Source organism: Acidobacteriota bacterium (assembly GCA_039030395.1).
Classification (GTDB): domain Bacteria; phylum Acidobacteriota; class Thermoanaerobaculia; order Multivoradales; family JBCCEF01; genus JBCCEF01.
The window spans coordinates 1-108804 of record JBCCEF010000017.1 but is presented as its reverse complement, the minus strand read 5'-3'; the positions used below and the strand labels follow the sequence as shown (position 1 = coordinate 108804).

Here is a 108804-nt window from a genome sequence, read left to right as displayed (position 1 = left end):
GGCGAGCTAGTGCGCCACCTCTATGACCACGGCGTGCTCGCCACCGGCCTGGCCTATCCGGTGGTTCCGCGCGGCGAAGAGGAGATTCGCTTCCAGGTGTGCGCCGACCACACGGTGGCCGACATCGATCAAGTGTTGGGAGTCCTACAGTCAGCCGCCGAGTGATCGGCTAGGTCTGCGAGGGCGGCGGCTCCGGCGGCGAGCCGAGACGCGACAGCAGGTCGAGGACGAGAGCCGAATAGCGCGTCATCACCCGGCCGGCATCCTGAGAAAGTCGTTCAATCTCCCGCCGCAAGGCCAGAGCGTCGCCCTCCGACGACCCCTCCAGATCGGAGTTCAACCCTCCGCCGTCGGCGGTGCCGGCTTGAGCATTGACCTGCTCGACAAAGGCCTTCGCCTGCTCCACCACATCGAGCGGCAGCGACAATCCTCCGGTCAGCCGCATCAGGGTGTCCAGCCGGGGAATCGCCTTGCCGCTTTCGTACTTCGAAATGGCGTTGTTGCGAATCCCCGAGGCCTCGGCCAGATCCTTCTGACTCATGCCCCGTGAGATGCGTAAGATTTTGAGAGCCAGATCGAGCCGGTCAGGATCTGTCATCCCAAAACTCTATACATCTTCATTCGAGAGATCAACATCAAACCCTTTAATATCAATGAATTGAAGTTTTTCAAATACTATAGATTTGTCGCACTTAATGCTCCGAGAAGCAAACTTCTGAACGTTTCGACGACTACCTTCCCTTTCGAATCGCGGAAAAGGGAAGAAAAGCCGTAGCCGCCCAAGGCACCGGCAGGGAAAGTGATCGTGCTACTGTTTCCGTCCAGCCTCATGAGGATTCCCTTCGGCCCATGATCGAACGCCTTCTCCCGCCGGAACATCAACAGCTTCTTGAGGACGATCGGGCGCTTCTCGGCGACCTCGCCGCCCTGCTCGCCAAGGTCGAGGTATCGGCCGAAGATCGCGCCACCCTCGCCCGCTCCATCGCCAGCCTCGAAGATTTCTTTCTGCTGGTGATCGCCGGTGAGTTCAACGCCGGCAAGAGCGCCTTCATCAACGCACTGATCGGCCAGCGCATCCTCGACGAGGGGGTCACTCCGACGACCTCCCGCATCCATCTGCTGCGCTTCGGCGAGACGGTGGAGCGGCGGGTGGAAGACGGCGTGGCGATCGTCACGGCGCCGCTCGAATTGCTGCGCGAGCTGCACATTGTCGACACGCCGGGCACCAACGCCATCGACCGCGAACACGAGGCGATCACTGAGGACTATGTTCCGGGCTCGGACCTGGTGCTCTTCGTCACTTCCGCCGATCGGCCCTTCACCGAAAGCGAGCGGGCCTTTCTAGAGCGCATCCGCGAATGGGGCAAGAAAGTGGTGGTGGTGGTCAACAAGATCGATCACCTGGCCGGCGAAGGGGAAATTGCCGAGATCACCGGCTTCATCGTGGAGAGCTCCAAACGCCTGCTGGGCTTCGAGCCGGCGGTGTTCCCAGTGTCCGCCAAGCTGGCCCTGGAGGCCAAGGTGGCGGGCGATGAACCGCCGGTGGCGAGCCGCTTCGAGGCCCTCGAAGACTTCGTCGTCGACCGCCTCGACGCCGCCGAGCGCCTGCGCCTCAAGCTGCTCAGTCCGCTGGGTGTCGGACGCCACCTGTCGGACCAGATCCAGAGCTCCGTCGAGGCCCAGGAAAAGCTCCTCGAAGGCGACTTTCAGGCCCTCGACGACATCGAGCGGCAGCTCGAGGTCTACCGCGAGGACATGGCCCGGGAGTTTCGCTTCCGCTTGGCCGACGTCGAGAAGGTGCTGCATGCCTTCGAAAACCGCGGACACGAGTTCTTCGACGAAACCCTGCGCCTAGCCAACGCCTTCGACCTGATGAACCGCTCGAAGATCCAGGCGGACTTCGAGCGCAAGGTGGTGGCCGAGGTGCCGCAGGAGATCGACGCCAAGGTCGGCGAGATCATCGACTGGCTGATCAACGGCGAGCTGCGCCTGTGGGAGGCGGTGCGGGATCGCCTGGCGGACCGCCAGGCGGCGCACCGGGATCGCATCGTCGGCCCCCACGGCGCCCGCTTCGAGCTGGACCGCCAGCGGCTCCTCGACACCGTCGGCGGTGCCGCGCGCAAGAGCGTGGACACCTTCGACCGGCGCCAGGAGGCGGCGCGCCTCGCCGAATCACTGCAGAATGCCCTCGCCTCGACCGCCCTGATCGAGGTCGGCGCCGGCCTCGGCGCCCTGGTGGCGGTGATCGCCTCATCGACGGCGGTGGACATCACCGGCATCCTCGCCGCCAGCACTCTGGCGGTGCTCGGCCTGTTCGTCATTCCGGCGCGGCGCAAGAAGGCCAAAGCGCAACTCAAGGGAAAGATCGAAACCCTCCGCCGCACCCTGGTCCGCACGGTGACGGAGGAGTTCGACGGCGAGGTCGAGAAGAGCAGCCGGCGAATCCTGAAGTCCATCGCGCCGTATTCTCGGTTCGTCCGGGCGGAGCGCGAGAAGCTCTCCTCCCTAAGCAGCGAACTCGAACGCCTACGCCGCGCCATGGCCGATCTCGCGGATCGCATCGAGCAGATCCGATGACCGAAACCCGGCGTCTCGGTACTTTCGAGAGCCTGTGGCGTGCCTTCGCCTCCTGGCGTACCGCCTCGGTGGCGCTGCTGTCCTTCTCTTCGGGCCTGCCCCTGGGGCTGGTGTGGATCGCCATCCCAGACTGGCTGCGGGACTCCGGCGTGGACATCCGCACCGTCGGCATCATCACCCTCGCCCAAGCGCCCTGGACCTTCAAGTTTCTGTGGTCACCGTGGATGGACCGCTTCGCGCCGCCGGCCCTCGAACGCTTCAACCTCGGCCGTCGGCGCGGTTGGGCACTGGTCGCCCAGGTCGCGCTGTTCGCCTTCACCCTCGGCCTGGCGGGGGTAGCAGACCACCCGGACGCCGCCTGGGTGGTAGGAGCGCTGGCGCTGGCCATCGCCTTCGCTTCGGCCAGCCAGGACATCGCCATCGACGCCTACGCGGTCGATGTCCTGCGCAAGGAAGAACAGGGCGTGGCGGTGGGCGCCCGCGTCGCCCTCTACCGCGCCGCCATGCAGGTGGCCGGCAGCTTCGCCATCACCTTCGCCGGAATGCTGGGATGGGCCTGGGTGGTCATCGGCCTGGCGTTGCTCTATGTGCCGATGATGCTGATCACCTGGAAGGCACCGCCGCCGGAGGTACCGGCGCGGCCGCCGAAGAGTCTGCGGGACGCCGTGTGGCTGCCCTTCGTGGGTTTCCTGTCGCGCCACCGGGCGCTCGAAATCCTCGCCTTCGTCCTGTGCTACAAGCTGGCCGACAACCTGGCCGACGCGCTCAAGCGTCCCTTCCTGGTGGACATGGGCTACACCAACTTTGACCGCGGCATCGCCCTGGGCACCGTGGGCCTGGTGGCGGTCCTCGCCGGAACCTTCCTGGGCGGTGCCCTCACCACCGTCATCGGTCTCGGCCACTCGCTGTGGATCTTTGGCGCGCTGCAGATTTTCTCGAACATCGGTTACGTGCTGGTGGCCGCCGAGGGCGATGTCAATCGGCCGTTGATGTATGCCGCCATCACTTTCGAGGTGCTCACCCAGGGCCTCGGTACCGGCGCCTTCGCCACGCTTCTCCTGCGCATGACACAGAAGCGCTTTTCGGCCACCCAGTATGCCCTCTTCTCTAGCCTGTTCGGCCTGCCGCGCATCATCTCCGGCCCCATCGCCGGCTTCGCCGTGCACGCCGTCGGCTGGAAGACTTTCTTCTGGCTCACCCTGCCGGCGGGCATACCCGGCATGATCCTGCTGGCGCGCTTTGTCCCCCTGGGTACTCGCGAACCGGTGTTCCGGGTAGAGACGGATCGTTCGAAGGAACCTCTGAGCCGCGGCGCCCTGCTGGCGCGAGGCATCCTCGGGGCTCTGGGCGGACTGGTGTTCGGGGTGTTGACCCTGGCGTTTCTCGCCGCCCTGAGCGAATTCGAAACGGCGGGCTTCGACTTCAGCACCCCGCTCCTTGCCATTCTCCAGCCCGAGGGCATTCGGGCGATCCTCCGCCTGGTCGGGCTGTTCGCCTTCGGCGCCGTCTGCGGCCTGTTCACGGCGGCGGTGTTCGCCGCCCGGCGCGGCAATCTGGATCTGGGCGAGGACGAGGAAGCCGAAGTCCAGCCTCGCTAGCAGGTTGCTGAAAGTCTACCTGCGACCGAACCCACAGGGCTCGGCGGCGCCGGAGGAGCCGTGGACGGGGTGAGCCCGAAAACACAGGTGTTTTCGGGTGAGGGGGTGCCCAACCCCCTCGAGAGAAATCTAGCAGGGCAGCTGAAAGAATAGGCCGAAGGCCTTTTCAGCAACCTGCTAGAGCTGGATCGGGTTCGTTCTTTCCTTGCAATATATTCTCTGGGCCGATGCAGCCTAGACTGCAAACCCGATTCCAATCGCGAGGAGGTGGAGTGGAGAAACCGGTCATCATGGCGGTGGATGACGACCCCCAGGTGCTGGGGGCGGTGAGCCGAGACCTGCGCCGGCGCTACGGCGAGAACTACCGCATCCTGCGGGCGGATTCCGGGGCCAACGGACTGGCCGCCCTGGAAGACATCCAGGAGCGGGAGTTGACCGTCGCCCTGTTCCTGGTCGACCAGCGCATGCCGGCGATGAGCGGCGTGGACTTCCTCAGCCAGGCCTTGCCGCTTTTCCCCGACGCCCGCCGCGCCCTGCTCACCGCCTACGCAGACACCGAGGCGGCGATCCGCGCCATCAACGAGGTCGCCATCGACCACTATCTGCTGAAGCCTTGGGACCCGCCGGAGGAGCAGCTCTATCCGGTGCTCGACGACCTTCTCGACGAATGGCAAGGCGGCTACCAACCGCCGTTTTCCGGCGTGCGCGTCGTCGGCCACCGCTGGTCACCGGAGGCTCACCTCCTGCGCGAGTTTCTGGCCCGCCACCAGGTGCCCTATCGCTGGATCAACGTCGAGCAGGAACCGGAAGTCCTCAGCGACCAAGAGCGCAGCGGTTCCCTGCCGCTGGTGATCCTGGAGGACGGCACCCGGCTGCCGAGCCCGACCGTCTCGGACCTGGCGGAGCGCCTCGGCCTGCGCCGCCAGGCCTCCGCCTCGCACTACGATCTGGTGATCGTCGGCGGCGGCCCGGCGGGCCTGGCGGCGGCCGTCTACGGCGCCTCGGAGGGGCTCAAGACGGTGATGGTGGAGCGCAAAGCACCGGGCGGTCAGGCGGCCCTTTCGAGCCGCATTGAGAACTACCTGGGCTTTCCCGCCGGCCTCTCCGGCGCCGACCTCACCCGCCGTGCGGTAACCCAAGCGCGGCGTTTCGGAGTGGAGATCCTCAGCCCCCAGGAGGTGACCGCCCTGCGGGTCCAGGACGACTACCGCCTGTTGGAGCTGACCGACGGCGCGGAACTCTCCTGCCACGCCACCCTGCTGGCGATGGGGGTGCAGTGGCGACAGCTCAACGTTCCCGGCGCCGAGCGCCTCACCGGGGCCGGCGTCTACTACGGGGCCGGCCTGGCCGAGGCGATCGACTATTCCGGCTCGACGATCTACATCATCGGCGGTGCCAATTCCGCCGGTCAGGCGGCGATGGGCTTCTCGCGCTACGCCGAACGGGTGGTGATGCTGGTGCGCGGTTCGAACCTGGAGGCGAAGATGTCGCAGTACTTGGTCGACCAGATCGCTTTGACGGCCAACATCGAGGTGGCCCTCGAAACCGTCGTCACGGAGGTTCACGGCGAGGGCAATCTGAAGGCCCTGACCCTGTCTACCGCCGGCGAGGAGAGACGGGTGGAGGCCCACTCGCTGTTTATTTTCATCGGCGCCGTGCCGCGCACCGACTGGCTCGGCGAAGGCGTCGTCCGGGACGGACGCGGCTTTCTGATCACCGGCCCCGGCCTCAACGGCGACGCCCTCGAAAGCTGGCCGCTGGAGCGCCCCCCGATGCTGCTCGAAACCAGTGTCCCGGGAGTCTTCGCCGTCGGCGACGTACGGGCCGGCTCGGTCAAACGGGTGGCCTCCGGCGTCGGCGAAGGAGGCGTGGCGGTCCAGCTCATCCACCGCTACCTGTCGGAGGTCGGGGCATGACCGTCGCGAGCGAGGACCTGACGGCGATCGAGCCGCTGCGGGATCTGCCAGAGGAGGAACTGCGCTGGTTCGCCGACACCTGCCAGGAGCGGGCCTTTGAGGCCGGTGAGGTGCTGTTCGCCGCCGGTGAGCCAGCGCGGGAGATGTTCTTCCTGCTGGAGGGGGCGGTCGCTTTCAACCGCCGCCAGGGCTCCCAGGAGGTGTCCAACTGGGTGGTGGAGGCCGGCGAAATCGGCGGCCGCCTGCCCTTCTCCCGCATGCACGAGTACACCGTGGAACTGGTGGCGCAGACGGCCGGTCGCCTGGCGGTGCTTCCCACCGACCGATTCGGCGATCTCCATCGCCAGGCTCCGCAGGCGGAGGAACGATTCGTCCACCGCATGCTCGACCGTACCCGCGATGTCACCCGCTCGGACGTTCACCGCGAAAAGCTCGCCTCCCTGGGCACCATGGCGGCGGGCCTGGCTCATGAGCTCAACAACCCAGCGTCCGCCGCCCGGCGCACCGCACGCGAACTGGAAGAAACCCTCCAGGCCTTCGATGAACACTCCTCGCGCATCGTGCAGCAATTCATCTTCAAGGATCCTCCGCCGGGCGACGAGGACCCCTTCGAACCGGTCTACGAGCGCATGACCTTGGAGAGCCCGGCGGCCGGGGTGCTGGAGCAGAGCGACCTGGAAGACGAGCTGGCGGACTGGCTCGACGGGCAGGGCGTCGCCCAGTCCTGGACCCACGCACCGACCTTGGTCGCCGGCGGTTTCACCAAGGACTTCCTGGAAGAGTTCGCGCAGCGCATCCGGCCGGACCAGGTGCGAAATTTCCTGGAGTGGGTGCCGCGGGACGTCTCCATGCGCCTGCTCGTGCGCGAGCTGATCGAGGGCACCGAGCGAATCGCCGAGTTGATCACCGCCATGAAGTCGTACTCCTACATGGACCAGGACGTTTCCAAAGACGAACTCGACCTGCACGAGGGGATGGACACCACCCTCCGGGTGCTCAAGCACAAGCTGCGCAAGAAGGACATTCGGGTCGAGAAGCGCTACGGCGACCTGCCGCGGGTGTCCGCCTTCGGCGGCGAGCTGAATCAGGTCTGGACCAACCTGATCGACAACGCCGTGGCGGCCGTCGAGCGCGGCGGCATCATCACCCTGGCGACGACCTGGGATGCGCGAGCGAACGTCGCCTGCGTCGACGTAATCGACGACGGCAGCGGCATTCCGAAAGAGATCCAGGACCGCATCTTCGAACCCTTCTTCACCACCCGGCCGGTAGGCGAGGGATCGGGCCTCGGCCTGGACATCACCCACCGCATCGTCACTCGCCATCACCAGGGCAGCATCCAGGTGGAATCCAAGCCCGGCCGCACCCGTTTCCGGGTGCGGATCCCGGTGGGCTGACTCTTCGGAGAAAGGCAGGCTAGCCTTGCATCAGCGATTCCCGCTCCTCCTCTCGAGCCTCCTCCTCGCCACCGCCGTCGCCCTGCCGGCCTACGGCGCCGGCGAGATGCCGGGGTTCTTCACCGAGGTGGTGTGCCTGCTCGCCGCCAGCGCCGTGATCGCCTACTTCTGCTTCCGCCTGGGTCTGGTGCCGATCCTCGGATTTCTGTTCACCGGCGTGTTGCTCAACGCCACCGGCCTGGTGCGCAATCCGGAACTGGTGGAGGCAATGGCCGAACTGGGGGTGATCCTGCTGCTGTTCACCATCGGCATCGAGTTCTCGATCGAAAGCCTGATGCGGATCCGCCGCCTGATCTTTTTCGGCGGTGGCCTCCAGGTGGCAGTGACCACCGCCCTGGTGACGGGCATCCTGATGCTGCTGGAGGTCGGCTGGCGAGCCAGCCTCTTCACCGGCCTGCTGGTCTCCCTATCCTCCACCGCCATCGTCCTGAAGCTGCTGGAGAGCCGCGGCGAGGCACGTACCGAGACCGGTCAAATCGGCCTCGGCATGTTGATCTTCCAGGATCTGGCGGTGGTCGCGATGGTGATCGCCGTGCCGCTCTTGGGCGGCACCAGCGAAGAGAGCGCCCTGGAGCAGATCACCTCCCTGGCCATCGCCGTGGCGATCATCGGCGTGGTGCTCCTGGTGGCCCGGAGGTTGGTGCCGAAGGTGCTCGAAGCCCTCGCCCGTACCTGCTCCCAAGAGGTCTTCCTGCTGGGGGTGATCGCCATCTGTCTGGGCACCGCCTTGGTCACCGGCCTGGCCGGCGTCAGCCTTTCCCTGGGCGCCTTCCTCGCCGGCCTGCTGGTGTCCGAGAGCCGCTTCGGCAATCAGGCCTTGGGCGAGATCCTGCCGCTCCAGATCCTATTCAGCGCCGTCTTCTTCGTTTCCGTCGGCCTGCTGCTCGATGTTGGATTTCTGATGCAGAACCTCCTGCTGGTGGTCGCCGTGGTGGCCGCCGTGCTGCTGTTGAAAGGCGGCATCGTCGCCGGCACGGCCCGCCTCCTCGGCTACTCCGGCGGCACGGCCCTGGCCGCCGCCTTCCTGCTCGCCCAGGTCGGCGAGTTCTCCTTCGTGCTCGAGCGCGCCGGACGCGAAGCAGGGCTCTACCCGGCGGGCATGGAAACCGCCGGCGGGCAAACCTTCATCGCCTCGACGGTGGTGCTGATGGCCCTCACCCCGTTCCTCGCCCAGGCCGGAGCGGCCCTCCAGAGGCGGCTGGAGCACCGTGCCGAGACCCAGGCCGGCGCGGCGATGGACGAGGCGGCCGACCTCGCCGGCGGCGGTCACGACCATCCGAGCGCCGACCACGTCCTCATTCTCGGCTACGGCCGCTCCGGCCGGTGGCTCGCCCACCGACTGCACGAGGCGGACGTTCCCAGTCTGGTGCTGACCCTGAGTCCCACCGGTGCCAGCGAGGCGGAAGAAGCCGGCATCGCGGTGATCCGAGCGGACTACAGCAAGCTCTCGGTGCTGCAAGAGGGGGGTATGCAAAGGGCTAAGCTGGTGGTGATCGCCGACGACACCCTGGAGATGGCCGAGCGGGCAGCCTCCATCGTCCGGGCGAACGCACCGGACGTCCCGGTGCTGGTGAAGATGGTGCTCGAAGAAGACGCCCGGGCGATCGAAGAAGTCGGCGCCGCCTTCACCATTTCCGAGGACGGACCGAGCCACCGGGCGCTGCTCGCCGAGATCCACTCCCGCCTTGGCACCACGCCACTGACCACCACCTCAACGGGTGGCGCAGGACCGCCCCCGGCACCGAAGGTCGAACTCTCCACCGAGCAGCGCCGCTCCACCATCTGCGGCCACGTCGAGCTGGCCCGAGCGGTCACCCCCGAAGCGCGCGACATCTGCCCCGAGTGCGTCGCCGCGGGAGACCGCTGGGTACATCTGCGCCTGTGCATGTCCTGCGGCTTCGTCGGCTGCTGCGACTCCTCCAAGAACCAGCACGCCCGGCGCCACGCCGAGAGCCGTGAGCACCCGATCATCCGCTCCCTCGAGTCCGGTGAGGACTGGGCCTGGTGCTTCATCGACGAAGAGCTTCTGTAGCACCGGATCGCCGCGGCCGATCCCCCGCCGTTCCGTCAGCGGCCCCTGCATCTGATCGGTGCGAACCGGCGAAGCGATGGGGTGAGAGCCGAGTCGGCTCATTCCATTCGAAGAGTTCCGCGGGAGTCCAAGAAAATGCGATCAATCCTGACTATTGCAATCGTCTCGACGCTGGCGATGGGGAGCGCGGCCAAGGCGGACTATGAAGAGCCGGAGTACCGAGTGATCGAGCAGCGCGAAGGATACGAGATCCGCGAATACGCCCCTCATCTGGTGGCCGCAACGACCGTCGAGGGAGACTTCGACTCGACCGGCGGCAGGGCCTTCCGCATCCTGGCTCGCTACATCTTCGGCGACAACACCGCGTCCGAGAAAATGGAGATGACCGTGCCGGTGACCTCCAAGGCGACGGCGCCGCCGGAGGAGACCGGCGTCGAAATGAACATGACCGTACCGGTCTCCAAGAAGCCGAGTGACGGCACCGGCGATGCGTACACCTATCGGTTCGTGATGGAGCGCGCGTACACCGAGAAATCCCTGCCCAAACCGAACGATCCCCGGGTCGAGATCGTCGAGATCCCCGAACGGGTGATGGCCGTGCGACGGTACTCCGGACGAACGACGGAACGAAACTTCGACGAGAACCTTGCCGCCCTGGAACGAGCCCTCGCACGCGATGGTCTCACCGCGATCGGAGTACCAGAAGCAGCCGCCTACAACGGTCCCTTCACTCTGCCGGCGCGGCGCCGTAACGAAGTCATGGTGGAGGTGAAGCTGAAAGGCAGTTCTTCGTCGGCTGGAACATCCGACACCGGCACCCCGTAGGGTGGGTCAGCGGCGGAACGGGACCTCCGCCGCCTTGACGACTCTATAAACCGGAGGTGCCCGATGGCTTTGAAACGATCTCGAAATCGAATACTCGCCGGCGTCTGCGGCGGCATCGCCGAGTCCTGGGGATGGGACCCCACCCTGGTCCGCATCCTCTTCGTGCTGATTTCCGTCTGCTCGGTGGCCTTCCCGGGCATCCTCGTTTACATCGTGCTTTGGATCGTCATGCCTCAGGAGTGAAGCGAAAACGCTCCGGGCCACCGCGTCGAAGCCGGCCAATGAAAGAGGGCGAAGGCATCGAGGTCACCGCCTGACCGACTCGCTGTAGAGGCCTCAGGAGACAGCCGATTCGCGCTCGGTCACCGCCGGTTCGTCAACGTCCTCGCCGCTCCACACGGCGTCGTCGTCGTCGAAGGGGGGCAGGTTGGGTTCCTTGCCGCGGGCGGCGTTGACCCGCCAGCCCCACAGCAGTGCCCACTTCATATAGGTGCCGTAGGCCTGCAGCATGCAGAACACCAAGCCGTGCATGCCGTCTAGAAATCCACCCTGCAGGATATAGGTGCGGAAGAAACGCCAGGCGGAGCGTCCCCACACCTGGAGGAAGCCGCTTTTGCGCCCGTCGCGCCAACCCTGGGCGGCGCCCCACACGCTGTACTTGACGATCCGCAGGATGTACTCGTCGAGCTTGTCCACCATGTAGTGCTGCATGGGGTTCTTGAGGATCGGCGCCGGCCCGTCGGTGGTCATGTCCGCGTGCACCCGCCGGTTGGGATAGCGGGCGGTTCCCTTGCGCACTAACCGGACGACGCGGTCGTGCTGCCAGCCGGAGAAGCGGATCACCCGATCGAGGAAGTACACCCGCCGGGTGATGGTGTAGGCGTTGAACTTCGGCCCCTTGGCCAAAATGCCTTCCAATTCCGCCTGTAGCGCCGGAATGCAGCGTTCATCGGCATCGAAGATCAGGATCCAATCGTGCGCCACCTGGTCCATCGCCCAGTTCTTCTGCGAGGCCGAGCCGTAGTAGGTGCGCTGGTGGAAGGTCACCCCTTCGAAGCTCTTGACGATCTCCGGCGTCCGATCGGTGGAAAACGAGTCGACGACGAAGATTTCGTCGCACCACAACAGGGACTCGATACAGCCGGCGATGTTGGCTTCTTCGTTGAAGGTGGTGATGATCGCCGAGACGGCCGGTCGATCGACCGCGGCGGTTTTCCCTTTGGTTTTCATGCTGATTTTCTCCTCGCGCCGATCCTATCGTGCCTTTCCGAACTGGGGGCCGGTCAGCACCCTCCCCTCCGGAATTTTGCCGGATCCGGGGTAGGATTCGGTCGTGTCCCGTTCAGCCTCGCCTTCCATTCTCCGCTGCTATCGCCGCATCGTCGCCCAGAACGACCGGATGATCGCGATCCTCGACGGTGCCGGACCGTCCCTCGACGCCCGCCGCGAGGAGCTTTCCGCGTGGGATGTCGCCCAGCATCTGGAGCACCTGGGCATCACCAGCACCCTCACCCTCGATCTGTTCAGAGCCTTTGCGGCGGACGGCGGTCAGCCCCCCGGCGCCACCTCCGGTTCGCCCAACTTTTGGGGCCATCTGGTGCTGTGGACCGGCCGCATTCCCCGCGGCCGCGGCAGAGCTCGACCGGAATGGAAGCCGAGAGACTCGAGCCCTGAGCGCGCCCGGGAGCTGATCGAAGAAGTGCGCCGAAGGCTGCCGGCTTTGGCGAGGAAGTTAGGTGAGATCGAAGCCAGCGACCACCGCGTTCGGCATCCGGTACTGGGTGACTTCACCGGGCGCCAGTGGGTGCGCTTTCTGTTCATCCATCAGCGGCACCACCTACGGTTCATTGAGGACATCGCCAAGGGCGAGAGGCGGACCGCGTGAATCCGCACGCTTTCACCCAGCCTTGGATTGACGCCTGGCGAGACGAACTGGTCGCCAGTGAGGAGTTCCGCGCCGCGGGCGCTCGCTGGCAGGGGGCCATCGCCTTCGTGATGACCCCGGAGCCGGAGCTGGGCATGCCCGACGAGCGCTGTGCCTGGCTCGACCTGCGCAACGGCGACTGCCGGGCGGCGCGATCGGCCACGCCCGAGGATCGCGCCACGGCGCCCTTCGTGCTGCGCGCCCCGGCCAGCACCTGGGAACGGCTGCTGCTCGGCGAACTCGAACCGATCTGGGCTCTGATGGGCGGCAAATTGCAGCTCGACCGTGGCACCATTACCCGCCTGGTGCCCCACGCCCGGATGGCGCGACAACTGGTGCGGGCGTCGCGCCGTGCCAATGAACGATTCGAGCCTCGGGTGGACGACGATCTGGGCGAAGAGGGCTGAAACGTGCGCGCGAAATTCACTCTCTTCTTCCTGATCGTTCTGAAGCAGATGGCTCGGATGCTCTTCAAGGTCGAGCTGACCCGCGTCGGCGAGGTGCCCGAGGACGACCCCTGGAGCAAGCTGCGAATTGTCGCCATCCTCAACCACACCAGCCTCTATGAACCGATCTTCGCCGGCGCGGTGCCGCGGCGATTCCTGCGCCGGCTGGCGGAACACGGCGTAATCCCCGTCGCCTCGGTCACCATGAACCGGCCGATCACCGGCAAGTTCTTCCGCGCCCTGGCGGCCCATGTGGTCTCCATCAGCCGAAAGCGGGACGAAACCTGGGGCGCGGTGCTGTCCAAGATCTCGGACCCCAAGGCGATGGTGGCGATGCTGCCGGAGGGACGGATGAAGCGAGCCAACGGCCTGGACGCCAAAGGCCGACCGATGACCGTGCGGGGAGGCGTCGCGGACATCCTCAAGGCAGTGCCCGAAGGACGCATGTTGATCGCCTACAGCCTGGGGCTGCACCACGTACAGGTGCCTGGGCAAACCTTCCCCAAGCTGTTTCAAACGGTTCGCATGCGCCTGGAGGTGGTCGATATCGCGACCTACCGTAGCCAGCTCGATGCACAGGGCAGCGACTTCACGGCAGCGCTGATCGAGGACCTCACCCGCCGGCGCGACCTCTACTGCCAGGAAGGCCCCGTCCCCGACGAACAGCCGCTCTAGCAGGCGGCTGAAGTACGGTTTCACCGATCGTTTCAGCACGCCTGCTAGATTTCTTTTCAGGGGGCTGGGCGCCCCCTCGCCCTTCGGGCTCACCCCGTCCTCGGCGGCCAAGCCGCCGCCGAGCCCCTCTGGGCTCGGTCGCGCTGACCCACCACCCGTCTCCCGGGGGCGTGGCTTTTTTCGTTCGGGCATGCGAACATTCCCGGCTCCAACCGGAGCGCCCGTTGCACCGCGAGCCAAGCGCCTCCCGGCATCTGCAACCTGAGGAGTATGACCCATGGTGAAGTCGAGCCAACTCGAAAAAGACCGTCTCTATGAGATCCGCCACAGCGCGGCCCACGTGATGGCGCAGGCGGTACTGGAGCTGTATCCGCAAGCCCGTCTTGGCATCGGCCCGCCGACGGAGACCGGTTTCTATTACGACTTCGACCTCGGTCCCGGGGACGACGGCAAACCCCGAACCTTCACGCCGGAGGATCTGGAGGCGATCGAGAAGGGCATGCGCCGGATCATCGGCGGCCGCTTCCCCTTCGATCAGCGGGTGGTGAGCGCCGAAGAGGCGAAGGAGCTCCTCGCCGACCAGCCCTACAAGGTGGAGTTGATCGAGGGCCTGGAACGCGGTGAGGTGGACGAGAACGGCGACGAGGTGGAAGCGCCGCCGGAGATCACCACCTACCGACAGGACTCCTTCGAGGATCTGTGCGCCGGACCGCACGTCGAACACACCGGCAAGATCCCGGTAGACGCCTTCAAGCTGATGAGCGTCGCCGGCGCCTACTGGCGGGGCGACGAGGCGAATCCGATGATGCAGCGCATCTATGGCACCGCCTGGAAGAACAAGAAGGAACTGCGCCGCCACCTCGACCTGCTGGAAGAGGCCAAGAAGCGCGATCACCGCAAGATCGGCAAGGATCTGGAGATCTTCACCTTCGACGATGAGATCGGTCCCGGGCTGCCGCTCTGGCTGCCGAACGGCGGCATCCTGATCGACGAACTCGAACGGCTCGCCAAGGACCTGGAGTTCAAGGCCGGCTACGAGCGGGTGCGCACGCCTCACCTCTCCAAGGAGACGCTCTTCCTGAAAAGCGGACATCTGCCCTACTACCAGGACAGCATGTATCCGCCGATGGAGATGGACGGCGCCGACTACTACATCAAGCCGATGAACTGCCCGTTCCATCACAAGATCTACGCCAGCCGGCCGCGCTCCTACCGGGAGTTGCCGCTGCGACTGGCGGAGTACGGCACCTGCTACCGCTATGAGAAAAGCGGTGAGCTCTTCGGCCTGATGCGGGTGCGCTCGCTGCAGATGAACGACGCCCACATCTACTGCGCCGAGGACCAGTTCGAGGCGGAGTTCATGGCGGTGATCGACATGTACTTGGAGTATTTCCGGCTGTTCGCCGTCGACAGCTACTTCATGCGCCTCTCGACCCACCACAAAAAGGGTCTGGGCAAGAAGTATGTCGACAACGAGCGCCTGTGGCTGAAGACCGAGGACATGGTGCGCCAGGCGATGGAAAAGGGCGGCATTCCGTTCGTCGAGGTGGCCGATGAAGCGGCCTTCTACGGGCCGAAGATCGACGTGCAGATCGAGAGCGTGATCGGCAAGGAATTCACCCTCGCCACCAATCAGGTGGACTTCGCCCAGCCGGACCGCTTCGAACTGAGGTTCGTCACCGCCGAGGGCGCCGAGGCCACGCCGCTGTGCATCCACCGGGCGCCGCTCTCCACCCATGAGCGCTTGGTGGGTTTTCTGATCGAACACTTCGGCGGCGCCTTCCCGCCGTGGCTGGCGCCGCAGCAGGTGCGCCTGGTACCGATCTCCGATACCCACAACGACTATGCCCAGCGGGTTGTGTCCCAACTGCGGGAGGCCGGCATCCGGGCCGATGCGGATCTCGCCTCGGAGCGCATGAACGCCAAAATCCGCAAAGCGCAGCTCCTGAAGATTCCCTACATGCTGGTGGTGGGCGATCGCGAGATGGAAGAGGGCACCGTCGCCGTGCGCAAGCGCGACGGCTCGCGGCAGAACGCCGTTCCGGTAGAGGAGTTCCGAACCGACCTCGCGGCCCGCATCGCGCGGCGCGAGAGCGATTTGTAACCCCTCCTACTCCCCCAAAAAGAAAAACGGCCCGCCCTCGCGAGAGGAGCGGGCCGTTTTCGTATCCGGGTGCGCCGCTCCGAGAAGCAACGCTCAGCGAGACGCCTCTAGGACACCTCGCCCTTGCGGTTGCGGCGGCTCATCACCCAGAAGGCGGCGGCGAGGAGCAGGAGCGCCAGGCCGATCATGCCCACCGTGTCGATGGTCGGGATCTCGAGCACGTTCACTCCGCCGGCGAACCAACCGATGTCGGCGAAGAGTTCGTCCGTCAGATCGGTGTCCGTCCCGATGTCCGGGTTGATGAACGGCTCCATCAACAGGTTCGGGCTGGCCGTCGTGTCCCAGTGGGAGATCGACGAACCCTGCTGCACCGGGTTGGGCGCGAACAGCTTCATGAAGCCGTTGGCGTCGGTACCGGAGAACTGGGTGAGATCGAGCTGCAGGGTGACGTTGACCGAACCGTCCGGCTCGCCCTTGATCAGATCGCTGTCAGCCAGGGAGATACCCACGCTCGGGATGTTGAGGGTACCCGGATCGGTGCCGCCCATCGGGGGCAGTCCCGGAGCGATGTTGTTGCCCACGATCACCGCCGTGGCACCGGCCATGTCACCGTTGACGGACTTCGTCACGAAAGCGCAGTTGCCACGGTTGATCAACACGATGTTGCCGGCAACGGCGCCGCCGTTGGTCAGCGGCTCACAACCATCGTTCGGATCGGGACCGGCGCCATCGATCGCCAGGACAACATTTCCGGTCAATCCGGCGGCGGTGAGCTGCGGGCCGTAGGTCGCGCCCTGGGCCGCGTAGGTACCGGCGATGCCGCCGGGGGAGTTGATCTCCATCACCGGCGGGTTGCCGAGAATGTTGGGCGCCTCGTTGGTCGAAGCCGGGCCGATCCACACGACGTTCTGGTCATTGATTGCCGAAGCCTGGCGCTCGGCGTCGTTCATCTCGGACCACAACAGACCGGTCGTGTTGTCGCGGGTGAACTGGGTGTAGACGTCCGGCGTGTCGAGGAACAAGGCGCCGGTGGTCTCGTTCGCAAAGTTCGAGAAGCCGAGGCCGTGGGCGATCTCGTGCTTCACCACCTGGAACAGATCGGTGGTGCCGGGAGCCGGCAGGTTGTCCAGCCCGTAGTACCAGTTGTTCGGGCCCAGACAAGCCGGGTTGTTGTCGATGTCGACGTTGAAGCGCGCCTGAATGTCGTCGCCCTGCAGGCCGACCGGCGGCGGCGGATCCAGATCCACTCCGGCCAGCTTGTTGGCCAGCGCCGCGTGATACCAGGTGCCCGGGAAAATCGCATTGTCGAAATCCTGCTGCACCACCAGAGCACCGGCAGAACCGAGCACCGCCGAAGTGGCGTCGCAGAACAGCGGATCGAAGCTCGCCCGCACGAAAATCTCGACATCGCTTTCGAGGACGTCGCCCCACAGGTCGGCCGCCGCCAGGAACACCTCCAGGCGCTGTTCACCGAGGGTGGTTCCGGTGTTCCCCGGCGCCGGGAGCAGCGGTGGACCCGGATCGTTGAAGCCCTCACCAGCGCCATCGACGTTGACGATGGTGATGGTGGCGGCACCGAAGGCCGGCGCGGCCAGCAAGGCGGCAAACAGAACGAGGGTGAAAAGAGTCTTCATTCGCATCGTTCTACTCCTCCACCGAGGGGCCGTGACCGTGGGCGAAGGCTTCCGCCGCGGAGGCGTGGTTCACGCAGTCCTGCTCTACGCCGCCGTCCGCATCGATGCGGGCGACGGAGTAGCTCATGTAGCGGCCCTGCAGATCCGCCTTGAGGCGACCATCGGCCATCCGCACGGCGGACAGACCGGCATCGGTGCGCTCCGGAATGGAGGCGGCCAGCGAGTCCGCAGCCAGTTCGTCGCGGGTGGGAGCCCGCAGCTCGCCGGTTTCCGAGTCGAGGTAGGCTCGCATACCCTGCATTTCCGTATTCTGAGTGGTTTCCGCGGCTTCGACCCGCGCGGTCGTCACCGACACCTCGGAGTTGGCCTTGTCGAAGCTGGCGAAAGCCCAGACTCCGCAGGCGAGAACTCCGAGGGTGGCGGAAGCGATCGCGGCACGCCTCAACCAGGCTGTCTGCGGTGAATGCATGTTTCGTCCTCCTCCATGTTCAGGTGAATCTGAATTTTGATCGAGTTTCCGTTCTCTTCGATCAGAGGTTCAATCTCGTCAAGGTCTTCAACGATCGAGACTTTTCCGCTCAAACGACATGTGTAGGCGTAGAAACATACCAGTCCTCCGGCCCACTGACAAGGTAAATGCGCTACGCGACATACCATTGATTAGAAAATTGTTCATTTCCCTCAAACCGTCAATGCTGATGGGAAGTTAGAGGCACCGGAGGCGTCCAGATCTAGAGAGTTCCAGAGGGTGCCTTTGAAAAAGTCACCAGCGAGGCGCCGAGAATGCCCCGGTAGCGCTCCGGGAAGCAGGTGAGCAGGATGATCTGGCCATGCCCTCCCACCCGCTCGATCACCCGCTCCATCGCCGCCAGGCGCTTCGGGTCGGCGGAACCGAGCGCATCGTCGATGATCAACGGCACGCCCTCGGACGCCGCGGTGGCCGGTCTGGCGGCCACCATGGCGCTCGCCAACCGACTGAGAAGGGCGAGTTGCTCACGGGTCCCGGCGCTCAGCCGTTCGACTTCCAGCACCTCCCCCAGCAGGATGCGCCGGGCAATGCGCAGCTCGTCATCGAGCTCCACCGCGAAGGTTTCGCCGAACAGATCTCGCCCCAGATCCTCGATATGCCGCCGCAGCGGTTCGCTGTAGGTTTCGCGGGCCGCATCGCGGGCCTTGCCAAAGGCCTGCCAAAGACGTTCCGCCGCCCGCGCCCGGCGCTCCACCGCCTGCGCCGCCCGGCGCGCCGCCTCGGCCCGCGACCGCGCCTCCTGGCGGCCTTCGAACAGATCTCGCTCGCGGTGCGCCGCCAGGCGGCCGCGCAACTCACGCAGCTCCCCCTCGGTCGAGTTCAGACGTCGGCGGAGCACCTCCGCCTGGGCCATGGCGGTCTCGGCCCGGCGGCGCACCGCCTCCGGCCGAGTGGAAGCGAGGCTCTCTTCGACCGAGGCGAATCGCACGCGGGCCTCGTCCTCGCGCCGCCTCGCCTCGGCCAGGGCTCGAGCGAAGGCAGAGGTCTCATCAGCGACCGATTCCTCCTGATCGCCCTCTCCTTCGCTTCGCCGCGTCGCCGCTTGGAAGAGATCGAGCTGGCCGGGACCTCCCCCGGCGGAGGCATCCCCGGCCAGAGCCTCGACCAAATTGCCGATCAAGGCCCGGGCGCGGGCGGAACGCTCGGCGCCGTTCTCGGCCTTGATCTCGAGATCACGCACCAACCGACGGGCCGCCGCGACCGCCCGAGCGGCCTCCGTCGCCGCCTGGCGACGGGTGGCGAGTTGGCCCCTCGCCGTCTGCAACCGCTTCTCGAGCGCCTCCGGATCCTGCAGTGCACCCTCGTCGTCATCCGCCGCCAAAAGCTGCGACAGCTCCTTTTCGAGCGCTTCGAACGGCTCCTCACCGGCCGCCTCCTGCCGCAGGCGAAGACGTTCCGCCTCCAGCTCCTGGCGTCGAATGAAGCTCTCGGAAGCCGCCGCAACATTTTCGACTCCGGCCGCCCGGCAGCCCTCTTCGATCTCCCTCTCAAGTTCCTCGAGGCGGCGACGCAGCCCTTCCGGGTCGCGACCCGGCCGAAGTACGAGGTGGAGCGCCGGTAGATCCAGCGACACCGGGCGGTCGATTCGGATCTCGGCTTGGTCATCGGCGCGCACCGAGCGGGTCGCGTCGCCGACCTGCAGATCGAGCGCCTCATGAGCGGTGATGTGGAGCGTTGCGCTCACCGCGCCGAGCTCCGCCTCTTTGCGGTCGACCTCGCGGCTGATCCCCTCCAGACGTTCCAGTGCTTCGCGGGTGAGAGAAGAACCGGCGAGCGCTTCGTCAACGACGCCCAAGCGCTGCGAGCGCGCGCTGTAGCGCCGCAACCGCCGCTCCAGTTCTTCCCTGCGGCGACGGTTCTCCAGCCGTTGCCGGCCTACCGCATAGGTCGCCTCGGCAGCCGAAGCCGACTCCGCCGCGGCCTCGTGCGCCGCCCGGATCGGCTTTTCCGCCTCGAGGGCGGCAGCCAGCTCGGCGCGCGATGTCTTCAGATCCCGCTCCATCTCCCGACGCTGGCCCTCCGCCTCGACCAGTTCGCGCAGCAGCTCGACCTTGCCGCGTTCGTCGGCTAGCGCCGCCTTGTGCTCCGCCACCTCCGCCAGCAGTCGGTCGACCTCGGCCTTGGCCTCCGTCGCCTCGCGCTCGCGAGCGGCGGCCCGCTCCAAATCCTCCCGCAGGGTGGAGCGGCTGTCCGCGAGATCGGTCTCGCGCTCGACATCCACCTCCAACCGGCGATACTCGGCCTCGACCTCGGCCAGGTTCGACTCCGCCTCTTCCAGGGCGAGGCGGGCGTCGCGCAGTTCGCCCGTCGGCCGACCGGCCTTGGCGGTGAAGTACAGCTCGCGGGTCTCCCGAATGCGCTCGAAGAGGCTTTCCGTCTCCACCCCTTCGCCCTCACCACCGACGCCGTGAGAAGCACCCTCGAGGGAAGCCAGCAGGGAGCGCGACGCTCCGATTTCCGGCTGCGCGAAGGTATTTCCTTGCTTCACCCGCAGAGCCCGCCAGAGGTCGAGATCGACGGTCTCTTCCAAGATCTCCCGGGCTCGTTCGTGCGCTTCGCGCCCGGAGTGGTCCTCGGGACTCGGATCGTGCACCCGCAATACCGTCTCGTGCTGCTTGTTGAAGCGCTTGAAGAATACGAAGCGATAGGGACCGGTTTCCACCTCGACTTCGACCTCCGAACCGACGTCGCGACCGACCGGCTGAACGGACCGCACCGCCCGGTCGGTACTCGACGCTCGCTTGTCGAAGATCAGGTCGATGGCGTCCGCCAGGCTGGTCTTGCCGCTCTCGTTGGGGCCCTCGATCACCGTCACGCCACGCGGCAGGAAGGACACCTCGCGCTCGGCGACGCCGCGAAAGTCCTTGACCCGCAGGCGCAGCAGTTTCACGCATCAACCCCACCGCCGGCCAGGCGATAGAGCAGCGAAAGAGCATCGCTTGCCGCCTGCCGCTCGCCCGGACGGTCGCCGGAGGAGGGATCTCCCGCCGCCTGCTGGAGAGCGCGAAAGGCCTCCCGGCCATAGCCGGCCAGGGAGAGGTCTTCTTCATCCAAGCGGCTGGGCACCAGCACCAGGTCCGAGGAGTCTGCCTCCAGGTGGGCGAACCGGCCGCGGACCCGCTCCAGGGTGTCGTCCAGGAGGGCCCGGGCGCGCAAGGAAAGCTCTCCGACTAGGGTGAGGCGGAGAATCGCCCGGGTCTTATCGGCGATGTCTTCGAGAGAGTTCTCCAGCTCCGCGACGTCGTCCTCGCCGGCCAGGCGGGCCTCGTCGGTGCGGAAGGTCCAGCGACCGACGGCGACCTCCTCCACCCGCGAACCCTCGGCGTCCACCGCCACCACCAGCCCCCGGCCGGGGCGTTGTTCCTTGAAATCCGTCGCTTCCGGCGCGCCGGAGTAGTACACCCGGTCGCCGAGGCGGGTCGCCGAGTGACGATCCCCCAGCGCCAAGTAGTGGAACAGACCCCGTTCGACGGCGTCGTCCACCCCCTGGCGGCGGATGATCGCCGGGTCGCGATCCTGCGGGGTAAAGGTGTCTACCCGCCCGTGGGCCACCGCCACCCGCAGCCCGCGCGCCGGCGACAGGCTCGCCGCCAGCTCCGCCACCAGGTCGCGACCGGGCCGTTTCGAGCGCCACGGCGCTCCCACCACCTCGACTCCCTCGGTGACGCGGCGGGGTTCGAAATCCGTCAACAGGTGGATGTTCGAGGGGCGGCGGCCGGCCGCCAGTTCCGGCGATCGGTAGACCGAGGCGCCGTCCAGTGGATCGTGATTGCCCGGCAGCAGGTACCAGGGGAGGTCGGCGGCGGCCATTGCATCGATCGCCTTGAGTACCACTTCGCCGGCCACCCGGTTCGACTCGAACACGTCGCCGGCCACCACCGCGAAGTCGCAGCCGGCTTTCCGGCCGACCTCACCCAGACGCCGAACCGCATCGAAACGCTCCGCTGCGAAGCGAGCGCCGGCCTCGGCATCGAGATAGTGGCGCCGCATGCCGAGCTGCCAGTCGCTGGTGTGGAGAAAACGCATCGGCCTTTCCTACCCCGGATCCGTCAACTCGGAATTCAATTCACCGCCGATCAGGATCGAGGCGCCGGTAACGAAAAACCAGAACAGCAGAGCGATCACCACCGCCAGCGAACCGTAGGCGCGAGTGGTGAGGGGCGCCAGCTCGAGGAACGCACGCAAACCGTAGGAAGCGCCCACCCAAAGGGTGACTCCCAGCACCGCGCCGGGCGAGAACCAGCCCCGCTGTTGGCGGGAGATGTTGGGCGTGAGGTTCAACAGTAGATCGAAAGCGAGAATCAATGCGACCAGCAGGATCAACCAGCGGCCGACGTGCCAAATCACCAGCAGCAGGGTTGCCGAACTCCACATCTCAACCAACCGGTCCGCCAGGCGCCCGCCGAAGAACACCATCGCCAGGGCCACTAGGCTGACCACCGCGAAGGCGATCACCAGCGCCATGCCCTGCAAACGCCGCATCAGCCACCGACGCCCCTCGCGCACACCATACGCGGCATTGAGCACCCGGCCGATGGCCGCTACCCCGAAGGACGACGCCCACAGGGCGAGCACCAGGCCGAGGAGAATCTTGTCGGCGGAAGCCTGGCGCGAAATCTCGGAGACGGACTCGCGCAGCAGGGAGGTGACGGCGCCGCTCGGCGACACCCGGCCGACCGCCTCGAACAGCCGGGAGCGGAGCTGCCAGGAGTCGAGCGCCAGATACCCGAAGACGGTGGTGAACACCAGCAACAGCGGCACGATGGTCAGGAGAAAGAAGAAAGCGAGGCCGGCGGACGACAGCATCAAATCGTCCCGTTCGAGACGCCGCCGCAGCGGCGCCAGCAGGCGGTGCCTCCGCCGCAGCAGGCGACGCCACATCTCCCCAGCTCCGACGCGCTTCATGGGCGTATTCTATGGGCCGTGTCCAGTGACCCGTGCTAGCCTCACCGGAAACTCGAGAGAAGGCCGGGAAAATTCATTTAACTGCATGAATCCAAAAGACATGAACCGATCGGAAGCAAGAGCGGAGATCGACGCCCTGCGGGCGAAGATTCGTCATCACGACTATCTCTACTACGTGCGCGACGCCCCGGAGATCGCCGACAGCGCCTACGACAAACTGTTCCACCGGCTGCGCGACCTGGAAGAGGACCATCCGCAGTGGGTGACGGACGACTCCCCCACCCAGCGGGTGGGCGGACAAGCCCTCGACAAGTTTCCCACCGTGGAACACGCGGCACCGATGCTGTCGCTGGACTCGAATCAGACGGAAGAAGCCCTGCGCCGATTCGACGAGCGCCTCCGCAAAGCCCTCGCCGCCTCGGAATCGGCCGTCGAGGTGGCCTACAGCCTGGAGCCCAAACTGGACGGCGCCTCCCTGGAGTTGATCTACGAAGGCGGCGCGCTGGTGCGCGCCGCCACCCGCGGCGACGGCCAGAAGGGCGAACAGATCACCGAGAACGCCCGCACCATCCAGTCCGTCCCCCTGCGCCTGCGCAACGACGCCCGCCCCGCCCCGCCGATGCTCGCCTTGCGCGGCGAGGTCATCCTCTCCATCGAAGCCTTCGACCAGCTCAACGAAAGACTGATGGCCGAAGGCAAGGATCCCTTCGCCAACCCGCGCAACGTCGCCGCCGGCGCCCTGCGCCAGCTCGACCCCCGGCAAACCGCCGCCAAGCGCCTCGATCTCTACGTCTACGACATCCTGGCCGCCGAGTGGGCGTCGCCGGAGGATGCCCCGAGCACCCAGCTAGAAGTCTTCGAGGCGCTGCGAGATTGGGGACTGCGGGTGTCGAATCTGTCGCGGCGGGGCGAATCCGTCGAGGACATCCTCGCCTATCATTCGGATCTCGAAGGACGGCGCGACGATCTCGGCTTCGAGATCGACGGCGTGGTGATCAAACTCAACGATCTGGCCGCCCGCGAGGGCTTGGGCGCCACCTCCCGCTTTCCGCGCTGGGCTTACGCCCACAAGTTTCCGCCGCGTAAGGAGGTCACCCGGCTGGTGAGCATCCTGCCGAGCGTCGGCCGCACCGGCGTGGTGACCCCGGTCGCCATCCTTCGCCCGGTGGAACTCTCCGGCGTCACCGTAAGCCGCGCCACCCTCCACAACCGCGAAGAAGTCGCCCGCAAGGACGTAAGGGAGGGCGACCGGGTGCGCATCCAGCGCGCCGGCGACGTGATTCCGCAGGTGATCGAGCGCATCGAAGAGCCGGACCGCGAGCGCGGTCCGGCCTGGTCGATGCCGCGGGCGTGCCCGTCCTGCGGCACCGAGCTGATGGAAAAGGGGCCCTTCTCGATTTGCCCGAACAGCTTCGAATGCGTGGCGCAGCTCGCCGCCCGGCTGATCCACTTCGGCTCCCGGGACGCCCTCGACATCGAAGGCCTCGGCGAAAAGAGCGTCCACCTGTTCGTCGAACAGAAACTCGTCCGCCAGGTACCGGACCTCTTCGATCTCAAGGCCGACCAGCTCATGCCCCTCGAAGGCTTCGCCAAGAAGTCCGCTCAAGAACTGGTGGCGGCGATCGACCGGGCCTCCAAGGCCGAACTCTCCCGCTTCCTCTACGGCCTCGGCATTCCCGAAGTGGGCACCACCACGGCGCGGGACCTCGCCAGGCACTTCGGCACCTTCGAGGCCGTTCGCCAGGCGAGCGAGGAGGCCCTGCAGGAGGTCTCCGGCGTCGGCCCGCGAGTGGCCGAGGAGATCACCCTGTTCTTCGGCGAACAGCGCAACCGGGCGGTGCTCGATGCGCTTCTCGGCGGCCGCGTCGAACTGATCGAACCGGGTCCCCCGCCGGAGAGTCCCGCGGACGACGACGAACTACCCCTCGCCGGGAAAAAGATGGTCTTCACCGGCGGCCTCGACCGCATGCCCCGCCGCCAGGCTCAAGGACTCGCCGAGAGCCTCGGCGCCAAAGTCACCGGTTCCGTGAGCAAGGCCACCGACTACGTGGTGGCCGGCGCCGACCCCGGCTCCAAGCTCGACAAAGCCGAGGCGCTGGGGGTGACGGTGCTCGATGAAGAGGCGTTTTGGGAGCTGCTGGCAGGGTTCGGGATGAAGGCGGAGAGATAGACCCACCTTGACATGCATGTGCATGCAGATAAGATGATCGAATGCGAACGACCGTCGAGCTCACGGACAAGCAGCGAGCCAAACTGTTGGAACTCGCTGCCCGGCGGGGCGAGAAGGGATTCTCAGGAATTCTCCAGGAAGCCTTGGAGCAATACTTCCGGATTGACGAGGAACGCAACCGCAAGGTGTCGAAAGCGATCCGAGCCCTCGGTTCCTTGGCGCCCGCCGATGCCGATGCCCTGGAACAAGAGGTTCAGGCGGTGCGGCAGGCCTGGCGAACCTCGGACTCGCCGTGATCCTGGCTGACTCCGATGTGTTGATCGATGCCCTGCGGGGTCACGATCCCGGCGCAACCCTTGTCGAGACCCTACTCCGAGGACCGGGCCTCGCAACCACCGCAATCTCGGCCTTCGAACTCCGAAGCGGCTGCCGACGGGAATCCCAGCGAGAAGCCGTCGATGCTCTGCTCGAGGCCCTCACGATCATCGACTTCGACGCCAAGGCGGCGCAGGCAGCCGCCGAAGCGCGTCTCGCCCTCGAAGCCACCGGCCAGCCGATCGGAATGGCCGACTACCTGATCGCCGGAATCTGCCTTTCGCGCGGTGCTCGATTGTTGACGAGGAACCAGCGCCACTTCGAACGAGTGTCCGGCCTGGTCCTGGAACCTCTGTAGCGGCGGGCTCCTAGTACCGGTGAATCACGAGGGGAATGCCGGTCAAGGCAAGATGTCTGTCCGTTGACCAACAGACTTCCAGCTTCTGGCGCTCCATCAGGTGAAGGCCGACGGCGTCGGTCAGGGTCAAGTTCTGATCCGAAAATCGCCTGAGAAGCGCAAAACCGACTCGCTGATCGGCGGCGGATACTCGTTCGATTTCGAGAGGAGACAAACGCTCTAAAAGAGCAATGAACTCAAGGGCTTTTCGCTGATCGAATCGACGCAGAAACCAGGCATGCGCCTCCGCAACGACAAGCGGAGTGGTGACCAGCGAAGGCGGATCCGAAAAGAGGCGCCGAAACAGGAAGTGGTAGGAGTCAGACCGACTCGCAAAGGCGATCAGGGCCGAGGTGTCGACGTAGGCTCTACTCCTTGTGCCCATAGACCACTTCGTCGATTCGCTGACTCGCCTCCGGATCGCCAGCGTCCACCATGCCCGCCATCTTCATCCACGGTTTCGACTCGTCTACGGGAAGAGTCGCCCGAAGAGCCCTCCTCAAATACTCCGCAAAGGAGATTCCCAAGCGACGCGCCTCTGCCTTCGCTGCTTCATACTCTTCTGCCGGAAGGCTGATCTGAGTTCGCACCATAGTGATAACACTTTACCATCCCTTGTTATCATTCACTCTGCGGCCCTGAACCGACATCACCTTTGGTAGCTCTACCCATGGACAACGCCAACATCATCCGAGTGCTGCGGGAAACCGCCGCCCTGCTGGAGATCCAGGGTGCCAACCCGTTCCGCATCCGCGCCTACCGGAATGCCGTGCACACCCTCCAAGATCAGACCGTGCCGCTGGCGCGGCGACTGGAGGAGGGCGAGGACCTGACCGCCTTGGACGGGATCGGCAAGGAGATGGCGCGACACATTGCGGAAGTGGTGGAGACCGGCGAGTTGACCCTCCACGAGGATCTTCTGGCGGAGATCCCCCGCGGGGTGCTGGAGGTGCGCGAGCTGTCCGGCGTGGGCCCCAAGAAGGCGGCGCGGCTGTGGCGGGAACTGGGGGTGACGGACCTGCCCTCCCTCGAGGCCGCCGCGCAGGACGGCAAGGTCGGCAAGCTCTCCGGATTCGGATTGAAGAGCGAGGCCAAGATTCTCGACGCCCTGGAAAAGAATCGCCGGCATCGCGGGCGCTTTCGCCTGGCCGATGCCGACGCCATGGTCGAGCCGCTCCTCGCTTTCCTCCGCACCTTCGACGGTCTCGAGCGGGTGGAAGCCGCCGGCAGCCTGCGCCGGCGCAAGGACACCGTCGGGGACATCGACCTCCTCGCCATCACCCAAGGAGGCGGCGGACCGCTGATCGAGCACTTCGTCGCCTACGGCGAGGTGGAGTCCGTTGCCATGGCCGGCGACACCCGCGCTAGCGTAACCCTCAAGTCCGGTCTATCGGTGGATCTCCGGGTCCTCCAACGGGAGAACTACGGCGCCGCCCTGGTGTACTTCACCGGCTCGAAGGAGCACAACGTCAAGCTCCGCCAGCGAGCCGTGGAGCGCGGCCTCAAGGTTTCCGAGTACGGGGTATTTCGGCAAGAGGAGGAGGAACGCCCAACCGACGGTGAGCGCATCGGCGGCGCCGAGGAGCGCGAGATCTACCAGGCTCTCGATCTGGTGTGGATTCCACCGGAGTTGCGGGAAGACCGCGGCGAACTGAAGCGTGCCGCCGAGGGTGAGCTTCCGCGGCTACTCGAACCGGGCGATCTCAAGGGTGACCTCCACATGCATTCCACCTGGTCCGACGGCTCCGTGTCGCTGGCGGAGATGGTCGCCGCCTGCGCCGAACGCGGCTACGACTACATGGCGATCGCGGACCACAGCGCGTCGATCCCCATCGTCACCGGGATGGACGGCGAGAAGCTCCGCCGGCAGTGGAAAGAGATCGATGAGATCGAGTCCTCGGATCCGGGCATTCGAGTTCTCAAGAGCATGGAAGTGGACATCCTGGAGGATGGATCCCTCGATCTCGACGAAGAGAGCTTGGCGCTCCTCGATCTGGTGATCGCCTCGGTCCACGGCCAGTTCGACCTGCCCCGCGCCGTTCAAACCCGCCGGCTGATCAAGGCACTGTCGCACCCCCAGGTCAACATTCTGGGACACGCCACGGCGCGCTCGATTCCCAAACGCCCACCCATGGAGCTCGACCTCGACGAAGTGCTGCGGTGCGCCGCCGAACACCGGGTGGCGGTGGAGATCAACAGCAGGCCGCGACGCCTCGACCTGCCGGACGTCCACGTCCTACGCGCCAAAGAGCTGGGGGTGAAAATGGTGATCTCGACGGACGCCCACCGGCCGACACATCTCGATCTCATCTCCTACGGCGTGGAACAGGCCCGGCGCGCCTGGCTGGGGCCGGATGATGTGCTCACCACCCGGTCGGCGGATGCCTTGCTGAAAGCGCTGGAGAAGTCCTAAGCCTCGCCCTTCCCTCGCCGGGAATCCATCTCCGCCGCCCGCAGCCGCGTCACGTGCGCCACATGATGATCGCCGTGCCAGGCATACAGGGCGAGGAGCCATTCGAGGGTGTGCTCGCCGCTCTCCGGATGGATGAAGGGGCGGTGCCAGGCGGCCGCCTCGATGGAGATCAACAACCGCTCCCAGCGCCCATGGAGAGCTTCCAGCACACGCAGCGAACCCTCCAGCGGGTCGGAGGCGTCCGCCAGGTTCGACCAGGCGTCTTGGTCGTAGGGGCGAATGGTCGGCCGGTCTTCGGTGAGCACCGTCTTGAATCGGATGTAGGCATTCAGATGGCTGTCGACCACGTGGTGGACCACCTGCCGTACCGTCCAGCCGTCCTCCCGATAGGGGGTATCGAGCTGCCCGTCGGTCAGTCCCTCGACCGCCGCCCGCAGGTGCGCCGGCAGAATGCCGATGCGTTGGATGGCCTGCTGCCGATCTTCTTCCGACATCGACTCCGGCGCCCGAAACGGGCCGATGGGATAGCGTGGATCCGTCGCAGTGGTCTCAGTCGTCATCGGAAGCCTCCAAGTCGGGGCAGAGCATGCGTTGGGCCGTCACCGCGGCGCCGAAGCCGTTGTCGATGTTGACCACGGTCACCCCGGCGGCGCAGGAATTGAGCATCGAAAGTAGAGCTGCCACCCCACCGAAGGCGGCACCGTAGCCGACGCTTGTCGGCACCGCCACCACCGGCGTGGCGACCAGTCCGGCGGTCACCGAGGGCAGCGCGCCGTCCATCCCCGCCACCACGATGATCGCACCGGCCTGCCGGACCTCGGGCAACACCGCCAGCAGCCGGTGCAACCCGGCGACGCCGACATCGAAATGGCGTTCGACTTCCAGGCCGAACCACTCGGCGCAAACCGCCGCCTCCTCGGCCACCGGCAGATCCGAGGTTCCCGCCGCCAACACCGCCAAGATCCGGCCACCTCCGGCGTGCGGCTCGCCGGCGGTGAAGATCCGCGCCCGCTCGTGGTACTTCCAATCCGGGCCGCCCTTTGGAATCGCTGCGCGCAGCACCGGCGCGCGCTCCGCCGCCAGGCGGGTCACCAGCAGGCGGCCGTGGGCGGCGAGCATGCGGCCGGCGATGGCCGCCAGGTCGTCGTCCGTCTTGCCTTCGGAGAAGATCGCTTCGGGCAGGCCGCCGCGCAGTTCGCGATGGAGATCGAGGCGGGCGAAACCGAGGTCGGCGAACGGGAGCTGCGCCAGCCTCTCGGCGGCGGCCTGCGGATCGATCTCACCGTCCGCAACCGACCGCAGCAGCGCTTCGATCTTCGCCCGTTCCACCGCGGTCAGCCCTCGGCGGTCGCCGCCAGAACGGCTTCGGAGCCGGCGGCGGCGTCCGCTCCGCCGCTGCGGTAGCCCGCCGGATCGATGACGGCCTGCTCGAAACCGATGGCGAGGAGGCGCCTTTCGAGATTCGGCCAAAGGGCTTCGAGGGTCGCCAATTCGTCGCGTCCCACCTCCACCCGCGCCGAGCGCCCGGCGTGGCGCACCCGCACCACCCGGAAACCCGCCTCGGCGAGGATCTCCTCCGCCGCCTCGACGCGCTTCAGCTTGCCGAGGGTGACCACCTGGCCATGGGGAATGCGCGACGACAGACAGGCGTTCGAGGGACGGTCCCAAACCGACAGGTCCAGCGCCTGGGCGAGCTGGCGAACGCCGTTCTTGGTCACCCCGTGATCGAGCAGCGGACTCCACACGCCGCGTTCCTCGATCGCCGCCAGGCCGGGCCGGTCAGGCCCCGGATCCGAAGCGTTGGTGCCGTCGGCGACCACCGGGAAGCCCTCCTCCCGGGCGAGGCGCACCATGGTGTCCATGCGCATCCCCTGGCAGACGTAACAGCGATACTTCGGGTTGGCAACGAACTCCGGCTCGTCCAGCTCGCTGTAGGTCACCACCCGGTGACGGATGCCGATCTCCCGAGCCACTCGGCGGGCGTTGTCCAGCTCGGCACCGGCCAGGGTTTCCGCCGCCGCCGTCACGGCCAGGGCTTCGCCCGGTGCCGCCCGCTCGGCGAGGGCCGCCACCACCGCCGAATCCACTCCACCGGAAAACGCCACCAGCACCGGACCGCGAGCGCCGAAGGCGGTCACCAGCAGGTCGGTAACTCTTGAAGCAGGAACAGTCATCGTTCTTCCGAAGGGACGCCTACGCGCCGCAGGCTCACCGGTACGAGAAAGAAAATCGAGTACACGCCCATCACCAGGAGTGGCACTAGCGGCGCCGCCGCCTGGGTTTCCTGCGGCGCCAGGGAGCGCAGCAGAATCAACACCCCCGGCGGGCAGGCCAGGTAGGCAGCGAGGAACCAGCGGCGGAGTTCCCGCGCCATGCCGCGCACCCGGCGGACGTAGATGTTACCGGCTACCCAGCCGGTCGCCACCGCCGTCGAGTAGAGCCCGTAGAGCGACAGATCGACGGTGCCGACCAGCGGAATCCATCCAAACAGATGGAGCAGCGCCACCAACCAAACGGCCAGCAGCAACAGAAAGACGGTCTGCTCGATGCGGGTCACGCCGAATCGGAATCCTCGTAGTTCTCCATCGGCGGACAGGAACACATCAGGTTGCGATCACCCCAGGCGTTGTCGACCCGCGCCACCGCTGGCCAGAACTTGTTGTCGCGCACCCAGGGCGCCGGAAACACCGCTTGCGCCCGATCGTAGGGATGACTCCAGTCGCTCCGCACGACCTCGTCGGCGGTGTGCGGGGCGTTCTTCAGCGGATTGTCCTCGCGGTCCATCTCGCCCTCCTCGACGGCGCGGATTTCCCGGCGGATGGAGAGCAACGCGTCGCACAGGCGGTCCAGCTCCGCCTTCGACTCACTCTCCGTCGGCTCGATCATCAGCGTGCCCGCCACCGGAAAGGACATGGTCGGGGCGTGGAAGCCGTAGTCCATCAGCCGCTTCGCCACGTCCTCCGCTTCGATGCCGGCGGCGCCCTTGAAGGGCCGCAGGTCGATGATGAATTCGTGGGCGCAGCGGCCGTTGCGGCCGGCGTAGAGCACCCTGTAGTGCCCCTCGAGGCGAGTTTTCATGTAGTTGGCGTTGAGGATCGCCACCTGGGTGGCGAGGGTCAGGCCGGCGGCGCCCATCAGGGCGATGTAGGCCCAGGAGATGGTGAGAATGCTGGCGCTGCCCCAGGGCGCTGCGGAGATCGGCCCGATGGCCTGATCGCCGCCGGTGGGAATCACCGGATGGCCGGGCAGGAAAGGCGCCAGGCGCTCGACCACGCCGATCGGCCCCATGCCCGGCCCGCCGCCGCCGTGGGGAATGCAGAAGGTCTTGTGCAGGTTGAGGTGGCAAACGTCCGCCCCGTAGTCGCCGGGGCGGCAGAGACCGACCTGGGCGTTCATGTTGGCGCCGTCCAGGTACACCAGGCCGCCGTTTTGGTGGACCACCTCGCACACCTGCCGGATGCCCTCTTCGAAGACCCCGTGGGTGGAGGGGTAGGTCACCATCACCGCCGCCAAAGAATCGGCGTGCTCTTCGGCCTTGGCGGCCAGGTCCTCGAGATCGATGTTGCCGTCGTCGTCGCAGGCCACCGCCACCACCCGCAATCCGGCCATCACCGCCGAGGCGGGGTTGGTGCCGTGGGCGGAGACCGGGATCAGGCAGACATCTCGGGCACCTTCACCGTTCGCGCGGTGGTAGGCGCGGATCACCTTCAAGCCGGCGTACTCGCCCTGGGCACCGGCATTCGGCTGCAGGGAGATGGCGGCGAAGCCGGTGATCTCCCGCAACCACTGCTCCAGCGTGCGGAAAAGTTCGGCATAGCCCGCCGCCTGCTCGCGCGGAGCGAACGGATGAATGCCGCCCCAACCCGGGTGCGACAGCGGCATCATCTCCGCCGTGGCGTTGAGCTTCATGGTGCAGGAGCCGAGCGGAATCATCGAGCGGGTGAGGGACAGGTCGCGCGATTCGAGGCGCCGCAAATAGCGCAACATCTCGTGCTCCGTGTGGTACGAGTGGAACACCGGATGCTCCATGTACGGCGTGCGGCGCAGCAGATCCTCCGGCAACACCTCGGCCGCGGCGGCCGCCAATTCCTCCGGTACCAGGTGCTCCGCCGAGGCGCTCCGCGCGGCGCCGAACACGGCGAACAGATCCGAAAGGTCGCGCGCCGTACAGGTCTCGTCGAAGGACATCCCCACCGCATTCTCGTCGAGCAGGCGCAGGTTGATGCCTTCCCGCCGCGCCCGAGCCACGAGGTCGCCGGCCTCGCCGGCGGCGCGGACCTTCAAGGTGTCGAAGAACGGCTCCGGCGCCACTTCGAAGCCCAGCTCTCGCAGCCCCGCCGCGGCCGCGCGGGTGAGATCGTGCACCCGCCGGGCGATCTTCCGCAACCCTTCCGGGCCGTGGTACACAGCGTACATGCCGGCCATGATCGCCAACAGCACCTGCGCCGTGCAGATGTTGCTGGTCGCCTTCTCGCGGCGGATATGTTGTTCGCGGGTCTGCATCGCCATGCGGTAGGCGACCCGGCCGGCGGCGTCCTTCGAGACCCCGATGATGCGCCCGGGGATGCGCCGCTCGAGCTTGTCCCGCACGGAAAGAAAAGCGGCGTGGGGTCCGCCGTAGCCCAACGGCACGCCGAAGCGCTGAGCGGAGCCGACGGCGATGTCCGCGCCCAGCTCGCCGGGCGAGCGCAGCAGCGTCAACGCCAGGAGATCCGCCGCCACCACCGCCAAGGCGCCGGTCGACTGGAGACGCGCAATGAGGGGCGCCAGGTCGCGCACCCGGCCGTCCGAAGCCGGATACTGGAACAGGCCACCGAAGAGATCCTCGTCCTCGAGACTCGTGGATTCCGGATCCTCCACCCGTAGAGTGATGCCCATGTCCTCGGCGCGGGTGGCGATCACCGCCAAGGTCTGCGGATGCACATCCGACGAGACGAAGAAGGTTCCCCGGCCGCGCGGCGCCGCCGAGCGGCACACCTGCATGGCCTCGGCGGCGGCGGTGCCTTCGTCAAGCAGCGAAGCGTTCGCCACCGGCAGGCCGGTGAGGTCCGCCACCATCGTCTGAAAGTTGACCAGCGCTTCGAGCCGTCCCTGGGAGATTTCCGACTGGTACGGTGTGTACTGGGTGTACCAACCGGGATTCTCCAGGATATTGCGCTGGATCACCGGCGGCACATGGGTGCCGTAGTACCCCATACCGAGAAAGGAGCGGAAGGGCTGGTTGCGTTCCGCCAGGGTGTCGAGATGGAGGAGCAGCTCGTGCTCGGCGAGGGGGCGGTCCACCGCCAATCCGGAAGAAGCTGGACCGGCGAGCGGCGGGAAGTCCAGCTCGCGGTCGAGGCGGATCGCGCCCGGAATGGTCTGGTCGACCAGCTCGTCGAGGGAAGCCGCCCCGACGGTTTCGAGCATCGCTGAGAGTTCTTCCTCGTTGGAACCGATGTGGCGACGCACAAAGGTGTCCCTCGGCGCCAGCAGATCGGTCGCCGATTTCGCTACCCTCGCCTCACCAACCGCCGACTGCTCCCCCACCGTCAGTGCTCTCCGTCCTGCAGGAAGGCGTCGTATTTCTCGGCATTCATCAACGAATCGAGCTCACCCTTCGAGGCCAGGCGGACCTTGACCAGCCAGCCCTTGGCGTGGGGATCGTCGTTCAGCACCTCCGGGTCATCGACGACCGCGTCGTTCACCGCGATCACTTCGCCGGACACCGGCGTATACAGCTCGGCGACCGCTTTGACGGACTCGATGGTGCCGATCTCATCGCCCGCCTTCATCTGCGACCCCACCGCCGGCAACTCCACGAAAACCACCTCGCCCAGCTCTTCCTGCGCATAGGCGGTGATCCCGAGCTTGGCCTCGTCTCCCTCGACTTTCAGCCATTCGTGCTCCGGGCTGTACAGGTACTCACTGGGATACATCACGATACTTCCTCCATGGGAACGTTGCGGCGGGGCGCTCCGGCCGGGCTCCCGGCATCCGGGTTTCCGGCGTCCGGGCTCCCGGCATCCGGGCTCCCGGCGTCCGGGCTCCCGGCGGCGCCATCGTCATTATCTCATCCGAAAGGCGAATCAAACGATCCTATTTGGGGCGCCGGTAGAAGGGGATCTCCGCCAGGCGACCGGCCACTGCGCGGCCGCGCACGTCGAGCACGATTTGCTTGCCTACCTCGGCTTCTCCGGCCTCCACGTAGGCCAGCCCGAGGGCCTTTTCGAAGGTCGGGCTCCAGGTGCCGCTGGTCACCTCGCCGACGGCACGCTCCCCCACCTTGACGCCGTGGCCTTCGCGCGCAATGCCCTTGCCTTCCACCTCGAAACCGACCAGCTTTCGATCGACCCCTTCGGCCTTCTGGGCGGCCAGCGCCGAACGGCCGAGGAAGTCGCCTTTGTCGAGTTTCACCACCCAACCGAGACCGGCTTCGTAGGGCGTAGTGTCCGCGTTCAGTTCGTGACCGTAGAGGGCCATGGCGGCCTCCAGGCGCAGAGTGTCGCGCGCCCCGAGGCCCGCCGGCTGCAGGCCGTGTTCCGCACCGTCCGCCAGCAGGCGATCCCAAATCGGCGTTGCGTCGTCCGGCGCGACGTAGAGTTCGAAGCCGTCCTCCCCGGTGTACCCGGTGCGGGAGATCAGCGCCGGTCGGTCCGCTACGGCGCCCTCGGCGAAACCGTAGTACCGCAGTGCCGCCACGTCGAAGGAGGCGAGGGGCGCCAGGATGTCCACCGACCGCGGTCCCTGAAGCGCCAGCAAGGCATAGGCATCGGACCGGTCCTCGACCTCCACCCCGTCGAAACGGGCCGCCTGCTCGGCAATGTGGGCAAAGTCGCTCGTGCGGTTGGCGGCGTTGACCACCAGCAGATAGTTCTCGGCACCGCGCCGGTAGACCAAAAGATCGTCGAGATAGGTGCCGCGCTCGGTCAGCAAACCGCTGTAGTGAGCGCGGCCGTCGGTGAGCTTCGAGACGTCGTTCGGCGTGAGCCACTGAAGAAAGGACTCGGCTCCCGGACCTATCACCGACACCTCGCCCATGTGCGACACATCGAACAGGCCCGCCGCCGTGCGCACGGCGCGGTGCTCGTCGATCACCCCTTGGTACTGCACCGGCATCTCCCAGCCGGCGAAAGGCACGATCTTGCCGCCGGCCGCGCGGTGGGCTTCGAAGAGAGGTGTTCGGCGGAGCGTTTCTTGCGGTTCCCCTGCGGACATAGCCGTGGTCCTCCTGAACAGAATCTCAAACGCGAAAAAGGCTCTCCCCGTGAAGAGGAGAGCCCGCGCAAACTACCACAGCGGACACCGCTGGCAGCAGTCGATTAACGGCCGTGTAGACCGCCACGGCGGTGGTCGGCGCGGCGGCCCCGCCCCTCGCCGCGCGCCTCTTTCATATCCTCGAGGCGATCGATCTGCTCGGCCGTCAATTGCTCCTTCACCCGCTCATGGATGTCGGCGCGCAGATCCTTCGCCTGGCCGCGCACCGCATGGAGGGCAATCGCCACCTGTCCCACTTCATCGGCGCTGGCGCCGGAGTCGAGCAAAGTCTTCAGTTCCTCGCGCAGGCCGCGCATTTCGCTGCGGATCGGTTCGCCTTCGCCGCGGGCGTCTTCGAAGATCTGGCGGATGGCGGTCCGCTGTTCTTCCGTCAGGTCCAGGTAGCGAGCCGCCCGGCGCAGGAAGCGGTGGCCCCGCACTCCGGCTTCGCCGGCCTCGCCGCGCATCGCGCCGTAGTGAAAGGCATGCTCGTCATCCGACTCCGGAGCTGGACCGTTGGCGAACGCCACCGGCGCCAACAGGAGCACCGCCAGCAAGGTCGGGATCAAGGTTTTCGTCAGGTTCTTCAGAGTCATGAGAATTGTCCTCCGGGTGTAGGTTCAACGTCGGTTGTGAAGCCGGTGGCGCTGCGGTCGCTCTTTCAGCTCTCGCGGCGCCGGCGGCGCCACCGCTTCCGCTCGCTGGAAGAAACTCTTGAAGCGACGTTTCCTTGCGGAGGTTGGCGAAAAATCTTTCGCGGCGGCCCACCCCGTGGCCCTTTTCGCCGCGCCTAACCGCTTCCGTCACAGGGATTTAACAGTTCGTTCACACGGACTTTTCCACCGCTCCCTGTGGAAAAGTCCAGACCGTTGTGCCGGATTTCCGCCCCGCCTTCCAGAGAATAAACTAAACCCAATATTTACAACACTTATGTGAGTTGCACAAATTTCTGGGCAACTTGCTCGGACCACCTCCACCAACACTTTTCCACTCCTTTTCCACCACTTTTTCCACAGACTTATCCACAGCTTCTGTGGAATCCCGTGCTAGGGTCATCACATGCCCGAGGCAAGAATCCTGGTCGTCGAAGACGACGCGGACATCGCCGAGGTTTTGCGCTACAACCTCGAGAAGGAAGGCTTCCAGGTAGAGGTCGTGCCGCGCGGCGACGATGCCCTGGAAGCGGCCCGCAAATCGACGCCGGATCTTTTGCTGATCGACCTCATGCTGCCCGGCATCGATGGCCTCGATTTGACCCGAATCCTCAAACGCAGCGCCGAAACGGAGCGCATTCCGGTGGTGATGTTGACCGCCAAGGCGGAAGAGATTGACCGGATCGTGGGTCTCGAACTGGGCGCCGACGACTACATCCCCAAGCCCTTCAGTCCCCGCGAGGTGGTGCTGCGGGTGAAGGCGGTTCTGCGCCGGGGCGCGCCGGAACCGGAAGAGCCGGAGAACCTCTCCCTCGGCGAGATCGTACTCGACATCCCCGCTCACCGACTGACCGTAGCCGGCGAAGAGGTGCCTTTGACGGCGACGGAGTTCCGGCTGCTGCGCCTGCTGATGGAGCGGCGCGGCCGGGTGCAATCCCGCAGCCGTCTGCTGTCCGACGTGTGGGGCTACGCGGAGAGCATCGACAGCCGCACCGTCGATACCCACATTCGCCGCCTGCGGCGCAAGCTCGGCTCCGAGGCGGACCGCATTGAAACCATCATCGGCGTGGGCTACCGCCTCCGCCCGTAGCATCTTCTCCGACTCGCCCCCCCTGATCTTGCAGGCTGGCACATAATCCCTGGAACGCCACCCCCAAGGGGTGGTTCCGAAACTCTGCCGATGGCTCTCTCGCACAAACTCCGCCTCGCACCTCTGTGGCCGGCCTTGGCTGCCGGACTGGTGGCCGTCCTGCTCATGTGGATGTTGCTCCCGAAGCTGGTGGCCGAAACCAGTGCGAACCGCATGCTCACCTTCGTTCGAACCCTGGCGCCGGAGGTCGAGAAGCGTTTTCCAGCGGGCGAGGTGGCCCTACAGCGGTGGATCCAGGGTCTGATCTCCGAGAGCGAGCTCCGAATCACCGTTGTGCAAGCGGATGGACGCGTCCTCGCCGACAGCTCCCGGGCCATCGAGGAAGTCTCGATGATGGACAACCACGCCGGAAGACCAGAGGTGGTCGCCGCCTGGCGCGACGGGTGGGGTTGGTCGGTGCGCAAGAGCGATACCACCGGCCGAAGCTACATCTACGTAGCCCTCGCCGTTTCGGCGGCGGGCGATCGTCCGGCATACGCCCTGCGGGTCGCCGAACCGAGCGTCCGCCTAGAAGGAATGCGCCCCCGGCTCTTGAGCATTCTCGCCCTGGCTACGACGGCGGCTTTGCTGGTGATAGCCGTCTTGTCATGGTGGCTCAGCCGACACCTGTTCCGCCCCCTCGAACGCCTGATCGCCGGTGCCGAAGAGCTGGCCCGCGGCCACTACGACCATCGCCTGGAGCCTCCCCCCGGCCATGACCTAGGCCGCCTGGCCCACTCCTTGAACCGGTTGGCTGAGAGGGTCAAAGAGCAGATCGCCGCAGTGGCTGCCGAGCGGGATCACCTGCGGGCCATTCTCTCCAGCACCTCCGAAGGGGTGATGGTGGTGGACGGCGACGGCCACATCGTCCTCACCAATCCGGCCTTCCAGGAGATCTTCGGCACCTCGGACGAGGTCATTGGGCGGGCTCCGCTGGAAGTCGTCCGGGTACCGGCAGTGGCCGAAACCTTGGACGAAGCCTTGGCGGAAGGGAAATCGCGCATTCGGCAGGTCGAGCTGCCGCCGCCGAGATCGCGCACCGTCACCCTGGCGGCGGACCTCCTCGACACCGAGGCTGGCGGCCTGGTGCTGGCCGCCCGAGACACCACCGAGGCGGCCCGCCTGACCCTCATGAGGCGCGACTTCGTCGCCAACGTCTCGCACGAAATCAAGACGCCGCTGGCCGCCATTCGGGGCTATGCGGAGACCCTGCGCGACGGCGCCCTCGAGGAGCCGGCCACCGCCGCCCACTTCCTCGATCGGGTTCTCGACCAGTGCCACCGCCTGCAGGCGTTGCTCGACGATTTGCTGGTGCTGTCGCGACTGGAGAGCGTCGAGGTACCCTTCGAGATGAAGCCGGTGCTCCTCGCCAGCCTGGTCGATCGCGCCGTGGAGGTGGTCTCCGGCCTCGCCGAGGATCGCGACATCGCCCTCGCGGTGCACACCTTCGGTTCGGAGCACGACAGCGCGCTGTTCGACGGCGACGCCGCCAGCCTGGAGCGGGTGCTGGTCAATCTGCTCGGCAACGCCATCAAGTACAACCAGCCCGGCGGCCGGGTGACCCTGCGCTACCGGGCGACGGAAGCGGAAATCCACATCGAGATCGAGGACACCGGCATCGGCATTCCCGACCCCGTCCTGCCGCGAATCTTCGAACGCTTTTATCGGGTCGACAAAGGGCGCAGCCGCGACGAGGGCGGCACCGGCCTCGGCCTGGCGATCGTCAAACACGTCGTGCAGGGTCACAAGGGGCGCCTCGACGTCGTCAGCCAGGTCGGCGTGGGAACGACCTTTCGAGTCACCCTGCCGCGATTCTCCTCCGACCCCTCCTCCGGCATCGCGGCCCCCTGATATCCTTTTACGCCTTCCGGCGGTGACTTCACAGGCGTGTCACACGACCGTCGCGCCAGCGTGGGCAGACCTCCCATAGGGTCCACCTGTCCAACGAGGCCGGCCGGCTCGAGGGCCGCGGTACACAACCCAATCCAACCACGCCGGTTCTCTCACTTCGCAACGGGCTTTCGAGCATCGAGAACACGCGAGCGGTGGGTAGAGAAGGACCGAAGAGCGTGCAAAATCCAATCACAAACCTCCAGCAAGTGATGGTTCATCTCAATCGTTTCGGAACCTCAACGAGGGCACAAGGAGAGAGACCGATGAAGGCGCTGATTCTGCGTTCCTCAGGCTGTGCGACGGCGGCCCTGGTGGGCCTTTTGTTCGTCGCGCCGGCCGCCCAGGCCGACGACTGGGTCGCCCAGTGGTCGAACGGCCACAAGATCGAAAACCCGGACAAGGGTCACAAGCTCAAGTTCGGCGGCCGGATCATGGCGGACTACACCTTCGCCGACGCCGACGATGAGATCGACAGCGTCGAGGACGGCTTCGAGTTCCGCCGCGCCCGGCTGTTCTTCTCCGGCACCATCTACGACCGGGTTGAATTCAAAGCGCAGTACGACTTCGTCGGCGGCGCGGAATTCAAGGACGTTTGGATCGCCCTGAAGCAGGACTGGGGCAAAGTGACCTTCGGCCACTTCAAGGAGCCTTTCAGCCTGGAGGAGACGACCAGTTCCAACTACCTCGCCTTCCTGGAGCGCTCACTGCCCATCGAAGCCTTCTCGCCGAGCCGCAACTCCGGCGTGGGCGTCTCCGGCAAGAGCGGCGACAGGGTCAACTGGGGCGTCGGCGTCTTCTACGACGCGGACGACTTCGGCGAATCCACCGGCGAAGACAACATCAACTTCACCGGCCGCGTCGGTTTCCGTCCGATCTTCGAAGACAAGGGCGCCCGCCTGCTCCACCTCGGCGCCTACGGCACCGTCAAGGACACGGAATCCACTCTGCGCTTCCGGTCCCGCCCGGAGGCTCACCTGTCCAGCCGCTTCGTCAACACCGGCAACTTCGCCGCCGACGGCGCCACCATCCTCGGTGGCGAGGTCGCGGGCGTCTTCGGTCCGTTCTGGTTCGCCGGTGAGTACGTGACGGCGGATACCGACGCGCCTTCCGTGGGCGATCCGACCTTCGGCGGTTTGTACGCCCAGGCCGGCTACTACCTGACCGGCGAGCACCGGCGCTTCAAGACCAGCTCCGGTAGCTTCGACCGCCAAAAGCCGAACAACCACTTCGGCAGCCAGAGCGGTTCCGGCGCCTGGGAGATCGTGGCCCGCATCTCGTCCCTCGACCTGAACGACGGCGCCATCTCCGGTGGCGAGCTCGACGACTACACCCTGGGCCTGAACTGGTACCTCAACCCGGCGACCCGCATGATGCTCAACTACGTGCATGCGGATCTCGACAACGTCGGCGAGGCAGACTTCGTTCTCCTCCGCTGGCAGGTCGACTTCTAGCTAGCAGACTGCTGAATCCGCTTCGCGGGTCCTTTCAGCAGGCCTGCTAGCCTGGTTTCAGGGGGGCTAGGCGCCCCCCTCGCCCTAGCGGGCTCACCCCCGTCCTCAGCGGCTCCGCCGCTGCCTCGCCCGTTGGGCTCGGTGCGCTGGCATCTGCCCCAGGACGTAAGAATAGAAGTCTGGCGGTTCAACCCCGCCGGCCTTTGTCGTGCTCACGGCTTTGCGCTTGCTACCAACTTTCGATCGCGGGAAACTTCGCCCATGAACCATCGATTCTGCTCCTCCGCCCTCCTGTGGATCGCAGCACTTCTGATGCTGATCACCCCGGCCGCCGCCCAGAGTTCTTCAGCGGATTCCTCGCCGGACGGGTTCTACAAAGAAGTCGCCTTGCTGCTCGAAGGGGACATCTCCGAAGGCGTGATCTTGCAGTGGGTTGCCGCCCAGACCGAGTTGCCCACCCTGAGCGCCCGGCAGATCTTGCTATTGAAGGACGCCGGCGCCAGTGACCGCCTTCTGACGGCGCTTCTCGGCGGCGAAGTCGAAGCGGCCGCCACCTCGGCGGCCGAACCTTCCGGCGAGGGAGTGGAGACACCTCCGGCGAAAGAGGACGACGAGAGCCAAAAAACCGCCGCTCCCGCGAAACCGACCGTCGCCAACGACCCTGCTGATGCAGTGATTCCTCGGCCCTCCGCGCCACCGCAAGGGGCCGAGGAAGAAACCGTGCCGGTCTCCTTCCGCCTTTCATCGCAATTCGAATCGAAATCCGATGGCGCGCCGGAGGCCTTCTACGTCTACCTGAACGGCAAACCGCTGTCCTACGTCCCCACCAGCAAGCTACTCGCCCGTCGCGATCCGGTGACCTTCGAGCAAGCACTCCCCGTCGGCCGCTATGTGGTGCGGGTTGCCCTCGAGCAGCACCAAGAGCAGGACGACGGCGGCTATCTGCATCGCGCCCGCTTCGCACCGGAAGCGCTGGTGTTCGATCTCATCGCCGGGCGGCCGGCCAGCGTCGAAGTACGCTACCGCGTAGGGCTCGTCGAATGGGGTGCCCCCTTGTCTTGGAGCTTCCAGCAGGGCACCATAAGGGTGGACCGCGAGCAGGCGGGAGGTGATTCGGATCGTTGGCCATCGCTGTGCAGCGAAGCGGACGCCTCCGAACGGACTGGTTGCATCACCTGGCCCTCGCTGTGGGAAATGTGCGATCCGCGGCAAGAGCCCACAACGCGCAAAGACGTGCTCCGGGCGCTAGCGCTCTTCGATTATCGGCCCGTACCCATCGATAGCTAGGGGCGATCGGCCGCCGAGCGGACTGCTGCACCGCCCGATCGTCGCATCGCTGTCACGGTCGCGTTGCAAGGTTGCAGGCAGCCTTCGGTAGGGTTCTCGGCGCATCCACGGGGTGTGCCCACCGGTTCTACCGAAAGCTACCGCTCCGTCGTTGCAGCAGGAGCAGCGGATCGGCATCATTTTCGGAGCTCCTCCGGGCTCTCCGGATTTCTTCGATAACGCTTTCGAGGTCGCGCGCACTCCATCGCCGCGCGCCTTTTCTTGAAGGGCAAGGACACCATGGAACGGCACCTGGACCAGCAACTCGAACACATTCGGCACACCCTGCTGCGCATGGGAGGGCTGGTCGAACAGATGATCGACAAGGCCATCCGCGCCCTGGTCGAGCGCGACGAAGCGCTCATCGCCGAGGTCATCCACCAGGACGAAGAGGTGGATCAGATCGAAATGGACATTGACGAAGCTTGCCTCGCGACCATGGCGCGCAACCAGCCGGCGGCGGTGGATCTGCGTTTTCTGGTCGCCACCTTGAAGATGACCAACGACCTCGAACGCATCGGGGATTCGGCGGTCAACATTGTCGAGTCTGCCCGCAAGCTCAACGAAGAGCCGCCCTTGAAGCCCTATATCGACATTCCGCGCATGTCGGAGATGGCCCAGGGCATGGTGCGCGAGAGCCTCGACGCCTTCTGCCATCGCAACACCGAACTGGCCGCCAAGGTGTGCCAAGAGGACGACGGCATCGACAGCATCTACCGGCAGCTCTTCCGCGAACTGCTGACCTTCATGATCGAGGAACCGAAAACCGTCAGCCGGGCTCTCCACCTGCTGCTGATCGCCCGGAATCTCGAACGCATCGCCGATCATGCGACCAACATTGCCGAAGAGGTCATTTACTACGTTGAAGGCCGCGATGTCCGCCACTCCGAAGCGAAGGCCTTCGCATAAGTCCAGACCCGACCGCTGAGCACTTCTTGTCGGGCCGATTTTCCCTGGGAGCTAGAGTCCATGCAGCAGCCGATCCGAGAGTCCTCGTCCCCCAATAAGAGGACGCCAGATCCGATGTCCCAAGACCGCTTCAATTCGGACACCGTAGGTCCGGACCCGGCGATGATCGACCGCTCGCCCTCGCCGGCGGCCCAGGAAGAGGACGACGCGATCCGGCCGGACATCGAGAATCCAATCTTCCAGATCCGGGACCTCTCGCTCTACTACGGCACGAAACAGGCTTTGCGGGACATCTCTCTCGACATCCCGGAAAAGCAGATCACCGCCTTCATCGGTCCCTCCGGCTGCGGCAAGTCCACCCTACTGCGCTGCCTAAACCGGCTCAACGACCTGGTGGACATCGCCCGCATCGAAGGTGAGGTCTTGTTCGAAGGCGAGAACCTCTATGCCGAGGACATCGACGTCTACCTGCTGCGCAAGCGCATCGGCATGGTGTTCCAGAAGTCCAACCCGTTCCCCAAGTCCATCTGGGAGAATGTCGCCTACGGCTGCAAGCTGCAGGGCATCACCAAGAAGAATGACCTCGACAACATCGTCGAAAAGAGCCTGCGCGGCGCCGCCCTGTGGGACGAGGTCAAGGACCGCCTGGACGACTCGGCCCTCGGCCTCTCCGGCGGCCAACAGCAGCGCCTCTGCATCGCCCGCGCGATCGCCGTCGAGCCGGAGGTCATCCTGCTCGACGAGCCCTGCTCCGCCCTCGACCCCATCGCCACCGCCAAGGTCGAGGAACTGATGCAAGAGTTGAAGGACGAGTACACCCAGGTGATCGTCACCCACAACATGCAACAAGCCTCCCGCGTGTCCGACTACACGGCCTTCCTCTACCTCGGCGACCTGATCGAGTACGGCGAGACAGACAAGCTCTTCGTCAAGCCGATCAAGAAGCAGACCGAGGATTACATCACCGGCCGGTTCGGCTAGCTACGAGGGCCGATGCACCCGCGTAGGCATTGTCGCCCGGCCCCACATCTCCTCGACGTACGGTTTTGCCGCCATGTCCGGCCTCATCGCCCTGCTCTACGTCCACGCCTGGAGGCGCCGTGAATCCCTCCGCCTGAACGCCCTCGAACGCTTCGACCCCCGCACCGATATCCGCGTCTGGGCCATCCTCGCCGGTTACGGTGTCCTGTCCGCCCTGGTCGCCCCGCCGACGACTCCGGGAGTCCCCGGCTGGGTGTTCATGCTGCTGCCAGTGGTGATCCCGATCCACCGAGTGTGGACGGATCGGCGGCGGAAGGTGGTGGCTACCCTGGAGCCGGCATAGACGTCGGTAGCCCGGTACAGCGCTCTACGCTTCAAACAGCGGAATCCCCAAAGAGCCAGCAGCCTCGGCCATCCTGTGATCGAAGGTCAACAGCGAGACGGTTTGGTGCTGGTCGACAAGGTAGAGGACGGATGCCAAGTGGATCGAATCTAGAGTTCGAACGGGCACAGGAAACGGCTGGAGTACCCTCGCCAGAACCGTCGACGCAAGTTCTATGAATGCAATCTGGCCTAGCAGTCGGCGAGCGTCTTCCTGGTGGCTTTCGGCCAGCCTTCGAGCATGGAGCCGGTTCCAGACTTCGTATTCCAGAAGGCGGCTGGACACCAGTGCCTCTTCCCAAATGCCCTCAGGAGGAGCAAGGGTTTCACTGAGTAGATGAGCTAGTACGACGGACGTGTCAAGGTAGATCAACGATCCGCCCGATCCTCGTCGAGTTCTGCGGCGATTTCTTCCCAGGGCGCGATAGGCCTGCGGGGCGGAACCGAGTGCGATTTCAAGGCTGGCGGTGTGATCAATCCCTGTCGAATCGCCTCCGCAAGAAATGCATCTGCCTTGCGTGGACTGCGCTCTGCGCGAGGCGGCCCAATCTCGGCAACCACACGATCCCGGTCCGTCACCAGGACCGTCTCGCCGCTCTCCGCCAAGCGAACGAACTTGCTGAGCTGATTCTTTAGCGCCTTGAGGCCGACCGCATGCATGACCACAAGGTAGCCTCTAGAGGCTACCTAGTCAATCCCCAGCGACCGACGATCGTAGATCCTCAAGGCGCGCCTACACCGCGGCCGACCGCCACGCATGTTCCACCTGCGGCAGGACCGCGGTCTGGAGATCGACCTGTTGATCGAAGCGGGCAACCGCTTGATCGTCGCCGAAGCCAAGTCCGCCGCCACCTTCTCCGGTCACTTCCTCGATGGTCCGCGCCGGCTCACCGAAGAGCTGGCGCAGGCGCAGCCGCACCTCGAAACGGACCCCCGGATTCTCTACGGCGGATCGCGCTCGATGAGGCGCTCCGGGGGACTGGCGGTGCCGTGGATCCAGATTCAGCAGATGGACTGGTAGCGACCCGTCACTCCCCCGTCACCATCTCCTCGTAAACCTTGCGCACGTTGCCCGGGAAGAACATGGTGAACTCGAACTCGGCATATTTCTCCGGCAGCTCGATGCCCTCCACCGCCGCAGCCGCTCCCGCGTTGTCTTTCGCGAAGGGCTCGACCGCCGAACGCAGCCACTTCAGGTAGCCGATGAAGTGACGGATGCCGTCGGCGTCGGTGACGGCGCCGTGGCCCGGGACGACCGTGGCGGGCTCCAGTTCGAGCACCTTCTCGAGGGTTGCGATCCACTCTTTGCTGAAGCCATCATTCAGGTTGGGCAGGGTGCGGTGGAAGAGCAGGTCGCCGAGGAAGACGATCTTTTCTTCCGGCAAGAACAGGATTGCATCGCCCCGGGTGTGACCGCGTCCGAGGAAGTGGATTTCCACCGGGCGCCCGCGGTGCAGCACCACGCTTTTCTCGAAGGTGAGGGTGGCGAGCGGCGGCACGGCGTCGCTCGCGATACGCGCCAGCAGCTCTTCTGAATAGCGCACGGCGGTGAGCATGCGCTCCCGCTGGGCCGGATCTTCGATCGACTCGAGCATCTTGTGCTGCTGCTCGATCTGCGCCGGCAGTTCCTCGGGGGTGGTTTCGAGGTCGTTCTCCAAGAGCTCGCGGTTGGCGTGATGGCTGATGATCTCCACCTCGCCGCCAGCATAGGCGCGGCCGGCATAGGCCCAGGCGCCCCCGGAGTGGTCGCCGTGGTGGTGACTCAGCACCGCGTAGCGGATCGGCAGGTCGGTGTGTCCCTTGAGCAGCGCCCGCGCCGCCTCGACGTGGGCCGGCGTCCAGTGGGAATCAAACACCAGCACGCCATCGTCGAGCACCACCGCGCCGGAGTTGCTGATCGCCCGCCACGCGGCTTGCGCCTCCTCCGTAGGCAGGAAGGCGAACACCCCGTCCGTCAGCTTTTCGATGGTGAGGAGGGGCTCCTCTTCCGCCAGAATCGGCAGCGAAAGGAAGGCGAGCACGAGGACGGCGGTCAGGATCTTTCTCATGGACTTCGTCTCCGGAACGGTTCGCGAGGGGACAACGTTCGACAGTGAGTCGTTGTGACGCCCAGTCTACTCGCCGGCCTCGATCGGCCGCGACTCCGACATCCCTCCGACATCCCCCTACCCGTCGGAGAGAATGCGAAGAAAAATCGAAGGCTTCTCAAAGGTTTTTCCTGCACCCCGCAGACATTTTACGGAGACTTCGCCCGCCCCGCGATGCCCGACGCGGCTCGATTGCGGTGACCAACGGCGCCGCCCTGGAGGGGAATCTCGGTCCGACGATCACGCCGGCGGCAAGTCATCGCTTCCTCGATCTGGCGACCGACGGACCGACGGACCGCCACTGATCGTAAGGCTTGCAGTCCTCCTCCGGGGCGTCTTCCGGCGCCCCACCCTTTTTTCTGCCCAACCGGCGATGCGCGCCGCGAGACTCGTGAAGCCCTTTTCGCGGGCCTGGTCTTCCAAGGCTGCAAGGCGCTGGCGAGCCTCTTGATCTTCGGATCCACGGAGGTCCAACTCCGCCAGGGCGGCTTCGGCTTGGATCCGCAGCAGCCAGTTGCCGCCTTCGGTGGCAAATTGCTGCACGCCGGCCAGCAGATTGCGCGCATCTTCCGGTCGCCCGTCGGCGCTGGCGATGCGCGCCGCCAGCAGCCGCCGTTCAAGGGGATCGAAACCGCGGCCCTCCAGAGAGCCGCTCCGCGCCAGAGCGGCGGCCGCTTCTTCGACCCGCCCCTGAGCCACTAGAGCCGAAGCCAGTGCGTCGTAAGCCAGGTCGGTGGGTAGGTCGTGCTCCCGGGCGAAGTCCAGGGCTCGGCGAACGGCCTCTTCAGCCTCCACGAATTCACCCGCTGCGAGCTGCAACTGGTACCGAAAACGCAGCCCTTCGGCCCGGTAGCCGGCGTCGCCGAGCTGCGCGAGCACGTCGTCGACCTCCGCCAAGATTTGCCGTGCTTCTTGCCAACGGCCGCGCTCGATCTGGAACGTTAGCCGGCCGATGAGGGCCTGCGCCAGGAGCCGGTGATTGCCGACCCGACGAGCAAAGCTCTCGGTGCCCTGCACCGCCGCCTCGGCCTCGGACAGATTTCCCTCGTACCGCGCCACCAGCGCCAGCGCATGCTGCACTGTCGCCAGAGCGTAGTCGTTCTCCAGATGGCGAAAACTGATCGCCGCCTGGCGAAACCTCTCCGCCGCGTCGGCAATACGCCCTCGGGACTGGATCACCGTCGCCACGTTGTAGAGGGTGATGGCTTCCATCTCCCGGTTGCCGCTGCGGCGATAGAGGACGTGCGCTTCGCTGTACGCGGCGATCGCCTCCTCCGGGCGGCCGAGTTGATTGTGGGCAATGCCGATGGCGTTGAGATGCTGGGCCTGCTCGAAGAGATCGTTCGTCCGGCGAGCGAATTCCAGGCATTCCTCCAGCACCTCGAAGGCTTGGTCGCTGTGCCCCTGCGCGAGCCACACCTGGGCGAGGTGCCGGGTCGCCACGGACACCCCAAGTTGATCTCCGAGGTCCTCGAAGGAAGCGATGCTCTCCTCCAGCTGTTCAGCGGCCTCGTCAAGCCGGCCCTCGTGGTATCGCCAGTTGCCGCGGCTCGCCTGCGCCCAGGCCAGGCTTCGGCGGTCTCCCAAGCGACGGAACGACTCCATGGCGAGATCCATCTGCTCGGCTGCCTCGGCCGGCTGATCCATCGCATAAAGACTCTGAGCCACGATCAGAGTCGCACGAGCGGTCAGCCTAGAAGGTTCGGGACCAACGGACCGGGCGAGGGCGCGACGGGCTGCCTCGGCTGCCCGTTGGTGCTCTCCCATCAGCCGCGCCGTCGAAGCTTCTTCGTAGTCCACGCGAGGATCCACGGCATGCGGTTCGGCTCGGCCGCGCACCTCCGCCAGCGCTTCGAGGGCCGCCGGAAAGTCCCGCGCTCCGCGCAAGGCGCCGACCAGGTCCAGGCCAAACTCCAGATTACCGGGGTAGGCATCCCAGAGTTCTCGGTAGAGCGCCGCCGCTTCGATCCATCGAGAGGCCATGCCCTGGGCGCGCGCCTCGACCCACAGGCGCTGATGCCGGGGTAGCGCCTCAGCCGAGGAGCGAGCCCCGTCCGCCGCCGCCACGGCATCCTCCTGGCGGCCGAGGCTCCGCCAGCTATCCGCCAATGCGAGCTGCATGAAGGGTTGATTCGGTGCCTTGGCGAGGGCATCGCCTAGGGTGTCTCGCGCCTCCTTGGGTCGGTAGCTCCCGAGCAGAGCCATGGCCTCCACATAGAGCCGCACGGCTCCCGGATCGGAGGCGGGGGTGGGAACCGATCCGTCCTCGGCGAGGGCCGCTCCCTCGCCGGCCAAGACTTGGGCGAGGCTGCGACGCGCCGCACGGCCGGCTTCGCCGACCAGGATTGCAAGGTCCTTCCGCGCACCGGCTTGGGTGGGCACCGCAAACATTCGTTCGGTGTTCGCGTTCACCAATTTCAGGTCCAGGCGCACGGTACCGTCGCGGTCCTCCAGCAAGAACGCTCCGCGCAGGATCCAGTCCGCTCCCAGGCCGCGAGCCTCGGTGCCGCCATAGCCTTCCCACTCGCGCAAGTACAAAAGCTCCCGCGGCACAAGATGAATGCGCGGCGAGAACGCCAACTCGGTCGCCAGCATCTCCGCCAGTCCTTCGGACAACCAGTCGTGCTCCGGTACCTCGGCCAGATTACGAAACGCCGGTACCACTAAGGTGGGGAGGGCCACGGGTACCTCGGATTCGGACGCCGCCGAGGCGCTTCCCGAGGAAGCCGACGGCAAAACGGTGGCGATCCAGCGGGCACCTACAATCGCTAGCACCACCGCGGCCACCAGCATCGCGACCCCTCGCCGACGAGAGGGATCGGATGGGACCCGGCGTTTCGGTCCGACGACAGGAGAAGACTTGTCCGCCGCCGGGAGCTCCGACTCATCGACCGAGGGCGCCGGACCGACCTCCGCGATCAGCCGATAGCCGCGCTTCGGCACCGTCTCGATGTACAAAGGCCTGCGAACTCGATCTCCAAGGCCCTTCCGAATGAGTGAAACACACCTCGACAACGCGCTCTCTTCCACGGCGATCTCGCCCCACACCGCATCCAGCAATTCCTCCCGGGTTACCACCTGACCCTCTCGAGCCACCAGAACCTTGAGGAGCTCCATCTCCTGCGGACGCAGTCGCCGCACGGTCTTTCCCCGGCGCAGGGTGCCGCCGGTCGGATCGACGGTCCAGTCGCCGAGACAAAACGGAGTCGAATCTCTAGGAAGTCTGGTCATACCCAATTACTCCTCGGAGTTTCTATGCCTCGAGAGCATAGTCCAGGTTCCCCTGCAATTTCACTGCCTCGGCCGAAGGCAGAATCCAGTACGACCCAAGAATCAAGATCCTCCCTTGACCACCCGAGCTGCGAAGCTTTACGTTGGATCTCAGGAGGAACGGAAAATGTGCCGCAACATTCGCCCCTTGTTCAACTTCGAGCCGCCGGCCACGGACGACGAGATTCGGGCCGCCTCCCTGCAATTCGTGCGCAAGGTCAGCGGCTTCACCCGGCCTTCGCGGACCAATGCCGAGCCCTTCGAGCAAGCCATTGACCAGATCGCCGACGTCACTCGGCAGCTTGTCGATTCGCTGGTCACGAGGGCCGAACCGCGGGACCGGGAGGTGGAAGCGGAAAAGGCTCGCGCTCGGGCCGCCAAACGCTTCGGCACCAACGGCTGAGCCCGTTTCGCCTTCCCGCCAATCCTCACCGAGCGAATGGAAATACCTCGGGCCGCGCCACCTTCCGATAGTCAACGGTCGCGAGGCACAGGGACGTGTCGCGAGAACCGGCAGTGAACACCAGCGACTCGCGCTCTAGAACGGACGGATCGAGGTAGAGCGGAAAGGGCAAGACCGGCTCGCCGAAGGGCGGTACGGCGCCCGGTAGCAGTCCCGTCATCTCCCGCAGTTCATCGCCGTGGGCGAAGCGTAGCCGACGCACCTTCAGGGCCCGGGCGATTTTCGACGACTGGAGAGAGCGCTCGGCGCTCAGCGCAAAAATCGCGAACACCGAGTCTATCTTGAAGAAGATCGCCTTCACCCCTAGATCGATCGGCGTGCCGCGCAGCTCCGCCGCCTCGACAGCCGATGACGCCGGCGGATGGTCGATCCGCTCGTAGTCAACACTACGCGCCTCGAGCAGCGACAGAATGCGTTCGAGTACCGGCTCGGACATCGCCCTAGTCGCCGCGGGGAACAGCCGCCGGATGGATCACCTCGAGCCCGACGAAGCGCAGAAAATCGCGATCCGTCGAACAGACGCGAGCGCCCCGCCCGACGGCAAGAGCCGCCAGGTGGGCATCGGACGACAGGTTTCCGGCCGTCCCGGCCGAACGGATCAGGCTACGCAGCAGCGGCCAGTGATTCGCCTCGGCCGGAAGCGCATCGGCATAGGGCTGGGCGAGCCAAGAATCGACATACGCCATCGCCATCTCAAGTTCCAGCGGCCGGTGGAGAATGCCGGGCCGCGTGGTGATGCGCAGAAAAGCCAGCAGGACCACCCAAGCGAATCCCACCGGTTCGGTACCGCTCAGGGCCTCTTCCAGCCAGCGCCGAGAGCTCTCATGGTGTGCGGAGTCTGAGTCCACCGCGTAGATCAGGACGTTGGCGTCAACGAGGATCACTTGCGCTGCTCCAGCTTTCGCATCAGCGCCTCGTCCTCCAAGGCATCGGCGAGGCGCAGAGCACGATCGATATCGATTCCCGGAAGTGGCCCTCCCAGCGACGCCGGTCGCAAGCGATAGGCCTTACGAGCTTTCGGAGCTCGTCGTGCCGCCAGGCCCGCGCGCAGGACTTCGTTCACCGTGCGCTTGAAAGAGTGACCCGCACGATGGGCCTCCTCCTTCAAGGCCTCCGCGAGGTCGTCTTCCAGCGTGAGCGTGGTGCGCATGGAGACATCTTAGCATCAAGATTGGAACATCAAAACATCGACCTACGACACCCTCGGAGGTCATCGAGATCGAGTGTCTCGAGAGAGTTTCCGCCTACGGTGCTTCGTCGTCGACGGCCACCCTCGAACCGTCCGTCGCCGCAAAAAAGCGTCGAAAGTCCGTCTCTGAAGGTTGGACTCGCAGGAAGGCCCGAGCCACAACTCAAAACGGGGAGACATCATGAAACCGAGTGACATGAAGCCGTCGGAGCTGGCGCAGGCTATTGGCGCAGGCACCGAGCCTCAGCGCATCCACCAGTCCTTCTGGGTCGAAGCCTCCAACTACCTCAACCATCACAAGGTCAGAGACCGGCCCGCTGAGCAGCAGCGCAAGATTGTGAAGGGCCTGCGAGATCTTTCCCTGCGCTTGCCAAACGACTCTGGGGGTGGCGATGTGCGGACGATCGCCTATGCGCTCTGCACAGAAGCTGACCGCGATTGCGAAGACGTCGCCAGGATCATCGAGGCGAGTGCCAGCACCGACGAGCTCGAAGCCGTTCTTCGAAACAACCTGAGGCAGCAAGCCCAACGAATGGCTCGCCTTGACGAAACCTTCGAGATGCGGATTACCGGTGCCGACACCGCACTTCCAGAGGAGACTTACTAGTCGTGGGTCTCCAAGGCTTTCAAATGTCTGCGGCTCAACTCGACAAGCAGCTCACCCATGCCATCCACTCAGGCCTCGCCTCGGAACCCGGCGGCCAAGCCGAGCAGTCCGTGAACAAGGCTCTCGACACCCTGCGCTCGGCACGGGAAGCAGCAGCCAAGGAAGACTTCCCGGCAGCGGAACAACGGCTGAGCCAAGCAGCCATTCAGCTCGACCAGGCGATTCGATCGCGGAATTGGAAGTGGCACGCTCGGCGGCATGGCCTCTGGGAGGTCACCTATCTGGCCCCGATGGTTCTCGTCACCCTGGCCATCGCCCTCGGCTGGAGACCCCTGATCACTCTCCTCGTAGACGACTTGCCCTCGACCATCTGGACGGTACCCTTGGCCGCCTTCGGCTGGGGCGCCTTCGGTGCCCTGCTGCGAAGCCTCTACTGGATTGCACGCAAAGTCGGCCGCGGCACCTACCTGCCCCAGTTCGCCCTCGGCCACTTCTGCGCTCCCTTTATCGGAGCCCTATTCGGGGCCTTCGTCTTCCTGCTACTCGAAGCGGGTCTGTTCGTGCTGACCGGCGCCAAGGGTTCGGAGATCGAGAACGAAGCCGCCCCCATGGCTCTCGCCTTTCTCTCGGGATTCAACTGGCAGACGGTGCTCGATTGGGTCAAGAACTTCCGCATCGGTGCGGCGCCGACCGAGAAGAAAACGGCGACGGACCCGGACCCTTTGGACAGCAGCAAGAATCCCCCGGCGCCGGATTCGAATCCGAACGAGGGCGATGCGGGAGCGGGAGCCGACGGCGCCGAAGCCACGACGGACGGGAAGCCGCCGGACGGTGCGCAGAACCCGTCGGCGGCAAAGTAGGGGGAGGGAGACGAAACGAACCTCGGGTAACATCATCGCAGGCACCAAAATCCGCCGTGCCGCTCGCCGTCGTCGACCGGCGAGTCCACCGAACTGGAGACACCTTGCCCGAAGACGACGACCCCGCCTCCCCTAGGCGAGAAGATTCGGAGGTCGATGAGGCTCTCGACGAGAGCTTCCCTGCGAGTGACCCGCGGTCCTGGAGCTTGGGCCTGAACCTCCCGAATGGTGAAGAGCCGGATCACCCGCCGGCACCCCACAACCTACCGGCCCGTTTCGCCAACGCCTGGAATGCCCACGACGCCGAAGCTCTGGCTGGCCTGTTCGCCGACAACGCCGACTTCGTCAACGTGGTCGGTCTGTGGTGGCGCGATCGCGACGCCATCCGCAAGGCCCACGCTTACGGCTTCAAGGTCTTCTTCGCACAGGCTCGCCTCGACATCGAGCAGGTCGAAGTCCGCCGCCTGGGTCTGCCGGTGGCGGTGATCCACGCCCGCTGGAAACTGACCGGCCAGACCCCGCGCAGCGGCGGACGGGCAACGGAACGGCAAGGCGTGCTGCAGTTCGTCGCCGAGCGTCAGGGACACGACGACTGGATCATCGTGGCGGCGCAAAACACGGAGCGAATCCGAGGAGCGGAAACCTTCGAGGCGGGCGACGGGAGCGTTCAGCCGGCCTGAGCCGCCGATGCCGATCTTCGCGCCCCCACGCCGTAGCCCACCGCCGCTGCCAGGATGCCCCACAGGATGTAGCCGAGGCCGGAGTCGGCGAGCCAGGCGGGTTGGATGGCGGTGAGGAAGCCGCGGGTTTCCAGGAAGTAGGCCAGCACCGTGCCGGCCATGCCGGCGATCGACGAGACGGCGACGCCGGAGGATTTGGCCCAGGGGAGGAAGACTGCCGCCACCGGGAAGGCGACGGCGGTGGTGAGGATCCCGGCGGAGAGGTAGAAGAGGTCCCACAGGGATTCCGTGAACAGGGCGAAGACGCCGCAGGCGAGGAGGACGCCCAGGGTGAGCCAGCGGGAGCCGGAGCGGTCGGAGAGGTCCAGCAGGTCGTAGCCGATGGCCAGGGCCATGACATTGGCGCAGGTGTCAATCGTGCTCATCGCCGCCGCCACCAAGCCCACCGCCACCGGCGCCGCCAGCCAGGCTGGGGCGTAGCGGCCGACCAAGGCGGCGAAGATGGCGTCGCCTTCGTTGCCGAGCACCGCCGGCACGGCGCCGCCCTCGGTCGGGAAGAGGGTGAGGGCGGCCAGGCCGATGAAGAGCGGCAGCACGCCGACGAAGAGGAGAGCGTTCGCCCCCGCCAGCAGCACCCCGCGCCGGGCGGCCCGGCTGTCCTTCGCCGCCTGTACCCGCACCCACAGATCCGTTTCGAACAACCAGCCCGGCAGGTAGGCGACGAAGGTCAGCGCGATCACGGCGCCGCCCGGCGCCAACAGATCGTGCCAGGGACGCCCGCTCGTCGGGGCAAGGGTGCCCGGCGCGGGTAGAAACCCACCATCGATCCGCGTCAAGGCCAGCGCGGCGACCGCCGCCACGGCGAGCACATAGAAGGCCACCACCACGTATTGGAGCTTGTCCGTCGCCACCACCGCCCGAAATCCGCCGAGGGTGGCATAGGCCGCCACCAGCAGGGTGATGCCGCCGATCAGCAGCGGCACGGGCACGCCGAGGCCCGGCGCCAGGAGCGAAGCGGCGACGTAGATTTCCGCGCCGCCCCAGATCAAGAAAACCGCCGCCACGGCGAAAGCCACCGCCCGGCGGGCGACGGGACCGAATCGCTCCCCCACCATCTCCGGCTGGCTGAAGGACGGCAGGTCGCGGTAGCGCCGGGCGAGCCACCAGATTCCCAACAGGCTGAGCAGCCACGGCAGGGTGATCAGCCACAGGGCGCCGAGGCCCCAGCCGTAGAAAAGCTGCGCCGCGTAAACGCAGGACCAGGAGACGGACATGAAACCCGCCGAGATCGACAGCCCGACGGAACCGGCGCCGAGACTGCGGCCGGCGGTCCAGAACTCGGCCCCCTGCTCACGGTCGGCGGTGGCCCGGCCGGCCCGCCAGCCGAGCCACAGAGCCGCCAGGGCGTAGGCGCCAAGGGCAAGCCAGAGGGTCATAGATCAGTGGCCGGACGTGGGGTCGGAGGAATCTTCGGAGGTCTCCGGCCCTCGGTCCGCCGCGCCGCCGCGAAGCCCGGCGTACACCGCCGACAATCCCTCGTCGCCGACGGCCAGGATCGGCAGCAAACCTCGCCGGTGATCCCAATACGGCGTGCGCCGATACCACCACTCCCAGCGCGCCCAGGGGTTGCTGGCGAAGGCTTCGTCTTCGAGGGCCTTCTGCCACTCGGCGGCGATCGCTGGATCGGTGAGCATTTCCTCGACCAGCGGTTCCAGCACCCGGGGATCGATGTATTCCTTGCGCTCGAGAGCGGTGGAGAGATACCCCCAGGCGAAAAGGGAATCCGGCGCTTGCGGTTCGAGGAGCTGCACGGCCACTTCAAAATCGCGCTGATCGGCGGGCACCCACAAGGTGCCGGCGGGTACTTCGAAGGACTCGGATCGGCGCTCGATCTCCGCCTCGACGCGGGTTTGGCCCTGATAGGGGTTGTCGGCGAAGGTGGGATTCGTCGCCCGCAGAGTCTCCGCCGGCACGACCGCCGCGCGGCGCAGCCGGTCCAAACGCAGGCCGTGGCCGGTGAGGCGCTCTTCGATCCGCGGCCAGCCGGGCAGGATCAGGTATCCGCGCGGCCGGTCCGCCGTCACCGCCGGCTCGGACAGATGGACCCACGGTACTTCGATCAGCCTCTCAGCCTCGCGATCGTAGTGGACGATGGGAACACCCATCGCCTTGGAAGGCTTTGCCGTCCAGTCGTACACCGGAAACTCGATCGTGTCCGGCTCCGCCTGGTCGCGCCAGGCGATGACGATGGGCGACGGTTCGGCCCCGGCCCGGCCGCGCTCCACGGTCAGCCGCTCCGCCCGATCCACCGCCGCCACCAACTGCCGGCCGGAGCGGCCGATCGCTTCGAGCAACGCCACCATGAACTGGTAGTTGGCGAGAACCCGATCGCGATACGGCTTGTAGGCGTGGTTCTCGACCAGAATCGACGGGCGATGGCGCAGCGGCCAGTAGCCGGTAGCGAAGCGTGGCTCGGCCACCCGGCTGGAAAAACCCTTTGATGGGTCCGACGGATCGCGCAGCGAGACGTAGGGCCCCACCCGAAAACCGTTCACCTTCGTCTTGTGAACCACCTGCGGCATCTGCTCCACCAGCCACTCCCCCACCGGCGGCGCCACCTGCGGCGCCTCGACCACCGACCAGGTGAGCACCCAGGCGTGGTCCGAGCCGTTGGTCACGTGGTTGTCAATGTGGAGATGCGGCCGCCAGGTGTTGATCAGGCCGATCAAGGCTCGGGCCTCAGGGGTTTCGAGCTTGAGATGATCGCGGTTGAGATCGTAGCCCGCCGCGCTGGTGCGGAAGCCCATGCCTTCGACCGGGCCGTTCTGGTTCGCTCGGTTGAAGGGCGAGACCCGCTCGTGCCCGTCCACGTTATAGACCGGGATCACCAACAATGTACCGATGGCGGAACGCAGGGCATCGGCCTCCTCGTAGCCGAGTACGAGCTTTCGAAGCAGCAACAAGCTGGCGTCCTTGCCGTCGATCTCACCGCCGTGAATGCCGTTCTGCACCATCACCACGGGCTTGCCGGTGCGTCCAGCGGCCGCCGGTGTGAAGGCTCCCGTGGCGGAGTACTTGGCGAGCCACATGGCGCGTCCCTCAGCGGAGGTGCCGAAGACTTCGAGTTCGAGCTGCGGCGACCGGGCGGCCAGGCGCTTGAGCCAATCGATCGTCTCTTGGTAGCTGCCGGTAGCCCGGTAGTCCGAGCGCTCGGCGACGGTTCGCCATTCTTGCCATTTCTCTTCCGGCGGGAAGTCATGGGGCGATCCGGACGCGACAACCGATCCCAGAGCCACCACGGCCCCCATGAGCAGCAAGCTCGTTCGGCGAAATACCTGTCTCATCTCACTCCCCTCCTACGAGTTGATCCGCCCGGCGGCCCAGCGGCGCAGCAGGCGCCGCAGGCTGAAGCGGCGACCGACGCCGGCGGAGCGCCGCTCCAGCAGCGACATCTCTACACCCTGCTCGCCGAGGATACGCCGAGTGTCCTCGCCGAGGGAGGGCACCCGATCCGCGGCGCGCGGCCGAAAGCCGTCGAAACGCACCGGAAAGGCCAGGCTCGGCCGGCCGGCGGCCGATTGGTGCAGCACCCCCTGGTGTTGCGCTTGCGGATGGCGCGCCGCCTCGGCGGCGGAGCGAACGGCCTCGATCGGCAGGTCTTCGGCCGCGGCGAGGGCGGTCCATTCGGCCAGATCCCGCCCTCCGAAGATCTCGGCCACTACCCGCTGGAGATCGCCATCGCCCATCCCTTCCAGGTGGCGGCCACGCAACTCTTCCCGGCCGACGGCGCGGCAGAAGCGGTTCCAAAAGTGCCGTTCCAGAGCACCGAGGGCGAGCCAGCGATCGTCGCGCGTTCGATAGACGCCGTAGCAGGCCAGGGCGCCGGTGAGGGGCAGTTCTTCGCCGAGACCCCGAGGGCGGCCGGCGTTCTCGGCCCAGGCCAGGAGATTGCCGTGGACGGCGGCGTCATAGAGCGAAGCATCGAGGCGGGCGCCGGCGCCGCTCCGGTCGCGCTCGTGGAGGGCGGCGAGGATCGCCGCCACGGCGCCCCAGGCGCCGAGCAGGTCGGCGGTCGGCAGGACCGGTGGCGCCAAGGTCGGAGCGAGGGCGCCGGCCGCCGCCTGGTAGGTGAGATCGTGTCCCGCCCGTTCCGCCCAGGGGCCGCTCGCGCCCCATCCGGTCAGCGAGCAGTGGATGAGGCGCGGAAAGCGCTCCCGCAGCCGCTCCGGGGCGAGGTCCAGCCGGGTCAAGGTGCCGGGGCGGAAGTTGTCGAGCAGGACGTCCGCCTCGTCGAGCAGGCGTTCGAGGACTTCCCGGGCGCCGGAACTCTTCAAGTCGAGGGCGATGCTCTCGACCCCCGCCAGCAGGAGACCGGCGAGGGTACCCTCGCCGCCTTCGAAGGGGGGAACGAGCCGCACCGGGTCGCCCAGGCGCGGCTCTTCGACCTTCAGCACCCGCGCCCCCAGATCCGCCAGCAGGCGGGAGGTCAGGGGACCCGGCAGTAACCGGCTGAGATCGACGACGCGCAGGTCGCGGAGGGGCGATGCGGTCATCGAGTTCCGGGAGGTGGCTACTCGCGTTCGACCACCGCCGCGAATCCGGTGCCGCCGGCGGCGCAGACGGTCATCAGGCCGAGGTTCTCACCGCGCTGCTTCAGCTCGTGGAGGAGCTGCATGGTCACCCGGGCGCCGGTGGCGCCGAAGGGGTGGCCGATGGAGATGGACCCGCCGGTGACGTTGAAGCGGTCGAGGTCCACCTCTCCCAGCGGCGCCTTGCGGCCGAGTTCGTGAGCGGCGAACTTCTTGGAGGCAAAAGCCTTCAGGTTGGAGAGGATCTGTGCCGCGAAGGCTTCGTGCATCTCCACCAGATCCATGTCCGAGAGTTTGACGCCGGCGGCGTCCAGCGCCATCGGCGCCGCATAGGCCGGACCCTGGAGGAGCTGCTCGCTCGGATCGACGGCGGCGAAGGCGAAGGACCGCAGGTAACCCAACGGCTCGTAGCCCAGCGCTTTGGCCTTCTTCTCGGACATCAGCAGCACCGCCGCGGCGCCGTCCGTCAGGGGGCTGGAGTTGCCCGCCGTCAGGGTGCCGTAGCGCTTGTCGAACACCGGCCGCAAACCCGCCAGCTTCTCCATCGAGGTGTCGATGCGGATGCCGTTGTCGGCGCTCACCGGTTCGGAGTACTCCGGCGGCGGGAAAGTGACGGCGATCTGCTCGGCGAAGCGCCCGTCTTCTTGGGCAGCGGCGGCCCGCTGGTGCGACATCAGGGCGATCTCGTCCTGGGCGCGGCGGGAGATGTCGTTTTCCTTCGCCATCTTCTCCGCCGACTGGCCCATCGACAGCCCGGTGGTGTACTCGGCGATGGCCGGCGCAATGGGGGCCAAATCCTTTGGCCGCAGCTTGGCGAGAATCGCCGCCCGGTCGCCCATCGACTTGGCCTTCGACAGCTCCATGAAGCGGTGGGCCGCCTCCGTGGAGAACCGAATCGGCACATTCGACAGGGATTCGGCGCCGCCGGCCAGCACGACGTCCGCCTCGCCCTTCAAGATCGCTTCGGCGCCGAAGGCGATGGCGCGGTTCGACGAGGCGCAGGCCAGGCTGACGGTGGTTCCCGTGACGTGCATTGGCAAGGAGGTGCGGAAGATCACCTCGCGGCCCAGGTTGGGCGCTTGGAGGGACGGCACCACCACCCCGAAGACCGACAGCTCGATCTCTTCCGGATCGATCGCCGTTTTGGCGATCAGGTCCGCCGTGGCGACCCCGGCCAGATCCGTCACGTCCATGTTCTGGAACAGGGTGCCGGAGCGCACGAAGGGCGTGCGGCTGCCGGCGACGACGGCGACCCGACCGCCGGGTCCCTTGAGCTTGTCGGTCTTGGTGGCCCGCTTCTTGGGCGCGGCGTCGGGACCGTGGGTCCACACCGTGTCGGCGCGGCCGGTGATTTCTTCCAGCGCCGTCGCTTCGTTGGGCGACGGTAGGGGCGAGGGATGGGTAGTGATCGGTTCTGCCATGGGGCTTCTAACCTCCTAGCCTGCAATTCTCACCGGCGACCGTAGCGAGAGGCCGTAGGGTGCTGAAGATGCAAGGCATCCGCGGGTTCTGTGACGAAGGCGTACTTGTAGTACGTCGAGGAGCAGGTTCTGTGAACAACGCAGCAGATTCAGTGACATACGGACTCGCAGTAGGTTGCCGGTGAGAAACGTAGGCTGTTTGTGGCGGCGATCTTACCGCACTGCGGCGTAGCCGGTGCGCCGGTCGACGGAGGCCGCATTCGAGCGGGTGGAACCGCCCCGTTCAGCTCGGCAGACGGGCCACGGAGACGCCGAATTGCCGCCAGCGATCTTGCCTCCACGGCCCCTGCCCCACCGCCACGATCGCCCGCAGGCGCCTCAAGGGATGGCGCCGGCCGGGCCGGCGCGAGCCCTCCGGCAGAGCCGCCTCCAGAGCCTCCACCTGGTCCCGGCGACCCCAGAACACCGTCGGCCGAGCCCACAGGACCGCCGGGAGAAAGAGCGCCGGATCCCGCTCCAGCAGCAGCGCCGCGCCGCTCAGCAGCGACCAGGCGAGGCCACCGGCGCTGGTTTCTTCGGACAGCGGATCGGCCAGCACCAGGACATCGCGAATTTCCTTCGCTGGCGTCAGGTCGAGAGCCACGGCCCTTGCCAGGGCCCTGCCGAGGAGGGACCCGCCGCCCGCCGGCGCCGGGGGCTGGCCCGCGCCGTCGAGGGCGATCGTCCGGGCCACCGAAGCGGGAGACAAACGATCGTCGGAAGCCGCCCCTTCACCCTCCCCGCCGCTGTCCTGGGAGAGCGGCTCGGCAGCCGTTTCGACGCGCTGCGTCATCGCTCGCCAGGAGTACCAGCGCCAGTCGGCGCCATGGCGATAGAAAGTCCAGGGGGATTCCGGCCGGCGGGCGGCATGGCCCGTCAGCAGGTCGCGGCAGGAGGGGGACAGAACGAATCCGGAAGGTGCGGTGGACTGCGGAACAGACCGGCTAGGTAGTAAGGGATTCGAAGGCCGAGCGGATTTTCTTCTCGATCACCGGCCGCATCATCGCCGCCGGCCCCTTCAAGTCCGCCAAACCGACGAGTTTGCCGTCGTCGAACACCACGGTGCCCTTGGCGCCGGGTCCCGACAGGTGGAGCACCTCTCCCTGCCAGCTACGCTGCAGCATGCCGCCGGGGAATTGCTCGTGGAGCGCCTTGTCCAACACCGGGCGGGCCTCGGCCATCGAGTCAAAGCGCGTTGCGATCTCGATCTTCAGCTCACTCATGGGGCGGAAGATACCACAATGAAAGCGTTTACTTGATAGCCTGCAACGGTGAAAAGTCCTCTGCCGCCGAGCCCCTTCCGAATCCGTCTGCGGCGCATTCTCATCGCTGGCTTGATCATTCTGGCGCCCGTGGCCATCACCCTCTGGGTGCTGGTCCAGCTTTTCCAGATCATGGACGGCATCTTCGCGCCGCTGGTGGATCAGGTGCTGCGGCGTACCTTCGATCAACCGGACCTCCACGTCCCCGGCGTCGGGCTGCTCCTGACCCTGCTGGTGATCCTCGCCCTCGGCTGGCTCTCCACCCACGTTGGCGGCCGGCGGATCCTGAGATTCTTCGAGCGCATCCTGTTCCGCATCCCGGTGGCCCGCACCATCTACGGTTCGACCAAAGGCATCCTGCAGGCGGTCTCCCGCGAGAAGGCCGAGTCCTTCAAGCGGGTAGTGTTGATCGAGTATCCGAAGAAAGATCTCTTCGCCATCGCTTTCGTCACCGGCGGCACCCGTTGGGGACGGATCGACGACCGGCTGGAGGATCTGCTGCTGGTGTTCGTGCCCACCACACCGAACCCCACCAGCGGTTTCCTGCTGTTGGTTCCGCGGCAGGAGGCCGTTGAGTTGCCGATCACCGTCGAAGAGGGCATTCGGATGGTGATCTCCGGCGGCATTCTCCTGCCCCGCCTGCGCCGATCTGGCACCCCGACGGCCACGGATCCGCCGACGGAATCCCGCGGACTGGGGCCACGGACCGACAACGACGCCACCAATCCGCCCATTCCGCCGCCCGGCGAGCCCTGAGCTGGATCCACCGGCACGTAGCGGAACAGAATCTGCACCGGAGACCGAAAGAGGTTTTCGACCATGCATCGCCCTCCCCCCAGCCGTCGCCGTCAGCACACCCCCTGGCGACCCTTCGTCATTCCACATCTAGCGCTCTGGCTGCTCTCGGCGGGCCTTGTGCCGGCCCCGGCCGCAGCGCAAAAGATCGCCGATGCCAAGCTCTATGCGGAAAGCCTGGAATTCGCCTCCAAGGTGTTCGAGGAATACGGCGAGTGGGACAACCCGGAAGCCCTGCGGCGGGTGGCGGACATCGGCTACCGGGTAGCTCAGGAATCGGGCTACGAGGGCTACCCGCTGACCTTTCATCTGGTCGACATGCCGGAGCCCAACGCCTTTGCCCTGCCGGCGGGGCACATCTTCGTCACCCGCGGGATGCTCGACCTCGATCTGACGGACGACATGCTGGCCGCCCTGATGGGCCACGAAATCGGCCACGTGGTGTTCGAACACCACTTGAAGATGAAGCGCCGCGCCACCCTCATGTCGGTGCTGTCATCGGCCCTACTGATCGGCGTGGCGGTGGGCGCGTCGGAGAGCGGCAGCCGCGAGGTGCCGAGCGGCCCCTACCGCTCGCCGGAACCCTACGGCTCCGGCGACCGCATCCAGGGAGCCGCCGCCGCGGGGTTGATCGTCAATGAACTCCTGCTGCGCAGCTTCAGCCGCGAGCACGAAGATCAGTCCGACGAAGAGGGCCAGCGCTGGGCCGCCGCCGCGGGCTATTCGCCGAACGGCACCCGCGCCCTGATGGAGCGCATGAGTTCGCGCATTCCGCAGGCCGAGAAATATGGCTACTGGCACACGCACCCCTTCTTCTCGGATCGGGTGCGCGCCGCCGGCGCGCGGGAGGACTTGCTCAAGCGGCAACCGCCGAGCGATGCCGCGGAGTTCCGCCGCCGCACCCAGGCGGCCCTGGTCGCCGAGATCGAAAAGCTCACCCCGGCGGCCGCTACGCCGAGAGCCGGTGGTGCGCGGCGACCACCGTCGGATTCCACCACCGACAAGGCCAACCCGGCGTTGATCCCGTTGCTGCGCCTGGAAGCCCTCACCGCCTGGCCGGTCGGCCCGGCGGCCGAGAAGATTCGCTTCGACACCCTGCACGAGCTGCGCGCCACCGAGCTGGCAAGGGCCGACATCGAAAGGGACTACGGTCGCCTGCTCGCCGCCTACCACGAGCAGATCGACGAGGTGGCAGAGCTGTCCCCCCGCAGCACGGCCCTGCCTCCGATGCAGGCCGAGCGCGACGCCCTCGACCGCGAGCGTCGCGCCCTATACCCGAAGGCACGGGACATTTTGGCCGGCGACGTCTTCGAAACGGCGTTCCTGGAGCGCTTCCTGAGCAACTTCCCGGACGCTCCGGAGGTTCCCAAGGCCGCCCTCGCCCTCGGCGAATCACACAGCCGGCTGGGCAACCAGACGGAGGCGGTGGGGCGATTTCTCCAGAGCTGGAGGGCCGCGCCGGAAAGTTCCGAAGGCCAGCGGGCAGCCGCCGGTCTGCGGAATCTGACACCGTACCTCGAACAGCTCTCGGCCCTTGAACAGCTCGTTCAGCAGACCGACGACAAAGCCCTCGCGGCGTTGGCCTCGCAGCGGCTCGACGAAATCGCCGGCCATTTCACCGAGATCGACAACGGGGCCGAGTACCTGCGCCGCTTCCCGGCAGGCAGCCGCACGGAGCCCGTCGCCGAGCGGGTGGATGCCCTCGCCGACAAGCTCTACGCCGAGGTCGTCCTCTACCAAGCCCTGGGCGACAACGTGAAAGCCCTGGAGCGCATTCAGAAGATCCTCGCCCACGCTCCGCGCTCCCACGCCGCCGAACAACTGCGCGACCAGGCGGCCAAGGAAAGCCCGTCCTAGCAGCCCGTGGTGATAGTCGGGCGTTCCCTGCACCCTCGACGGGGGAGTCCAAGAGGGAGGACAGCGGCGTCCTCCGGACAGGTCAACACGGCGCCCGATAGGGGTCTCCGCCGCCGACTTTCGGCCGATTTTCCACCGCTCGGCGGACCTGGCACCGGCCTTGCTCTAGACCCTGTCGAAGCGCAAGACCGGGGCCGCCGAGAGCGGTGCTAGAATTGGGTCAGCAGGCTCATCAATGATTCGCTTCCGCCCCATCCCAAGCCCAATTTCGCTGCTGGCGGCGGTCCTGGTTTTCGTTTCAATCTGCACCCCTCTTCAAGCTGACGACGTCTACCTCACCAACGGCCGCGTCTTCGAAGACGTGGTCGCCGAACGGCGTGGCGGTGAAGTGGCGATTGCCCTGTCCTACGGCGGCGAGATCGTGCTGCCCGAAAGCAAGATTCTGCGCATCGAAGACGGCCGCGCCAGTTTCCAGGACTACCGCGATCGCGAGCGGGCGCTCCTCCGCCATCGCGAAGCCAGCGCCGCCGACTGGCTGGAACTGGCCCTCTGGGCGCGCGACCAGGAATACGCGCCGGGAGTCCGCCGGGCCGCCGTGCGCGCCAGCCGCCACGATCCCGACTTGCCCGGGCTCAGGCCGATATTGAGTGAGTTGGGAATGGTGCGGGCGGAAGATGGCGACTGGGTGACGCCGGACGAGCGCAACCGCCGCCGGGGGCTGGTCTCCTCCAACGGCGAGTGGATTTCGCGACAGGAAGCGGAGCGCCGAGCCCGGGAGGCCCAGCAGCGCGCCGCCGATGCCCGGCGCGAACGCCTCCTCCACCGCCTCGCCGAGATCGAGGTCCAGCGTCAGGTTTTGGAAACCGCGCGCCGCGCCGCACCGCCGCCGGTCACCGTGGTGCAGACCGTGCCGCAGCAGCTCGGCACCGCCGTCTGGGGACCGACGTTCTTCTACCGGCCGAATCCAGCGCCCCGCGCGGCAGCCCCGAGAACACACGACCCCTACGCCCCGCCGCCACCGACCGCCTCCACCCCGGAGCGCAACTATGGCCGCTCTCAGCGGGTCATTCCCGGTCGCCTGAATCCCGGAGTCTCTTCCCCTCCAGGTTCTCTCGGCAACAGCTACCCGTAGGACCCCGTATCAGAAGTTCCGCCCGAGACCGAACACTAGCAGCCCAATCGAAAACGTAACTTTCAGCGTTTTTCACGCAACAAAGTTCAACCCTGGTGCGTAAGGAAGAGGTGTAGGCCGGGACGCGCAAGCGATCCGTTTCCTACCGCATAACCTCCTTGGCAAACGGGGCGTCCTGCGCCCCGTTATTTTTTTGCTGGCACCCTTCGGTCGCCCGTGGGGAGAGTTGTTGAGTACACTCTCCGCTTCCGTCCAATCCACGGCGATTCGACCATGACCGGCATCTTCAAGCTCTACCGCGACGCCTTCCGCGGCATCCCGCGCGATGTGTGGCTGTTTTCGGTGGTCGCCTTTGTCAATCGTGTGGGCACCATGGTGCTTCCCTTCCTGGTGCTCTACCTCACCCAGGAACGCGGCTTCTCACCGGTACTCGCCGGCGCCGTGATCAGCCTCTACGGAGTGGGCAGCGTAGCGGGCACCTTGGGCGGCGGCTGGCTTTCGGACCGCATCGACCCGGTGCGCCTGCAGGTTCTCACCCTCACCGCCGCGGCGGTGCTGTTCACCCTTCTCGGCTGGCTGCGCGGCCCCGTCGCCATCGCCTGCGGGACACTCGCCGTGGGGTTTGCCGCCGAGTGCTTCCGGCCGGCCAACTCACTGGCCATTGCCCAGGCGAGCGGACCCGAGGACAAGGTGCGCTCCTTCGCTCTACGGCGGCTGGCGCTGAACCTCGGCATGACCTTCGGCCCGGCCATCGGCGGCGTTCTGGCGGTGCGGAACTACGCCTGGCTGTTTCCGGTAGACGGCTTCACCTGCCTGATGGCGACGATCCCCCTGTGGCTCCTCCTGCGGCGGCGAGCGGACCTGGGGAACGTCGATCCCCAAGCCTTGCCGCGTAACGAGCAGCCCTCTTCCGAGGAACAGAGCCCGGCCGACGCCGCCGTCCGCAGCCCTTGGCGTGACGGGCCATTCCTGGCGGTGGCGGGCCTCTCGACCCTTTCGGCCCTGCTGCTGTTTCAGCTCTGGGCGGCGTGGCCCCTCGCCCTGCATGGCACCTACCGCATGGCGGAGGATCAGATCGGGTTGCTGATGGCGATCAACACCCTGGTGATCGTGGCGTTGGAGATGGCCCTCGCCCAGTGGCTCAAGGACCGCGCCCCCCTGCGCGTGGCGGCCGTCGGCGCACTGCTTCTCGGTCTCGGGGTGGGCGGCATCCTTTGGGGTTCGACGATCGGATTCGCGGTTCTGCTGGTGGTGGTGTGGACCTTCGGCGAGATGCTCCTATTCCCCTTCCTCGAAGGCTTCGTCGCCCACCGCGCTCAGGGGCCCATGGCCGGACGCTTCATGGGGATCTTCGCCTCGTCGTTCTCCGTCGCCTTCGTCCTCGCTCCGGGACTCGGCACCTGGATCTACACCCACTGGGGACCGGCCTACCTGTGGCACGGCTGTTCGGTGATGGCGGTGCTGCTGTGCCTGCTGTTCCTGCGGGTCGCCCGGCGGCTGGAGCGGCCGCGGGTGGGCACTGCTGCCTCACCGCAAGCCGCACGCTAGCTGTTTTCGCAAGGGGGATGGGCGCCCCCTCAGCCGAAGAGAAATTCCCCTTCGGCTTCACCCCAACCTCGGCGCCTTTCTCGCCCTTCGGGCTCGCGGCCAGCTCCCTGTTAGTCTTCGCACACCGACCCATTCTTGGAGGATTTCCCATGGCCCTTCGCGGACTGATCAAACTCCTCATCCTGGCGGCCCTGCTCTACTTCGGCATCACGGAGGTTTGGCCGTGGGCCCAGGCCAAGATCCTGAACACCGGTTCCTCCATCGCCGGCACGGCGACCGGGGGCGACAACAGCGCCGGCTCGGCCTGCGTCGCCGAGGCCCGCTCCGCCAGCCAGGCGCTGGCCGACGGCGCCCGCGCCTTCCGTTCGCCGCCCTACGACCTGGCCGCTTGGTCGTCCACCGTCTCCAGCGTCTCCTCGCGCCTCTCCCGCGCCGAAAGCGCTTGCCGCTGTGACCTGGAATCGTGCCGCGCCGGCGCCGAAGCGGTCACCGAGCTGCGCGCCCTGCTCACCACCTTCGACGGCATGGTGCGCGGCGACGGCAGCTTCAGCAACCCGGCCAGCCAGCGCGAACGGGCCGACGACCTGCTGAACGAAGCCCAGATGCTGGCGCGCCAGGGGCGGTAGGGCTCACCACCGGAACTTCGTTTCGGCGGCCCGGGCGGCTAGAAAATCCATCAGCTCCCGCGCCCGCTCCGCCGGCAAGTAGCGGATGTGCAGCCGCTGCAGCGAGGAGCCGGCTCCGGCGGTGTCGATCTGTAGATCGCGCATCTGCCAGCGGCGGTCGAAGGGCGACTCCGTCAGGCTCACCGCCTGGATCTTGCTGTAGCGCGCCAGGCTGATACGCCGGGACCACCAGCCGCTGCGGTAAAACACCCGATCGTCCGTGCAGGCATAGCCCCGGCGGATGGACTCGCGGAAGGCGTCGACCACCACCAAAGCGAGAATCGGCACCGTCGCCAGCAGGGTCCACGGCGACACGAAATACACCAGCGCGGCGCTCGGCGGCAGAGTCACGAACAGGCCGCGGCGCAGCAGACGGGTGGTGGCCCGGGGATCGATGCGCTGCCACTCGGTGTTCTCCAGATCCACCCCCGGCTCGACCTCCGCCAGGAAGTCCGGCAACGACTCCCGGGAGATCAACGGCGCCAGGTTCTGGCGGCCGGATCCCCCGCTCTCCTCGGACGAACCGCCGGCGGTATCGGCGCTCACCTCGAGGCGGCCGAAGAGGCGATGGAGGATCTTTTCGCGCAGGGTCAGCACCTGGATGCGGTGCAGCGGCACGGTGGTGGACACCTGGGTCAGCAGGCCACCGCGCGACCGCAACTCGCGGCCCACCTTCTGCAGGCGATAGCCCCACAGTTTGACTACCGACCACACGATCGACAGCAGGCGGATAGCCACCACCAGCGTCACCAGCAGGGAGATCGCCACCGCTACCGCGCGCATCGTCCCGGCATCCTGCGCCTGGGCCCAGAGTTGCCGCGGATCGAAACCGAGGCGGTCCAGCAGATCGAACTGCCAGAGCAGGCCGAGGAAAGCGCCCACCACCAGCATCCCGCGGTTGTCGATCAGACCGTGCAGCACGAGGTCTCCCGGCGACATCGCCAGCAGCACCCGGCCCGGCAATTCCTCTTCCGCCATCGCCGCCGCGTCGTCGGCTTCCGCCGCGGCGGCGGGCAGGGCGGCCTTGGCCCGCCGAATGCGCTGCCGCATCTCCTCCAGAGCCTCCACCGACAGCACCTTGAGACTCGCCTCGGGCTCCTGACCGCCGGCCGTCTCCACCCGCACTTCGGCCACCCGCAACATGCGATGGAGCGGGTTCTGCACCGAGCCGATATTGTGGATGCGGCTGTACGGGATATGCCGCTGGTTGCGGAACAGCACCCCCTTGCGGATCACCAGCTCCGCATCGTGAAAGGCGTAGCGATAGGTCAGGTAGCGGAAGATCGCGCCGAAGGTGTAAGGGATGATGAAGATCATGATCCACGCTTCATAGCGACTACCGCCGCGCGCCGCGAACAGCACGAAGAGGCCCGGCAGAATGAGCGATTTGACGCCCGACAGCAGCAAAAACAGGATCGAACTCGGATGCAGCCGCTTGTCTTTGACCGACGCCTCGGCAGCCACCGATTCGGAGATATTGGGCAGTGTTTCGGGCCCTGGCGCGGGCAAGGGGATGTCGCCGGGCTGGGGCTCGCCGGCTGGCGAGACGCCCTCTCCGCCTCGAGGGTCAGACGCCATCGTCTTCGTCCACCTCCACCAGATGGTCTCGAATCACCGACGCCGTGTCGTGGGCGAGGCCCGGCAGGCCGATGCGCGAATGGTCCGTGCCGGCGGTGTGGATGAGGAGGGTACCCAAGCCGAAGCTCCGCTCGATGGGCCCCTGGGAAACGTCCGTGTGCTGCACCCGTGAACGCGGCACCGTCACCACCTCCCGCCACAACACCCCGCGGCGGATCTCCAGATCCCGCTCGCTCAGCCGGTAGGCGGCCCGGCGCCAACTCAGCGCCGGCCAGAGGTGCGCCTGCACGGCCATCAGCACCACCCACAGGGCCCCGGCACCGACCACCGTGACGAGAATCCACGGGGCGGGGCCGGAGAGGGTCAAGATCAAGGTGGCGATGATCCAGAGCACCAAATAGACCGCCACCCGAATCCAACCGAACACCCGGCGCATCGAAATCCACCGCGGATCGAGCTTCTGGAGACCAGCGGGCAAGGCCGTTGACGAGCCTTCGCCCGCCGCCGCCGGCAGCGGCGGCGGCGGCGGTGCCGAGGGTGAGGGGGCGGCGGGTGGGGATTCGAGGGGGTCGCTGCCGATCTCGTCCATGGGATTCAGCATAGCAAGCAAGACTCCGCCGGGCGTTTGCGACCGGTTTCGGGCGGCGCGACGCTCGCCGCACCGGTTCGTCGACTTCCGCTACGCCAAGTTCTTCGTCAAGAGCCGGCCGAACCGGATAGCATCGACCGGTATGCGCATCGCGGTCATCGCCGACATCCACGGCAACGTTCCCGCTCTGGAAGCCGTCCTCGACCACCTCGTCGGTCGCGCGGTGGATGAAGTGCTGGTGGGCGGGGATCTGGTGGGCCGCGGCCCGGAGGGCGGTCGGGTGGTCCAGCGCATCGGCGAGCTGGGGTTCCCCACCATCGGTGGCAACCACGAGGAGTATCTGCTCGACTTTCGTCACGGGCGGGTGCCGGCCGAGTGGGACACCGCCGAAGAGTGGGACGCCGCCCGCTGGATGGCCGCCGAATTGTCCGACGACGACGTGCGGGCGATCGAATCCCTGCCCTTCTCCCTGAACCGCCCGGGCATGCGCCTGGTGCACGGCACGCCAAGTTCGAACCGCGACGGCATCGGCCCGTGGACCGGCGACGCGCTCCTCCGGCGCCACTGGGACGAAGTGCCCGAAACGCTGCTGGTGTGCGCCCACACCCACCGGCCGCTGGTACGCCGGGTGCCGAACGGGTTGGTGGTCAACGTCGGCTCCGTGGGCCTGCCCTTCAACGGCGACCATGCCGCCCAGTACGCCATCTTCGAGCGCCCGTCCGATGCTCCGGAGGGCGCCTGGAAGGTCGAACCGCAGCGCGTGCCCTACGATCTGGGGCGGACCTTCGCGGCCTACGAGCGGACCGGTTTTCTAGCCGCCGGCGGTATCACCGCGCGACTGCTGCGCCACGAACTGGAGCACGCCACTCCGCTGCTGGTGCCGTTTCTCGAATGGGCCCGGAGACGCGGCGTGACGCCCGCCTCAGATCGCCTTGACGAGTTCTTCACCTTTCATCGTCCCGGCGAATCGCTGCGCCACTTCTTCGAAAGACTGCATGCCCTGGAGGGCCAGGTGCAGAGCCCTCGAACCGGTCCCGCCTCCGGAGATCCCTGATGAAACCGATCCGTCTACGAAATATCGTTCTCGGGGTAGCGCAAGGCCTGCTGATCCTGCTCGCCCTCTACGGGGTGGTGCGCTTCTTCGAGTGGGACTTGCTGTACCTGATGAAAGACCGGCAAACCTCGCTGCCGGACACCGAGCCGATCGACTTCTCTCCGGCTCCCGACGCCACCCGCTGGCCGCTGCCTCAGCGTGGCCTGCGGCCGAAGAACGTCATTCTGTTTCTCGGCGACGGCATGGGCTTTTCGCAGGTGGCGGCGGCGCGGTTCGCTCTCCACGGCGCCCATCAAAAGCTCTTCTTCGAGCGCTTCCCGGTGGTTTCGCCGATGACCACCTTCGGGCCGGACAGCCTGTACACCGACTCCGCCGCCGGGGCGACGGCCCTGGCCACGGGCTTCAAGACCGATCCCGGAGCCATTGCCGTCGATCGAGCCGGCGCCCGGTTGCGTTCCCTCTTCGAAGCCGCCCAGGACCGGGGGTTGTCCACCGGCATCGTCACCGACTCCTACCTGTGGGACGCCAGCCCCAGTGCCTTCGCCATCCACAACAACAGCCGCAAGGCCTTCGACGAACTGGTGGCGGCCCTGGCGAAGTCCCGAGTGGACTGGATGGTGGGAACCACCGACGACCGCTACGACGCCATCGCTGCCCTCGATGCCCTGGACCAACCGGTGATCACCGACTGGCGGGATCTCACATCGAGCGGTGCGCAAGGCGAGCCGGTGATCGCCTTGTTCGATGAAGAAACGATCGCCGACCCAGAGCACGAGCCCAACCTGCCGGCGCTGACCGAACTCACCCTCCTACGCCTCAGCCGGAACCCACAAGGCTTCGTTGCCTTCATCGAAACGGAAGACCCCGACACCGGGTCGCACCGGCACGAACTCGACCGGGTGGTGCGCGGCGTCGGCCAGCTAGAAGAAGCGGTGCGACGGGCCGTCGTCTGGGCCGAGTCGGAAGCGACGATCCCGCAAGACCCGGCGCCGGCGACCGATGGCGATGAAAAACGCACCAGCGAGCCGGCGCGAGCGGGAACCCTCATCCTGGTGACCGCCGACCACGAGACCTCCGGACTCACCGTCGTCAGCGGCTCCGTTCGAAGGCCCCTCACGGTGCAGTGGGCAACCGACGGCCACACCGGCGAACCGGTGCCGCTCTACGCCTGGGGCCCCGGCGCCGAACGTTTCTCCGGCGCCCTGGACAACACCGAGATCGCCGGCATCCTGGCCGATCTGCTCGGCCTCGACTGGACCGCCGCGCGGTGAGGCGCTCGCTGGCCTTGGCGTTTCGCCCGGCGGTGGTGCGGCGGGGCCTCTTCTACGGCGTCTTCGTCGGCCTGATCCTCAACCTGATCAACCACGGCTCCGCCCTGCTGGCGGGCGATCTCACCCTCGACCGGGCGATCCGCATCGCCCTCACCTTCTGTGTTCCCTACCTGGTATCCACCGCTTCGAGCGTTGCCGCCCTCAAGGGTCAGGGCGAAGGAGAAAAGCGATCATGAGTCCCTCGGAGAACCACCCCGTCGTCGTCCTCACCGGTGCCTCGAGCGGCATCGGCGCCGCCACCGCCCACACCCTCGCTGAGGGAGGCTGCCGCCTGATGCTGGCCGCTCGCCGCGCGGATCGCCTGCGGGATCTCGCCGCTGAACTCGCCGACCAACACGGCGCCGAGGCCCTCTACCGGGCGACCGACGTCACCGACCGCGAGCAGGTGATGGCCCTGGCGGATGCGACCCGGAAGCACTTCGGCCGCATCGACGTGCTGATCAACAACGCCGGCGTCATGCCCCTGTCGCCGCTGGCGGCCGGCCACGTCGGCGAGTGGGAGCAGATGGTGGACGTCAACATCAAGGGTGTCCTTTGGGGGATCCACGCGGTCTTGGGCGACATGCTCGAGCAGAAGTCCGGCCACATCATCAACGTCGCTTCGGTGGCCGGCCACTGGGTCTACCCGGCTTTCTCCGTCTACAGCGCCACCAAATGGGCGGTCCGCGCGATCAGCGAAGGCCTGCGCCAGGAAACCCGCGGCAAGGTGCGGGTCACCATCATCTCCCCCGGCGCCGTCGCCACCGAGCTGACCGACTCGATCACCGACGAGGGGGTCATCGAGGCCTTCAAAAACGCCGACCTCACCCCGCTCGAGCCGGAAACCATCGCTCGCGCCATCCGCTGGGCGATCGAACAGCCGGCAGGGGTGGCCGTCAACGAGGTGATCGTGCGGCCTTCGGATCAGGAGCGGTAGAAGTTCTAGGAGCGGCCATCAGCTACTTGCACGGTTCGGCGGGCCGACCGAGGTCCCCAGGGCCCCCGGGGCCCCCGGTCGACTGGTTTCTTATCTTTGGATCGCAAACATAACGCTTGCGGTCCGCACCCGACCCTTCCGTCCATTCGAGAATGTAGACATAGTTGTAAGGGTGCGGGTTCGCATCCTCAATGGTCATCGTCCCGGGTCCGAAACTCAGGTAGGAAAACAGGTCATCCTGTTGCCACTCTTGGTTCCCATTTTCAGGCTGGTACCAAACACCAAGGTGGTGTGCATTGGCAAGGTGCCCCTCCGTGTATGAGTGCGTCCAGCGGAAGCCAATAAAAGTCCTAGTGTCACCTTTCTCCCAATCATTGAACTGAAATCTGATCGAGACGGGTTTCGTCTTGCCTGCGTCTATCGGGTCCTCAGATAGGAGAACAGGCTTCAAAGTGGCCCATCCACCGGAAGGGTCGGCCTGGACAGGCTGCTCCGGGGTGGTCGTGTCGGTGAATACTGTGACGGTGATCGGCTTTTCCATGCGACGTCTCCTATCGATGACAGACACGGGGCGGAATTGCCCTGCCTCCGGCAGGTCTTGCACGTAGCTGGGAAGCGGAGTAGTCATGGGGAGTCTTCCCTCGAAGGGAGACCGGTAGGGCTGACCGCCTCATGAACTCCCTTGGCCGGTCGCCCGGTCGATTCCGGCTCCTGCCAGAAAGAGCGGAAACCCGCAGCGGAGAGGGACATTGCGGCCGCCTCGGATTCTGCCGTCCGGCCGACGGCGGCAAGAGCTAGCGACCAAGGCGCGAGCAGTGCCGGAGAACGCGAGCCATCGACGGGCCCGTCCAGCAGTTCGATCGCTCGCTTCCACGTAGCCAGGGCTGCAGCGCTTTCCCCGGCGGCCCGCTGCAGCTCTCCCGCCACGACCAGCGCGTTCGCCAGATCTCCGAGCACGGCGAGGTCCGCCGGGGCCTCGCCGTGGAGTTCTTCGGTGATCTCGACGGCGCGGGCGACGGTCTCGAGCGGTGAGCGCGGCAAACCCAACCGCGAGGCCACACGGTAGGCAACGCCGAGGGTCTGTCGCGACAAACGGTCGGCTGGTGCGGCCGCAACCAGTTCTTCGAGAACAGCGGTCGCTTCGGACAGTTGCTCACGTACTCGGCCGCGGCCCTCCTCGGCGGCGAGGGGCTTCGACTGAGCCACCATTGCGGTCGCCAGAACACGTTGCCAGTCGCGGTTGGTGGGATCGGCAGATACCAGATCCTGAAGGGTGTCGATGGCAAGTTGACAGGTCTTGATGCTTTCCTCGCGAAATCCACGAATGACCGCGAGGTCGCCCTCGAGGACCACCGCTTGCGCCCACCAAAAACGCCGGATGGCATTGTCCGGCTCGGACTCCAGCAACACCGCACGCTGTTCCCTGCTTGCGCTGAAATATCCGTGCGAGCGCTCGAGCCATCCGAGCCGTCGGGCGGTCGTGCCGAGCCAGGAGTACGCATCGGCGAGATCCTCGATCAAGGTCGGGTCGTCGGGAGTCCGCTCGATCAAGCGCCGCAGGACTTCGACCTCTTCCTCGAAACCCTCCTCGGCCGCCGCCAGATCGCCGGCCTCGAGGGCCAGCACGGCCAGGTTGTGATGGGCATAGGCGGTTTCGAGCACCCAGTCATCGCGGTTGGCGTTGCGTGCCAGCAGCATCTCGCTGGTGTCCCGGTAGAACTCCAGCCACCGCCGGGCCTTTTCCCCGTCTAGGCGCCGCCAATGGACGTAACCGACCCAGTACTCGGCTTGACCGCGGTCGAACAGTGCATCCCCATCCTCCGGTCGGCGGGCGGCCAGCGCGGCGCTGTGACGATATGCCTCCTCGAAGGAGGTCAGCGCTTCGTCGTGAAGATTCTGAGAGAGACGCACCTCGCCGATCTGAGTGAGCGTCCTGGCACGGCTGAGAAGCTCGTCATCGGAGAGCTCTGACTCCGCAACCGAAGCGAAATATTCGAGTGCCGTGTCGCCGACATCGTCGAGCACATCGAGCCGACCCAATGGCGCGAGCTTGGTTCTCAGGTCGCCCAGCATGAAGGCGATCAGATCCTCCGCCTGCGTACGCCGCTGATCGGCAACGGCTCGCTCCCGGCGCAGGTCGAGGGTGTACTTGAGAGTTCCCAGGGCGAAGAGGGCGACCAGCGCCGCGCTCACCAACCATCGCAGGCGCCGTTTCGGTTTGGCCCGAATCCAGCGCAGCCGATCGACGACCATCGCCGCTGTCGGTCGAGTCCAAGCTCGCTGCGCGGTCAGTGCTTCGATGAGAGCCGCGAGATGGCGATCGACGCCCGATACCGGTCGCGTGGCGCCCCGGCGCGCGGCGTCGGCCAGGTCGGCGGGCGTCAGGTCCGAATCGTAGGGCGGCTCCCCGGTGAATAGCTCCTGCATCAGCAGGCCAAAGGAGTACATGTCGCTCGCCACGGAGGCGGGAGATCCCTCGATCTGCTCCGGACTCATCGCCGACAGGGTGCCCGCCAAGAGACCCGCAGCGGTACGAAACGGCACGGAGCGATCGAGGTCCTCCGTTTCGCGCAGCGGCGCCGCCGGGTCTCCCGCGGTTCCCAGGCCATCCTCGATCTCCTCCAATTCCAGCGAGCGTGCTAGACCGAAATCGAGGATCTTCGCCGTACCATCGGCGGCCAGCACGACATTCGACAGCTTGAGGTCACGGTGAACGATGCCTCTGGCGTGGGCGGCGGCCAGCGCATCGGCGACCTGCTCCGCAATGGAAAGGGCTTCGGCGTTCAACAGACCTGCCTCTCGAAGGCTCCGACCCTCGATCAGCTCGAGGACCAGAAAGTCTTCGTCCTCGCCTCGCAGGTAGTCGTGGATGCGACAGATGTTGGGATGGTCGAGGCTCGAAAGCATCCGCGCCTCACGCAAGAAGCGACGGCGGGCCGCGTCGCTCATTCTCTGGTCGTGGCGGATGGCCTTGAGCGCGACCTTGCGGCGCAGGACCGTGTCGACCGCGGCGTAGACCTCGCCCATGCCGCCGCGGCCGATCCGCTCACCGACTTCGAAATGAGCGATCCGATCGCCGTTCAAGGAAGGGCGCGCCCCCGCTTCGGGCGGCCCAAGCCCGGGCGACTCGCCCGTCAGCAAAGGGGGTTCGAGCCGGCCCGCACCGTTTCGCTCCGCCTCCAGAAGCCTCTGGACCTCACGGCCCAGCTCGGCGTCTTCGGCGGACAGAGCGGCGAGCAGCTCGTCGCGGTCTTGCGATGGCCGTTCGCAGGCCTCGGCGAAGGCCGCCATCACCTGGCCGAATCGCTCAGCGTCCACCGGAGCGGGTCTTCTCCGTCGCGTCCACCTTGTCAGCCGGCGCGAGTTCGGCCAACAGCCAGGCGCGCGCGGAGCGCCAGTCCCGCTTGACGGTTCGCGAAGACACACCGAGGAGGTCGGCCACCTCTTCCACCCCAAGGCCGGTGAAGTAGCGCATCTCGACCACCTGGAGCAACCGCTCGTCGAGAGCACCCAGCCGGGTGAGCGCCTCGTCCAGGGCCAGCACCTCGACATCGATGCCCGGGATCAAGACCTCCTCGTCGAGGAGCTGGTCCTTCTGCCCGGAGCCACGCTTGGCGGCACTCACTCTGCGCTGATGATCGACCAGGATGCGACGCATGGCACGGGCGGCGACGCGGAAGAAATGGGAGCGATCTACCCAGCTCACCGGCACCCCGTGGGTCAGACGCAGAAAGGCTTCGTGCACCAGGGCCGTGGGCTGCAGGGTGTGGTCCGCACGCTCACGCCGCATACAGGAGGCTGCCAGCCGGCGCAGCTCGTCATAGACAATCGCCAGAAGCTCGTCACGAGCCCTGGCGTCTCCGCCGGCCCAGCCTGCGAGAAGGCCGGTCAGCTCCTGAGAAGGCTCCGGCATCGTCCCCCCCTGCCGCGTACGCTCGACCGAACAGGCTGCCTCGGAGTCTGCGTACCAAATTGTTGATTTCGTCGGAGACCACTATAGCGCCGCCCTCGCGAGACCGGCAACCATCGCATGTTCCTCACGGCTGCACCCTTCGAAAGCCCTGCGCTCAGCGGCGTTCCAAGGGACTCCAAGAAAATCGTGTCCCCTCTTCAAGCTGGAGCCCGCTCTGCAAGATAGGAGGAGCCGAGCGTAGGCCGCACCCTTGAACCGTTGGCAATAACCTTGGAGAAGAGTATGTCTATCCTCAGCGATGCAGTAGAAGCCCTCGATCCAACGCCGGACAGAAAGACGGAGCTGACGTTGGCCCTCAACTTGCTAACCGAACTAGCAAAAAGCAACGTTAAGGCGTTCGAAGCGGAGGTCGATCTGAGTCACCGCACCGCAGGGACTCCCGAGAACAAGACCGCGCCCATCACCACCGTAGTCGCAAGACACTCAGAGTATCGAGCCTATGTCAAAGAAGACGTTGCAAAAATCGCAGAAGAAGTCGCAAGCGCCATCAAGAAGTTCGTATCCGGCGAACCGGACGCCATCATCGCCGGCATGGGCGATCTGGTCACAACGGCGATGGAGAGCCTCCTCGGCAGCGGCGAAGCCATCGAGGAGAGCTTCCAAAGCTACTACGTCACAGTTCAATCACGCGCTCTGGTTCGCTACGACATCTGTGCATGGAGGAGAACCGTCGAGGCGACTGGAATCACCTCGCAGATTGAAAGGGCTTCCGCCATCTTCGCGTGCAAGGCGAGCGTTGACGTGGGAGCTCTCGACCTGAACACCTTCTTGCTCGCATATCAAGATCAATTGAGCATGATGGGATTTCCGCGCGACGAGACCTTAAAGTACATTGACGAAGCCGAAAAGGTTTACCAGAAACTGAAGGGGGAGTCCTCGTCATCGGGCAGCCTCGAAAGGATCGCGGCAATCACTCCATCCGGGCTGAGGCCGAGTCGACCTGGTCAAATAGTGTTCACTTCGTCCTTGTGAGCGGCAGAGTCGCAGTAAGGATGTAGCCTCTGGCTACCAGCGCTGCTCGGTGCGCCGCCGCAGCCACACGGCGAAAGCGTTCATGCCGATCAGGAAGGCCAGGAGGCAGAGGATGGCCGCCGAGGTGCGTTCGACAAAGGCGCGCTCGGGGATGTCGGACCACAGGAAGATCTGGACCGGCAAGACAGTGGCCGGGTCGAGCGGACCGGAGGGCAGGTCGGCGATGAAGGCGACCATGCCGATCATCAAGAGCGGCGCCGTCTCGCCCAGGGCCTGGGCCATGCCGATGATGGTGCCGGTCAGGATGCCCGGCATGGCCAGCGGCAGCACGTGGTGCTGGATCACCTGGAGGGGGCTTGCGCCCAGGCCGTAGGCCGCCTCGCGGATCGACGGCGGCACCGATTTGATGGCCGTGCGGGAAGCGATGATGATGGTCGGCAGGGTCATCAGCGACAGCACCATGCCGCCCACCAGAGGCGCGGACCGCGGCAGGCCGAAGAAGTTAAGGAACACCGCCAGGCCAAGCAACCCGAAGACGATCGACGGCACCGCCGCCAAGTTGTTGATGTTGACTTCGATCAAATCTGTCAAACGGTTCTTGGGTGCGAACTCTTCCAGGTACACCGCCGCCGCCACGCCGATCGGGAAGGACAGCGCCAGGGTCACCAGCATGGTGATGCCGGAGCCGATGGCGGCACCCAGGATGCCCGCCATTTCCGGATCCCGCGAGTCACCGCCAGTGAAGAAGCGGGTGTTGAACTTCCTGGCGATGCGACCTTCCGCAGCCAGTTGGTCGACCCAGGCGATCTCCTGATCGGAGATGGTGCGATCATCTTCCGGCAGGTCGCGGGAGATGTGCCCTTTGATCAGCATGTCGACATCGTCCGAGGCGAGCAGCCATCGGCTGCTCCGCTCGCCGACCAGCGAAGGGTTCTCCATCACCTCGTCTCGCAGCTCGAACTCCGCGCCGCCGCTGATCAAGCCGTAGAGGGCGCGCCGTTCGCTACGGCCAGCGGGCTCGAACTGCGCTTTGAGGGGCTCGCGCCACAGGGCCGGAAAGTTCGCCGCACCGATCACCTCCGGATCGCCGCTACCGGCCGGGTCGAGGAGCTCCGGATCGAAGTACAGGTCTTCGAACAGGATTTCCGTCTGCAGGAAGGCGCTGTAGCCCTTGCGCAGGATGTCGCCGAAGAGCAGCAGCAGGAACAGCAGCGCGGCGCCGACCGCCAGGCCGCAGATCAGCCGGAATCGACGCTCCGCCGCGTAGCGCTTCTTCATCCGCGCCCGTAGGTTGTCGGTGGTCAGCAGCGGATGCCGTGTAGTAGTGACCGACGCGCCGCTAGCCTTCATTTTTCACCGCCTCACAGTAGATTGCGGATAACGAATGTACATTCAGGACCCTACGACCGAGCCCGAAGGGTGAGGCGGCGGCATCGCCGCCGAGGACGGGGTGAGCCCGAAAAGAGTCATCTTTTCGGGTGAGGGGGCGCCCAGCCCCCTCAAAGAAAACAACTAGCAGGGCAGCTGAAATCACAGGGCGAAGCCCTTTTTCTGCAACCTGCTAGTCATATTGCTCCCGATATCGTCTGACCACCCACAGGGCGATGACGTTGAACACCAGGGTCACGAGAAACAGCATCAATCCCAGGGCGAAGGCCGACAGGGTCTTGGCGCTGTCGAATTCCTGGTCGCCGACCAGCAGCGTCACGATCTGCACGGTGACGGTAGTGACCGCTTCCAGGGGATTGGCGGTGAGGTTCGCTGCCAGGCCGGCGGCCATTACCACGATCATCGTTTCGCCGACCGCCCGGGATACCGCCAGCAGCAGCCCACCGACGATGCCCGGTAGTGCCGCCGGGAAGACCACCCGACGAATGGTCTCGGACTGGGTGGCGCCGAGGCCATAGGACGCTTCGCGCAGGCCGCGGGGCACGGCGGTGATGACGTCGTCGGACAGGGACGAGACAAAGGGGATGATCATCACCCCCATCACCACACCGGCAGCGAGGGCGCTCTCGGAAGCGACGTCGAGACCGAGGCTTTCGCCGAAACCGCGGATCGCCGGCGCCACCGTCAAGGCGGCGAAGAAGCCGTAGACGACCGTCGGCACGCCGGCCAGAATCTCGAGCATCGGCTTCAGGAACTTGCGGGCGCGCTCACCGGCGTACTCGGCCATGTAAATAGCCGACAGCAAACCGGTGGGAGCCGCCACGAACATGGCGATGGCGCTGATCAGCAGGGTGCCGGTCAACAGCGGGATGGCGCCGAAGGCGCCGGTGGCGCCCACCTGGTCGGCCCGCAGGGCGATCTGCGGACTCCATTCGAGGCCGAAGAGGAAATCGGTGATCGGCACCCGCTGGAAGAAGCGGATGGACTCAAACAGCAGCGACAGGACGATGCCCAGGGTGGTGAGGATGGCGATCGTCGAACCGGCGAGGAGAAAGCCGCGCACCGCCTTTTCTACCCGGTGGATGGCCGCCAGGCGCGGCGAGATGCGCCGCCAAGCCCAGCCGAAGCCGACCAGCGCGAGCAGCGTGACGCAGGCGACCATCGACCAGAACGCCGTCCTGCGCAGGCGCAGATACTGATCCGCGGCGGACTGCATTTCGGGGCTCACCTCGCGGCTGACGATGTTGCCCGAGGCGAGATTCTTGACGTCGTTGATCAGCAGGCCGACGGCGGCCTCATCGGTTTCGAGGCCATGCTCCGCCAGGGAATCAATGGTCAAACGCTCCACCACCGCCGGTTCGATGGCGACCCAACCCAAGAGCAAAAGCAGCGTCGGCACCGCCACCCACAAGGCCGCATAGAGCCCGTAGTAGGCCGGCAGGGAGTGGAGCTGTTGGGAGGAGGAGAGGGCCTTTCTACGGCCCAGCCGATGAGCGACGACGGAGGCCGCCAAGACGATACCGACCAGCAGGAGAATTTTCATTCGGGAGGAAGGTTCCGGATCGGTCGTTTCGTCGCGGCGGCCTGGGTCGCCGAAGTCAGAGCACCACCAGGCGCCTGTTCGAGGCACGGCGGGTGATCTCGGACACCGAATCTACCTCACTTGCCGACGTTGTTCTTCAATACAGAGCCGGCCTGCTTGACCGTCGAGTACTCCTGCGACGGCAGCGGGATCAGACCGAGCTCGGAGAGGTAGCCCTCTTCGCCCATCGCACCGACGCCGGTGAACTCCTGCACGAACTCCCGGATGCCGGGGATCACGCCGACGTGGGCATTCTTGACGTAGAAGAAGAGCGGCCGCGAGACCGGGTAGGACTGGTCGGCGATGTTGTCGAAGGTCGGTTTCACGCCGTCCACCAAGCTGCCCTGGACCTTGTCGCGGTTCTGGTCGAGGAAGCTGAAGCCGAAGACACCGAGGGCGTTGGGGTTGGCTTCGAGCTTCTGCACGATCAGGTTGTCGTTCTCGCCGGCCTCGACGTAGGCACCATCCTCCCGCACCGCGTGGCAAATGGCCTTGTAGCGGTTCTTGTCCTGCTTCTTGAGATCCTGGATCCAGCCGAACTCTTTGCAGCCGCCTTCCATGGCGAGTTCCGCGAAGGCGTCGCGGGTACCGGAGGTCGGCGGCGGACCGAGCACCTCGATCTTGACGTTCGGCAGGGAGGCGTCGACGTCCTTCCAAGTCTTGTGTGGGTTGGGCATGAGCTTGCCCTCGCCGGCCGGCACGTCCTTCGCCAGGGCCAGGAAGATCTGCTTGCGGCTGAATTCGAGCTGCGGCGCCTTCTTGGAGTTGGCGAGCACAATGCCGTCGTATCCGACCTTGATCTCAGTGATGTCCTTCACACCGTTGCCGGTGCACATTTCGATCTCGGAGTCCTTGATGGCACGGGAGGAGTTGGTGATGTCCGGATGCTCGACCCCGACACCGGCGCAGAACAGCTTGAGGCCGCCTCCGGAGCCGGTCGACTCGACCACCGGGGTCTTGAACGGCGTCTTGCGACCGAACTGCTCGGCGACCTTGGTGGAGAAGGGGTAGACCGTGGACGAGCCGACAATCTTGACCTGGTCGCGTTGCGCCAGGGCAGCAGGCGCCGCCGCAACGATAGAGAGCAGGCAAAGGGCGAACAGCTTCTTCATGGTAGACAACCTCCGAAATTCTGGGTTCCCAGAGTTGAATCGTCACGGGAGGCCGGTGGCGGCGAACCCCGCCGGCAGACAAAAACCTACCGGGGCCCCTCAACGGACCGGCGGCGGAGTTGTTACCGCGATGTGACAGATTTTTTGAGCCTACGGCTGGGTAAAGAGGTGCCGAACGAAGCCCAGGAAGTGGTTCACCGGATTGGACCGTGAGAGGAAGGACAGCACCGGCGGCCGCCGCTGACCCATGTTGCGCCGCAGGTCCAGTAGGCGCTGGTTCTCGGAATCCACCGCCAGTCCCTTCTCCACCGCCCGGAAGGCCGCCCGGCGATTGTGGACGAGCAACTCCGTACGGGCCAGGTTGAAGTAGTTTTCGGCGCGGTAGAACTCCACCTTGATGGCGTGCCGGCAGAGGCGCCGACCCTCGTGAATGCGGTTCTCTTTGAACGCCATGCCGTAGCCGAGGTACGAGTAAAAAACCCCCGGCAGGCCCTCGTGGGTATCCGCCAGGGCGGCCAGAATCTCCAGCCCCCGATCCCACTCCTCCATCCGACAGAGGTGCAGCCCGGTTTCTAGTTCCGATTGGGCGACGGAATCGTCAAGCCGCTGGGTTCCTTCGGTGGAGGTGCTCACGGAGGCGTTATTTTAGTCGAAGAATTGCCCATGGGGCAATGCATCAATACATCTAAAAGGGCAGCCGGCGACCACGGTACGGCGCGCCGAAAGGGTCCGCCAATGCTACGATGGACGGCCCGCCGCCGCTGCCAGCGCACGACTTCCGGGACGTCGACCGGGGCGCAGAGGAAAGGATCCATGGACCGCCAGGACCGACAGCACCACATCCAGCAGTTGCTCTCTCTTTCGGCCGTGCTGCGCCGGAGCGGATTGCCGGAAGAAGCGGCGGATCTGCTGCGGGTCGTGCTCCGCTTGGAGCCGAGGCACGTCGGCGCCAAGGTGTCGTTGGCGGACGTTCGCCGAGAACAGCGCCATGCGGCAGGCGGACAGCGGCCGCGCAGCCTGCGCGATCAACTGCGGGAACAGCTCCGACGTAACGCCATCGATGCTGCCCAATTTCGTGGCCTGGCGGACGTCTACCTGACCAATGGACAGGTCGATCGCGCTCTCGAATGCCTCGACGTGGCGCGCGCCCGGGACCTCGCCAGCCCAGGCCTTCACCGGCTCGCCGGGCGGCTGCACTTCCAACAAGAGGATTTTGCCGCCGCCGCCGAGGAGTGGGGCCAAGCTCTGCGCCTCGACCCTTTCGATGCGGCGACGGCGGAACTGCTGGGGCGAGCCGAGTACGGGGCCGGCCGCTTGCAGCAGGCCCTCGAAGCGAGCATCCACGCCTTTCTCCTGACCCCGCGGTCGGAATCCTCGGACAGCGATCGGCTGCGCCGCCGGATCCAGACCCTCCGGCGGCTGCTGCGCATCGACACCCGCGCCCTCACCGCCGCCTTCCACACCCGCCAGGCGCAAATCCAGATCGCCTTCGACCGGCTGCAGTGGCGTCGCGAGCGTTTTCTCGAAGAGAGCGGCCTGGAGCCGGAGGACCTGACCAGCGGTCTGGAGCCCACGCCGCCGGCGCCCGGCAACCGCCTCGCCCTGGCGACGCGCCTGCGCTCCCTGGCGGTGTTCGAGCACTTCACCGACGAGCAGATCTTCGCCCTCGCCGAAGCGGTGCGCGAAGAGCGCCTCGCCGCCGGCACGGTGCTGTTTCGCCACCAGGACTACGGCCGCGATGTGTTCGTGATCGAGCGCGGCGAAGTCGAGGTGCGGCGGGAGACCGGCTACGGCAGTTTTCGCCTCGGCACCCTGGGCGCCGGCGCCGTCTTCGGCGAGGGCAGCTACGTCAGCGGCCTGGAGCGTTCCGGTGAGGCTCTGCTCACCCAACCGGCGACCCTATTGCGTGTCGACGCCGAAGCCCTGGACTCGCTGATCGAGCGCCAGCCGGACCTCGGGGTCCAGCTTTACTGGTGTTTCTGGCATGGCCTGTCGAGCAAACTGCGTGGGACCAATGCCCAGCTCCAGAATTTCTTTGACCCGGGCGCCCTGCCGGAAAACTTTCTGCGTCTACGGCAGGACGAGGCACCGGGCAATTCCGGCCGCCGGCAGACGACGGATCGCCCGGAAGACCAGCCCACCACGGGAGGCCGCCCCACGGGAGGCCGCCCCACGGGAGGCCGCCCCATCGCCGTGGAATCGAGCGACAAGATCCGGCTGTTCCGCGAGCAGGGCTTGTCGCGCCGCGAGCTTTTGACCTTGGCTACCTTTTCGCGGGAAAAGCGTTTCCCGGCGACTCGTCCGATCTTCCAAGAAGGCGATGCCGGGAACGAGATGTTTATCGTCCTCGAAGGGCGGGTGTTGATCTCGAAGTTCATCCACGGCGGCGGCGAGGAGGCCTTGGCGATCCTCGGCCGCGGCGAATTTTTCGGCGAGATGTCCTTGATCGACGGCGTACCGCGCTCCGCCGACGCCCGTGCCCACGAGGGTCCGGCGGTGGTGTTGGCCCTCGATCAGGCGGCAGTGCAGGAGATCCTCTCCTACGACACCCCGGCGGCGCTCGAGTTCCTACAGCTCCTCTGCCGCTTGATCGCCCACCGCCTCGGCGAGATCGACGAGAAGGTAGTGGGCTGGCGAATCCTCTCCGGCGACCGCACCTCCGTTTCCGCCTAGCAGGGCAGCTGAAAAAGGCCTTCGGCCTATTCTTTCAGCTGGCCTGCTAGCTTTCCCGCGAGGGGGCTGGGCGCCCGCACGCGGTCCGCCCCTCGCCTAAAAACACCTGTATTTTCAGGCGCACCCCGTCCACGGCAGCTCCGCTGCCGCCTCGCCCTTTGGGCTCGGAGCAGGCTGCTGAAGAGACGAAATAGTTTTTCAGCACCCTGCTAGCCGCCGTTCACCCGTCACAGAGTCGTCACACCATCTTGGCCCACCGTGTCTTGACTCCCGGAAAGGCCCTTCCTATCGTCGAGATTCGTCCTTTCACCGTCCTCGACCGCGACAAGACCAAGGAAGCGTAGCCATGACCGAAGGAGCAGGAATCCTCGTCCTCTGTACCGGCAACTCCTGCCGCAGCCAGATGGCCGAAGCGCTCTTCCGCCGGGAACTCGACGGCCGCTTGCCGGTCTACAGCGCCGGCACCGAGCCGACCGCGGAGATTCATCCTGTAGCCCGGCAGGTCATGGAGGAAGAGGGCCTCGACCTCGCCGGCCAGCGCCCCAAGCATCTGACCGAGTACTTGGGCCGAGTGCCGATCCACACCATCGTCATCGTGTGCGATGGCGCCGCCAAGAGCTGTCCGACGGTGTGGCCCGGCGCCTACGAACGGCTGATGTGGCCGGTGGAGGATCCGGCGGCCTTCGAAGGCGACGCGCACGCCACCCTCGCCAAGTTCCGGCAGGTCCGCAACGAGCTGGCCGGCAAGATCGGCGAATGGAACCGAACCGCCGCGCCGGCAGGCACCTAGCCAGGCCAGCCCCTTGACGGACGCCGCTCGACCCCACCTCCTCCGGCGCGGTGGTAGAGTCGTCGGTATGACTAGTACATCGCTTACCTCGACGGACGCCGCTCGACCACGCCTCCTCCTGCGCGCCGGTGCCGAGGGAATGGGCACCTTCGTCCTGGTCCTCGCCGGCTGCGGCGCCGCTCTGGTGGACGCGCGCTTCGGCAACCTGGGCGCCGTCGGCGTTTCCCTCACCTTCGGCCTGGCGTTGTTCACCATGGTCTCGGCGACAGGGCACCTGTCCGGCGGCCACCTCAACCCGGCGGTCAGCGTGGCCTTTCTCGCCGGCCGGCACTTGAGCCCGCGGGAAGCCGCCGCCTACATCGCCGCCCAGATCCTCGGTGCCCTGGGCGCCGCCCTGGCACTGCGCGCTTTCCTCGGACCGGACCTCGCTGCGGCAGCGACGGTACCGGCGATCGAGCTGCCCGCCGCTTTCGGCGTGGAAGTGCTGATGACGGCCACCCTGGTGTTCGTGATCACCGCCGTGGCGACGGACCAGCGCGCCGAGGGGCAGCACGGTGCCCTGGCGATCGGCGCCACCCTCGCCCTGGGAGCCCTGTGGGGCGGCGCCCTCACCGGCGCATCGATGAACCCCGCCCGCAGCTTTGGACCGGCGCTGGTCGGGGGCATCTGGAATCAGCACCTGCTCTACTGGTTCGGCCCGCTCCTCGGCGCTACCGTCGGCCACTTCGCCTACCGCTGGACCGCCGGGGCGCGCCGCGCAGCCCGCCCGGTCCCCGAACCGCACCGCTAGAGCCCGTTCTTCTCACCAACTTCGTAGCGAGAGGTCGCCAAGTAAAGATCTCTGGGCCTGTAGCTGCAAGGACTTTGGCTCTCGGAACGACATAGGCGTACTCGAAGTACGTCGAGGAGCGGAGAGGCCAAGAGACGCCGCAGATGCAGGTGCATCCGACCTCGCAGCAGAAGGCTGGTGAGAAGGACGGGCTAGGCAATCGGCCTTCCGACGCCGGCTGGTAAACTCTCCCGTCGGCAGCGCGTACCTCCCCGAGAGGTCCCTGCGACGTCCGGCTCCGCTGTTCCTACAATCACTGCGATGAGGTTTTCATGACTCCACGACTCCCGCTGCCTCGAATTTCGGGTGCCCGCCTCCGGGGGACCCACCTCAGGGGGGCCCTGTTGATTTCCCTGGCGATTCTGCTGGCGCTGCCCCTGGCCGCCCAGGATCTCGCTTCCTTCGAGAAGAAGACGACCGTCCACACCCTCGACAACGGCTGGACCTTCATCATCGTCGAGCGCCCGACGGCGCCGGTCTTCTCTTTCGCCACCATCGTGCGGGTGGGCTCCGCCCAGGAGGTTCCGGGCATCACCGGACTGGCTCACATGTTCGAGCACATGGCCTTCAAGGGCACCCGCAGCCTCGGTACCACCGACTATGCCGCCGAAGCCGCCGCCCTCGAAGAACTCGAAGCGTCCTACCTCGCCCTGCAGGACGAGCGCCTCAAGGCGATGCCCGACGAGGAGCGCTTGGCGAGCCTCGAGGAGGCCTTCCGCGACAAGCAGGAGGCGGCCCAGGAATATGTTGTTCAGAACGCCTTCGATCAGGCCGTCGAGCGGGCCGGCGGGGTGGGCATGAACGCCTTCACCAACGCCGACTGGACGGGCTACTTCTACTCGCTGCCGGCGAACCGCATCGAGCTTTTCGCCGCCCTCGAATCGGACCGCTTTTACCAGCCGGTGTTCCGGGAGTTCTACCAGGAGCGCGACGTGGTGCAGGAAGAGCGCCGGCTGCGCACCGAGAGCCAGCCGATCGGCCGGATGGTCGAGCAGTTCCTCTCCACCGCCTTCGTCGCCCACCCCTACAAGCAGCCGACGGTGGGCTACATGAGCGACCTCGAATCCTTCACCATGACCGACGCCGGGGAGTTCTTCGAGACCTACTACGCGCCGTCGAATCTGGTGACGGCGGTGGTCGGCCACGTCGACGCGGAGCAGCTCGTGCCGCTCCTCGACCGCTACTTCGGTCGCATTCCGAAACGGGCCGCACCGCAGCCGCTGCGCACCGTCGAACCGCCGCAGATCGGCGAGAAGATTGTCCGCCTGGAGGACCGGGCCCAACCCTTCTACCTGGAGGGGTACCACAAGCCCGCCGCCACCCATCCGGACCAGGCGGTGTTCGATGCCATCGACGATGTCTTGTCCAACGGCCGCACCTCGCGGCTGCACCGGCGCCTGATCCGCGACGAGCAAAAGGCGGTCACGGCGCAGACCTTCTCCGGCTTCCCGGGCGATCGCTACCCCAACCTGTGGACAGCGCTGACGATCCCGGCCCGCGGGGTGAACGCCAAGGAGACCCAGGCGATCCTGCACGAGGAGATCGAGCGTCTCAAGACCGAGGACGTGACGGAGGAAGAGCTGGAGCGCTTCCGGGCCCGCGCCAAGGCCGATCTGGTGCGCGGCCTGCGCTCCAACCAGGGCCTCGCCGCCCAGCTCGCCACCTACCACGCGCTCTACGGCGACTGGCGGGAGTTGTTCCTGGACATCGAGCGCCTGGAGGCGGTGACGGCGCAGGACATTCGGCGCGTCGCCCAGGAGACCTTCCGGCCGGACAACCGCACCGTCGTTTACATCGAAACCGTTTCCGACGACAGCGGCGAAGGCCGCTAGGCGGGGGATCAGAATCATGAAAATTCGTACTGCCCTTACCTCTTCCCCCGCGCTCTTTGCCCTGGCGCTGCTGACCTCGGCCGTCGCCGTACCGGCGGCGGCTCAAGACGTGCCGGCCATCGACGACCTTTCCACGCCGCCGCTACCGAGCTTCGACATTCCCCAGCCACAGCGCTTCGAACTCGACAACGGCATGGTGGTGATGCTGGTCGAAGATCACGAACTGCCGCTGGTCGAGGGCATCGCCTTGATCCGCACCGGCGCCCGCTACGAGCCGGCGGACAAGCTCGGCCTCGCCGGCCTGACCGGCGACGTGCTGCGCAGCGGCGGCGCCGGCGAGCGCACCGGGGATGCACTCGACGAGTTCCTCGAAGGCACCGCCGCCAGCATCGAGGCGTCCATCGCCGGCGATATGGGCCGGGTGCGCATGAGCAGCCTGGCGGACGACTTCCCCGAGGTGCTGGCGGCCTTCGCGGATGTGCTGCGCCGGCCGCGATTCGAGGCCGAGAAGCTCGATCTGGCGAAGAACGACGCCAACGCCGCCATCTCGCGCCAGAACGACAATCCCCAGGGCATCCTGTTCCGGGAGGCGAGCCAGATCGTCTACGGCGAGGACTCCCCCTATGCCCGCAGCGAGACCTACGAGACCATCGCCGGCATCACCCGTGACGATCTGGTCGCCTGGCACGAGCAATACTTCCACCCGGAGCGGGTGATCCTCGGCTTCGTCGGCGATTTCGACACTGAAGAGGCGCTGGCTGAGATTCGCTCGGCCTTCGGCGACTGGTCGCGCGGCGACGGCCCGGCTCCGCCGGCAATCCCCGTCGAGGCGGAGTTCGATCCGGGGGTCTACTACATCGAGAAGAACGACCTCACCCAGTCGAACATCGCCATGGGGCATCTGGGAGTACGCAAGGACCACCCGGACTTCTACCCCATCGAGGTGATGAACAACGTGTTGTCCGGCTCCTTCGCCTCGCGCCTGTTCAACAACGTGCGCACCAGCAAGGGCCTGGCCTACGCGGTGACCGGCGCCGTCAACAGCAACTACGACTCGCCGAGCCTGTTCTTCATGTTCATGACCACCAAGACGGAGACCACCGGCGCCGGCATCGAGGCCCTGCTCGAAGAAGCCCGCAACATGACCGCCCAGCCGCCGACGGACGAAGAGGTGGAGCGCGCCAAGACCGCAATCGAGAACTCCTACGTCTTCAACTTCGACTCGCCCGGTAAGATCCTCAATCAGCAACTCCAATACGAGTACTTCGGCTACCCGCTGGACCGCACCGAACGCTACCTGGAGGCGATCGGCAAGGTCACCACCGAACAGGTGCGCCAGGCCGCGGCGAAGCACATCCGGCCGGATGAACTCGCCATTCTGGTGGTCGGTCCGTCGGAGGGTCGCGACAAGCCGCTGGAAACCTACGGCCCGGTGACGCCGGTGGACATCACCATTCCGGAGCCGGCCGCCGACAAGGCGGAAGTGACGGCGGAAGGCAGTGAGCAAGCCGCCGCCCTCCTCGACCGGGCTCTCGCCGCCATGGGCGGAGCCACGGCGGTGGACGGCGCCGACACCATGCGCGTTTCCGGCACCCTGGCACAGGTCACCCCCGGCGGCGAGTTCGAGATTCCCTTCCAGGCGAGTTTCGACTTCCCGGATCGCCTGCGGCAGGCCCTCACCCTGCCGATGGGTGAGATGGCCCTGGTGGTCGACGGCGACCGAGGCTTCGCGGTGACCCCGCAGGGCATCAACGACATGTCCGGCGCCCAACTGGCTCAGATGAAGGAGACCTTCAGCCGCGAGGTCCTGCTGCTCCTCAAGGCGCGCGGCGAAGAAGGTTTCTCAGCGGTCGCTCTCGATCCCGGCGAGCAGGACGGCCAGGCCGTCGAACGCGTCCAGCTAGAGGTCCACGACCTGGTGACGGTGCTTCACATTCACCCGGAGGACGGCCGCATCATCGGCATGTCCTACCGCGGCTCCGGCCCTTCTGGGGCCCCTGGCCAGGTCGTCAAGGTGTTCGAGGACTTCCGGGAATCCGGCGACCTGGTCCTGCCCTGGAAGGAGATCAATCGCTTCGAAGGGGAGATCGCGGCCACCGTCCAGCTCGAATCCTTCGAGGTGGGAGTCGAGTTCGACGAGGGTACCTTCGAGCGCCCGTCGGAAGGCGAGTAGACCGATCCTCAGTGGCCGCCGGCGGGTTTTCCCCTGCCGGCGGTCTCGTCACCTTGAAAGATTCCAAAATTTCGCAATTCGGCGAGATCAGCCCTCGACTTTCGGTGAGCTAAGCCGATACACTCCTGAAGCGATCAATCGCCACCCTGACGATTTCACAGCGCCGTAGCAGCCGCCGAGAGCGCAAATTCCTCCCGATTCCCCGGGCTGCTCGCTGCCGTTGTGGCCCCGCGAAGTCACCCGACGTGATCTTTCGGGGTCGAAAGTTGCGCCTCTAGGGATGTGCGTTTTGAAGGATATGGGCCTCGTGCCGTGATGTTTGCCGACAACTGAACGCTCAAAGGATTCGAAATGGTCCGACCGCTCGCTACTCCGTCCGCCCCTGAACAGGCACCGCAGCCCCGCCTTGGGTTGCTTTGGGGAGCTTCCCCTCCCATGCGGGGGGTGTTCGAGAAGATCGTTCGGGTAGCGCCGACCCGCGCCCTAGTCCTGCTCACCGGCGACTCCGGTACCGGCAAGGATCTGGCGGCGCAGACCATTCACCGGCTCAGCCGCCGGGTCGACGAGCCGTTTCTGCCGCTGTCCTGCGGCGCCCTCTCGCCGGCACTCATTGAAAGCGAACTGTTCGGCCACGAGCGCGGCGGGTTCCCGAGTGCGAGCCGTCTCCACAAGGGGCATTTCGAGCGTGCCGACACCGGCACCCTGCTGCTCGACGAGATCACCGAGATGCCCTTCGAACTGCAGTCGAAGCTCCTGCGGGTCCTCGAGACGGGCACCTTGTTGCGCATCGGCGGTGACAAGCCGGTCAAGGTCAATACCCGGGTGATCGCCACCACCTTCCAAACCCCCAAGGCCGCCGTCGAGCGCGGCGATCTGCGGCAGGATTTGCTCTACCGGCTGTCCGTCTTTCCCATCCACATGCCGCCCCTGCGCGAGCGTGGCGAGGACATCACCCTGCTGGCGGAGCTCTTTCTCGATCGCCTGAATGAGTCCTTCGAGGGCGATCGCCGGTTGACTCCGGAGGCCCTGGCCATCCTGCAGGGCCACGAGTGGCCGGGTAACGTGCGGGAGCTGGAAAACGTCATCCACCGGGCCTTCATCCTGGCCGACGGCGAAGCCATCGATGCGCGGTGTTTGCCGGAGGAGATCGGCGGCCGCGCCCATTCCGGTCGCTCCCTACACTTCCGGCTGGGATCGTCGATCGCCGATGTCGAACGCAAGCTGATTCTCGCCAGCCTCGACTATTTCGACGGCAACAAGCGCAAAACCGCCGATGTTCTCGGCGTCAGCCTCAAGACCCTCTACAACCGCCTGAACGCCTACCGCAACGAAGACCAGCAATCCGGCAACGACTGAGGCGCCGAAATGACGGAGTTTCCTACGCTCCTTGCTATACTTCCGGCCTTCGATGGATCGCTACGCGTGTGCGTCTGCGGCGGGCTCGATGAATTTCCAGGAGGACATGGGGCCTGATGAAGGTATTGTCGTTCAATTCGAGGGAACAGACATCCTGATAAAGGGAGACAGAAAGTCATGAAGAAGATTTTGAGCTTGGCCCTGATGATCGCGCTGGTCGCCGGTTTCGCGACCCTTGTCGGTTGCAGCCCGGAAGCCCATCACGACGCAGAGCACGCCGACGACGAGGCCCACGACGCCATTAGCGATGCGGCCGATGATGCTCAGAACGCGATGGATGAGGCCGGCGAAACGATCCAAGAGGGTATCGAAGAGATGGGCGACGCCATCGACGAGGCCGGCGAGCAGGCGGAGCAGATGTTCGACGACGCGGTGGACGCCACCGGTGAGGTGATCGAGGATGTCGGCGAGGCCATTGACGAGGCCGGAGAGAACTTGCAGGACGGCCAAGACGGCAACGGCTAGTCAACGCCACCACTCTTCCGGGCGAGCGTCCGGAAGGATTGAAAGGAGAGGCCTTTCGGGGTCTCTCCTTTTTTCGTTGGGCAAACCCATGATCCAGAGCTGTTGGGCCCGGGATCGAATGGTGTTCCCGGTCGGCGGAGAGCAGGGAGGGGCTCCCCGGGGACGGGCGAGCCTATTCGAACGACAAGGGGCTGGGCTCGCCCTGCGCGGCACGAGCGCAAATCGAACGTGGCCTCCAAAGATCATCCAGGCGCTCGTGCCCAGCCCCCGGGGAGCCCCTCCCTGCTCCCCACCGACCACACCGGGTACCCATCTCCACCACCCCCGCCCGGTATGCCATCGCAGGTCACAGAACTCAATCGAGCGGACGACGATGTGGGTGAGTCTTCAGGAGTGGAATCCCAGACTCCGAACCACAGCGAAGGGAAGGACGGAGGTGCCGTCAAGACGGTTTGGGTGAGAGGGGAGGATAGAGGTGCAGGCGACCGCACACCAGCCTGCACCGGCCCCAACGCAATCAGGTCAACTCAAATGTTCAGCAAGGAACTCACCGGCCCGCCGACGGAAGGAGTCGGTCCACTCGTGGCCGCCGTCGAAGGGAAAGCCCTCGGCCTCGACGCCGAGATTTCGCAGAACGGCGAGATCCTGTTCCATCCGCTCCGGCAAGTACGCCCGGTCTTCTTTGCCGGCGCCGACCAATACCGGCGGGAATCCCGCCAAATCGCGCTGTTGGACCTCCGGCGGTACGTCACCGCCGAGCACCACCAGCGCATGGCTACGCCGGCCGCATCCAGCGGCGGCGCGGTAGGCCATGGCGACGCCCTGCGAGAAGCCCGTGAAGGCGAGACGCCGCACCGAAGGCAAATCGCGCAGCACCTCGCCGAGCACCGCCGAGATGTAGTGGACGTTGTCGCCGATCGCCCGATCGCGATCGAACTTCGTCATCCAGCTCGCCACCACGCGACCGCTCTTGGTGTAGAAGGGATGCAGCGCCTGCACCGAGCACAGCGCCCAGGGCGGCGCCTCGGGCCGCGTCGCGACGAGAGAACGAAGGGCTTCGAGGTGCTGCTCGGCGCCCTCGCCGTAGCCGTGAAAACCCATCACCAAGGCTGGCGGCTCGACCCCCGGCGGCACCTCCAACAGGTAGGTGCCGTGAACGATGGTGGCGATGCGGCGCACCGCAGCGGTACCGGTCTCGAGATCGCTCATCGTCGCAAGGGTGCACTCAGTTGGCGAACCTGCTCCTCCACCCGTTCGGCCAAGTCCGAAGCCTTCGGATCGTCTTCCACCAGGCGCACCAGGGCACTGCCGACGACCACCCCGTCGGCCACTCCAGCCACCGCCTCCACCTGCTCCGGCGAAGAGATGCCGAAACCCACCGCCAGCGGCAGGGAAAGGCGCTTGCGCACCCGCTTGACCTCCTTCAAGAGGGTCGGCGCCAGGGCCGAGCGCTCACCGGTGACGCCGGTGCGGGACACGTAATAGACGAAACCCCGGGACGCCGCCGCCACCTTGGCGATGCGCTCCTTGGTGCTGGTGGGAGCGAGCAGAAACACCGGATCGAGGCCGCGCGACAGGAGCGCCGGCAGGAAGCGCTCGGCCGCTTCCTCCGGCGGCAAGTCAACGCACAGCACGCCGTCCACGCCGGAGGCCGCCGCCTGCTCGGCGAAGCGCTCGATGCCGCGGGCGTGGATCGGGTTGAAGTAGGTAAAGAGCACAATCGGCAACCCCAACCGGTCACGGCAGCGGGCGACGAGGTCGAACACCCCGTCCAGGGTCGTGCCGGCGGCCAGGGAGCGGGCGGCCGCCGCCTGGTTGACGGGTCCATCGGCGATCGGGTCGCTGAAGGGCACGCCCAGCTCGATCAGGTCCGCCCCGCCGGCGCCCAGGGCGCCGATGAGCTGCTCGCAGGTCGCCAAGTCCGGATCGCCGGCCATCAGGAAGGGGATGAAGGCGGCCCGGTCCTCCTCACGGCAGCGCTCGAATACTGCGTCGATGGCGCTCATTCTTCCTCCGATGCGGCCCGCGGGTGGGTCCGCCCCAAACCGTGGAACGCCGGTCCCTGGGGGGGTCGAATCGAGCCATTGCCGCTGTCGTCCCGGTACTCCAGCACCGACTCCACGTCCTTGTCGCCGCGTCCCGAGAGATTGACCAGGATGCTCATCTTCGACGACATGTGCGGCGCATGGCGCACCGCCTCGGCGATGGCGTGGGCGGATTCCAGCGCCGGCAGGATGCCCTCCGTTTCGGCCAGCAGATGGAAGGCGTCGATCGCCTCGCGATCGTTGACGGAGGTGTACTCCACCCGCCCGCGGTCGCGCAGGTCAACGTGCTCCGGTCCCACCGCCGGGTAGTCGAGTCCGGCGGAGACGGAGTGGGTTTCGGCGATCTGGCCTTCCTCGTCCTGCAGCACCAGGGTGCGGGTACCGTGCAGTACGCCGAGGGTGCCGCCCTCGAAGCGCGCCGCGTGCTGGCCAAGGGCGGTGCCGCTGCCGCCGGCTTCCACCCCGATCATCCGGCAGCGATCGCCCAGAAAAGCGGTGAACAGGCCGAGGGCATTGCTGCCGCCGCCGACGCAGGCGATCGCCAGGTCCGGCGCATATCGCCCTTCGGCCTTCTTGAGCTGGCGCCGCGCCTCGTCGCCGATCACCCGGTGGAAGTCGCGCACCATCCGCGGATAGGGATCCGGACCGAGCACCGAGCCCAGGATGTAGTGCGTCGTGTGGACGTTGGTCACCCAGTCGCGCAGCGCTTCGTTGATCGCGTCCTTCAGGGTTCGGCTGCCGGCGTCGACGGTGGCCACCTCGGCGCCCAAAAGCCGCATGCGCTCCACGTTGAGGCGCTGGCGCCGGGTGTCTTCGGCTCCCATGTACACGGTACAGGACAGGCCGAGGAGCGCCGCCGCCGTGGCCGTCGCCACGCCGTGCTGGCCGGCGCCGGTCTCGGCGATCACCCGCTCCTTGCCCATCTTTTGAGCGAGCAGGGCCTGGCCGATGGCGTTGTTGATCTTGTGCGCCCCGGTGTGGAGCAGGTCCTCGCGCTTCAGGTAGATGCGCACGCCGCCACCGCGTTTGCCGCGGCCGCCGCCTGGGCCCGCCAGCCGTTCGCTCAGGCGGTCCGCCCGGTACAGCGGGGTGGGACGGCCGGCGTAGTCGCCCAGCAGATCCGTCAAAAGGCGGCGGAACGCACGCTGCCGCCGCGCCTTGTCGTAGGCCGCGGTGAGCTCCGCCAGCGGGGCCATCAGAGTCTCCGGCACGTAGCGCCCGCCATAGGCGCCGAAGGTGCCGGCCGACCCTGTGGCGTTACGGCCGCGGGCCACGACCCACCTCCTCGAAGAGTTGTTTCATGAGATCCATGTCCTTGATTCCCGGAGCCGATTCGACCCCCGAACAAACATCCACTCCCGTTGCGCCGCTCGCCGCCAGGGCCCGGCGCGCACTGCCCGGCGCCACCCCGCCGGCGACCAGCAAGGGCACCCCAGAGGCTCCCGGAGGCCCCCCCCACGAAGACCCCAGTGCGGCAAGCGTATCGTAGTTCCAGGACACTCCGGAGCCGCCGTAGGCCGGGTGCTCGACGTCGAACAGAAAGCCCCAAACCCGGGGCCAGGGGGCGAGAGTCTCCGGCGGCAGCGGCTCCCTGCGGGTGGCCGGCAGGCGCAGCACCTGAAGGGCACGGCCGCCCCAGTGATCGACCTCGTCCGGATCCTCGTCGCCGTGGAGCTGGATCAAGTCGAGGCCCACCCGGGCGTCGAGTTCCGCGATCTCCCGGCGCGGGCGGTCGACGAACACGCCCACCTTCAGTGCCCGGTCTCCGATCGCCCGAGAGAGTTCCCGCGCCGCCGCCACCTCCAGGCAGCGCGGACTCGGGGGATAGAAGTTCAAACCGATGAGGTCGGCACCCAGGGCGACCGCCCGCTCGGCGTCCCCGACGCGGGTAACACCGCAAATCTTCACCATCGGCGTCACCACCTTCGGCGTCGCCGTCAAGGCGCGACCCCTCGCAGCTCCGCCAGCTTGGCCGCCGGATCGTCCGCCAGCAGCAGCGACTCCCCCACCAGGAAGGCGCGAAAGCCGGCCATCGCCAGCCGCGCCACCGCTTCGCCGCCAGCGAGACCGCTTTCGGCCACGGGCAGAGCGCCGGAAGGCAGGTGCGGCAGCAGGTCGATGGAGCGCCCGATGTCCACCTCGAAGGTGGTGAGATCGCGGTTGTTCACCCCCACCAGTTCCCAGTCGGCGCCGGCGAGGCGGGCCAGATCTTCCCGGTCGTGGGTCTCGACCAGCGGCACCAGGCCGAGGGAGCGAGCGAGGGCAGCCCGCCGCCGAAGTTCCGCCGGCTCCATCAGCGAGGCAATGAGCAACACCGCGTCGGCGCCGGCCTCCCGCGCCCAGTGGAGCTGGCGATCATCCACCACGAAGTCCTTGGCAATGGCCGGCAGGCCGCTGGCGCCCTTCGCCCGCCGCAGCAGATCGTAGGATCCGTGAAAGAAATCCGGTTCCACCACCACTGACAAAGCCGCCGCCCCGCCCTCGGCGTAGAGACTTGCCTGGGCCGCCGGATCGATGCGGTCCACCAGCGAGCCGAGGCGTGGCGAGCCGAGCTTGACCTCGGCGATGATCGCCGGCCCCTCGGCTCCGTGGAGAGCAGCCAGAAACGGCTGCTCCTCGCCGAACAGCCCGACGTCCTCGCCGCAAGCCGTGGCGGTCGCGCCGGTCTCGAGCGCCAGACGTTTTAGGCGCTGCTCGATGATTTCCTGCAGAATCGCGGCGACCTTCACTCTGCTTTCTCCTGGCGATGGGCCGCCGTGAACTCCTTGAGGGCCTCCAGGGTGGCGACGGCGGTGCCGCTCGCCAGCAGTTCCCGGGCCTGCTCGACGCCGGCGCGCAGATCCTCCGCCTGGCCGCCCACCCACAGAGCCGCCCCGGCGTTGACCGCCGTCACCTCCGAAAGCGGCCCTCTCTCGCCGCCGAGCACCCGCCGCAGAACGACGGCGTTTTCCGCCGGTGAGCCACCGGCGAGGTCGCGGCGCTCGACCGGCACCACGCCGAGCTGCTCCGGCGTCAGCCGCCGCAGGGACACCTCACCGCCGCGCACCTCGCCGGCCAGGGTTTCGCCGCTGGTGGTGATCTCGTCCATGCCGTCGCCGTGCACCACCAGCGCGTGGTCGCTGCCGAGGTCCGCCAGCACTCGGGCGATGGGCTCGACCAAGTCTTCGCTGTACACCCCGAGGAGCTGCCGGCGGGCGCCGGCCGGGTTGGTCAGCGGCCCGAGGACATTGAAGATCGTGCGCAAGCCCAGTTCCCGGCGCACCCCCATGACCTCCGCCATCGCCGGGTGGAAGAGCGGCGCGAAGAGAAAGGCGATGCCCACCTCTTCCAGACAGCGCGCCGCCGCCGCCGGCGGCAGGGCCATCTCCACCCCCAGGGCGGACAGCACGTCGGCGCTGCCGGAACGGCTGGAGACGGAGCGGTTGCCGTGCTTCGCCACCGGCACGCCGCCGGCCGCCGCCACCAAAGCCGCCGCCGTCGAAATGTTGAAGGTGCCCACGCCGTCGCCGCCGGTGCCGCAGGTGTCCACCGCCTCGGGCCGGTTGTGAACCAGGGGAATCACCCGCCGGCGCATCGCCCGAGCCGCGCCGGAGATCTCCGCCGGGGTCTCGCCCTTCAGGCGCAGGGCTACCAGCAGCGCCGCCTTCACCGCCTCGGACACCCCCCCGTCCATCAACTGGCCGAAGAGATCTTCCATTTCCTCGCGGCTCAGATCGCGCTCGCAGTCCGACGGCTGGCACAGCCGGTCGAGGGCCTGGCGCGGGGTGATCTCCGAGCCGTTGCTCATCAGGCCACCTCCTCGCGACCTTCCGCCCCGGCCGCGAACAGCGGCGGCGGGTCCGCCGCCGCGACGCCGCAGCGCCGGAGGAAGTTCACCAACAGGCGCGGCCCCTCCCGGGTGAGGATCGATTCCGGATGGAACTGCACGCTCTCCCAGGGCAGCTCCCGGTGGCGCATCGCCATCAGGATGTCGTCGTCAGACCAAGCGGTCGCCACCAGGCAGTCCGGCAAGGTCGCCTTGGGAACATCGAGGGAGTGATAGCGGGTCGCCTCGAAGGGGTTCGGCAGATCCTCGAAAATGCCTTCCCCGTCGTGCCGCACCCTCGAGGTCTTGCCGTGCATCAGGCACGGCGCACGGGCGACTTCGGCGCCAAAGGCCAGGCCCAACGATTGATGCCCCAAGCACACCCCGAGGAGGGGCACCTCGGGCCGGGCGGCGAGCAGATCGAGGCACACGCCGGCGCCTTCCGGCCGGCCCGGACCGGGGGACAGCACGATACCGTCGGGTTTTCGTTCGAGCATCCCTTGCGCCGGCTCGGCGTCGTTCCTCAGCACCTCCACCTCGGCCCCGGCGGCGGTCAAGAGCTGCACCAGGTTGTAGGTGAAGGAGTCGTAGTTGTCGATCATCAAAATCATCGGGCATCCTCCAGCCGTTCCGCCAGCGCGACGGCGGCCAGCAGGGCCGCCGCCTTGTTTTCGGTCTCTTCCGCTTCCCGCTCGGGGTTCGAATCCGCCACGATGCCGGCGCCGGCGGTGACGGAGGTTTCCTCACCGCGCACCACCAGGGTGCGGATGGTGATGCAGGTGTCGAGGTCGCCGCCGAAGCCGAAGTAGCCCACCGCCCCGGCATAGAGGCCGCGGGACTCCGGCTCCAGCTCGTCGATGATCTCCATCGCCCGGATCTTCGGCGCGCCGGAGACGGTACCCGCCGGGAAGCAGGCGAAGAGCGCGTCGAGGGCGTCGCGGCCGGCGGCCAGCTCGCCGGCGACCCCCGAGACGATGTGCATCACGTGGCTGTAGTGCTCGATCTGCTGGAAGGTCTCCACCCGCACGCTGCCGGCGCGGGAGACCCGGCCGAGATCGTTCCGCCCCAGGTCCACCAGCATCACGTGCTCGGCGCGCTCCTTGGGATCCGCCAACAGGTCCTCCGCCAGGTGGCGGTCCGCGGCGGCATTCTTGCCGCGCGGCCGGGTACCGGCGATAGGGCGGGTCTCGAGACGCCGGCCGACCTTCCTCACCAGCATCTCCGGCGACGCCCCGGCGAGGGCGAAGTCCGGCAGCTCCAGCAACACCATGTAGGGACTCGGATTGATCAACCTCAGCGCCCGGTAGAGGGCGACCGGCGGCACCGCCCGGGGCACCGCCCAGCGGCGCGCCAGCACCACCTGGAAGATATCTCCGGCGGCGATGTACTCCTGCGCCCGGCGCACCGCCCGGTGGAAGTCCGCAGCCGGCAGGCTCGGCCGGGCGTCCGCCGGCGGCGCGGGCATCGCCGCCGGCACCGCCACGGCGCCGCCGATGCCGACCTCCGCGCCGGGGGCCGACAACACCGCGGCCAGGCGGTCGAGGCCGGCCATCGCTTCCTGCCGCGAGACCTCCCCTTCGATCTCGTTGGTGACGGCGACGATGCGCTGGCGGACGTGGTCGAACACCACCACCTCGTCGAAGCGCGCCAGCACCGCCGGCGGCAGGCCGAAGGCGTCCGGCGGGCGGCCGGGGAGACGCTCCAGGGAGCGGATCACGTCGTAGCCGAAGGAGCCGACCCAACCGCCGGTAAAAGGCAACAAAGACTTCTGTTCGGTGCGCACCTCGGCGAGCAGCTCGCGCAGAGCCGTCAGGGGGTCGCCGGAATGCACCACCGTCTCGCCGGCACCGGAGATCTCCAGCCGATCCGGCCACCAGCGGGCCCAGCGGCGCGGGCCGGCGCCCAAAAAACTGAAGCGGGAGACCTGCTCGCCGCCGGTGACGCTCTCGAGCAGGAACCGGTGCGGCGAGATCGCCGCCAGGCGCCGGTAGACGGCCAGCGGCGTCAAACTGTCGGCCACGAACTCCCGCTGGTGGAGAACGGCGCGGCGCGTCACGGGCCGAGTCACGGGTCGAGTCACGACAGGTCCTCCGGTTTCGCCGGCCGCGCAGCCGGCGGGGCGATGTGGCGACGGCGCAGCTCGGCGGCCAGCCGCTCCGCCGGCACGCCGCGCGAACGCAGCAGCAGCAGCAGGTGATAGAGCAGATCGGCGGCCTCGCCGGCCAGCCCGTCGCCATCTGAGTCATGGGCCTCGGCGAGGGCGGCAATCACCGTTTCCGTCGCCTCCTCGCCGACCTTGCGGGCGATGCGCTCCGCTCCGGCCGCCAGCAGCCGGGCGGTGTAGCTCTCCGCCGGATCGGCCGCGGCCCGGCCGGCGAGCACCGCGTCGAGCCAGCCCAGCTCCAGATGTGCCGCCACCGCCTCGCCGCCGGGGGCATCGAAACAGCTGCGCTCGCCGCGGTGGCAGGTCGGGCCGTTGGGATCCACCCGCATCAGCAGAGTGTCGCCGTCGCAATCGGCGTGCAGGGACACCACCGCCAGAGTGTTGCCGGAGGTCTCGCCCTTCTTCCACAGCCCTTGCCGGGAGCGACTCCAGAACCAGGCCTCCCGCGTAGCCACGGTGCGCTCCAGGGCCTCACCGTTGGCCCAGGCCATCATTCGCACGGCGCCCGTCGCCACCTCCTGGACGATCACCGGAATCAAGCCGGCGGCGTCGAAGGTGAGGGCGTCGAGATCCAGCGTCAGAGTATCGGTGGTCACGGGAACACCTCCGGCGGCGGCAACTGGCGCACCGCATGACCGGCCGCCGCCAACACTTCTTTCACCTGCCCCACGGTGTAGCGGCCGTCGTGGAAGATGGAGGCGGCCAGCACCGCCGAAGCCCCCGTTCCCAGGGCCGTCGCCAGGTGTTCCGGGTGACCGGCACCGCCGGAGGCGATCACCGGCACCGGCACGGCGGCGGTGGCGGCGGTGAGCAGATCGAGGTCGTAGCCGTCCTGGGTACCGTCGCTGTCGATGCTGGTGAGGAGCAGTTCGCCGGCGCCGCGCCGTACTCCTTCGCGCATCCACTCGACGGCGTCCAGCCCGGTGGCCCGGCGACCGCCTTGCGTCACCACCTCCCAGGTTGCATCGTTCTCACGCCTTCGCGCATCGACGGACAGCACCACGCACTGGCTTCCGAAGCGCTCGGCGAGTTCCGTGAGCAGGTCCGGCCGCTCGACGGCGGCGCTGTTGATGCCCACCTTGTCGGCGCCGGCGGTGAGCAGTTTGCGGGCGTCATCGACCGAGCGCACGCCACCGCCGACGGTGAGCGGCACGAAGGTGCGCTCCGCCGCCCGCTCGACCCATTCGAGGTCCGTCGCCCGGCGCTCCGGCGCCGCCGCAATGTCCAAGAACACGATCTCGTCAGCTCCCTGCTCGGCGTAGCGCGCGGCGGCCTCCGCCGGGTCGCCGCGGTCCACTAGATTCCGGAACTTCACCCCCTTGACCACCCGCCCGGCGGACACGTCGAGACAGGGGATCACCCGGCAAGCCAGTTCGGTGGCGCCAAGTGTGAAGGTCATCGCGCCACCTCTTCTCCACGGCACACGGCGAGGGCCTGTTGCACCGTAAACCGCCCCTCAAAGAGCGCCTTGCCGACCACCGCGCCGCCGATTCCCGGCACCGCCCGGGCGGCGGCGAGATCGCCAAGGGAACTCACCCCGCCGGAGATAAAGGCCGGCAGGCCGGTGGCTTCGGCCACCCGGCGGGTGCGCTCCAGGGCCGGGCCGGCGAGGGTGCCGTCGCGCGAGATCACCGTCACCAGCACCCCCGGACAGGGCAGGCCGGAGAGGCTCGCGCACAGCTCCGCCAGGGAGCGATCGGCGGCGGTGCGCCAGCCGTCGAGGCGCACTTCGTCGTCGTCCGCGCCGCCGACGTCGAGGGCCGGCACCAGCCGGCCGGGGTGCTGCCTCGCCAGTGCGGCGAAGGCCTCCGGCTCGCGGCCCACCAGCGAACCGATCACCACCCGACCGCAGCCCGCCGCCAGGGCCTCCTCCACCGCCCGACCGTCGCGCAGGCCGCCACCCCACTGAATGCCGAGGCCGGCTTCCCGGGCGCCCTTCACTAGCGCCGCCATCGACTCGCGCTGCGGCGTCTCGCCGAAGGCGGCGTCGAGATCGACCACGTGGACGGTGCGCACGCCGGCCGCCGCATAGCGATCGAGCACCGCCAGTGGGTTGCCCCCGTAGTCCGTGCGCTGGGCGTCGTCGCCCTGGTGCAGGCGCACCACCCGCCCCTGGCGCAGATCGATGGAGGGCAGCAGCTCAAAAGCCGCTTCTGCGGATCTCGGTTCAAGGGGCGGCATGGGCCATCTCCGTGAAATTGCGCAGGATGCGTAGACCCACCGAGCCGCTCTTCTCCGGATGGAACTGCGCGCCGGCCACCCGACCCCGGCCGGCCATCGCAGGAAACAAACGGCCGTGGGGCGTTTCCGCCAGGAGATCGGCGGGGTCGCCTCCCTCCGGCGCAAAGCTGTGGACGTAGTACACGCTGGAGCCGTCCGGTACGCCGGCGAGCAGTCCCGCGAGCGGGTTTCCCTTCGAGGCCGTGCGATGCAGGCGATTCCAGCCGATGTGCGGCAAGGGCACGTCGTCCGGCAGCCGGCGCACCCGACCGGGGAGCAGACCCAGGCCGTCCGTTTCGCCAAATTCCTCGCCGGCTTCGAACAGGATCTGAAAGCCGACGCAGATGCCGAACAACCAGGCGCCTCGCTCCAGGGCCATCCGCAGGGCACTCTCCAGGTCACCGCGCAAGGCCTCCCGCGGCGGCCCGAAGGCGCCCACGCCGGGCAGCACCAGGCAGCGCGCCGCGGCCACCGCCGCCGAATCCCGGGAGACCGCCGGCGTCGCTCCCACCGCCCGTAGGGCACGGATCACGTTGCCGAGGTTTCCCACCGCGACGTCGAGCACGACGGCTTTTTTTTCGACGGCGGTCATTCGGTCAGCGTCCCCTTGGTGGACGGCACCCCCTCGCCGGGCCGTCGGACCACCGCCGCGCGCAGCGCCACCGACGCCGCCTTGAAGGCCGACTCGGCGGCGTGGTGGCCGTTGCGGCCGGCGAGTAGATCGAGGTGCAGGGTGAGGCGGCCGCGATCGGCGAAGGCCTGGAAGAAATCCGCCACCAGGGTGAGCGGGAAATCCCGCGTCACCCACTGGCCGGCCAGCTCCTGCGCCTCGCTGTAGACGAAGAAGCCCCGCCCCGAGAGATCCACCACCGCCCGGCTCAACGCCTCGTCGAGGGGCGCATAGGCGTGGGCGAAGCGCACCACTCCCTGGCGGTCGCCCAGCGCCACGGCGAAGGCCTCGCCCAAAGCCAGGCCGACATCCTCCACCGTGTGGTGGAGGTCGATCTCCGTGTCGCCCTGCGCCTCGACGTCGAGGCCGAAGCCGCCGTGGGTGGCCAGGGCGTCGAGCATGTGGCCGAAGAATCCGTCCGGCACGGAGATCCGCCGGCCGCCGCCGTCCAGATTCAGCGTCAGGCGGATGCGGGTCTCGCCGGTCACCCGCTCGAAGGTCGCTTCGCGCTCGCTCATCGCATCTCCGTTTCCTGGAGCTTCATGTCGGTCAAGGCTTCGTCCACCGCCCGCAGGGCCGGTCCGCTGCCCACCGAAAAACGCAGGCAGCCGGCCAAGCCCGGATAGCCGCCGACATCCCGCACCCGGATGCCGCGGGCCGCCAGGCCGGCGTGGATCGCCGGTGCGCGCCCGCCGCAGCGGGCGAGGAAGAAATTCGTTTCGGACGCCAGGGTGGGAATGCCGTGGCGCTTCAGCATCGCCCGCCAGGGCTCTCGCCGGCCGTTGAGCAGCCGCACCCGGCGCTCCATCGCTGCCGGCTCGGCGAGCACCGCCCGGCCCGCCTCGATGCCGCAGCGGCCCAGGTTGTAGGGCAGCTTGAGTTTGATCAGCTCGGCCACCAGCTCCGGCCGGGCCAGCAGGTAGCCCACCCGCAGCCCCCCCAGGGACCAGGCCTTCGAAAAGGTGCGGAAGATCACCAGGTTGGGGTAGCGCCCCAGCAGCGGCCGGTAGTCGTGAGCGGTGAACTCGCCGTAGGCATTGTCCAAGAGCAGCGGCGCCTCCAGGCGGTCGAGGATCTCCCGGGCGAGCACCTCCGGGGCCACCGCGTCGCCGGTGGGATTGTTCGGTGAACACAGCACCACCGGCCGGGTGGGATCGCGCTCGATCTCCGCCGCCAGCTCAGCGATCGGGAGCCGTAGGTCCGGAGCCGGCCCCACCGTGCGCAAACGCGCCCCGGAGGCTAGGGCGAAGGGCCGATAGAGAGTGAAGGTCGGCAGCGTACCGAGCACTTCGCTTCCCGGCGCGGCGAAGGTTTCGAGGGTCGCCCGCAGCAGCTCGTTCGAGCCGTTGCCCACCAGCACCCCTTGCCACGGCCAGTCGTGGTACGCCCCGAGGTCGCGCCGCAGGGCATCGCCGTGGAAATCTGGATAGTGGGCGAAAGGCTGCTCCAGCAGCCGCCGGGCGATCTCTTCCTTGATCCGACGGGGGAGATCCCAGGGCATCTCGTTCTGGTCGAGCTTGAAGCGGCAAGGCTCGATCTCCAGGTGGTAGGCGGAGAGGGAGCGCACCTCCGGACGCACCGCATCGAGCGTCGCTCCGATGTCCGGGAACCCGCTCAAGACCGCTCCCCTGCCAAGCGCTTGCGCGCCGCTGCCGCGTGGGCCGGCAGGCCTTCGGCATCGGCGAGGGTGGCGGCGGCGGCCGCCCAGCGCGATGCCGCCTCGGCCGAGAAGCGCACCGTATGGCCGCGGCGCACGAAGTCCTCCACCCCCAGGCCCGAAGCGAACCGCGCGCTGCCGCCGGTGGGCAGCACGTGGCTCGGCCCGGCGACGTAGTCGCCGAACACTTCCGGCGTGGCGGCGCCGACAAAGACCGCGCCGGCGCGCTCGAAGCGGTCGGCCAGCGCCTCGGCCTCGGTTCCTACGAGCTGCAGGTGCTCCGGCGCGAGATCCTCCGCTAGGGCCACCGCTTCTTCCAGGTTCTCCACCACCGCCGCCAGGCCGAAGGCCGCCAGGGACTTGGCCGCCGTCGCGGCGGTGGAGAGAGCAAGAAGCTGACGGCTCACCTCGTCCGCCACCTGCCGGGCGAAACGGCGGCGGGGGGTGAGGAGCACCGCCGCCGCCCGCTCGTCGTGCTCCGCTTGGGCCAGCAGATCGGCCGCAATCACGGCCGGGTCGGCTCCGTCGCTCGCCACCACCACCACCTCCGAGGGACCGGCCAGGCCGTCGATGCCCACATCGCCCACCACCTCGCGCTTGGCCGCCGTCACCCAGGCGTTGCCGGGGCCGACGATCTTGTCCACCCGCGGCACCGTCTCGGTGCCGTAGGCAAAGGCCGCCACCGCCTGGGCGCCGCCGATGCCCCAGATCTCCTCCACTCCCAGGTGCGCCAGGGTGTAGCGCAGGGCGGTGTTGCCGCCGAAGGCGGCCGGAGGAGTGGTCACGGCGATCTCCCGCACCCCGGCGGCGCGCGCCGGCACCACCGTCATCACCACCGTCGAGGGGTAGGCCGCCAGTCCACCGGGCACGTACACCCCCACCCGCCGCAGGGGACGCCGATGGGACTCCACCACCACCCCGTTGCGCTGGTCGATACTCTGTCTTTTTTCGGCCTCGCGCACCTGCTTGGCGTGGTACGCCTCCACCGCGCCGATCGCCCGCTCCAGAGCCCCGGCAAAACCCGCCGGCAGGCCGGCCCTCTCCTCCTTCAAAACCGGCACCGGCAGCCGCAATTCGGAGGCCGACTTCACCGCGACTCGATCCAGCCGACGCACCGCCTCGAGGAGGGCCGGATCCCCCTTGTCGCGCACCGCCGCCACCAGCTTGCGGGCGCCGCGCACCACCTTGGGGTCGAGCACCTGCCGCTGGCGGCCGAAGAGCTTCGCCAAGGCCCGACGGCCGCGGCCGGAATCGGCGCGCACCACTTTGAGCGGCTTCTTCGCGCTCACGCCGCCACCCCCGCCGATTCGAGACGGTCCGCCAGATCGTTGATGCGAAACCGGTGGGCGAGAAAAGACGACCGGTTGACCACCAGGCAAGGCCTCACCTCCGCCACCGGTTCGAGTTCCACCAGGCCGTTGTCTTTGAGGGTGCGACCGGTTTCCACGATGTCCAGGGCGAGATCCGCCAGGCCGAGAATCGGCGCCAGCTCGATGGAGCCGGAGAGTTCCAGCACCTCGGCGCCCCAGGGGCGCTTGGCCACCACCCGGCGGGCGGTCGCCGGGTACTTTGTCGCCAACCGCACCTGGCCGCCGGCGGCCGGCAGGGTGCCCGGGAAGCCCACCAGCGAGATGCGGCAGCGGCCCTCCTTGAGGCGCAGCGGCACCAGCAGGTCGCAGCCGTGCTCGTCGAGCACGTCGCTGCCCACGAAGCCCGCGTCGGCGACGCCGTTCTCGACGTAGCGCGGCACGTCCCACCCTTTGAGGAAAAGCAGCTCGAGACCCTCCTCCGGCAGCGTCACCCGCAAGCGACGGTCCTGCGGATCGAGCCCCGCAAAGGCGCCGCCGCCGGCCGCCAACGCCGCCAGCACCACCTTCTGCGCCCGCCCCTTGGGCAGCGCCAGCCGAATCAGCGGACGATTCACGGCAAAGCCTCCGCCAGCCGATCGAGACCGAAGGAGAAGCCCACCGCCGGCACCTCAGCGCCGAGGCCGCGAAACAGGCGATCGTAGCGGCCGCCGGAGCCGCAGGACCGACCGCTGCCGGCGGCGTAGACGCGGAACACCAGGCCGTCGTAATAGGTCCGGTCGCGCACCCCGTCCTCCAGATCCGCATCGAGGGTGTGGTGGGCGAACTCGGCGAAATCGATCTCGAAGGACACCGCCGGAAACTCTCCGTGCAGCTCCTCGACCAGCTCCGCCAGGGCCGCCAGGCGCTCCGCCGCCGGCGTTCCGAGGGTCGCCGGATCCGCCGGCACGCCGTGTTCGGCGATCTCCAGCAGCGAGCGGTGAGCCAACCGCAGCGGCCGCCGCTCCCGGCGGCGCAGGGCATGGAGCAATTCCTCGACGGACCTCCGCTCGGCCTCTTCCGGCGTTTCTTTCAGCACCCGGCGCAGCAGCTCGTCCAGGGCGCCGGCAAAGCCGAGCACCACCCGCGGCGCTTCCACTTCCGATGCGAGGGCGAGGAACAGCCGCAGCATCTCCACCTCGCCCGCCTCGCCGGGCACGCCGAGGAGTTCCGCCCCCAGGTGGTACTGCTCGCGCTCGCGACCGATGTCGCCGTAGCGCACCACATCGCCACGGTAGTAGAGACGCAGCGGTCCATCGAGGGCCGCCAGCCGTGGCGCCAGCAGACGCGCCAGCATGGGAGTGAAATCCGAACGGATGGCGAGCTGGTCGCCGTCGCGACCAATGAACCGGTACAGCTCGCCGCGGGTGGCTTCGGTCAGGATCGGTTCGTAGGGCTCCAGGTAATCGAGAATCGGCAGGATCACCTCCGAGAAGCCGGCTTCTTCCAGCCGCTCCAGGCAGCGGCCCTCGATCCGCCGCCGGCGGGCCGCGGCATCGAACAACAGCGCCGTGACCCCCGGCGGCAGGGCGGCGGAGATCCTCACCTTCCCTCCCCGCGCAGGTCGATCACTTTGAGCCCCAAGAAGTCCCGGCCAAGGGCCGGCGGCAGCTCGCGGCCGATCATCGCCCGGAACTGGGCCAACGCCTGAAACAACAGCACTTCGCGCCCGTCGATGGCGATCACCCCGCGCTCGCGAGCCGCCCGCACCAGCGGCGTCGCCTCGGCGCCGTACACCAGGTCCACCAGCGCGGCGCCGTGCCGCAGGCGCTCAGGGTCGATCACCAGCGGATCGTCGGCCGAGCGGCCGAGGGAAGTCGCCTGTACCAGGATGTCGAAGTTCTCCGGCCGCAGGTCGGCCAGGGGACGGAAGGGCAGGCCGAGCACCTCGCCGGCCCGGCGGCCGCGCTCCTCGCCGCGATTGAAGATCACCACCCGGGCGCCGGCGCGGGCCAGGGCGAAGGCCGCCGCGCGCCCGGCGCCGCCGGCTCCCACTACCGCCGCATCGGCGTCGGCAAGGGCCACCCCGCTCTCCTCCAGAGGATCCAGCACCCCTTCCGGATCCGTCGATTCGGCCTCCCACACGCCGTCTCGCAGGGTCAGCGTATTGGCCACCCGCAGCGATTCGCACAGCGGGCTGGCGACGCCGGAGACGGCCAGCGCCGAGCGCTTGAAGGGCGCCGTCACGCTCAACCCCCGGAGCGGCATTCCCAGAGCCGCGGGGATGCTGCTCTCCGCCACCTCCAGCCAGAAGTCGCCGAAACGCTCCGTCTGGAAGGGCAGGTAAAGGTACGGTAATTCGAAGGCGCGGTAGGCACCGTTGTGCAGCCGCGGGGAGAGCGAGTGGGTGACCGGGTTGCCGATCACCCCGAAGATCGCCTCGACCGGCGGCAGCGCCGGCAGCCCGAAGTCCGCCCGCAGGCGGGCGATGGTCGGCTGCCCCGGTGCGCCGGCCGCGTCTTCGCTGGCGGCGCCAAACACCCAGGGCGCGCCCAAGCGTGGCGCCAGCGGCCGGGTCCACAGGCCCTCCGGGCCGCCGCTGAAGCAGAGGACGTCCCGCCGTTCGAGGGAGGCCAGGAGCTGCAGCGACCACAGCGCCTGGACGGGCCGCTTCACCTCGGGGATCAGCTTGTAGAAGCGAGCCGGGGTCTCCGCCAGGGCGGCGAAGCGCTGTTTCAGATCCGCCAGGTCGCGCGCCCGGCCGTGCCAGGAGATCAGACGCCGGTCGGCCGGAATCGCCTCCAGCGTCTCCGGCGTCAGATCGCGCTCGCCTTCGAGGTCGACCAACTCGTAGCCGGCGGCGAGGGCCGCCGCGAGGCGCTCCCGCCGTTCCCGCGGCACCGTTTCGCCGCGGCCGCCCTCGGTGCGGCTGCGCAGGGTGTAGAGGAATCGATCGCCGGGCAAATCCGCCGGCGAGAGATCCCCCACCAGATCGCCGCGCACTTCGATGAAGTCGGCCAGCCCATCGGCGCTGGGATCGGCGTCGCACGCGGCGCCCTGCCGCAGCGTCTCCACCGCGCCGCGACTCGCCAGAGTGGCGACCAGCACAGCGCGATCCGATGGCGTCGAACTACCCAAAACGAAAAAACCTCCTTCGCCCGGGAAGGAGGTTCTGGCACTGAATCGCCGAATGCTCGCGTCCCGGGCTCGTAGCGGCCGGGACCCGAGGGTCCGGCCTAACGGTTGCCGTGATGATGCACGCCACGCCACCACGCGGCCGCAATCGAGAAATCGGGGGCCGGAGTCGAAGTACGCGGAGCGGAGGCGGTGCGGATCATGGCTTGGTCGGTCTAGCTCAATCAGCGTTCGAGGCGGTCATTCCGCCGCCCACGGAGCGTAGAGCAGACCGCGCACGGCTGTCAACCTGGACACCGGCCGGGTAGTGGCTCAGTTTCAACTTTTTGGATCCAGGAGCCCTACCACCTGCTCTAGAGTCCAGGGCCGGCGGGCGATTCCTGCCGCCATCGCGGGCGTGACCTTGTTGTCCGTCTCGGTCTTGAGCGAGCCATGGGGCCGCATGAAGTTGTAGACCATGAAGTGCAGCTCAATCGCTGCGGCGTGGTTCTCGACTTTCTTGGAGAAGGCGTTGGTCAGCCGCGTGAAGCGCCGCATGCTCATCCGCATCGTCAGATTGGACCGCTCCACGTAGGACGTAGAGACGTGGCAGGGCTCCGGATCGCCCTGCACGACGTTGACGGTAGCGCCCTTGCACTTCGCCGGGCTGTACCGCTTCTCGGCTTGCGGATCGCTCCCGTAGAGCTTCTGGAGCATGGCGTAGTCCACATCCGCGCCGAAGGCATCCTCGACCGCCTCTAGGTAGGGCCGGTGGCCGTCCGTGGTGAGCTGCACGCGGTTCGACAGGCGCCCCGCCACGTCCTGCATG

At 66.9% G+C, this 108804-nt stretch carries 102 protein-coding genes; 45 read left to right on the top strand and 57 right to left on the bottom strand.

What is annotated here, in order from left to right; all coding sequences use genetic code 11:
* A partial coding sequence (locus AAF481_15445) for a pyridoxal phosphate-dependent aminotransferase family protein (protein MEM7482570.1) occupies window positions 1–165 on the top strand: 165 nt, incomplete at its 5' end.
* Between the two features lie 4 nt (window positions 166–169).
* On the opposite strand, the gene AAF481_15440 is transcribed toward AAF481_15445, so the two are convergent.
* Window positions 170–598: a helix-turn-helix transcriptional regulator gene (locus AAF481_15440; GenBank protein MEM7482569.1), complete on the bottom strand. Its 429-nt coding sequence runs from the start codon at window positions 596–598 to the stop codon at window positions 170–172.
* A gap of 251 nt (window positions 599–849) precedes the next feature.
* Here AAF481_15440 and AAF481_15435 point away from each other — a divergent pair, with 251 nt between their 5' ends.
* The 7 genes from AAF481_15435 (at window position 850) to AAF481_15405 (ending at window position 10648) form a co-directional block, all read left to right on the top strand.
* Window positions 850–2577, top strand: coding sequence for a dynamin family protein (locus AAF481_15435; protein MEM7482568.1), 1728 nt, complete (start codon window positions 850–852; stop codon window positions 2575–2577).
* A complete protein-coding gene (locus tag AAF481_15430; GenBank protein MEM7482567.1) occupies window positions 2574–4175 on the top strand; it encodes an MFS transporter in 1602 nt (533 codons plus the stop codon). Before AAF481_15435 ends, AAF481_15430 begins: the two co-directional genes overlap by 4 nt.
* Before the next feature lie 272 nt (window positions 4176–4447).
* Window positions 4448–6091: an FAD-dependent oxidoreductase gene (locus AAF481_15425; GenBank protein ID MEM7482566.1), complete on the top strand. Its 1644-nt coding sequence runs from the start codon at window positions 4448–4450 to the stop codon at window positions 6089–6091.
* Entirely contained in the window at window positions 6088–7488 is a 1401-nt protein-coding gene (locus AAF481_15420) for an ATP-binding protein (protein MEM7482565.1), read from the top strand. Before AAF481_15425 ends, AAF481_15420 begins: the two co-directional genes overlap by 4 nt.
* A 25-nt stretch (window positions 7489–7513) precedes the next feature.
* Complete coding sequence (locus AAF481_15415; protein ID MEM7482564.1) at window positions 7514–9580, top strand: cation:proton antiporter; 2067 nt, start codon at window positions 7514–7516, stop codon at window positions 9578–9580.
* Window positions 9581–9715: 135 nt separating this feature from the next.
* Entirely contained in the window at window positions 9716–10405 is a 690-nt protein-coding gene (locus AAF481_15410) for a heme-binding protein (protein ID MEM7482563.1), read from the top strand.
* Between the two features lie 63 nt (window positions 10406–10468).
* A complete protein-coding gene (locus AAF481_15405; protein ID MEM7482562.1) occupies window positions 10469–10648 on the top strand; it encodes a PspC domain-containing protein in 180 nt (59 codons plus the stop codon).
* Window positions 10649–10741: 93 nt separating this feature from the next.
* Here AAF481_15405 and AAF481_15400 read toward each other — a convergent pair whose 3' ends face one another.
* Window positions 10742–11635, bottom strand: coding sequence for a glycosyltransferase family 2 protein (locus AAF481_15400; protein ID MEM7482561.1), 894 nt, complete (start codon window positions 11633–11635; stop codon window positions 10742–10744).
* A gap of 103 nt (window positions 11636–11738) precedes the next feature.
* Here AAF481_15400 and AAF481_15395 point away from each other — a divergent pair, with 103 nt between their 5' ends.
* From AAF481_15395 to thrS, 4 genes are all read left to right on the top strand, one after another.
* Window positions 11739–12290: a DinB family protein gene (locus AAF481_15395; GenBank protein ID MEM7482560.1), complete on the top strand. Its 552-nt coding sequence runs from the start codon at window positions 11739–11741 to the stop codon at window positions 12288–12290.
* A complete protein-coding gene (locus AAF481_15390) occupies window positions 12287–12736 on the top strand; it encodes an SCP2 sterol-binding domain-containing protein (protein ID MEM7482559.1) in 450 nt (149 codons plus the stop codon). The genes AAF481_15395 and AAF481_15390 overlap by 4 nt, the downstream gene beginning before the upstream one ends.
* A gap of 3 nt (window positions 12737–12739) precedes the next feature.
* The gene (locus AAF481_15385) at window positions 12740–13450 is read left to right on the top strand and encodes a hypothetical protein (GenBank protein MEM7482558.1); all 711 of its coding nucleotides are present in this window, start codon (window positions 12740–12742) and stop codon (window positions 13448–13450) included.
* 277 nt (window positions 13451–13727) lie between these two features.
* Window positions 13728–15554 carry a threonine--tRNA ligase gene (gene thrS, locus AAF481_15380; GenBank protein ID MEM7482557.1) on the top strand — a complete coding sequence of 609 codons (1827 nt, stop codon included), beginning with the start codon at window positions 13728–13730 and terminating at the stop codon, window positions 15552–15554.
* 107 nt (window positions 15555–15661) lie between these two features.
* Here thrS and AAF481_15375 read toward each other — a convergent pair whose 3' ends face one another.
* From AAF481_15375 to AAF481_15355, 5 genes are all read right to left on the bottom strand, one after another.
* Window positions 15662–17188, bottom strand: coding sequence for a PA domain-containing protein (locus AAF481_15375; protein ID MEM7482556.1), 1527 nt, complete (start codon window positions 17186–17188; stop codon window positions 15662–15664).
* Window positions 17189–17198: 10 nt separating this feature from the next.
* Window positions 17199–17657, bottom strand: a complete 459-nt coding sequence (locus tag AAF481_15370; GenBank protein ID MEM7482555.1) for a hypothetical protein — start codon at window positions 17655–17657, stop codon at window positions 17199–17201.
* Window positions 17658–17919: 262 nt separating this feature from the next.
* Window positions 17920–20607, bottom strand: a complete 2688-nt coding sequence (locus AAF481_15365; GenBank protein MEM7482554.1) for an AAA family ATPase — start codon at window positions 20605–20607, stop codon at window positions 17920–17922.
* Window positions 20604–21743, bottom strand: coding sequence for a metallophosphoesterase (locus AAF481_15360; GenBank protein MEM7482553.1), 1140 nt, complete (start codon window positions 21741–21743; stop codon window positions 20604–20606). Before AAF481_15360 ends, AAF481_15365 begins: the two co-directional genes overlap by 4 nt.
* 9 nt (window positions 21744–21752) lie before the next feature.
* Window positions 21753–22622: a YihY/virulence factor BrkB family protein gene (locus AAF481_15355; GenBank protein ID MEM7482552.1), complete on the bottom strand. Its 870-nt coding sequence runs from the start codon at window positions 22620–22622 to the stop codon at window positions 21753–21755.
* 100 nt (window positions 22623–22722) lie between these two features.
* Here AAF481_15355 and ligA point away from each other — a divergent pair, with 100 nt between their 5' ends.
* From ligA to AAF481_15340, 3 genes are read left to right on the top strand one after another with little or no spacing between them, the layout of a single operon-like run.
* A complete protein-coding gene (gene ligA, locus AAF481_15350; GenBank protein ID MEM7482551.1) occupies window positions 22723–24792 on the top strand; it encodes an NAD-dependent DNA ligase LigA in 2070 nt (689 codons plus the stop codon).
* Window positions 24793–24833: 41 nt separating this feature from the next.
* Window positions 24834–25088: a hypothetical protein gene (locus AAF481_15345; protein ID MEM7482550.1), complete on the top strand. Its 255-nt coding sequence runs from the start codon at window positions 24834–24836 to the stop codon at window positions 25086–25088.
* On the top strand, window positions 25085–25465 hold the full coding sequence (locus AAF481_15340; GenBank protein ID MEM7482549.1) for a type II toxin-antitoxin system VapC family toxin: 381 nt from the start codon (window positions 25085–25087) through the stop codon (window positions 25463–25465). Before AAF481_15345 ends, AAF481_15340 begins: the two co-directional genes overlap by 4 nt.
* Before the next feature lie 10 nt (window positions 25466–25475).
* Here AAF481_15340 and AAF481_15335 read toward each other — a convergent pair whose 3' ends face one another.
* Both AAF481_15335 and AAF481_15330 read right to left on the bottom strand, forming a co-directional pair.
* Window positions 25476–25889, bottom strand: a complete 414-nt coding sequence (locus tag AAF481_15335; protein ID MEM7482548.1) for a PIN domain-containing protein — start codon at window positions 25887–25889, stop codon at window positions 25476–25478.
* Window positions 25873–26097, bottom strand: coding sequence for a ribbon-helix-helix protein, CopG family (locus AAF481_15330; GenBank protein ID MEM7482547.1), 225 nt, complete (start codon window positions 26095–26097; stop codon window positions 25873–25875). The genes AAF481_15335 and AAF481_15330 overlap by 17 nt, the downstream gene beginning before the upstream one ends.
* A 77-nt stretch (window positions 26098–26174) precedes the next feature.
* Here AAF481_15330 and polX point away from each other — a divergent pair, with 77 nt between their 5' ends.
* Window positions 26175–27917: a DNA polymerase/3'-5' exonuclease PolX gene (gene polX, locus AAF481_15325; GenBank protein ID MEM7482546.1), complete on the top strand. Its 1743-nt coding sequence runs from the start codon at window positions 26175–26177 to the stop codon at window positions 27915–27917.
* Here polX and AAF481_15320 read toward each other — a convergent pair.
* From AAF481_15320 to AAF481_15285, 8 genes are all read right to left on the bottom strand, one after another.
* Window positions 27914–28477 (bottom strand): YfiT family bacillithiol transferase, encoded by a 564-nt coding sequence (locus AAF481_15320; GenBank protein MEM7482545.1) that lies wholly within the window; start codon window positions 28475–28477, stop codon window positions 27914–27916. The genes polX and AAF481_15320 overlap by 4 nt on opposite strands.
* The gene (larB, locus tag AAF481_15315) at window positions 28467–29246 is read right to left on the bottom strand and encodes a nickel pincer cofactor biosynthesis protein LarB (GenBank protein MEM7482544.1); all 780 of its coding nucleotides are present in this window, start codon (window positions 29244–29246) and stop codon (window positions 28467–28469) included. Before larB ends, AAF481_15320 begins: the two co-directional genes overlap by 11 nt.
* 5 nt (window positions 29247–29251) lie before the next feature.
* On the bottom strand, window positions 29252–30091 hold the full coding sequence (larE, locus tag AAF481_15310) for an ATP-dependent sacrificial sulfur transferase LarE (GenBank protein ID MEM7482543.1): 840 nt from the start codon (window positions 30089–30091) through the stop codon (window positions 29252–29254).
* Complete coding sequence (locus AAF481_15305; GenBank protein MEM7482542.1) at window positions 30088–30474, bottom strand: hypothetical protein; 387 nt, start codon at window positions 30472–30474, stop codon at window positions 30088–30090. Before AAF481_15305 ends, larE begins: the two co-directional genes overlap by 4 nt.
* Window positions 30471–33446, bottom strand: coding sequence for an aminomethyl-transferring glycine dehydrogenase (gene gcvP, locus AAF481_15300; protein MEM7482541.1), 2976 nt, complete (start codon window positions 33444–33446; stop codon window positions 30471–30473). Before gcvP ends, AAF481_15305 begins: the two co-directional genes overlap by 4 nt.
* A 2-nt stretch (window positions 33447–33448) precedes the next feature.
* The gene (gene gcvH, locus AAF481_15295; protein MEM7482540.1) at window positions 33449–33835 is read right to left on the bottom strand and encodes a glycine cleavage system protein GcvH; all 387 of its coding nucleotides are present in this window, start codon (window positions 33833–33835) and stop codon (window positions 33449–33451) included.
* A 160-nt stretch (window positions 33836–33995) separates the two neighbouring features.
* Window positions 33996–35114, bottom strand: a complete 1119-nt coding sequence (gcvT, locus tag AAF481_15290) for a glycine cleavage system aminomethyltransferase GcvT (GenBank protein ID MEM7482539.1) — start codon at window positions 35112–35114, stop codon at window positions 33996–33998.
* A gap of 104 nt (window positions 35115–35218) precedes the next feature.
* Entirely contained in the window at window positions 35219–35749 is a 531-nt protein-coding gene (locus AAF481_15285; protein ID MEM7482538.1) for a Spy/CpxP family protein refolding chaperone, read from the bottom strand.
* A 463-nt stretch (window positions 35750–36212) separates the two neighbouring features.
* Between AAF481_15285 and AAF481_15280 the strand changes: the two genes are divergently transcribed.
* The 7 genes from AAF481_15280 (at window position 36213) to AAF481_15250 (ending at window position 43838) form a co-directional block, all read left to right on the top strand.
* Complete coding sequence (locus AAF481_15280; GenBank protein MEM7482537.1) at window positions 36213–36896, top strand: response regulator transcription factor; 684 nt, start codon at window positions 36213–36215, stop codon at window positions 36894–36896.
* Window positions 36897–36986: 90 nt separating this feature from the next.
* Window positions 36987–38786, top strand: coding sequence for an ATP-binding protein (locus tag AAF481_15275; GenBank protein ID MEM7482536.1), 1800 nt, complete (start codon window positions 36987–36989; stop codon window positions 38784–38786).
* A gap of 305 nt (window positions 38787–39091) precedes the next feature.
* Window positions 39092–40279 (top strand): porin, encoded by a 1188-nt coding sequence (locus AAF481_15270; protein ID MEM7482535.1) that lies wholly within the window; start codon window positions 39092–39094, stop codon window positions 40277–40279.
* A gap of 261 nt (window positions 40280–40540) precedes the next feature.
* A complete protein-coding gene (locus AAF481_15265; protein MEM7482534.1) occupies window positions 40541–41566 on the top strand; it encodes a hypothetical protein in 1026 nt (341 codons plus the stop codon).
* 279 nt (window positions 41567–41845) lie between these two features.
* A complete protein-coding gene (phoU, locus tag AAF481_15260) occupies window positions 41846–42514 on the top strand; it encodes a phosphate signaling complex protein PhoU (GenBank protein ID MEM7482533.1) in 669 nt (222 codons plus the stop codon).
* A 114-nt stretch (window positions 42515–42628) separates the two neighbouring features.
* Window positions 42629–43495: a phosphate ABC transporter ATP-binding protein PstB gene (gene pstB / locus AAF481_15255; GenBank protein MEM7482532.1), complete on the top strand. Its 867-nt coding sequence runs from the start codon at window positions 42629–42631 to the stop codon at window positions 43493–43495.
* Between the two features lie 73 nt (window positions 43496–43568).
* A complete protein-coding gene (locus AAF481_15250) occupies window positions 43569–43838 on the top strand; it encodes a hypothetical protein (protein MEM7482531.1) in 270 nt (89 codons plus the stop codon).
* A gap of 24 nt (window positions 43839–43862) precedes the next feature.
* On the opposite strand, the gene AAF481_15245 is transcribed toward AAF481_15250, so the two are convergent.
* Window positions 43863–44249, bottom strand: coding sequence for a PIN domain-containing protein (locus AAF481_15245; GenBank protein ID MEM7482530.1), 387 nt, complete (start codon window positions 44247–44249; stop codon window positions 43863–43865).
* 384 nt (window positions 44250–44633) lie between these two features.
* On the opposite strand from AAF481_15245, the gene AAF481_15240 reads away from it, so the two are divergent.
* Entirely contained in the window at window positions 44634–44897 is a 264-nt protein-coding gene (locus AAF481_15240) for a hypothetical protein (protein ID MEM7482529.1), read from the top strand.
* A 7-nt stretch (window positions 44898–44904) separates the two neighbouring features.
* On the opposite strand, the gene AAF481_15235 is transcribed toward AAF481_15240, so the two are convergent.
* Both AAF481_15235 and AAF481_15230 read right to left on the bottom strand, forming a co-directional pair.
* A complete protein-coding gene (locus AAF481_15235) occupies window positions 44905–45924 on the bottom strand; it encodes an MBL fold metallo-hydrolase (GenBank protein MEM7482528.1) in 1020 nt (339 codons plus the stop codon).
* A 279-nt stretch (window positions 45925–46203) separates the two neighbouring features.
* Entirely contained in the window at window positions 46204–49194 is a 2991-nt protein-coding gene (locus AAF481_15230) for a tetratricopeptide repeat protein (protein MEM7482527.1), read from the bottom strand.
* Window positions 49195–49360: 166 nt separating this feature from the next.
* Here AAF481_15230 and AAF481_15225 point away from each other — a divergent pair, with 166 nt between their 5' ends.
* The gene (locus AAF481_15225) at window positions 49361–49636 is read left to right on the top strand and encodes a DUF2277 domain-containing protein (GenBank protein ID MEM7482526.1); all 276 of its coding nucleotides are present in this window, start codon (window positions 49361–49363) and stop codon (window positions 49634–49636) included.
* Between the two features lie 25 nt (window positions 49637–49661).
* On the opposite strand, the gene AAF481_15220 is transcribed toward AAF481_15225, so the two are convergent.
* The 3 genes from AAF481_15220 to AAF481_15210 are packed head-to-tail and all read right to left on the bottom strand — an operon-like array spanning window position 49662 to window position 50846.
* The gene (locus tag AAF481_15220) at window positions 49662–50132 is read right to left on the bottom strand and encodes a YbaK/EbsC family protein (GenBank protein MEM7482525.1); all 471 of its coding nucleotides are present in this window, start codon (window positions 50130–50132) and stop codon (window positions 49662–49664) included.
* Between the two features lie 4 nt (window positions 50133–50136).
* The gene (locus AAF481_15215; GenBank protein ID MEM7482524.1) at window positions 50137–50580 is read right to left on the bottom strand and encodes a TA system VapC family ribonuclease toxin; all 444 of its coding nucleotides are present in this window, start codon (window positions 50578–50580) and stop codon (window positions 50137–50139) included.
* Complete coding sequence (locus AAF481_15210) at window positions 50577–50846, bottom strand: DUF2191 domain-containing protein (protein MEM7482523.1); 270 nt, start codon at window positions 50844–50846, stop codon at window positions 50577–50579. Before AAF481_15210 ends, AAF481_15215 begins: the two co-directional genes overlap by 4 nt.
* A gap of 220 nt (window positions 50847–51066) precedes the next feature.
* On the opposite strand from AAF481_15210, the gene AAF481_15205 reads away from it, so the two are divergent.
* The 3 genes from AAF481_15205 (at window position 51067) to AAF481_15195 (ending at window position 53032) form a co-directional block, all read left to right on the top strand.
* The gene (locus AAF481_15205) at window positions 51067–51492 is read left to right on the top strand and encodes a hypothetical protein (protein ID MEM7482522.1); all 426 of its coding nucleotides are present in this window, start codon (window positions 51067–51069) and stop codon (window positions 51490–51492) included.
* A 23-nt stretch (window positions 51493–51515) separates the two neighbouring features.
* Complete coding sequence (locus AAF481_15200; protein ID MEM7482521.1) at window positions 51516–52352, top strand: hypothetical protein; 837 nt, start codon at window positions 51516–51518, stop codon at window positions 52350–52352.
* A 104-nt stretch (window positions 52353–52456) separates the two neighbouring features.
* Window positions 52457–53032, top strand: a complete 576-nt coding sequence (locus AAF481_15195; GenBank protein MEM7482520.1) for an SgcJ/EcaC family oxidoreductase — start codon at window positions 52457–52459, stop codon at window positions 53030–53032.
* On the opposite strand, the gene AAF481_15190 is transcribed toward AAF481_15195, so the two are convergent.
* From AAF481_15190 to AAF481_15165, 6 genes are all read right to left on the bottom strand, one after another.
* The gene (locus AAF481_15190) at window positions 53020–54468 is read right to left on the bottom strand and encodes a hypothetical protein (protein MEM7482519.1); all 1449 of its coding nucleotides are present in this window, start codon (window positions 54466–54468) and stop codon (window positions 53020–53022) included. The two genes, AAF481_15195 and AAF481_15190, sit on opposite strands and share 13 nt — an antisense overlap.
* Window positions 54469–54471: 3 nt before the next feature.
* Window positions 54472–56376, bottom strand: a complete 1905-nt coding sequence (locus AAF481_15185) for a M14 family metallopeptidase (GenBank protein ID MEM7482518.1) — start codon at window positions 56374–56376, stop codon at window positions 54472–54474.
* Between the two features lie 12 nt (window positions 56377–56388).
* The gene (locus AAF481_15180) at window positions 56389–57585 is read right to left on the bottom strand and encodes a CoA transferase (protein ID MEM7482517.1); all 1197 of its coding nucleotides are present in this window, start codon (window positions 57583–57585) and stop codon (window positions 56389–56391) included.
* Between the two features lie 17 nt (window positions 57586–57602).
* Window positions 57603–59042, bottom strand: a complete 1440-nt coding sequence (fadI, locus tag AAF481_15175; GenBank protein MEM7482516.1) for an acetyl-CoA C-acyltransferase FadI — start codon at window positions 59040–59042, stop codon at window positions 57603–57605.
* 283 nt (window positions 59043–59325) lie between these two features.
* Complete coding sequence (locus AAF481_15170) at window positions 59326–59874, bottom strand: hypothetical protein (GenBank protein ID MEM7482515.1); 549 nt, start codon at window positions 59872–59874, stop codon at window positions 59326–59328.
* Window positions 59875–60025: 151 nt separating this feature from the next.
* Window positions 60026–60304, bottom strand: coding sequence for a polyhydroxyalkanoic acid system family protein (locus tag AAF481_15165; GenBank protein MEM7482514.1), 279 nt, complete (start codon window positions 60302–60304; stop codon window positions 60026–60028).
* Window positions 60305–60352: 48 nt separating this feature from the next.
* Here AAF481_15165 and AAF481_15160 point away from each other — a divergent pair, with 48 nt between their 5' ends.
* The 5 genes from AAF481_15160 (at window position 60353) to AAF481_15140 (ending at window position 66301) form a co-directional block, all read left to right on the top strand.
* Window positions 60353–61099, top strand: a complete 747-nt coding sequence (locus AAF481_15160) for a DUF502 domain-containing protein (protein ID MEM7482513.1) — start codon at window positions 60353–60355, stop codon at window positions 61097–61099.
* A 63-nt stretch (window positions 61100–61162) separates the two neighbouring features.
* The gene (locus AAF481_15155; protein ID MEM7482512.1) at window positions 61163–62995 is read left to right on the top strand and encodes a M48 family metalloprotease; all 1833 of its coding nucleotides are present in this window, start codon (window positions 61163–61165) and stop codon (window positions 62993–62995) included.
* Window positions 62996–63230: 235 nt separating this feature from the next.
* Window positions 63231–64127, top strand: a complete 897-nt coding sequence (locus AAF481_15150) for a hypothetical protein (protein ID MEM7482511.1) — start codon at window positions 63231–63233, stop codon at window positions 64125–64127.
* A 273-nt stretch (window positions 64128–64400) separates the two neighbouring features.
* Entirely contained in the window at window positions 64401–65675 is a 1275-nt protein-coding gene (locus AAF481_15145; protein ID MEM7482510.1) for an MFS transporter, read from the top strand.
* Between the two features lie 149 nt (window positions 65676–65824).
* Window positions 65825–66301 (top strand): hypothetical protein, encoded by a 477-nt coding sequence (locus AAF481_15140; protein ID MEM7482509.1) that lies wholly within the window; start codon window positions 65825–65827, stop codon window positions 66299–66301.
* A 3-nt stretch (window positions 66302–66304) separates the two neighbouring features.
* Here AAF481_15140 and AAF481_15135 read toward each other — a convergent pair whose 3' ends face one another.
* Complete coding sequence (locus tag AAF481_15135; GenBank protein ID MEM7482508.1) at window positions 66305–67918, bottom strand: PH domain-containing protein; 1614 nt, start codon at window positions 67916–67918, stop codon at window positions 66305–66307.
* The gene (locus tag AAF481_15130) at window positions 67908–68519 is read right to left on the bottom strand and encodes a PH domain-containing protein (GenBank protein ID MEM7482507.1); all 612 of its coding nucleotides are present in this window, start codon (window positions 68517–68519) and stop codon (window positions 67908–67910) included. The genes AAF481_15135 and AAF481_15130 overlap by 11 nt, the downstream gene beginning before the upstream one ends.
* Window positions 68520–68649: 130 nt before the next feature.
* Between AAF481_15130 and AAF481_15125 the strand changes: the two genes are divergently transcribed.
* Genes AAF481_15125 through AAF481_15110 form a run of 4 tightly spaced genes read left to right on the top strand, consistent with a single transcriptional unit; the run spans window position 68650 to window position 71808 of the window.
* Complete coding sequence (locus tag AAF481_15125; GenBank protein ID MEM7482506.1) at window positions 68650–69561, top strand: metallophosphoesterase family protein; 912 nt, start codon at window positions 68650–68652, stop codon at window positions 69559–69561.
* Complete coding sequence (locus AAF481_15120) at window positions 69561–70832, top strand: alkaline phosphatase (protein ID MEM7482505.1); 1272 nt, start codon at window positions 69561–69563, stop codon at window positions 70830–70832. The genes AAF481_15125 and AAF481_15120 overlap by 1 nt, the downstream gene beginning before the upstream one ends.
* Window positions 70829–71068, top strand: coding sequence for a nitrate/nitrite transporter NrtS (nrtS, locus tag AAF481_15115; GenBank protein ID MEM7482504.1), 240 nt, complete (start codon window positions 70829–70831; stop codon window positions 71066–71068). Before AAF481_15120 ends, nrtS begins: the two co-directional genes overlap by 4 nt.
* Complete coding sequence (locus tag AAF481_15110) at window positions 71065–71808, top strand: SDR family oxidoreductase (GenBank protein MEM7482503.1); 744 nt, start codon at window positions 71065–71067, stop codon at window positions 71806–71808. The genes nrtS and AAF481_15110 overlap by 4 nt, the downstream gene beginning before the upstream one ends.
* 22 nt (window positions 71809–71830) lie before the next feature.
* Here the strand turns inward: AAF481_15110 and AAF481_15105 are convergent, their stop codons facing one another.
* From AAF481_15105 to AAF481_15095, 3 genes are all read right to left on the bottom strand, one after another.
* The gene (locus AAF481_15105; protein MEM7482502.1) at window positions 71831–72349 is read right to left on the bottom strand and encodes a hypothetical protein; all 519 of its coding nucleotides are present in this window, start codon (window positions 72347–72349) and stop codon (window positions 71831–71833) included.
* An 83-nt stretch (window positions 72350–72432) separates the two neighbouring features.
* Window positions 72433–75126 carry a serine/threonine-protein kinase gene (locus AAF481_15100; protein MEM7482501.1) on the bottom strand — a complete coding sequence of 898 codons (2694 nt, stop codon included), beginning with the start codon at window positions 75124–75126 and terminating at the stop codon, window positions 72433–72435.
* The gene (locus AAF481_15095; protein MEM7482500.1) at window positions 75116–75721 is read right to left on the bottom strand and encodes a sigma-70 family RNA polymerase sigma factor; all 606 of its coding nucleotides are present in this window, start codon (window positions 75719–75721) and stop codon (window positions 75116–75118) included. The genes AAF481_15100 and AAF481_15095 overlap by 11 nt, the downstream gene beginning before the upstream one ends.
* A gap of 282 nt (window positions 75722–76003) precedes the next feature.
* On the opposite strand from AAF481_15095, the gene AAF481_15090 reads away from it, so the two are divergent.
* A complete protein-coding gene (locus tag AAF481_15090; protein ID MEM7482499.1) occupies window positions 76004–76753 on the top strand; it encodes a hypothetical protein in 750 nt (249 codons plus the stop codon).
* Between the two features lie 33 nt (window positions 76754–76786).
* Here AAF481_15090 and pstA read toward each other — a convergent pair whose 3' ends face one another.
* The 4 genes from pstA to AAF481_15070 form a co-directional block, all read right to left on the bottom strand.
* Entirely contained in the window at window positions 76787–78103 is a 1317-nt protein-coding gene (gene pstA, locus AAF481_15085) for a phosphate ABC transporter permease PstA (GenBank protein MEM7482498.1), read from the bottom strand.
* Between the two features lie 211 nt (window positions 78104–78314).
* On the bottom strand, window positions 78315–79685 hold the full coding sequence (gene pstC, locus AAF481_15080) for a phosphate ABC transporter permease subunit PstC (GenBank protein ID MEM7482497.1): 1371 nt from the start codon (window positions 79683–79685) through the stop codon (window positions 78315–78317).
* Window positions 79686–79801: 116 nt separating this feature from the next.
* The gene (locus AAF481_15075; GenBank protein ID MEM7482496.1) at window positions 79802–80836 is read right to left on the bottom strand and encodes a PstS family phosphate ABC transporter substrate-binding protein; all 1035 of its coding nucleotides are present in this window, start codon (window positions 80834–80836) and stop codon (window positions 79802–79804) included.
* A gap of 150 nt (window positions 80837–80986) precedes the next feature.
* Window positions 80987–81469, bottom strand: a complete 483-nt coding sequence (locus tag AAF481_15070; GenBank protein MEM7482495.1) for a hypothetical protein — start codon at window positions 81467–81469, stop codon at window positions 80987–80989.
* 180 nt (window positions 81470–81649) lie between these two features.
* Between AAF481_15070 and AAF481_15065 the strand changes: the two genes are divergently transcribed.
* The 7 genes from AAF481_15065 (at window position 81650) to AAF481_15035 (ending at window position 91014) form a co-directional block, all read left to right on the top strand.
* Window positions 81650–83509 (top strand): cyclic nucleotide-binding domain-containing protein, encoded by a 1860-nt coding sequence (locus AAF481_15065; protein ID MEM7482494.1) that lies wholly within the window; start codon window positions 81650–81652, stop codon window positions 83507–83509.
* A gap of 346 nt (window positions 83510–83855) precedes the next feature.
* On the top strand, window positions 83856–84299 hold the full coding sequence (locus AAF481_15060) for an arsenate reductase ArsC (protein ID MEM7482493.1): 444 nt from the start codon (window positions 83856–83858) through the stop codon (window positions 84297–84299).
* 67 nt (window positions 84300–84366) lie between these two features.
* A complete protein-coding gene (locus tag AAF481_15055) occupies window positions 84367–85089 on the top strand; it encodes an aquaporin (GenBank protein MEM7482492.1) in 723 nt (240 codons plus the stop codon).
* 311 nt (window positions 85090–85400) lie between these two features.
* On the top strand, window positions 85401–86960 hold the full coding sequence (locus AAF481_15050; GenBank protein ID MEM7482491.1) for a pitrilysin family protein: 1560 nt from the start codon (window positions 85401–85403) through the stop codon (window positions 86958–86960).
* A gap of 16 nt (window positions 86961–86976) precedes the next feature.
* Window positions 86977–89133: a pitrilysin family protein gene (locus tag AAF481_15045; GenBank protein ID MEM7482490.1), complete on the top strand. Its 2157-nt coding sequence runs from the start codon at window positions 86977–86979 to the stop codon at window positions 89131–89133.
* Window positions 89134–89484: 351 nt separating this feature from the next.
* Entirely contained in the window at window positions 89485–90489 is a 1005-nt protein-coding gene (locus AAF481_15040; GenBank protein MEM7482489.1) for a sigma-54 dependent transcriptional regulator, read from the top strand.
* A 177-nt stretch (window positions 90490–90666) separates the two neighbouring features.
* Window positions 90667–91014, top strand: coding sequence for a hypothetical protein (locus AAF481_15035; protein MEM7482488.1), 348 nt, complete (start codon window positions 90667–90669; stop codon window positions 91012–91014).
* Between the two features lie 522 nt (window positions 91015–91536).
* Here the strand turns inward: AAF481_15035 and AAF481_15030 are convergent.
* The 19 genes from AAF481_15030 to AAF481_14940 form a co-directional block, all read right to left on the bottom strand.
* Window positions 91537–92223: a phospholipase gene (locus AAF481_15030; GenBank protein ID MEM7482487.1), complete on the bottom strand. Its 687-nt coding sequence runs from the start codon at window positions 92221–92223 to the stop codon at window positions 91537–91539.
* Window positions 92220–93020, bottom strand: a complete 801-nt coding sequence (trpA, locus tag AAF481_15025; protein MEM7482486.1) for a tryptophan synthase subunit alpha — start codon at window positions 93018–93020, stop codon at window positions 92220–92222. The genes AAF481_15030 and trpA overlap by 4 nt, the downstream gene beginning before the upstream one ends.
* The gene (trpB, locus tag AAF481_15020; protein ID MEM7482485.1) at window positions 93017–94333 is read right to left on the bottom strand and encodes a tryptophan synthase subunit beta; all 1317 of its coding nucleotides are present in this window, start codon (window positions 94331–94333) and stop codon (window positions 93017–93019) included. The genes trpA and trpB overlap by 4 nt, the downstream gene beginning before the upstream one ends.
* Window positions 94317–95000 (bottom strand): phosphoribosylanthranilate isomerase, encoded by a 684-nt coding sequence (locus AAF481_15015; protein MEM7482484.1) that lies wholly within the window; start codon window positions 94998–95000, stop codon window positions 94317–94319. The genes trpB and AAF481_15015 overlap by 17 nt, the downstream gene beginning before the upstream one ends.
* Window positions 94997–95788: an indole-3-glycerol-phosphate synthase gene (locus AAF481_15010; protein ID MEM7482483.1), complete on the bottom strand. Its 792-nt coding sequence runs from the start codon at window positions 95786–95788 to the stop codon at window positions 94997–94999. The genes AAF481_15015 and AAF481_15010 overlap by 4 nt, the downstream gene beginning before the upstream one ends.
* A complete protein-coding gene (gene trpD, locus AAF481_15005; protein MEM7482482.1) occupies window positions 95785–96846 on the bottom strand; it encodes an anthranilate phosphoribosyltransferase in 1062 nt (353 codons plus the stop codon). The genes AAF481_15010 and trpD overlap by 4 nt, the downstream gene beginning before the upstream one ends.
* Window positions 96846–97475 (bottom strand): aminodeoxychorismate/anthranilate synthase component II, encoded by a 630-nt coding sequence (locus AAF481_15000; protein MEM7482481.1) that lies wholly within the window; start codon window positions 97473–97475, stop codon window positions 96846–96848. Before AAF481_15000 ends, trpD begins: the two co-directional genes overlap by 1 nt.
* Window positions 97472–98944, bottom strand: coding sequence for an anthranilate synthase component I (gene trpE, locus AAF481_14995; protein MEM7482480.1), 1473 nt, complete (start codon window positions 98942–98944; stop codon window positions 97472–97474). Before trpE ends, AAF481_15000 begins: the two co-directional genes overlap by 4 nt.
* The gene (gene hisIE / locus AAF481_14990; GenBank protein ID MEM7482479.1) at window positions 98941–99624 is read right to left on the bottom strand and encodes a bifunctional phosphoribosyl-AMP cyclohydrolase/phosphoribosyl-ATP diphosphatase HisIE; all 684 of its coding nucleotides are present in this window, start codon (window positions 99622–99624) and stop codon (window positions 98941–98943) included. The genes trpE and hisIE overlap by 4 nt, the downstream gene beginning before the upstream one ends.
* Window positions 99621–100427, bottom strand: coding sequence for an imidazole glycerol phosphate synthase subunit HisF (gene hisF, locus AAF481_14985; protein MEM7482478.1), 807 nt, complete (start codon window positions 100425–100427; stop codon window positions 99621–99623). The genes hisIE and hisF overlap by 4 nt, the downstream gene beginning before the upstream one ends.
* Entirely contained in the window at window positions 100424–101209 is a 786-nt protein-coding gene (locus AAF481_14980; GenBank protein MEM7482477.1) for a HisA/HisF-related TIM barrel protein, read from the bottom strand. Before AAF481_14980 ends, hisF begins: the two co-directional genes overlap by 4 nt.
* Window positions 101196–101840: an imidazole glycerol phosphate synthase subunit HisH gene (hisH, locus tag AAF481_14975; GenBank protein MEM7482476.1), complete on the bottom strand. Its 645-nt coding sequence runs from the start codon at window positions 101838–101840 to the stop codon at window positions 101196–101198. Before hisH ends, AAF481_14980 begins: the two co-directional genes overlap by 14 nt.
* A complete protein-coding gene (locus AAF481_14970; protein ID MEM7482475.1) occupies window positions 101837–102436 on the bottom strand; it encodes an imidazoleglycerol-phosphate dehydratase in 600 nt (199 codons plus the stop codon). Before AAF481_14970 ends, hisH begins: the two co-directional genes overlap by 4 nt.
* A complete protein-coding gene (locus AAF481_14965) occupies window positions 102433–103536 on the bottom strand; it encodes a histidinol-phosphate transaminase (GenBank protein ID MEM7482474.1) in 1104 nt (367 codons plus the stop codon). Before AAF481_14965 ends, AAF481_14970 begins: the two co-directional genes overlap by 4 nt.
* On the bottom strand, window positions 103533–104864 hold the full coding sequence (gene hisD, locus AAF481_14960; GenBank protein ID MEM7482473.1) for a histidinol dehydrogenase: 1332 nt from the start codon (window positions 104862–104864) through the stop codon (window positions 103533–103535). The genes AAF481_14965 and hisD overlap by 4 nt, the downstream gene beginning before the upstream one ends.
* A complete protein-coding gene (gene hisG / locus AAF481_14955; GenBank protein MEM7482472.1) occupies window positions 104861–105499 on the bottom strand; it encodes an ATP phosphoribosyltransferase in 639 nt (212 codons plus the stop codon). Before hisG ends, hisD begins: the two co-directional genes overlap by 4 nt.
* Window positions 105496–106467 (bottom strand): ATP phosphoribosyltransferase regulatory subunit, encoded by a 972-nt coding sequence (locus AAF481_14950; protein MEM7482471.1) that lies wholly within the window; start codon window positions 106465–106467, stop codon window positions 105496–105498. Before AAF481_14950 ends, hisG begins: the two co-directional genes overlap by 4 nt.
* A complete protein-coding gene (locus AAF481_14945; GenBank protein ID MEM7482470.1) occupies window positions 106464–107999 on the bottom strand; it encodes a type I 3-dehydroquinate dehydratase in 1536 nt (511 codons plus the stop codon). The genes AAF481_14950 and AAF481_14945 overlap by 4 nt, the downstream gene beginning before the upstream one ends.
* A 315-nt stretch (window positions 108000–108314) precedes the next feature.
* The coding region (locus AAF481_14940; protein MEM7482469.1) for an IS1 family transposase at window positions 108315–108804 on the bottom strand (490 nt) is incomplete at its 5' end.

Excerpts from the sequence above, each read along its gene's own strand:
- AAF481_15150 (MEM7482511.1), top strand. The coding sequence starts at position 63,231 with ATGATTCGCTTCCGCCCCATCCCAAGCCCAATTTCGCTGCTGGCGGCG.
- AAF481_15050 (MEM7482491.1), top strand. The coding sequence starts at position 85,401 with ATGACTCCACGACTCCCGCTGCCTCGAATTTCGGGTGCCCGCCTCCGG.
- AAF481_15250 (MEM7482531.1), top strand. The coding sequence starts at position 43,569 with ATGTCCGGCCTCATCGCCCTGCTCTACGTCCACGCCTGGAGGCGCCGT.
- AAF481_15000 (MEM7482481.1), bottom strand. The coding sequence starts at position 97,475 with ATGATTTTGATGATCGACAACTACGACTCCTTCACCTACAACCTGGTG.
- AAF481_15075 (MEM7482496.1), bottom strand. The coding sequence starts at position 80,836 with ATGAAGAAGCTGTTCGCCCTTTGCCTGCTCTCTATCGTTGCGGCGGCG.
- AAF481_15055 (MEM7482492.1), top strand. The coding sequence starts at position 84,367 with ATGACTAGTACATCGCTTACCTCGACGGACGCCGCTCGACCACGCCTC.
- AAF481_15105 (MEM7482502.1), bottom strand. The coding sequence starts at position 72,349 with ATGGAAAAGCCGATCACCGTCACAGTATTCACCGACACGACCACCCCG.
- AAF481_15045 (MEM7482490.1), top strand. The coding sequence starts at position 86,977 with ATGAAAATTCGTACTGCCCTTACCTCTTCCCCCGCGCTCTTTGCCCTG.
- AAF481_15410 (MEM7482563.1), top strand. The coding sequence starts at position 9,716 with ATGCGATCAATCCTGACTATTGCAATCGTCTCGACGCTGGCGATGGGG.
- gcvH (MEM7482540.1), bottom strand. The coding sequence starts at position 33,835 with ATGTATCCCAGTGAGTACCTGTACAGCCCGGAGCACGAATGGCTGAAA.
- AAF481_15170 (MEM7482515.1), bottom strand. The coding sequence starts at position 59,874 with ATGACGCAGCGCGTCGAAACGGCTGCCGAGCCGCTCTCCCAGGACAGC.
- pstC (MEM7482497.1), bottom strand. The coding sequence starts at position 79,685 with ATGAAAATTCTCCTGCTGGTCGGTATCGTCTTGGCGGCCTCCGTCGTC.
- fadI (MEM7482516.1), bottom strand. The coding sequence starts at position 59,042 with ATGGCAGAACCGATCACTACCCATCCCTCGCCCCTACCGTCGCCCAAC.
- AAF481_14980 (MEM7482477.1), bottom strand. The coding sequence starts at position 101,209 with ATGCCGCCCCTTGAACCGAGATCCGCAGAAGCGGCTTTTGAGCTGCTG.
- AAF481_15440 (MEM7482569.1), bottom strand. The coding sequence starts at position 598 with ATGACAGATCCTGACCGGCTCGATCTGGCTCTCAAAATCTTACGCATC.
- gcvT (MEM7482539.1), bottom strand. The coding sequence starts at position 35,114 with ATGTCCGCAGGGGAACCGCAAGAAACGCTCCGCCGAACACCTCTCTTC.
- AAF481_15040 (MEM7482489.1), top strand. The coding sequence starts at position 89,485 with ATGGTCCGACCGCTCGCTACTCCGTCCGCCCCTGAACAGGCACCGCAG.
- AAF481_15225 (MEM7482526.1), top strand. The coding sequence starts at position 49,361 with ATGTGCCGCAACATTCGCCCCTTGTTCAACTTCGAGCCGCCGGCCACG.
- AAF481_15200 (MEM7482521.1), top strand. The coding sequence starts at position 51,516 with ATGTCTGCGGCTCAACTCGACAAGCAGCTCACCCATGCCATCCACTCA.
- AAF481_15355 (MEM7482552.1), bottom strand. The coding sequence starts at position 22,622 with ATGAAGCGCGTCGGAGCTGGGGAGATGTGGCGTCGCCTGCTGCGGCGG.
- AAF481_15140 (MEM7482509.1), top strand. The coding sequence starts at position 65,825 with ATGGCCCTTCGCGGACTGATCAAACTCCTCATCCTGGCGGCCCTGCTC.
- AAF481_15435 (MEM7482568.1), top strand. The coding sequence starts at position 850 with ATGATCGAACGCCTTCTCCCGCCGGAACATCAACAGCTTCTTGAGGAC.
- AAF481_15275 (MEM7482536.1), top strand. The coding sequence starts at position 36,987 with ATGGCTCTCTCGCACAAACTCCGCCTCGCACCTCTGTGGCCGGCCTTG.
- AAF481_15120 (MEM7482505.1), top strand. The coding sequence starts at position 69,561 with ATGAAACCGATCCGTCTACGAAATATCGTTCTCGGGGTAGCGCAAGGC.
- AAF481_15060 (MEM7482493.1), top strand. The coding sequence starts at position 83,856 with ATGACCGAAGGAGCAGGAATCCTCGTCCTCTGTACCGGCAACTCCTGC.
- AAF481_15270 (MEM7482535.1), top strand. The coding sequence starts at position 39,092 with ATGAAGGCGCTGATTCTGCGTTCCTCAGGCTGTGCGACGGCGGCCCTG.
- AAF481_14970 (MEM7482475.1), bottom strand. The coding sequence starts at position 102,436 with ATGAGCGAGCGCGAAGCGACCTTCGAGCGGGTGACCGGCGAGACCCGC.
- pstB (MEM7482532.1), top strand. The coding sequence starts at position 42,629 with ATGTCCCAAGACCGCTTCAATTCGGACACCGTAGGTCCGGACCCGGCG.
- AAF481_15180 (MEM7482517.1), bottom strand. The coding sequence starts at position 57,585 with ATGACCGCATCGCCCCTCCGCGACCTGCGCGTCGTCGATCTCAGCCGG.
- AAF481_15235 (MEM7482528.1), bottom strand. The coding sequence starts at position 45,924 with ATGAGAAAGATCCTGACCGCCGTCCTCGTGCTCGCCTTCCTTTCGCTG.
- AAF481_15135 (MEM7482508.1), bottom strand. The coding sequence starts at position 67,918 with ATGGCGTCTGACCCTCGAGGCGGAGAGGGCGTCTCGCCAGCCGGCGAG.
- trpA (MEM7482486.1), bottom strand. The coding sequence starts at position 93,020 with ATGAGCGCCATCGACGCAGTATTCGAGCGCTGCCGTGAGGAGGACCGG.
- AAF481_15065 (MEM7482494.1), top strand. The coding sequence starts at position 81,650 with ATGGACCGCCAGGACCGACAGCACCACATCCAGCAGTTGCTCTCTCTT.
- AAF481_15205 (MEM7482522.1), top strand. The coding sequence starts at position 51,067 with ATGAAACCGAGTGACATGAAGCCGTCGGAGCTGGCGCAGGCTATTGGC.
- AAF481_15230 (MEM7482527.1), bottom strand. The coding sequence starts at position 49,194 with ATGACCAGACTTCCTAGAGATTCGACTCCGTTTTGTCTCGGCGACTGG.
- AAF481_15155 (MEM7482512.1), top strand. The coding sequence starts at position 61,163 with ATGCATCGCCCTCCCCCCAGCCGTCGCCGTCAGCACACCCCCTGGCGA.
- AAF481_15280 (MEM7482537.1), top strand. The coding sequence starts at position 36,213 with ATGCCCGAGGCAAGAATCCTGGTCGTCGAAGACGACGCGGACATCGCC.
- larE (MEM7482543.1), bottom strand. The coding sequence starts at position 30,091 with ATGACTGTTCCTGCTTCAAGAGTTACCGACCTGCTGGTGACCGCCTTC.
- polX (MEM7482546.1), top strand. The coding sequence starts at position 26,175 with ATGGACAACGCCAACATCATCCGAGTGCTGCGGGAAACCGCCGCCCTG.
- hisH (MEM7482476.1), bottom strand. The coding sequence starts at position 101,840 with ATGACCGCCGTCGAAAAAAAAGCCGTCGTGCTCGACGTCGCGGTGGGA.
- pstA (MEM7482498.1), bottom strand. The coding sequence starts at position 78,103 with ATGAAGGCTAGCGGCGCGTCGGTCACTACTACACGGCATCCGCTGCTG.
- AAF481_15125 (MEM7482506.1), top strand. The coding sequence starts at position 68,650 with ATGCGCATCGCGGTCATCGCCGACATCCACGGCAACGTTCCCGCTCTG.
- AAF481_15400 (MEM7482561.1), bottom strand. The coding sequence starts at position 11,635 with ATGAAAACCAAAGGGAAAACCGCCGCGGTCGATCGACCGGCCGTCTCG.
- AAF481_15130 (MEM7482507.1), bottom strand. The coding sequence starts at position 68,519 with ATGCTGAATCCCATGGACGAGATCGGCAGCGACCCCCTCGAATCCCCA.
- AAF481_15405 (MEM7482562.1), top strand. The coding sequence starts at position 10,469 with ATGGCTTTGAAACGATCTCGAAATCGAATACTCGCCGGCGTCTGCGGC.
- AAF481_15185 (MEM7482518.1), bottom strand. The coding sequence starts at position 56,376 with ATGAGACAGGTATTTCGCCGAACGAGCTTGCTGCTCATGGGGGCCGTG.
- thrS (MEM7482557.1), top strand. The coding sequence starts at position 13,728 with ATGGTGAAGTCGAGCCAACTCGAAAAAGACCGTCTCTATGAGATCCGC.
- AAF481_15375 (MEM7482556.1), bottom strand. The coding sequence starts at position 17,188 with ATGAAGACTCTTTTCACCCTCGTTCTGTTTGCCGCCTTGCTGGCCGCG.
- AAF481_15285 (MEM7482538.1), bottom strand. The coding sequence starts at position 35,749 with ATGACTCTGAAGAACCTGACGAAAACCTTGATCCCGACCTTGCTGGCG.
- AAF481_15110 (MEM7482503.1), top strand. The coding sequence starts at position 71,065 with ATGAGTCCCTCGGAGAACCACCCCGTCGTCGTCCTCACCGGTGCCTCG.
- AAF481_15210 (MEM7482523.1), bottom strand. The coding sequence starts at position 50,846 with ATGCGCACCACGCTCACGCTGGAAGACGACCTCGCGGAGGCCTTGAAG.
- AAF481_15030 (MEM7482487.1), bottom strand. The coding sequence starts at position 92,223 with ATGAGCGATCTCGAGACCGGTACCGCTGCGGTGCGCCGCATCGCCACC.
- AAF481_15335 (MEM7482548.1), bottom strand. The coding sequence starts at position 25,889 with ATGGGCACAAGGAGTAGAGCCTACGTCGACACCTCGGCCCTGATCGCC.
- hisF (MEM7482478.1), bottom strand. The coding sequence starts at position 100,427 with ATGACCTTCACACTTGGCGCCACCGAACTGGCTTGCCGGGTGATCCCC.
- AAF481_15240 (MEM7482529.1), top strand. The coding sequence starts at position 44,634 with ATGTTCCACCTGCGGCAGGACCGCGGTCTGGAGATCGACCTGTTGATC.
- AAF481_15190 (MEM7482519.1), bottom strand. The coding sequence starts at position 54,468 with ATGACCCTCTGGCTTGCCCTTGGCGCCTACGCCCTGGCGGCTCTGTGG.
- AAF481_15430 (MEM7482567.1), top strand. The coding sequence starts at position 2,574 with ATGACCGAAACCCGGCGTCTCGGTACTTTCGAGAGCCTGTGGCGTGCC.
- AAF481_15165 (MEM7482514.1), bottom strand. The coding sequence starts at position 60,304 with ATGAGTGAGCTGAAGATCGAGATCGCAACGCGCTTTGACTCGATGGCC.
- AAF481_15330 (MEM7482547.1), bottom strand. The coding sequence starts at position 26,097 with ATGGTGCGAACTCAGATCAGCCTTCCGGCAGAAGAGTATGAAGCAGCG.
- AAF481_15265 (MEM7482534.1), top strand. The coding sequence starts at position 40,541 with ATGAACCATCGATTCTGCTCCTCCGCCCTCCTGTGGATCGCAGCACTT.
- AAF481_15220 (MEM7482525.1), bottom strand. The coding sequence starts at position 50,132 with ATGTCCGAGCCGGTACTCGAACGCATTCTGTCGCTGCTCGAGGCGCGT.
- AAF481_15345 (MEM7482550.1), top strand. The coding sequence starts at position 24,834 with ATGCGAACGACCGTCGAGCTCACGGACAAGCAGCGAGCCAAACTGTTG.
- AAF481_15095 (MEM7482500.1), bottom strand. The coding sequence starts at position 75,721 with ATGCCGGAGCCTTCTCAGGAGCTGACCGGCCTTCTCGCAGGCTGGGCC.
- AAF481_15320 (MEM7482545.1), bottom strand. The coding sequence starts at position 28,477 with ATGACGACTGAGACCACTGCGACGGATCCACGCTATCCCATCGGCCCG.
- AAF481_15145 (MEM7482510.1), top strand. The coding sequence starts at position 64,401 with ATGACCGGCATCTTCAAGCTCTACCGCGACGCCTTCCGCGGCATCCCG.
- AAF481_15370 (MEM7482555.1), bottom strand. The coding sequence starts at position 17,657 with ATGCATTCACCGCAGACAGCCTGGTTGAGGCGTGCCGCGATCGCTTCC.
- AAF481_15035 (MEM7482488.1), top strand. The coding sequence starts at position 90,667 with ATGAAGAAGATTTTGAGCTTGGCCCTGATGATCGCGCTGGTCGCCGGT.
- AAF481_15420 (MEM7482565.1), top strand. The coding sequence starts at position 6,088 with ATGACCGTCGCGAGCGAGGACCTGACGGCGATCGAGCCGCTGCGGGAT.
- AAF481_15360 (MEM7482553.1), bottom strand. The coding sequence starts at position 21,743 with ATGCGTTTTCTCCACACCAGCGACTGGCAGCTCGGCATGCGGCGCCAC.
- ligA (MEM7482551.1), top strand. The coding sequence starts at position 22,723 with ATGAACCGATCGGAAGCAAGAGCGGAGATCGACGCCCTGCGGGCGAAG.
- phoU (MEM7482533.1), top strand. The coding sequence starts at position 41,846 with ATGGAACGGCACCTGGACCAGCAACTCGAACACATTCGGCACACCCTG.
- trpD (MEM7482482.1), bottom strand. The coding sequence starts at position 96,846 with ATGAGCAACGGCTCGGAGATCACCCCGCGCCAGGCCCTCGACCGGCTG.
- AAF481_15090 (MEM7482499.1), top strand. The coding sequence starts at position 76,004 with ATGTCTATCCTCAGCGATGCAGTAGAAGCCCTCGATCCAACGCCGGAC.